This window comes from Thermoactinomyces sp. CICC 10522 (assembly GCF_016055075.1).
In the GTDB taxonomy this organism is placed as follows: Bacteria; Bacillota; Bacilli; order Thermoactinomycetales; family Thermoactinomycetaceae; genus Thermoactinomyces_A; species Thermoactinomyces_A daqus.
Genome location: NZ_JAECVY010000004.1, coordinates 57,672 through 173,014 on the forward strand (window position 1 = coordinate 57,672; position 115,343 = coordinate 173,014).

The following is a 115,343-nucleotide window of genomic DNA, read 5'->3' on the forward strand; positions in this document are numbered from 1 at the left end:
ATCCATATTGTGAATGGCCTGGTTCATCAACACGCCGCCATCCATCGCTTTGGTTCCGCGCCAGGGTGCCTGGTCGTAATAAGCTTGATTCCGGTTCCAGCGCACGGTCGCATTGGCGTGACCCAGTTTTCCAAAAGCCCCGTTCTCCAATTGTTTGCGCAATTGGACGACAGCCGGGCGAAAACGGTTTGGATGAACGACAGCCATTTTCACTCCATTTCGCTCACAGGCATCGATCATTCGATCGGCATCTTCCAGGGTGAGCGCCATCGGTTTTTCCACGATCACATGTTTTTTCGCTTCAGCCGCCTGTACGGTCAAATCTGCATGCAGTCCGCTGGGGGTGCAGATATTCACCACATCGATATCCGATTTCAGCATTTCCGATAAATCGGTGTAACCGCGAACGTCGCCCACAGCAAACTCCTTCAGCCGCTCTTCGTTGGTATCGCAAACGGCTGCCAGCTCGGCTCCTTCCACTGCCGCTATGGCAGCCACGTGCTTTTTGGCAATATGTCCACAGCCTACAATTCCATAGCGTATCACAGAATCGCCCTCTTTTCTTATCCACAAAATCGGTCAACACGATTTACATTTTTAAGTATCGCTCATGAGAATAAAATGGTATTGAAAAACGAACAACAAAGTGGATTGTTGCGTCAGGCTCTTACACCTTGATGCAGGGGAGTGAGCAAGATCGCTCTGGCAATTATCCCCCGAACGCGGATCAAACCTCTTTCGTTCCGTGACGTCAACGGAGGTCATCCGCTCTCAAAAATCCCTCTTTTCATCCTGATTATTCACAAGCATATATTACAGTAACGTTACAAACCTACCATACACTGTAACATAGTTGAAATGTTTTGGGTATCCCCACATCAAAAAAGTCATAAACTTTTCCGTTCTATCACTTCTTTGTAACACTCTTTGGTTCTGGCCGCATTCTGTTCCCAGGTCAGGGATTTGGACGCCTCCAATGCCTGCTCTCCCATTCTCCGGCAAAGCTCTTCATCCTCCAGAATTTCCCTCAAGGAAGCAGCAATGCGTTCCACATTCTCGCTCGGGACGAGCCAACCCGTCTCGCCGTTTCTCAACACCTCTGAAATTCCTCCGACATCCGTTGCCACCATCGGCCGGCCGCACCCCATCGTTTCCAGCAAAATCGACGGCAATCCCTCGCTCAGGCTGGTCAATGCGACCACATCCGCACTGCTGATCCACAAAGGGATCTCGTCATAGGGTTTTCTGCCCAAAAAAGTTACATGTGCCGCAATGCCCAATTCCTCCGCCTGCCGGGCCAATTCTGCGCGAAGCGGTCCATCTCCGACCAAATAAAGGCGGATTCCGTTTCCATCCGGAACGATTTGCTTAAACGCTTGCAAAAGAAAATGAACCCCTTTGACCGGGAGCAGGTTTCCCACAAACAACACGCTTTTTTCCCGTTCCGGCAATCCCAGTCGCCGCCGTGCTTCTTCTTTCGCCACCGGGAAGAACTGCTTGGGGTCAAAGCCGTTATAGATGGTGGAAACGGAAAGGTCCGGCCACATGGCCAGTGCTTCTCTTTTCAGCCGGTCACTCACTGCGATCACATGATCATTTCCCTGAAGTGCACGAAGCGTGCGGGCATGGACTCCCTTGTTCCGCTTTGGATAAAGCAAAATATCAGATCCGTGGATCGTGCTGACAACCGGGACTCCAAACTCCTCTTTCAATTTTGCTCCTGCATAACCATCCGGATAAATCGTATGGCAATGGATCAGGTCGAAGGAAAATTCCTCGCGGATGGAGGAAATCACTTTTCGCAGTGAATCGATATAGTAATTCCCATACTGCGAAAAGAAAAATCCACCCGGAAACATCCGTGTCGGCACATAATGGACGGGAATTCCCTCTCTTACCATCCGCCCGGGCAAACGGCGGTACCCCCGCCATTTCGGATAAAGCGGAAATGAAGGCATCGGGGCGACGACGCGAACATCTAGCCCGGCCTCTTGCAGTGCTTTTGTTTGGTTTTGCACAAAAATTCCCGCCATCGGGTTTACACCATTTGGATACATATGGGAAATAACGAGTATGCGTTTTTTCATCGTCCAACACATCCTTCAGAAATAAAAGACCAAGCGGATTTCATTTCCACTGATTCTCCGGGGGTAGATCGGGCCAAATCGGTGATAATAAGCATAACACCCCTTTTGGAGGAGAAAGGATCATGAGAAGACAAAAAATGGCGAGTGATTCGTATGACTCCATGCTCGGAATCATAAACGGGATAATGATTAGTCTTCCATTATGGGGTATTCTCTATTTCAGTCTTCGCCTTTTTCATCTCTGGGATTAACCGAAACGGACATGAGAAGGAAGGTCCTCCTTTCACGGACCTTCCGCTTTTATGTATCAAGCTCTTCCGTTCAGGAAATGGCAAACATCAATTCTCCCTCGGCCACCACTTTATCACCGATGCGGGCTGTCCCTTTCCCTTTGCCTACCCGTCCTTTGACGCGGGTCATTTCCACCTCCAGCGTCAGCACATCACCCGGCTTGACCTGATCGCGGAAACGCACATTGTCGATCCCGGCAAAGAACGCGATTTTGCCGCGATTTTCCTCCAAGCTGAGAACCGCAACCGCTCCCACCTGCGCCAATGCTTCAATGATGAGAACTCCCGGCATCACCGGATATTCCGGAAAATGGCCGAGGAAAAAAGGCTCGTTGATTGTCACATTTTTCACACCGATTGCTTTCTTTGCCGGCTCAAGGTGCGTGATCTTATCGACCAGCAAAAAGGGGTAGCGGTGCGGAATAATTTCCTGAATCTGCTTTGCATCAAGTTCCATGATCAAACTCCTTTCCATTCTCAGGGCTTTCCGGCTTCAGGCACTTGTCATCATTATAACGAATGGGCCCTGGAAATACCAAGGGAGCGGCGCCCGCAAAATGGGCGGATTTCTTACAAATGAAGGTGCATTTTCCCAAACAAAAAAGACTCCGGCATCTGAGCAGGAGCCTCTTTTCTTAATGCTTTCATCAATCATCTTCAATTTTTTTGCGAAGCCACCTGTTCCACGGCGCGGGCCACTCTTCGATGCACTTCCGGATCAAGCGGGTGAGGAGCCAGTTCTCCTTCGCTGGTGCAATCGGCGATAGCCTGTGCCGCCGCTACCAGCATCTCATGGGTGATATCACGTGCGCCGGCATTGAGCACCCCGCGGAAAATTCCGGGGAATCCGAGAACATTGTTGACCGAACGCCCGTCCGCGGCAAATGCTGCTCCCGCTTTCAGGGCACATACCGGATCGATCTCCGGCTTCGGATTGGAAAGCGCCAGAATCACCTGCCCCTGACGAATCATCTCCGGCTTGATCAGGCCCGGAACGCCAGTGGTTGCCACGACGATGTCACATTTTTCCATCAACTCTTCCAGTGAACCGAGCGGTGTGCCACCGTATTGCCGCAAACGGTCGAGCGCGGCTGCCTGACGATCCACCCCGCACATCTCTTTAACTCCATAAGCCATAAACATGCGGCAAATGGCCAGTCCCGCCGCCCCCAGACCAATCTGTCCGACGACTGCGTCCCTCAGTTCAATTCCGGTCGCACGACAAGCCGAAATCGCTGCGGCAAGAGTGACAACGGCCGTTCCGTGCTGGTCATCATGCATGACGGGAATCGGGAGTTCCCGTTTCAGGCGTTCTTCGATTTCAAAGCAATGCGGGGAACCGATATCCTCCAACAAAATGCCACCAAAACTGTGACTGATGTTCTTAATCGTGCGAACCACCTCATCGGGATCGCTGGTGTCAAGCAAAATCGGGATACCGCTGATTCCGGCAAAGCGGTCAAATAATGCCGCTTTCCCTTCCATCACCGGCATCCCGGCCAGCGGTCCGATATTTCCCAATCCCAAGATGGCCGTACCATCCGTCACAATAGCCACAGTATTGCCGATGCTTGTATAATATCGGGCTTTCTCCGGCTCTTCCTGGATTACGCGGCAAACGTCAGCCACACCAGGGGTATACACCCGGCGCAAGTCAGCCAGTGAGCGTATATCCAACTTGCTGACCATCCGGATTTTCCCACCTTCGTGCGCTCTCAGCACCTCATCTGAAACTCCGTGCACATAAATGCCGCCTCCAAGTGCTTCGATCGCCCGCACAACCACTTCCAATTGTTCATCGCTTTCAAATTGAACCGTGATATCACGAACGGTGGAGAGCGGTCCGATTTTGATAGTGGTAATATCCCCGATATCTCCGCCGGCCTGTCCGATCGCAGTGGTGACTTTGCCCAAATTGCCCGGTCTGGAGGGGGTTTCTACGATAATAGTACGTGTAATATTTCGTGCCGTCATTGGTGCACCTCCCCATTCCCTTATCATACAAAATCTCTTTATATAAAAAAAGAATCGGTTTTATTTTCGCCGATTCTTATTGCATCATCCGTCCATTGACCGTTTTCAATTGCAGCATATAGATGAGCGAAGTGATATAAGAGAGCACAATCACCGACCACAAGAACGTTTCGGCATTCGGCAAGTCGAAAAGAAGAAGGAATAATGTCAAATAGAAAAGAACGGTTGTCAGCTTGCCGAAAATGTTGGCCGGAACCGTTTTTTTACCGCGAAAATGAAAAATCGCCGAGCAGACGATCATGGTAAAATCGCGGAAAAAGATCGCAAAAGCCGCCCAAAAACTGATTTTCCCCGAAATCAGAAGCGACAGGAAAATGGCGATCATCATCAGCTTGTCCGCCAACGGGTCTAACATAATTCCGAGCTGGGTAATCTGTTTGGTCTTGCGCGCTAAGTATCCATCCAACACATCAGTCAAACCTGCGAGAAGGATAATCCCAACCGCCCAGTACATGTGGCCCGGCAAATCCGAAAAGAAAACGAACAGATACAAGGGAATAAAAACAAAGCGAACCAACGTAATCAGATTGGGCAAATTCACCAGGATCCCTCCTCACAGTTACTGATTTTCACACGATCCCCTCTTCCGAAAAGAAAAGCTCCCGTCTGTACAACCTCGACGGGCCTATTTCGTAAAGAGCAAATCATAGATATGGTTCCACATGCTCATATTAAAAAGATCGCCTGCCGGTTGATCCCCGATCACCGTATGACCGATGATGAATCCTACAATCAAGACCACAACGATCGTAACGGGGAACCACAGGATTTTGGCTATCCGCGCCAGGTTTTGGCTCGAAGATTTTTTATCTTCTTTTGCATCTTCCCCAAAACGTTTATCCTGTACACTTGGTTTCTCTTTTGCTTTGGTTTTTTCTTTTACCTTGGGCTTTTCTTTCTGTTCCTTCGACTTTGGTTCTTCTTTTTCTGCTTTTGCGTTCGATTCTTCTTTTTTCGGAAGCGGTTCTGCTTGAAAGACAGGTTTTTTAACTTCCGTTTTAAACTGCGCCTGTTCTTCGCTTTTGGTTTGCTTGGGATCGATCAGGTACTCCTTAAAGTCAATCGGAGTTAATGTGTCTTCGATCGTAAGCTCCCGCTTGGCCGTCTGCGTTGACTCGGCAGAAGAAGCAACTTCCTTTTGCGGGGTTTCCCCTTCTTTGGCCAGGCCCGCTTTCCCTTGCGGCTTGGAGAGAGGATCTGCATCCTCTTTCGGAGAAGATTTCGGCGAATTCCCGGCAACGCCCGCCGTACTGGATTCGTTTCCATCTTCTTTTTTGGGAGAAACCGCCTCATTTTTTTTGCTTTTGGCCAAGATCAGTTCTATATCCTGCTCTTCCTCTTCGTCTTTGCTCCATTTCAGCTTTCCGACGGGCAAACGCGTCATTTCTTTGGTTTCCGAAGGCGAGCTTTTTTCTTTGGTTTCCTGTCCGGGACTTTCAACCGTTTCCGACTTTTTGTCAACTGGGGTTTCTTTATTTGGATAACTCATCTGCATTCCTCTCCAAAGGCTTACTTCTCCACATTATGATTCAACCATCTATAAAAAGCTCGTCCAAAGCAAAACAACAAGCAATTGATAAAATCCAGCTATGTTCATAATAGAATATATCGTAACTATTAACATAAGTCTACACTTAGAGCTGGAGGAGTTTGAACGTTTCTTATACAGAAAAGAGCACCGGAGACTGTCAGGCCACCTCGCAAAATGAGATTTTCTCTCTCTTTTTTTAATCTTATGTAATGCGTCCGGTGCCACAGGAAAATATTAAACTTTCAGTGAAACTTCCCCTGATTTATTTTCCTTATTCCGCTTATATTTGATCTTTGTCGCTTCTCCTCCTCGAATATGGCGAATGGACTTATGATATTCCAAAATTTCCTTCACCTGATTCGCTAAATCGGGATTGATTTCGGGAAGCCTCTCCGTCAAATCCTTATGCACGGTACTTTTGGAAACGCCAAATTCCTTGGCGATCATTCTCACGGTATTGCGCGTCTCCACAAAGTAACGCCCGATCTTTATGGTCCTTTCTTTTATATAATCATGCACCCGCCGTGCCCCCTTTCATTCATTTGGTACATTATATTGACAGGGGGTAGGGGTTATTCTTTCGAAACGCGCTGAGACAGGCATAAACAAGCTATTTTTTATGGGTCGCGGCAGCCTCCGCTCCTCCCGAGTTGCTGCCCCGTTTTCCCCCCTCCGGCTTCACCATTTTATGGATACAAAAAAACGCCCTCGTTTTTGAGAGCGTTTCGCCTTCAGGAATTTGGCAGATATTCAGCCGGATTCATTGCTTGATGATCCTTGTTTCTGACTTCAAAATGCAAGTGGATGCCCGCTTCTCTTTCAAAGCTGTTCCGGCCTGCTGTGGCAATCACCTGTCCTTTTTTCACCATTTGCCCTTTTTTCACCTTGACTTCTTTCAGACTTTGGTAGACGGTCGTAATCCCGCTGTCGTGTTGGATTTCGATTTGGTATCCCACAACCGGATTCGCTTCAACACGAATAACCTTTCCTTCCAATGCCGCGACAACATCAAATGACTTCCCGTCCTTGCGGGCAAAGTCAATCCCGGAATGCGGCCAAAAGGAATTGGCATATTTGACCAGCGAAGCTTCCCGCTCCTTTTCGGAAGCCGCTTCATCATAAAAACCCATCGTCTTCACCGCATGCGCATCCGGGGCAATCGGCAACACGAAATCATCATCTGTCGGATTGGATGGAATCGGCTCCATCGGCAGAGATTGTTGAACGGTGCGTTTTGTTGTCTCGGTCACTTGATGAACCCGATAATCCTGATACCACCAAGCAATAGCTAGAATCAGTGCTGCCGCGGTCAGGTAAACGGCCGGGAAAAACCATTTCTGGGCAAATAATTTTTTCCACTTCAAACGGCGCTTCGCTTTTTCAAAGTCAGAAACTTGATTTTTTGGTTCCTCAGGTTTCATGAACAATCACCTCAGGAACCATTGTCGACCTCGAAATCTCTTTTTATACCCAAGCCTGCAAATTTTTGGTATATTCCCCGAACCCCTCTTTATCCGACACTTGAAGAATCGGGGATCGGGCTGATATCCACGCCGTGATAGTAATATTTGATAATTTGCTCCACCTTTTTCCCCTGTTTTGCCATCATGTTGGCTCCCCATTGGCTCATGCCGACCCCATGCCCGTAGCCTTTGGTGGTGATCTGCACGCGATCCCCCGTGATTTTCCAGGAAAAATCAGAGGATGGGAGATTCAGCGCTTCCCTTACTTTGCGGCCGCTCAATAACTTGTCCCCCACCCTGACCTGGGCCACACGATTGCTCTGAGTCCGGTTGATCACTTTTAACAGAGGCTCCCCGGTCGAGGCAGACAGGCTGATTTTAATGCCGAGCGACTTTTCCAGCTTTCCGATCAATTGCGTCAATGACATGCTTTGCTGCTGCAAAAACTTGGGAGAGGTTTCATCCCAGGGCGACGAAACGCTGCGCAGATAAGGGTACTTCTCGTTGAAATAATCCTCGGAGTTTTCCGTCTGCCCATTGCTTGTCGAGAAAAAAGCGGCATAAATCGGTTTTCCCTGGTAGGTGATAATCTCTCCTTTGGTAGCCGCAACCGCTTCGGAAATCCTCTTCCAATTTTGCTGATACTTGTTTCCCCATTCGCGATGCAGCTTTTCGTTTGTCGTATACACCTGGTGCTGCACCGTATCGGTGACATAGGCGCTTTTCGCTTTTTCTCCCCACTCAGCCATATCCTTGAAATTTCCTTTTTCCATCCGGTCGACGATATACGTTCTGGCCGCCAGCGCCTGCGCCTTTAATGCTTCCATGGCAAAGTCGGCCGGCATCTCTGAAGCAACCACTCCGCAGACGTATTGCTCCAGGGGGATCTCGACGACGCGTTGTTCCTCCGTCAAAAAAACCCGCACCTTCCACTTTTGCTCATCTACGCTCTTTGTTGCACCGGAATCCGCCAATGTGGGAGAGGAATCCGATCCGATCCACACCAACACAGCCGGAATGACGGTAATCACCAGCAACAACCCCAGAAAGACAAACAGGTATCCCTTATGCAAGCCGCTTTCGCCTCCGATTTTTGTATAGTGCCGGTATTGGGTTACTCCATCTCCTGAGTACCGATTAAATCACTATTAAACTATGAAAAGCGGAAAGCGGTTTAGAACAAAAAACAGAATGTAACCGATGGGTGAGGACATTGGCGAGACAAACCGGAACGCAGGAAAGTCAAGATGAGTCACATCCCGCCATGCAATCGCGCTTTGATAGAAAAAAAGAAAAGCGACCACCTTTCACACGGTGATCGCTTTCCTGTTACTCATTTCAGGCAAAGGATTTTTGTTTGAGATGACTTGCTTCTTCCACGGGTACGCGGGCGATCTTGGCCCCGAGTCCCCGCAGCTTGCCCACGATGTCCACATATCCGCGGTCGACGTGATGCAGTTCGGTCAGCTCGGTGATCCCCTCGGCTGCCAGTCCCGCCAGGATCAGAGCGGCCCCCGCACGCAGATCGGTCGCTTTCACCTGCGCTCCGGACAGCGGTTTCCCGCCGTCGATAATCGCAGTCCGACCGTCGATTTTGATTTGCGCTCCCATCCGTTTAAACTCTTCCACATGCATAAAGCGATTTTCAAACACGGTTTCCGTCAGCAGGCTGGTCCCTTTTGCCGTCAGCAGCAGCGCCATCATCTGCGACTGCATATCGGTGGGGAATCCCGGATAAGGAAGCGTTTTGACATCGGCCGGTTTCAAATCTCCGTCAGCCCGGACATGAATGCCGTTTTCCCCGTCCAGTACATGGACTCCCATCTCGCGCAATTTGGCGATCAACGGAACGAGGTGATCGGAAATGGCTCCCTCAACGAACACCTCACCGCGGGTAATCGCAGCTGCAACCATGTATGTTCCCGCTTCGATGCGGTCGGGAATGACGGTATACTCCGTTCCGCGCAAGAAATCCACACCGTCGATGCGGATTTCATCGGTACCGGCCCCCCGCACTTTCGCTCCCATCGCATTGAGGAAATTGGCCAAATCGACGATTTCCGGTTCACAGGCGGCATTTTCGATAATGGTGCGCCCTTCCGCCAGCGTCGCGGCCATCATGATGTTTTGGGTCGCCCCCACACTCGGGAAATCGAGATAGATCGTCGCACCTTTCAGCCGGTCGGGGACATACCCTTCAATAAAGCCCTGTCCCGTCTCAAACTGAACCCCCATCGCTTCAAATCCCTTGATGTGAAGATCGATGGGACGGCTACCGATTGCACACCCTCCGGGGAGCGGAACACGTGCGCGTTTTTTGCGAGCGAGGAGAGGCCCCATGACCAACACGGACGCTCTCATTTTGCGCACCAAATCATAAGGTGCTTCGGTGGAGATCATTTTTTCCGCATTGATCACGACATTGTCTTCATTCAGCGTTACGGCAACTCCGAGGCGCTTCAGCATCTGCGTGATTGTTTTGACATCCTCCAGCATCGGTACATCCAGAATCGAAATTTCCCCTCTGGAAGCCAGGATCGATGCCGCAATCAACGGAAGGACGGCATTTTTTGCCCCGTGAACTTTTACTCTGCCTCTTAATCTCGTCCCACCCTGAACAATAATTTTTTCCATAGCTCTTCCCCCCCATAAGACCTAATATTCTATGGTGATAATCGGAGTTCCTAATGTCAATATCAAGCGATGAGTGTCATGGTTCATCCGTGCCGCAACCTGTACATTCATCACTCCACCGCCTGTCCGAATGCCGCTGGAGAGTAGGGGAGAAAACAAGGATAGGCTAATGGTGCGGTCTGTCCGCATCTCTTCCACTTCTCTTGCTTTAAGCATCCGGGTTACCCGGGTCAACAAGTTTTCAGCATCAGTATGCCCAACCGACGCGGTACCTTGTACGGAAAAATGATAAGAAGGGATGATTCCGTTTTCTCGCAAAACCTTCGTACAACGGTCACGCGCTTTTGCAAAATCAGCCCCGGGCTCCCCCTTCCCGATCAGTTGAAGGGAAAGATACGGCCGAACCTTATCGCTGGACGGCTCATCGTTGATCATAACCCATTGCACCAGGAGATCCGGTGCAATCCATCCCGTTGCCGTATATCGGATTCCGTCTGTTTCTGCATTTTTTTTCAACGAAGCTGTGCCTAAAGAGACTTGGAGCTTCCCAGCCAATTGGTCCATTCTCTCTTTCGTCATTGCATCCGGTGTACGGCTTCCAAAATGGAGCACATAAAGCTCCGGACGTCCACCGACAGAATGAAAAACCTGCAGCAATTTTTGTTCCGGTCCCAATTTCATCTGGGAACCCATCAGCAAGAAGGAAAACAACAGCCAAACGGTTGCTTCAATCAACCGAAATTTCCTCATCATCCTTCTCTCCCATAAATTAATATTATTCCCATTTTTCGCATTTACGGGAGAGAATATACCCATGATCCCCTAAAAGAGCTGCCCCAGCAGTTTGGACCAACCCAGATAATCGATGAAGAAGGTGGCGAGCTGATGCCCCAGGACCAAGGCCAAAATCACATGAAGAGCCTTCACTGCAGTTGTTCGCCCTTTCTTGAAAATGACTTCGAGGCGAACTCCCGTCAGCACCCACCAACAGACCAAAATGCAGGCGAGCGAAATGAGTATGTCCACCAGAGAAGAAAGCGCCAATTGCGTCGCTCCATCCATCATATGCACTCCTTCAGGCACATGTTCTCACATGGTATCATGGTACAAAAAAATGAACGGTCGCGCAAAGTTTTTTTCTGATTGGCAAACAAATTTCGATTTTCGCCTGCCTGTTTTCCCGACGCTTCACCCGGAATTGCCGGTAAAGTCGGCTGTTCTCAAGGCATTCCGCAAAAATACCCCGCTTCGTCCGACCAGGAAACGGGGTATTTTTTGTCCCGATCACCCTTATTGTCGAATCGCATTTTGCGCCTGGGCAAATGCGGAATGCCAATCGATTTTGCCCAATTCGTGCAGGAGAAGGTCGGGAAACAACCCGAGCGCCAGCGTTCCGGCAACCCCGATCGCCAGAACGGCCCAGGCTGCCCAGGAAACGCTTACCCTGGGGGCGGCAAGATCCGGCGCCCGAAAATACATCTGGCGTATAAACTCAAAGTAGTAATAATAGGAAACAATCGTTGTCAAAATCATGGCGGCTGCGAGCCAGGCCTGATTGCTGCCGACGGCGCTGGTAAGCAGGTAAAACTTACCGAAAAAGCCGGCTGTCACCGGAAAACCGGCCAACGAGATTAAAAAGATGGTCATGACACCTGCCAGCCAGGGAGAGCGGCGGGAAAGTCCGGCAAAGGCGCTGATCTGGTCGTTTTTACTGCTTTTTGCGATGCAATCAGCCACAGCGAATGCCCCTGCCGTCATGAACAGATAAGCACACAGGTAATAGAACAGGCTGGGAAACAGATCAAAGCCTACAAATCCCAGCGTCGAGAGCGGAACCAAAACATACCCCGCCTGGGCGATACTCGAATAGGCGAGCAGACGTTTGGCATTGGTTTGCCGCAGCGCCGCCGTATTGCCGATAATCATGGAGCAGGCCGCCAAAATCATTAACAGCCATGAGACAATTTCATTCCAGGCTCCCGTGCTGACCAACGGGAGATAAGCGATCAGGAGAACCCGGGCCACAAGGGCAAACGCAGCTGCTTTGGAGACCACGGCCAGAAAGATGGTAACGGGTGTCGGGGACCCCTGGTACACATCGGGCGTCCAGGTGTGAAACGGAGCGGTGGCAATTTTGAAGCCAAAGCCGACCATCATCAAAAAGAGCGACACATAGATATATGCCTGATCTTGCGTTGCCACCATTTCCACCATTTTTCCCTGAATCGCAAACAGGTTCGTGGCTCCCGTCAATCCGTACAAAAACGACATCCCGTAGAGGAGAAAGGCCGAAGACACCCCGCCCAACACGACATATTTCCATGCCGCTTCATTGGAATGCCGATCGCGTTTGTTTATGCCCACCAATATGTACGAGGACAGACTCAGCAATTCCAACCCCACATACAGCGCGAGCAGATCAGCCGACGAAACCATCATCATTCCGCCCAAAAGAGCTGCGAGCAAAAGTATATAGTATTCGCCTTTCGGTTTGGGCTGTTCATTCTTCCCCCCGGCAAGGGAAAAGAGGATCGTCAGTCCTCCCCCGCCCAGCAGCAGGGCTTTGAAAGCCAAACTGAAAGAATCGACCCGATACGAGTCATTGAGGATCTGATAGGGCGGATGTCCAAACTCCATTCCGACGCTGACGCCCGCAGCAATCACGGCAAGCAGGCCGAGCCAGCCAATCCAATTGCGCGATGTCGATTCTTTGAGCAATAGCTCAAGAATCACAAGAAGGGCGGCGGCAGAGACAATGATCAGCTCCGGAGCCATGACCCTCAGATTAAAATCAAGCAATGTATGTTCCATGTCCCTACCCTCCGATCTTCGCTACCAGATATTGTAAGGTATGGTGCATCGGTTCGCCGAGCGCCGCCGGGTAAATTCCGATCAGCACGATCAAACCGACCAGCACGAACATGGGGACGCTTTCCTTCGCTTGGATGTCGAGACTGTTGAGATAGCGTTCCTTCAGCGGGCCAAATGTCGTTTGCAACAGAAATCTCAATACATAAACGGCGGCCAAAATGAGGCCGAGCGCTCCCACCGAAGCCACAATGGGACGCACTTTAAACAAACCGAGGAAGGCGAAAAATTCGCTGATAAATCCCGACAATCCCGGCAACCCCAACAAAGCCAGCGCACCGACCATCAAAATCCCAGAGAGGACGGGCATCGTTTTGGCCAATCCGCCCAAATCGTCCAACAGCGTCGTTTTGGTGCGATGGTACAAACTCCCAACCAGGAAGAAGAGCAGGGCGGAAATTAACCCGTGGGAAACCGCCTGGAAAATCGCCCCTTGCAATCCGATTTCATTTAAAGATGCGAGCCCGAACAACACGATCCCCATATGACTGATGCTCGAGAAGGCCAGCACGCGTTTCAGTTCCCTTTCCACAAAGGCCAGGATCGCGCCGTACAAAATATTGACCAGCCCGAGAATGGACAAGACAGCAGCCGCTTCCTTCATAAACCCCGGGAACAGGCCCACCCCGAACCGGATTAAACCATAGGCCCCCATTTTGAGAAGAATCCCGGAGTGGATCATCACCACAGGCGTCGGCGCTTCCACATGCACCCGCAGCATCCAGCTGTGAAAGGGAAAGATTGGCAGTTTGATGCCAAACGCGATGAGCAGGCTTATGAAAATGAGCCAGAGCATCGTTTGCGCCTGCGGTGGCAACAATGCCATCTGAGTGGCCAGCTGGGCCATGCGTTCCTGTAAAACCGAATAATCGAGTGAGCCGAAAAAGAGGAGCAGCCCGACCATGGCAAAAAGCAGGAACCCGGAACCCAAACCGGTATAAAGCAAAAAGTGGTTAGCCGCCTTCTCCTTGCCAAGGTAGCCCCAGCCGCCAATGAGAAAGAAGGTGGCGATTAACGTCACCTCAAAAAAGATGAAAAACAGGAACAGGTTTGCCGCCAGAAACACCCCTGCCATCCCCGTCTGCAAAATCAGCAGGAGCGCATAATAGGCTTTTGTCCTCTGTTTGATATAAAGGGAGGCAACCGCCGCCAATGTGCTGACGATACAGGTGAGAACGACCAGTGGCAGCGACAACCCGTCAACGCCCATGCTGTAATGAAACTCCCAGGGCATTCCACCGAAAATCGGAATCCGGAACCAGGTAACGGACTTAAACCACTGCATTCCGTTCAACGCCGGATCGAATCGCTGATACATCACAATTGCCAAAATCAGCGACGGAATCGTGCTCAAAATCCCGACGAAGCGGTGCCCTTTTACCAGATCACGGGGAAAAAACAGCAAAATCACCGCACCGAGCAGTGGAAAAAAGGTGACGAGCGTTGGCAACCAATCAACCCAACTTGTCATGGAAACAACCTCCCCGCTGTCAAACCGACAATCAAGATCACAAATCCGATCAAGCTAATTAAAACGTAGGTCTGCGCTTGCCCGTTTTGCAGGCGGGATCCGATTCTTCCCACCAGCTGGGCAATCCAGGCGCTCAGGTAAACGAGCCCGCCAATGAGAAAGCGGTCAAAACCGGTCAGTATCCAGCCCAGTCCCTTCAGCGGCCAGACAAGCACGGCCCGGTAAAGCTCATCGAGGTAATACTTCCGATAAACGACCTGATATGCCCAAGGGACAGACTTTGCCACCCGTTCGGGGCTGATCCGCTCTGAGGCGTACATGGCATAAGCGAGAAAAATGCCGGCGGCCGCCACAACAATCGCCACTGCCGAGATCCACACCGGCGCATGCTCAAGCGAAATGGTGGCAGTACCGGTACGGGTCAGCCAATGTGCCAGCCGGTCTCCGGGAGTGTTGAAAAACCCGCTGATGATCGACATAAAGGCCAAAATCAGAATCGGGACCATCATGACCCGCGGCACCGGCTCCCTGTTTTTCTCTCCTCGCGCCTGTCCCGCAAATACCATAAAGAAGAGGCGGAACATATAAAAAGCGGTGAAGAAGGCGGCAAGCACCCCGACGATGAACAAACCGGTTCGCCCGTCGGCATACGCCGATTCCAAAATCTCATCCTTCGAGAAGAAACCGGAAAAAGGCGGAATTCCCGAGATCGCCAAACATCCGATCAAAAAGGAATACCCCAGCCATCGATGTGTTTTCCACAATCCGCCCATTTTTCTCAGATCCTGTTCGTGGTGCAGGCTGACGATCACTGCACCTGCGCAGAGGAAGAGAAGGGCTTTAAAAAAGGCATGTGTCATCAGATGAAACATCCCTGCCACATAACCCGTTGATCCCAATGCCAGCATCATATAGCCGAGCTGGCTCACTGTCGAGTAAGCGAGCACCCGCTTGATATCATTTTGCGCCACACCGATCGTCGCAGCGAAAATCGCCGTAAATCCGCCGACATAGGCAACGACGTTCATCGCCTGATGCGAAGCGGTGAAGAGGAAAAAGAGATCTGCCACCAGATAGACACCGGCGGCCACCATCGTCGCAGCATGGATCAGCGCACTGACCGGAGTCGGGCCTTCCATCGCATCCGGCAACCATGTGTGAAGCGGAAATTGCCCCGATTTTCCGACAGCGCCGACAAAAATCAAAATGGCGGTCAGGGTGATGATCCCCGGGGTCAGTTTACCGTTCAGAACCGCCGCTTTTACATCCATCACCTCAAAACTGCCCACATGCCAGTAGAGCAAAGCGATGGCGATGAACAAACCGACATCCCCGATCCGGGTGACCACAAACGCTTTGCGGGCTGCCTCCTTTGCTTCCGGCTTGAAATACCAGAAGCCCACCAATAAAAACGAGCAAACGCCCACTAATTCCCAGAAAAAATAGATTTGCAGCAAATTGGCCGACATCACCAGACCCAGCATGGAGAAGGTGAACAGGGTTAGATAAGCATAAAACACGGTAAAGCGCTCATCTTTCCGCATATACCCGTACGAATAGAGATGAACGAGAAAACTCACACCGGACACGATCACCAGCATCAGGACATTGACCGGTTCCAAACGCATGCTGAGAAAAACGGCCTTTTCCCCGAGATGAAACCACGGTATGCTCCATGTGATCGTCTGCCCTTTGCCCAAACTCCCCCACAGGACCGGCAGTGTGACGGCAAATGAGGCGAAAGTGGCGATAATGCCGATTCCCGCCGCCGCCTTTTCCCCCCAGAACCTCCTGCCAAAAATCAACAAAAGGAAAGCGAGGAAAGGAAAGAGGGGAATGAGGAGTGCAACTTGTGCGCTCATATGAAATCCTTCCTTCTCTTGAGATTTTTGCGCTTAACCTTTCATCGAATCATAACGGTCTGCTTCCGCCGATTGCACATTGCGGTACAGCGCGATCAAAATGGCGATCCCCACGGCAGCTTCCGCCGCGGCTATCGTTATGGTGAACAGGGTAAAAACCTGTCCGGTCAAACCGGGGAACAGACCGAATTTGGAAAAGGCGACAAAGTTGAGATTCGCTGCATTTAACATCAACTCAATGCAAAACAGAACGATAACCGCATTCCGCTTGGTTAACACCCCGTACAGGCCAATGCTGAACAAAATGGCCGATAATGCGAGATATGATGTCAGCTGCATTCGTTTTCCTCCCTCTTAGCCAAGATCACGGCCCCTACCAGCGCCACAAGGAGCAGGATGGATGCCACTTCAAAAGGAATGGCGTATTCCTTGAACACCGCCGCTCCCAACTGGTGGATGCCAAAATCCTTCGGATTGCCCTGGCCACTGAGGAGCGGCGTGCGATAAATCGTCCACATCAACACTCCCAAAAAGCAGGCAACACCGATAAAGCCGATTACCCCCTGCCAGCGGGCGACGGCGCTTTTTTCTTCATACCGGTGCTTGGTCAACATGATGCCAAACAGCATGAGGATCGAAATGGCTCCCGTGTAGATCAGCACCTGGATCACCGCCAAAAACGGTGCATTGAGCAGGAGATAAATGCCGGCGATGCTGAAAAAGGTAAAGGCCAAAGCCAAGGCCATATGCATCACGCGCTGCATGTTGATCATAAAAACGGCTCCGCCAATCGCCATCACGGATAAAACAAAAAAGGCGATAAATTCGCCAGACAGGTTCATGTTGTTTTACCTCCCGGCTTCTTGATCAGATTGGTGCTGTTTTCGCTGCGGATATTTTGGTTGTTTTCATGGAGCCACCGGATGTCCTTGAATAATTCATCGCGGCTGTACACGGCAAGTTCATAGTTGTTGGTCATGACAATCGCTTCCGTCGGGCAAACTTCCGTACATAAATCGCACAGGATGCAGATTTCAAAATTGATGTCAAAGGTATCGAGGACTTTCCCTTTTTTCTCAGGGTCCGGATTTTTTTTGCCGGTCAGTTGAATGCAATCGGTCGGACAGATGCGGGCACATTGATTGCATACGATGCACTTTTCCGGGTCCAGGTACTGAATTCCCCGAAAGCGGTCCGGCATCTTGAGCGGCTCGTCCGGGTAACGGTAGGTAACTCTCGGTTTGGTCATATTCTTCAGGGTAATTCCCAACCCCTTCACCAATCCCAACACCACTGATCCCTCCTGTCGTATCGATTAATAAAAGTGCCCGATTCCCGGTACTTCTTTCAGCACCGCTGTCAGGAAGATATTGAAAATCGCCAGCGGCAACAGCACTTTCCAAGCAAACTGCATCAGTTGGTCGACGCGAATGCGCGGCATGGTCGCCCTGAGCCAGAAGAGGAAAAAGACGACGAGCAAAAATTTGAGAATAAACCAGATGATCGGCGGGATTATGGTAAGTCCGAACGGGGCATTCCATCCGCCGAGATAAAGAACCGTGGTCAGGCTGGCCATCGCAAACACATACACGTATTCCGCCAGCATGAAAAAGGCGAAGCGGAATCCGGTGTACTCCACGTGATACCCGGCAACCAACTCCGATTCAGCCTCCGGCAAGTCAAACGGAGTCCGGTTGAGTTCGGATACGGCAGCAATCAAAAATACGAGAAATCCGATGATTTGCGGAAAAATAAACCAGACGTGCTTCTGGCTGTGAACGATATCGTTCAGGTTGAGGGAACCGGTCGTCATGATGATCCCGACCACCGACATGACCAGCGGGATCTCATAACTGATCATCTGCGCCGCCGAACGCATTCCGCCAAGGAGCGCATATTTGTTATTGGATGCCCATCCACCGACCATAATGCCGATAATCGTGATGCTGGAAACAGCCATGTAGTAAAGCAAACCGACGGCAAAATCAGTGAATTTCCATGTCTCGGTAAAAGGAATGACCGCAAGAACGGCAAAAGCCGGCACAAACGCTATGGCAGGTGCCAGTTTGAAGAGAGCGCGATCAGCCTTTTCCGGTATCACATCCTCTTTGATCAGCAGCTTAAACACATCCGCCACCGTTTGCAGCATTCCCCAGGGTCCCACACGGTTGGGCCCGATGCGGTTCTGCATCCAGCCGATCACCTTGCGTTCAAACAGGATCGCATATGTAACAAAGGCAAGGACGATCACCAAGAGCAGGACCGGGGCCAAAATCGCCAGCAGGCTCATCAGCAGTCCACCTCCCCGAGCACAATGTCGATTCCGCCCAATATCGCCACCAGATTGGAGATATTTTCCCCTTTTAGAAGAACGGGAAGAATCTGCAAATTGTAGAAGGAAGGCCGCCTGAATTTCAACCGCCACGGTTTGTCTTTCCCTTTGCTCACAATGTGGCAGCCCAATTCTCCGCGCGGGGATTCGATTCCGACGTAAATCTCACCTTCGGGGACGCGCAGAACACGCGGTACTTTGCCCATGATGGAACCGCCTTCCGGAAACTGGTTGACTGCCTGCTCGATAATTTTGAGCGACTCCACCACTTCATTCATCCGGCAGAGATATTTATCATACAGGTCTCCCGTTTTCCCTGTCGGCACATCAAACTCAAACCGACTGTAAATGGAATAGGGCTGCTTTTTGCGCAGGTCCCAGTCGATCCCGGTCACGCGGAGGTTCGCTCCGGACAAGCCGTACTGGATGGCCAGTTCCTTGCTGTATACGCCCACACCCTTGGTCCGCGAGATAAAAATTTCATTACCCGTAATCAGAGCGTGATAATCCCGCATCTGTTTTTTCATATATTCCACAAAGGTTCCCACTTTTTCAATCCATCCCGGCGGTGCGTCCCATTTTACACCTCCGACGCGCATGTAATTATACGTGATCCTCGCGCCGCAGAGTTCATTGAACAGATTCAGGATCTCTTCCCGATCCCGGAAGGCATAAAGAAAAGGGCTCATCGCACCGACATCCAGCAAGTAGGTTCCCATCCACACCAAGTGGCTAGCGATCCGGTTCAATTCCATCACGATCACACGCAAATATTCGGCCCGTTCGGGAATTTCCAGCCCCATCAATTGCTCAGTGGCATGAACGATGGCATAGTTATTTGTCATCGCGGACAAGTAGTCCATCCGGTCGGTATAGGGAATGATTTGCGTATAATTCAGGTCTTCTGCCAGTTTTTCCGTCCCCCGGTGCAAGTAGCCGATCACCGGCTCCGCATCGACGATCATCTCCCCGTCGATTTTCACGATCAAGCGCAGGACACCATGTGTACTCGGATGTTGGGGACCGACATTCAACAGCATCTCTTCCGTCCGGAGCAAGGATTATACCTCCTTATCAAGCGGTTCGTAATCTTTTCTGAGCGGATGCCCCACCCAATCATCCGGCATCAGAATTCGCCGCAAATTCGGGTGATTTTCAAAGTGAATCCCAAGCAGATCATACGCTTCCCGCTCATTCCAGTCAGCCGCTTTCCACAAATGGGAAACGCTCGGCACTTTCGCTTCGTCCCGCCCGGTCTTGACCCTTACCGCGATTTGATGACCATGCGCAAAGGAATAAAATTGGTAAACCACTTCCATATGCGTCTCATAATCCACTCCCGATAACAGACGCAGATAATCAAACTGGAAGCTCTCTTCCTCCTTCAGCAATTGCGCAAGAGACAGCCAGTGCTCTTTATCCACAACCAACGTCGGAATATGGCTGCCGGCGCGATTGATATACGCCTCCTTGACCGCCCCTTCTCCCAACCGGTCTTTCAGCAGCCGGAGAAAACGGTCCAATTGCGGCTGTAACGGTGACGGTTCCTCCGGTTTCTTCTCTGCTTTCTTTGCCGCTGGCCTCGGTCTCGCACCTGCTGCCGGCCGCGCTTTACCTGCCCCGGCTGCTCTCGGTGCGCGCGGAACGGAACTCTTCGGCGGCAAACCCGGCTTAGCCGTCACCGGTGCATCGCTTTCTCCTGGTTCTGCCTTTACCGGGTTGTTTTCCTCTCCCTCTTTTTTCTCTGTTTTTGCATCGGCGGAAGGCTCAGGCTGCAATTCCTTTTCCTCTTTTGGCAACTCCTTTTCGTTTTGCTCTTCATGGCTCATCCGTTGGTCACCTTCTTCCCGTGCTTGGCCTCATAGCGGATTTTTTCCTGCAATTTGTGAATGCCGTAGATCAGTGCTGCCGGGTTGGGCGGACAACCGGGAATATAAACATCGACCGGGACAATTTGATCTACTCCTTTGACTACTGAATAGGACTTCACATAAGGCCCGCCCGCCGTCGCACAGGAACCCATGGCAATCACCCATTTCGGTTCCGGCATCTGATCATACAGCCGTCGCAGCAGCGGCCCCATCTTTTTCGTAACAGTCCCGGCGACGATCATCACATCCGATTGACGGGGAGAGGCACGAAAAATCACACCAAACCGATCCAAATCATAATGCGATCCGCCGGTTCCCATCATTTCAATCGCACAACACGCCAGGCCGAACGTCAGCGGCCACAGCGAACTGCTGCGCGCCCATGCCTTGATCTGCTCCAGGTTGGTGGTAAATACATTCCGCTTCAGCTCTTGTTCTTCAAACGGGGTGAAGTTTTCAAAGTTCACTTCCATTCCAACACCTTCTTTTTCCAGGCGTAGAGTAATCCGATGACCAAAAAGAAGACAAAGATGACCATTTCCAGGAGCATCATCAGCCCCATGTCCGACCTCAATGCGTTGTAGCTGACGGCCCAGGGATATAGGAATACCGCCTCCACGTCAAAAATGACAAAAAGAAGGGCAAACAAATAATAGCGGACATTGAACTGAACCCAACTGTCCCCGGTCGGATCAACCCCGCTCTCATAGGTGACGGATTTATCCGCTGAAGGATCGTGCGGCCGCAGCAATCTTCCCACGGATAACGCCACCACCGGCAAGGCGATGCCGACCACAAAAAAAACGGCAATCATGATGATGCTTGCGTCATTGTGCAAACCGATCCACCCTCCTCCGGGTAAAACTTCGGCAAAAAAAACCAAGGAGCGCCTTGGTCAACATCAATCATATGGAGCCCTCATTTCCAGCCACTTTAGCGAATTAATGGGGAAAATTCTGCAATTTTAATCTCTACTTATAACTGAACTGGAACATTAAGCGAAATCGCCTCATTCCGACAAAAACTCCTAAAAATAGACAGATCCGAAAAAAAGCGATGAGGGTTGCTCCTATTGTTTGATTATACAACACTTTCCCAATTGTGAGAAGGTTGACGGTTTGGACAAAAAATTGATCCTGAAAATTCATTGACTCAAAATGCGGGCAAAGTGTTGTTTGTTCTCCGTCCCCGTTCCGTTTTCGATTGTCGAAGGTTCCTGTTCATGATAACCATAAAAAAGCCGGCCGCATGGACCGACTCTGAGAAAAGGCAACCGCAACGCCTGTACTGCTTTTTCGCACCGTTTTCCTTGATCCGAATCCCCGTTATCGGCCACCCCCCATGCATGGGGTAATCCCTTCCCAGGAAGGGAAATTTGCCATGAGATCCTGTTGGCTCCACGGTTCATTCCAAGTTTGAGCTGCTGCGCCAAAAGCCGGACTGCTGGTTTGTTTGCGATGGGCATCCCGGCCGATTGCACACTCGGATTTTACTTGAACAACCCAGCAAGCGCTCCACATGCCCCCCCTCACTGACAATGCTCAAGCGAGCCTCACGATGGCTGAATTTTTTCGTCCGAAAGATATAAAAAAACTCGCTTCCTCTCCCGGAGCCGGGATGCGGATGCGAGATAACGGGCTAATCTGTATCGTTTATTCTTCATTCTGGCCTGGCAGTTCCGCCTTTTCCGCCAAAATTGTAACGCGATCCGAGCGAACTTCAATAAAACCGCCACTCACGTGAAATGTTTCAAAAACGCCGTCCTTTTTGACACGAACCGTTTTTCCTTTAATCGGGCTGACCAAGGGAATGTGTCTGGGCAAAATCCCGATTTCCCCCTCAGCAGCTTTCGTTATCACCATTTCCACTTCTTCGGAATACACCTTTTTCTCAGGTGTCACGATATCCAAAAACATTGTGCTCATGGCCACCCTGCTGCTCCGCTCCCATCCGCTTGCCAGTCCATGTCGGCTATCCGGGACAGGATTCGGCTTCCCAGCAGAAATTCACCTCCTTGCTTCCGGGCGATCACGGGAACCAATCGATTCAACCACAGGAAAACTGCCTGGCACTTTGACGCCAATTCCGTCTTATGGCCGCCAGGCAGCCCTGCGATTCCTCCATCAGATCATGCGGGTATAACCCAGCTTTTTCGCTTTTTCCAGAGCTTCGTCGATGCCGCCGACCATGTAGAAGGCATCTTCCGGAAGGTCATCGTGTTTGCCTTCAAGCACTTCTTTGAAGCTGCGTACCGTTTCTTTGACCGGCACATATACCCCTGGCTGACCGGTAAACTGTTCGGCAACGTGGAAGTTTTGCGAGAGGAATTTTTCCACTTTGCGCGCACGGGCCACCAATTGTTTGTCTTCCTCGGACAACTCGTCCATACCGAGGATGGCGATGATATCTTGCAACTCCTGGTAACGTTGCAGTAGCTGCTGTACACCGCGCGCCACGCGATAATGCTCTTCTCCGACTACATCCGGGGAAAGAATGCGGGAAGTCGAAGCGAGCGGATCCACAGCCGGATAAATCCCTTTTTGCGTCAAACGGCGCTCCAGGTTGGTGGTCGCATCCAAGTGAGCAAAGGTGGTTGCCGGCGCCGGGTCGGTATAGTCGTCGGCCGGTACGTAGATCGCTTGGATCGAGGTAACCGAACCGGTTTTCGTCGAAGTGATCCGTTCCTGCAATTGGCCCATTTCCGTGGCCAGGGTCGGTTGGTAACCCACCGCTGAAGGCATGCGTCCCAACAGGGCCGATACCTCGGAACCTGCCTGGGTGAAGCGGAAGATATTGTCAATGAAGAGAAGAACGTCCTGTCCTTCGCTGTCACGGAAATGCTCAGCCATCGTCAGTCCCGAAAGGGCGACGCGCATCCGTGCCCCTGGCGGTTCGTTCATCTGTCCGAACACCATGACCGTTTTCTCGATAACACCCGAATCCTTCATTTCATGGTACAGGTCGTTCCCTTCGCGGGTACGTTCCCCTACACCGGCAAAAACGGACAAACCGCCGTGCTCTTGTGCGATGTTATGAATAAGCTCCTGAATGAGTACGGTTTTCCCTACTCCCGCACCGCCAAAGAGACCGATCTTTCCTCCCTTGGCATAAGGGCAGAGCAGGTCAACGACTTTAATCCCCGTTTCCAGCATTTGCTGTTCGGTCGATTGCTCTTCAAAGCTGGGGGCCGGGCGGTGGATCGGAAGCTTCAGATCACTGTTAACCGGACCGGCTTCATCGATCGGTTCTCCCAATACGTTAAATACCCGTCCCAATCCCGGGCGTCCAACCGGAACGGAGATCGGCGCACCTGTATCCACTGCTTCCATCCCGCGCACCAATCCATCCGTCGAAGCCATGGCCACCGTACGCACCGTGTTATCCCCGAGATGCAGTGCCGTTTCCAATACCAATTCGCTTCCATCCGCGCGTTTTACCTTAATGGCGTTGTAAATCTCCGGCATGTGCCCCTGGTCAAACTGCACGTCCACAACAGGGCCCATTACCTGTAAGACACGTCCAGTGCTCATCACATTCCCTCCTTAAGCTGCAATTGCATCTATTAAAACGGATTAGCCGTAATCCATCAAAAGGAAAATAAGTCCGTTCTGTTTATCATCCCTGTGCCGAAGCGCCGCCGACAATTTCTGCAATCTCTTGGGTAATGGCCGCTTGACGGGCACGGTTGAACTCAAGCGTCAGTTTTTCAATCAATTCGGTTGCGTTATCCGTTGCATTGCTCATCGCATTCATCTTGGCGGCAAATTCGCTCGCTTTGCCCTCCAACAGCGCGCTGTAGATCAGAGCTTCTGCATAACGCGGCAACAGGACATCCAATACAGCTTCCGGCGAAGGTTCATATTCGTAAACGGCCGTCGCTCCGGCAGCGGTTCCTTCCGAATCCCTCAGTTCTTCACCAGTCAGCGGCAACAGGCGTTTTTCCACTGGACGCTGAATGATCGGATTGATAAATTCGTTGTAAAGGATAAACAGCTCATCAAATTTTTCGTCCGCGTAAAACTGCACCGCTTGTTTGGCGATCTCGTGAACATCGGCAAACTTCGGTGAATCAGATAACCCGGTCACTTCACCGATTACCGGGAGCCCGCGTCGCTTGAGAAAGTCTCTGCCTTTGCGGCCGATGACAAAAATGACGTATTCATCCTGGCTCTGGTGGCGCTCATGTAAAGTCGCCTGCAACTTTCTGAGCAAATTGCTGTTATATCCACCGCAAAGACCGCGGTCAGAGGTGATGACCAGATAACCGGTCTTTCTCACCGGGCGGGAAACGAGCATGGGATGGTTATATCCTTTTGTTCCCCTGGCGACATTGACGATCACATCATGCATCTTCTCCGCATAAGGCCGTGACGATTCCGCCTGTTCCTGAGCCTTGCGCAATTTGGATGCCGCCACCATTTTCATCGCCTTGGTAATCTGTCTGGTTTTCTCGAACGAGCGAATCCGCCGTTTAATGTCACGCATCGATTGCCCCATCAGTTCACCGCCTTTCCGTTACCCGGCAATGGCCCGGGCCGGTTCATTCCAACCCGGACGCACCTGCCGTCTCAATGATCGTCATTTGTCCGATTTGATAAAGCCTTTTTTAAAGGTTTCAATCGCCTGGATCAGCTTCTCTTCCGTCTCTTTGGTCATCTCTTTCTTTTCACGGATATCCTTGAGGATTTCTTCGTGGTGACTGTCTAAGTGGGCATGGAATTCACTTTCAAAGCGGCGTACATCTTCAACCGCGATATCGTCGAGGTGGCCCTTGGTAACCAAGTAGAGGGAAATAACCTGTTTCTCCACAGGCATCGGCTGATGCTCATCCTGTTTCAAAATCTCAATGGTCCGCTTACCGCGCTCCAGTTTGGCAGCGGTCACTTTGTCGAGGTCGGAGCCGAATTGGGCAAATGCCGCCAAATCGAAGTACTGGGACAAATCAAGACGCAAGGTACCGGATACTTTTTTCATCGCCTTGATCTGTGCCGAACCCCCGACCCGGGAGACCGAAGTACCGGTACTTACCGCAGGACGAACCCCGGCATAGAACAAATCCGATTCCAGGAAGATCTGACCGTCGGTAATCGAAATGACGTTGGTCGGAATATAGGCGGAGATATCCCCGGCTTGCGTTTCGATAAATGGCAATGCCGTTAACGAACCGCCCCCACGGGCATCGGACAATTTGGCCGCACGTTCCAACAGGCGGGAATGCAGGTAGAATACATCCCCCGGGTAAGCTTCACGGCCCGGCGGACGGCGAAGCAGGAGCGAGAGCTCACGGTAAGCCGTCGCCTGCTTGGACAAGTCGTCATAAACGCACAGAACGTGTCCGCCTTTATACATGAAGTACTCACCCATCGCACAACCCGCATACGGTGCCAGGAACAGAAGCGGTGCAGGATCGGATGCGCTGGCCACGACCACGATCGTGTAATCAAGCGCCCCGAAACGACGCAGCTTTTCAACGACATTGGCTACCGTGGATTGCTTTTGTCCGATGGCTACATAGACACAGACCATGTTTTGGTCTTTTTGGTTGATGATCGTATCGATGGCAATCGTCGTCTTCCCGGTCTGCCGGTCCCCGATGATCAGCTCCCGCTGACCGCGGCCGATCGGCACCATCGAGTCAATCGACTTAATCCCGGTTTGCAACGGCTCATGCACTGATTTCCGGTCAATAACGCCAGGTGCAGGAGATTCAACCGGACGGAATTCGGTCGTTTCAATCGGTCCTTTTCCGTCGAGCGGCTGCCCGAGCGGATTGACGACGCGGCCCAGTAACGCCTCACCTACCGGCACTTCCATCAGACGGCCGGTCCGCTTCACCTGATCTCCTTCACGAATGTCGGCAAACGGCCCCAAAATAACGATCCCGGCATGGTTCTCTTCAAGGTTGAGCACCATCCCCATCACGCCGTTGCTGAACTCGACAAGCTCACCTGCCATGGCATTCAACAGGCCATGAACCCGGGCGATCCCGTCCCCCACACTGATGACGGTGCCCACATCGGTTACTTCCACTTCAGCCCGGTAATTTTCGATCTGCTCCTTAATGAGAGAGCTGATCTCTTCCGGCTTAATGCTCATATTCGTTCACCCCAATCTTCCCATCTCTGATCTATCCGACTCTGTTTCCGCTCAATCGTTCTCTGAACCGGTTCAACTTGGTACGCAGGCTGCCGTCGTACAAACGGTCTCCCACTTGCACAATCACTCCGCCCAGGATGTCAGAATCCACCTTTTCGGTAATATCCAGCTTTTTGCCGACGATCGGCTCAAAAGCGGCAACCAGTTTTTTGCGGTCTGTGGCGGTAAGCGGAAACGCAGTCGTGACAACTGCTTCGACTATTCCTTTGTGTTCGTTCACCAGGCGCTTGTATTCAGCGAAGGCGTCCTGCACAATGCTTTCGCGCCGGCGATCGGCCAACAGATCGAGAAAGTTTTTCGTGTATTCGTTCAGATTTGCAAAAATGCGTGCAAACACTTCTTTTTTCTGTTCCGCGGCAGTTGTGGGATGCTGTACCCACGTTTTCAGCTCGGGTACGGAGGCAAATGTTTGGGCAATCTGCTCCAGGTCGGTTCCCACCTGGTCAAGGCAATTCTTCTCCAGGGCCACTTCAAACAACGCTTTGGCATACCGTTTCGCTACAACTGAACTCATTGTAATCTTCCTACCTCTTCAAGATAGGTTGCGACCAGTTTGGCCTGCCCTTTTTTATCCAATTCTTTCTCCAACAGCTTGGATGCCAATTGGATGGAGAGCGTCCCAACCTCTTCGCGCAGGCTGGCCAAGGCCTTTTCCTTCTCACGCTTGATTTCGGCCGTCGCCTCCTGAATCATCCGTTCTGCCCGTTCATGCGCTCCTTTGATGATTTCTTCGGCCTCACGCTCGCTTTGCGCTTTGGCGCGCTCAATGATCTCTTTCGCCTCCTGGCGGGTGCGGCTGAGCTCTGCCTTCTGCTCTTCCAGCAGCTTTTCCGCTTCTTTGCGGCTCTCTTCCGCCGATTTGATCTGGCCTTCAATATGATCCTGGCGCTGTTTCATCGTCTGCAGCATCGGGCGAAGAGCGAAGCGGCCTACAAGAAGCATTAAAATAATAAATGCGGCTAATTGAAACAAAATGGTGCCGATCTCGATATGAATCCCACTTTCATAGTGCATCCCATTCACTCCCTTCCGATCATGCCAAATCTATCTCAAAAGCAAAAACCTTCAAATGCCTGGTTTGAATCGCAACCGGACGGGGAAAAAAATGATGGATCCCCGTCCGCCAGAGAAAAAGCCGATTAAAGGATGCCGAGCAACTTCATGATCCCGAACGCAACGGCGATAATCGGCAACGCTTCGACCAGCGCGATTCCGATAAAGGTTTGCCCGAACAGCAATCCGCGGAGTTCCGGTTGACGGGCAATCCCTTCCAGATAGCGACCAAATACCAGACCGTTACCAATCCCACCACCGATGGCAGCGCAAGCCATCAAAATTGCACCAGCTATTACACCCAAATCCATTTCAGTTTCCTCCTCTGATTCTTATTGACAGTTTTTCGATCTTTTTATCAATGATCGGTAGACAATTTCTGCGACATATAAACCATCGCCAGAATTGTGAATACATACGCTTGGATGATGCCGACAAAGACGGAATACCCAATCCAGATGACGTTGAGCGGGATACCGACCCATGCCGCTTTCAGCAGGACAAAGACCAGTACTTCCCCGGCAAAGATATTGGCCCAAAGACGCATTCCGTGCGTAAGCGGTTTGGCGATCTCATCGATGAGATGCAGCGGAAACATCCACCAAAACGGCTGGAAATAGTGGGCTCCGTATTTCTTCGGCGATTTTCTGATTCCTAAGAAATGAGCGACAATGGTAATCACAAATGCCATGGCCAAAGGACCGTTGATATCGGCTGTCGGCGACTTCCACCATGCTGCCGAGACGTGATCGGATTCCGTCACGATGTTAAACATAAGTCCAAGCTGGTTCGCAATGAGAAGATAGAAAAAGAGGGTAAAGGCAAAACTATAAAATTTTTCGCTCGTTTTCGCATCCAGATTGGAACGCACAAGGCCGCGGGTAAACTCCACGAGCATTTCCACCACATTCTGGATGCCGGAAGGCACGAGGGCACGGCGCCGCGTTGCAAGCCAAGCGATGAGGAAAACGGCAACGCAGGTGACGGTCGTTCCGATCATTACGGTAACGTCAAAAGTGATGGGCAGTCCTGCCAAGTGAAATGTAAGCTTGGGAGTATTCTCCATTCTCCGTAGATTCACCCCTTTCTGATTTGGTGGTTGAGACGCCTTGCTTCCCAAAACTCAAGTAGAATGATGAGTATATAGCAAATTGGCAGCCCGAACGGAACGGCCCGAACATCAAACCATCCCGGATATTCAATGGCGATGATGATCGCGAGGGCAACCATGAGATAGCGATTGACCATGCCGGTTCCCCGGTTTCTGGTGCTTCCGGTGAGGATGGCTCGCTCACCGGCGATGCGCACTTTGCGCGACATGTACAGAATATTGTACAAACTTACACAAAGACCGAGAAAAAAACCGGCGACTAATCTCTTCTGCGGGGTAAAAAACCAGATGATCATTAAAATAGCAAGGAATACAATAGTGAGGAACACCACTCGACGACGAATGGTTGTTATGGGATCCATGAGGAGTCATTCCTTTGTCATTGCTTTAATGGTGAAAAATGAACTGATAAAACCAAACACCAATCCGAGCAGTACTCCCGCGAGCAGCATGAATGGTTTGGTTCCCCAAACGGCATCCAGCTTGTTTCCCAACCAAGCCCCACCGATTGTGAGGAAGATGATTTCCATTCCTGCAGAACCAATCATTCCAACAATCCGCCAAGGATTTCCAGTGTTATTCATGAGATCCCCCGTTGGACCTTTAACATTTAGGGAAAGAAGACCGCCTCGGAATAAAATTTTAATCATGATTGGCATCAGGAACTGTCCTTCCCCCTGCCTATAGTAACGAAGGGTCAACGGTGTTGTCAACGCTTTCCCGAAAAGAGTTTTGAACAAATTGTCACATTTGCGGCAAATCGTTTGGTCTCCCCTTGAAAATCCTTGTTGTTTCAAGGAAGTGCCCGTTTTAATTTTACAAATCCAGTTCGTTTTCTAACCAGTCCCCGCTGTCCGCCTCCTCGCGATCCATCATGCCGGCAGCCTTTTATATAAATTTACTTCGTACCAAAAAGCCGATCTCCTGCATCACCGAGCCCGGGTACGATATAACTTTTTTCATTGAGACCCTCATCCACCGCCGCGACATAAATGTCGACATCATGATGATCTGCCTGCACGCGCTCAATCCCTTCCGGTGCGGCGATCAGGCACATCAGCTTGATATTTTTCGCCCCCATTTCCTTCAGGGCACGGATCGCTTCCGAAGCGGAACCTCCTGTTGCCAGCATCGGATCGATCACAATCAGATCCCGTTCGCCGATATCGGACGGCATCTTGGAATAATAGAGCACCGGTTTTAGTGTTTCAGGGTCGCGGTAGAGCCCGATATGGCCCACTTTGGCTGCGGGAATCAATTTCAAAATCCCGTCTACCATCCCGAGCCCGGCCCGCAAAATCGGCACAAGGCCCAGCTTTTTCCCGGCCAGAACCTTGCACTTCGCCGTGGTGACCGGTGTTTCGACCTCCACCTCTCTGAGCGGCATATCGCGGGTAATTTCATAGGCCATCAAGGCGGCCACTTCATCAACCAGCTCACGGAATTCTTTCGTTCCCGTATGTTTGTCACGGATAAAGGTCAGTTTGTGCTGGATCAACGGATGGTCGAATACATAGACATTGCTCACGTTCGGTTCCCCACTTTCTTTGTCATCAGATGACAATTATTTTTGTCCCTATGATATCTAACCATATTCCCTGTCGTCCCTCAAGCATTTCCCTTATTTATCATTGCCAAAGGTTGGTATATTTTTTCTGCCGGGTGTAAAAACAGGAAAAACGCATTTCACCGGCCCAAAAGACATTCATATCATTTCGGCGCAATCCTGGGATGAACCCGGGAAAAATTGAACGATCAGGGGGGACACGAAGCACCGCAAATGCACCGCACAAAAAAACAGGAAACAGAAGGCATCTGCTGTTCTCGCTGACGCCTTCCATTTCCTGCGGTGATCCCTCAGGCCGGATGAAAAGTTAAATTCGCAAGTCCGGATAAAGCGGATATTTTTCCGTCAAGCGGGCCACACGCTGGCGCGCTTCCTCATGCGCAGCCCCGTCTTCCGGATTTTTCAAGGTAAGAGCCATGATGCCGGCGATTTCCTCCATGGCCGGCAAATCCATGCCACGTGAGGTAACTGCAGCGGTACCGATGCGGATTCCGCTGGTGACAAACGGGCTTTCCGGATCGTTGGGAATCGTATTTTTGTTGGTGGTGATGCCGACTTCATCCAACAGATGTTCCGCCGTTTTCCCGGTCAGGCCCAAGTTGCGGACATCAATGAGGATCAAATGGTTGTCCGTTCCCCCCGAAACCAGGTTGAATCCTTGTTGTTTCAAGGAATCCGCCAACCGCCGCGCATTATTGATGATATTTTTGGAATACGTTTTAAACTCATCTGTAAGCGCTTCTCCCAATGCAACCGCCTTTGCGGCAATCACGTGCATCAACGGTCCGCCCTGCACGCCGGGGAAAATCGTTTTATCGATCAACTTTGCGTATTTTTCCTGACACAAAATCATTCCGCCGCGGGGGCCTCTCAGTGTTTTGTGTGTCGTGGTCGTAACAAAGTCGGAGTAGGGCACCGGATTCGGATGGTCTCCCGTGGCCACCAATCCGGCGATGTGAGCCATGTCCACCATCAGGTAAGCGCCCACTTCGTCGGCAATTTCCCTGAACCGGGCAAAATCGATTACACGGGGATAAGCACTGGCACCGGCAACGATCAGTTTCGGCTTATGCTCAAGTGCCAGCTGGCGAACTTTATCATAGTCGATCAGGTGAGTTTGATCATCGACTCCATACGCGACAAAACGATACATTTTGCCCGAAAAGTTGACAGGGCTTCCATGCGTCAGATGACCGCCGTGCGCCAGGTTCATCCCCAAAACGGTATCTCCCGGTTCAAGCACGGAAAAATAAACTGCCATATTGGCTTGAGCGCCGGAATGCGGCTGCACATTGGCATGCTCGGCACCAAAAAGTTCCTTAGCCCGCTGGCGTGCCAGCTCTTCCACCACATCCACATACTCGCATCCGCCGTAATAGCGTTTACCCGGATAACCTTCCGCATACTTGTTGGTCATCACGGTTCCCATCGCTTCCATGACCGCTTCGGACACGAAATTTTCTGAAGCGATCAATTCGATTTTATTCCGTTGACGCCCCAGCTCCTGTCTGATTGCCTCAGCCACTTGCGGATCTCTTTTACGTAAATGTTCCATCGACTGCTCCCCCCATTGAGACCATTTCCTCTATTCTAACAAACCCGGGTTACTTTGCGGAACCTTCCTCTTCAGCTTCCAACAAATAGACAGCCCTGGCCCCGCCGATCAGTTTGGGCCTGGTTTTCGCCATGGTGACGTGTGCCTGCCCCACCTTTTTCAAGCGGGGACGAACGGGAACCGCAACCGGTTTCAGGTGCATTCCGATCAGCGTATCCCCGATATCGACACCGGCATCCGCCTGAATTTTTTCCACCAAAACAGGATGCTCCAAATGGCGAAAGGCGTAGGATGCCATCGCTCCCCCGGCATGGGGAACAGGGATGACCGTCACTTCGGGCAGCGAAAATCGCTCTGCGGTCTCCTGCTCCACCACCAGGGCACGATTCAGATGCTCACAGCATTGGAAGGCGAGCTGAAAACCGGATTCCGCCTGAACTTCGCGAATGCCGGCAAAGATCCGGGCAGCGATTTCCGTGCTTCCTTCCGTACCGATCCGCTTGCCTGCCACTTCACTCGTGCTCACACCGAACACCACCAGATGCCGTTCAGTCAGGGGCATGGCTTCCAGCAAGTCGTGCAAAATCTCCTTTACCTCGTTTTTCAGTGAAGCGAATTCCATCAAGAAAGACTTCCTTCCAGTTGGCTGATTTTTTCCAGGCGCCGGGCATGGCGGTTTCCCTGGAACTCTGCACCAAGCCAGGCGCGCACGATCGATTTGGCCAGATCAGGGCCAACCACGCGTTCTCCGAGTGCCAGGATATTGGCATTATTGTGTTCCCGCGCCATTCTTGCCGAAAATTCATCGGTAACAACAGCACAGCGGATTCCCTTAACCTTGTTTGCGGCAATTGACATCCCGATTCCCGTGCCACAGATCAAAATGCCGAGATCAAATTCCCCTTCAGCCACTTTTTTGGCAACCGGGTAGGCATAATCGGGGTAATCGACGGATTCTTCACAATCACATCCCACATCTTCATAGGCGATGTCCAGTTCGGTCAACAGCTCTTTGACCTCTTTTTTCAGGCGCAGCCCGCCATGATCGGAACCGAGTATAATGCGCATCTGTTTCTCTCCTCCCTTTTTCTGTGACTGAGTCGCAGTGCGGGCGTCAGGCCCTGCCGCGTTCCTGTTGCCGGCCGGGGTGCCCGACTCCCCTTCCAAATCTCCTCAGGCTTCCCTCTATTAGTTAACCACACATCAGCGGGCATCGGAAGAGCGATTCCACTTGGCAACGATTTTACGAATTTCTCGTTCCAATTCGTCGGCACACTGACGATAAACATCGACGGAACCGCCAAACGGGTCGCTCACATCGACGTTGTCCCTCTTTTGCTCCAGGAGAATCAGCAGCTCCTGTTCCCGCTTTCGCAGCGGTACAATCTCTTTTCGCCAGGCCTCTTCCGCCTCTTTGGGCCAAGGCTTGTCCGGTGTCAGGGAATAGCGGGCACGGATCTCAACTCGTTTGTTTTCCATTTCCACATAGATACGATCCAATTGCTGATACAATTCCATGACCTTCGTATTTTGATTCGCATATTCTTTCAAGGTATAAATCTTATCGACACTCTCCGGATAATTATATTGAATATCAAATTTGTGCCGGGCGGTCATCGTCAGGATGAGATCTGCCCAGCGCACCAATTCCGGGCTCAGCATCTGCGACCGATGGGAATGTTCAATTCCCCGCTCCATCAGAACCTGAGATGCCTGTTCGGCTGCCAGCGAACCTTCCATCGCCGAAACGCCGGCCGATTTGACCTCCACTTCGATCCCGGCCTCTTGCGCAATTTTTTTCAAAAGCGCTTCGGCCATCGGGCTCCGGCAGGTGTTCCCCGTGCAAACGAAAAGGATCTTCTTCATTCCGTTCACCCCATTTCATCTGTTCTTCAGTATCAGTTGAACAGATGGATGCTATACGTATCTTTGTCCAATTCAAGAATAATCCGCTTGAGAAAAGGCCGAATTTGCCGGTCCTTTTTTTGCGATGACTGGAATTTGTCTCCTATTTTCTACTTTACTGAAAGGGAGGATCAGGGGCAACAAAAACCATGCCTGCGACGATGCACGAAAATTTAAAATATAAATTTACTGCCCAGGATAATTAAAATGATTCCTCCAAATAATTCACCGTATCCTCCCACCCAGTTCCCGATAAACCGTCCGAGCATCAGCCCGCCGCCGGACATCGCAAACCCGGCAGAGCCAAACATCAAACAGGTCAGCAGCAGATCGGAATGAAACAAGCCGAGACTGAGTCCGGCCGACAGCGAATCAACACTGACACTGAGCGACAACAAAAATATGTTGATCAAGGACTGAATATAAATCCGGGTTTCTTTTTCCCGGCGAATCACATTCATCAGCATGTTCAGTCCCAAAAAACAAAGCATTCCGCCTCCTACAACCACGGCGATGCCCTTCATCACGGTTCCCAGAAATTGTCCCATCATCATGCCCAACAGGGGCATTATTACATGGAAAAGACCAATGGACAGGCTTAGTGACGTCATCTGCCAGAATGATAAACGCCTCATGCCGAGACCGACCCCGAGTGAAAAAGCGTCCATCCCCAGAGCAACCGCAATCATGGTTAATGTCAAGATCTGCCCCCATTGCGCCATCGAAAGATCCATTCCTTTTCCTCCCCTGTCCCGAGGTCCTGCTTGTCACATCGTATGCCGGGCAGACACAAAAAAGAACCAAATGCCCCAAAGAGCACTTGGTTCGTGATCCCGCACACAAAGATATGAACACCGGACCGAAAGCAACCGCAAGATCCCTCACTGGTCAAATCCGTCCGGAATCCGGTTTAACCGCGCTTCCCACATCGAGCACATTTCCGCCGGCTGCTTTCAGAAGGCGGTTCATGACGGAATGATAAAGCCCATGCTCCGGGAAAGCCTCGGCCAAAATCACTTCGACTCCGCGATCATCAAATTCCCGCAAGGCATGATACAGATTCCGCGCGACACTGGCCGGGTTTTCCCGCCGGCCGCAGGCAATCACAACATCGGCAGAAAAATCGCGGCGATATTCCTCCGTCGTCAAAATCCCGACCCTTTTGCCTTGTGATTGATATTCCTGCGCCAACTTCCTCATTTTTCCGTGCATCGGCAAAAGCTCCCCGCGGATCAGCCACATTTGCCCCCTTGGTGCATAATGGCGGTACTTCATCCCCGGAGCGCGCGGCACTTCGTCTTTGGAACGGAGTCCGGGATCCACCTCGACCCGGCCAACCGCCTCTGTCAGCTGTTCCAGGGTAATCCCGCCAGGTCGCAACAAGACCGGGACTTCCGTGCTAACGTCGACGACGGTCGATTCCACTCCGACCCCGGTCGGGCCGCCGTCCAGAATCAGATCGATTCTCCCTGCCAGATCTTCAAACACATGCCGGGCTTCAGTCGGGCTCGGACGTCCCGAACGGTTGGCGCTGGGAGCCGCGACCGGCAGCCCTGTCTCCTGCAACAGGGCGAGCGCCGTCGGATGATCAGGCATGCGAATGCCGACGGTACTTAAGCCCGCCGTCACATTTTCAGCCAGATTTCCCCGGTGAGGCACGACGATGGTCAGCGGCCCCGGCCAAAAACGGTCAATCAGGGACTGAGCCAACGGCGATACCTCTTTGGCCACAAGGCTGACCTGGTTCTTCTCCCCGACATGAACGATCAAGGGGTTGTCAGAAGGGCGCCCTTTGGCCGAAAAAATGCCGTTTACGGCCGATTTGAGCGTGGCTGCTGCTCCCAATCCATACACCGTCTCCGTCGGAAACGCGACAAGCCCTCCCTCGCGAAGGATCCTTGCTCCTTCCCGGATTTCCCTTGTTTGCCTTAGCGCTTCAACTGTTAATGATCCATCCACACGGGCCCATTCTGTTTCTTTGTGATTCACTTTTGATTCCCCTTTACCCTTTGCCCCGTTCTGTTGTTCAACTATCATACCACAATCCGGTCGCCGAGCCGGAGCCGGTTTACGACTGATCCCCGGAAAACCGGGTATAAACCATCGGCGTCCCTTTATAAAGCGAGCGCTCAAAATGTTCGGATTCCTTCAGCACCTCGGGCAGGTCGGCAAACGCGACTTCGACAAAGCCGAGTTCGGAGAAAAAAGAAGTGGAAGCCCCGGCCAGCAGATAAACGTGCGTCAATCCCAGCTTTTTCGCGTAAGCGAGCAAAATCTCCATCATCTTGATCCCCACTTTGCCAATCCAGGAAGCCCTCTCCAGCACAAACGACCGAAGCAACCCGATCGAACCATGCACTTCCATGCCGACAACGCCCACCATCTGCGGGGACTCTCCCTGATCACTTGCCGTTTCCACGACAAAAAAATGGAGCAGATTACTTTCAATCCCCTTATCATTCAACCCCGCATCTTTAATCAACCGGCGAATGCGAAAAAGATCGTGTTCTCCCGCCCGGCGAATCACAAACATATCCGTTTCCTCCTGTTCCGCTTGTCCTACTATAGCGGTATGACAGGAAGCGGATTTCTAGAACCGCCGGCTGTTCATCCCCCGCTCACCAATGCCACCATTTGGCCAGCTGATCCAGCAGCAAAAAACGAACCTGCAATTTTCCTTCAGCCGATGACTTTTCCCGCGCCTGCCCGTTCATTTCCACATAAACATCCTGTGCGGCAGAGGCAGACAGCGTTTGTGTGGTTTCCTTGCCGTCGATCGCATCCCCGTTGGACATGTCGATAAAACAGAGCGGCGGAAACAGGACGCACCACCAGTTGCTCCCCAGCCCTTTTCCGATGGTAATCCGCAATGCTTCATAATTTCCGGCCGGATAAATTTTGTTTCCGTACAATTTCGTCGGGAAGGGAACCTGGCCAAAGTCGACTTTTACCGGATAGGAATAACCGTAATGATGCACCGTCTGTTCGGCAATCCGGCGCAAGAGCGGCAAACGCTCACGAATCGCCCGGCGCGCTTCTTCGATGTTTTTCGGTTTCAGCGCCCACGTCCCGATCTCCCGCACAATCGCATCGCGCACCCGGCGTTTTAACCATTGGTCACCGACGCTGTCGCTGTTGGCCAAAATCCGCAGGCGAATCGCTTGTTTTGGGATTTCCGGAGCCGAAGGCGAAACGGCTCCCGCTTCCGGCCGGCTGTTCCATTCCAACTGGCCGGACCCTTCAGCCACATAGGCAAAAACCCAGGCAAAAACCGCTGAAAATAACATGAAAATATGAGTCCATTTTCGCATCGTTCATGCCCTCCTTGTTCCTATCCAAAGTATGGACAAGGAGGGCACAATTTAATCTCATTTTTTCAAAAAATTCACTTAGCCGCTGATGAATCCGATTACCACCCGATCCCGGCCGGCCAAGTCTTGTCTTATTTCCACCCGCTCGGCTCCGGAAATCTTTTTCACCAATCCGGCCACTTCGCCGCCCTGATCCGCGCCGATCTCAAAACAAACCAACCGCTTGCCGCTCCACTTTCCAAATTGCTCCGTAAGAACGCGGTAAGGCTCCAATCCATCCTCACCGCCATCCAGGGCAAGGCGCGGCTCAAACGCCTGCACCTGTTTTTCCAAAGCGGGGATCACGGCGGAAGGAATGTACGGCGGATTGGAAACGAGAACGTCAATCGTCGGCAGATCAGGAAGCAGGGGAGTCAAGTAACTGCCGTGAATCCACGTGATTTTCTCCTTAACCCCATGGCGGTGCGCATTGTCTTTGGCAGTGGCCAACGCCTCCGATGAAAGATCAATGGCTGTCACCTGCCATTCCGGCTTTTCCAAGGCCAGGGTGATGGCGATCGCCCCGCTCCCCGTTCCCACATCGACGACATGCAGAGCCCGCTTCCCCAAGAAACGCTCCGCCTCTTCCAGTACAGTTTCCACCAATCCTTCCGTCTCGGGCCTGGGGATTAAAACCGAGGGATTTACCTGAAACAGCCGCCCGTAAAACTCTTGATCCCCGATGATATATTGCAGCGGCTCTCCGGCAGCCCGCCGGTTCAGCCAATTTTGGAACGGAGCGGTCCACTCCTCTTGCCACGGGTCGCGGAAAAGCAGAAAGAAACGGGCACGATCCACTCCAAGAAAACGCCGCAAAAGGAGTTCCGCTTCAAACTCCGGGGACTCAACCCCCGCTCCCCGCAAAAAAGAGGAAGCCCGCTGGAAGGCTTCCCGAACATTCATGCCCATCAGTTTTTTGCCCCTTTCCCTTCACAAGGCCGGATGTTTAATCGACTCCCGCCTTTTCCAGGAGTGCTGTCTGTTCGTGAAGAATCAATGCATCGATAATTTCTTGCAGATCCCCATCCAGAACCAGATCCAGCTTATGAAGCGTCAGACCGATGCGGTGATCGGTCACCCGGCTTTGCGGGAAGTTATACGTACGAATCCGCTCACTGCGGTCACCGGTACCCACCGCAGATTTGCGTGCGCTCGCCAGCTTTTCCATCTCCTCTTTTTGCTTGAGGTCAAACAAGCGTGCACGCAACACCCGCAACGCTTTCTCTTTGTTGCTGTTTTGCGATTTTTCATCTTGACAGGATACCACGATTCCGGTCGGAATATGCGTAACCCGAACGGCGGATTTTGTCGTGTTCACACTCTGTCCGCCCGGTCCGCTGGAGCAAAAAGTGTCGATGCGGAGATCTTTTTCATTGATCTCCACTTCCACTTCCTCCGCTTCCGGCAGGACAGCTACGGTCGCCGTCGAGGTATGAATCCTTCCACCCGACTCGGTTTCCGGCACCCTCTGCACGCGATGGGCCCCGCTTTCATACTTCAGCCGGCTGTATGCACCGCGCCCCTGAATGGAGAAAACCACTTCCTTGAACCCGCCAAGGCCGGTTGAACTGGCTTCCAGCACTTCCACTTTCCAGCCCTGCCGCTCGGCATAACGCGTATACATGCGGTACAAATCGGCCGCGAACAAAGCCGCCTCATCCCCTCCGGCCGCGCCGCGAATCTCCACAATGACGTTCTTTTCATCATTGGGGTCTTTGGGCAAAAGAAGGATGCGAATGCGCTCTTCCAATGCTTCCTTGCGCTCGGAAAGCTCCTCAATCTCCATTTTTACCAGGTCGCGCATTTCATCGTCCAGTTTTTCTTCCAGCATCGTTTTGGCGTCTTCCAGTTGTTCCACCACTTGCTTATACTCCAGATAAGCCTGATTTTGCTCTTCCAATCCGGCCTGCTCCTTGGAATATTCCCGCAGCTTTTTGGCATCGCCGATCACTTCGGGATCGCAGAGCAACTGACTCAGCTCTTCATACCGTTTGTGAATCGCCTCCAAACGATCTAACACTTTTGCTCACTCCCATTTTTCGCTGCCGGAGTTCTTCTTCCGGCTTCGGCTGACAATTTATTTGAAGGGAAAGTCCTTTCCTCCGAACGTTTTGCTCACGTCATTTGATTTTACCACAAGATTGAAGTTCTTTGGAAGAAAGGGAGGTATTCTCCTTATAATAATGTTATGATGGAAGAAAAACTCGACATTTCCCAGCATAAGGAGCCATCATATGACTGAGGTAATCAATAATGTGCTGAACAACCTTTATACTTTCGGCCCCATTATCGCTCTGTTTTATGTGATCAATCTCTCAGAGAAGAAACGAACCCCGCTCCAGCCGAAATCAGGCCGGGAAATCGCGCTGATCGGCTATCTCCTCATCGGATTTGGCTATGCTGCCAGCTTTTTGATCGGTTTGATGATCCATTTGCGCGGGGACTCCTATTTAGAACTGCTGAGCCAAGTCCCGTCTGGCGACCTGATCCGGAAAATGCAACTGATCGGACTGGGCCTTTGGCTGCCGTCCCTCCTCGGCTTATTGATTTTTATCCCTGTAATGCGCCGCTGGGTCTCCCGGCTCCTTCCAATCGATGCCGATAATCGCATCCATTCCTTTTCCCTGTCCATGAGCATGCTCGTATTCATGCAAATGATCGTCACATTGGGAGTCGGGCTGGACACACTCAGCAAGACCAGCCAGCCGCAGTCGTCTTCCGGTGTTCTCGCCATGCTCTGGTCTCAGGATATCCTGCTCGCCTTTCTGGGATTGATCGGGGTGGGCTGGCTCAGCCGGCGCACGCTCAGCCAAACGCTGGACCGGCTTGGCCTGAAAAAGATCACGACCCGGGAATTGTTGATTGGACTGGCGATCGGGCTGGTGATGATGGTAATCTCCAATCTGGTGGAAAACCTCGCTTATACACAGGGATGGATGGGTGATCCCCACGTGGAGGATTTGACCAATAAGTTGCTCGGACCGCTGTTTACGTCCATTCCCGGGATTCTGACACTCGGACTGGCAGCCGCCTTGGGGGAAGAGATCATCTTCCGCGGCGCCCTCTTGCCGCGGTTCGGCCTCGTTTATACCAGCTTCCTATTCGCACTGGTTCATGCCAATTACGGCATCAGCGCGGCAACTCTGGTTGTTTTCCTATTGGCTCTCGTCCTGAGCCTGGTGCGTTACCGCTACAATACAACCGTCTGCATGATCATTCATGCCACGTACAATATCAGCCTGGGCATCCTCAGCTTAAAGTGAATTCAGAAGAAAAAGCTTCCCCCCTCAGTGACGATTGGAAACGCAGGGGGCAAGGATGCGCCCGGCTGCCCGGGCCTGCTGCACTTCCACAGAAAAAAATCTCAACCGCACTGGCTTTCTTCAGGCCCGGTTGAGATTTTTTATGTAAGGCGGTCCACTCCGTTTATTGATGGGAAATCAACTCATGGCAATGGCGGCATCGCGCCTCATATTGCTCCAGCGCCCCCACCTGGATGACCGGCTCGTCATCTGCAGCCGGAAGGCCGTCGATCAAACGTTGTGTACGGCTGGCAGGAGCTCCGCATTTTACGCAAATCGCCTGCAATTTGGTCACATATTCGGCAACAGCAAGCAACACAGGCGTCGGTCCAAACGGCTTTCCGCGAAAATCCTGGTCCAGTCCGGCCAGAATCACCCTGATTCCGCGATCAGCCAATTGTTGGCAGATTTCCACAATGGCATCATCAAAGAACTGCACTTCGTCAATCGCGACGACATCGGTATTCTCCGCAAGGCATGAGAGAATCTCTTCCGCTTTGGACACCGGCCGCGCATCGGCGATCAGACCATTGTGAGAAGCAATCGCGTCGCTATGGTAACGGTCATCAATGGCCGGCTTAAACGCCTGTACGTTTAACCGGGCGATTTTGGCACGGCGGATGCGGCGAATCAGCTCTTCGCTCTTCCCGGAAAACATTCCCCCGCAAATCACTTCAATCCAGCCTTCCCGCTCCCTGCCAATAATTCTGTCTGTCATTGATGTTCCTCCCTATGCAGTTTTACCCGTAAAAAAAGCACCCAGCGTTTCAGAAACTGGATGCGATCCCGACAATCCAAACCGTAACTATTTTATCACAGAGCAAAGAAGAAAGTATGAGTACTTTTTACATTTAGCGCCAAAAGATAACAATTCACGATAAAAATAAAAGGCAAGGCCAATACGGTCGCTTGCCTGGAGACTCTTCAGTGTCAAACTGCTTATTTGAGGTTGTATTTCTTTTTGAAACGATCGACACGACCGCCCGCATTCACTGTTTTTTGTTTGCCGGTGTAGAACGGATGGCATTCGGAACAGATGTCCACGCGCAAGTTTTCCACGGTCGATCCGGTTTCAAATGTATTTCCACACGCACAGGTGACAGTAACCAATTTGTATGCCGGATGAATTCCTGCTTTCATGATTCTCACCTCTTTTCCTGGCCTGTAAAAAACAAAATCGATCTATTCGAATCACTGGAGTATTATAGCATGTTTAACAGAGCATCGCAAGGTGGCCGCCCATGGCAAAAGCCGCCACCTTGTCCGGCTAAACAGGAAAATACGCCTGATCCACGGCAAAAGCGGACATCCCAGCCATCCCAGCCGGGAGGCGACGGGCGTCTGCCTGCCGGGATCCGGATCAGAATCGGTTAATAATTTTTCGGGATAATCAATATGGAATAATCAATCGATTATTTCAAAACAAGGAGTGGATTGATAGCCTTGCCATTTTTGCGAACTTCAAAATGAAGATGATAACCCGTCGCTCTTCCGGTCTGCCCCATGTATCCGAGTTGTTGCCCGGTGGAGACCTTTTCCCCCTTGCTCACCATAATACGGCTTAAATGCGCATAGTAGGTGACCCAACCACCTCCGTGATCGATGACAACCAGATTTCCGTAAGTACCGGCGTAACCTGCGCGAACGACGGTTCCTCCGAGCGCTGCATGGATTTCCGTCTGTGACTTGGCCGCATTCCAAATATCTATCCCTTTGTGCATCCGGCCATGGCGCCAGCCAAAATTGCTGGTGATTTGCCCGGTGATCGGCCACCGGAACACATAAGACCCCTGAAAGGGAACAACCGAGCCTTTCACCAGTTTCATTTGGTTTTTCCGGTTCTCTTTCTCCACAGGGACCGGAGACGATTGTTTGGGAATCTCCACCTTTTGCGGCACAGCCACCAATTGACCTGCATACGTCGCTTTATCCAAATCGGGATTGAGATGGAGAAGCAGCTCTTTCGTCGTTTTGTACTCCCGGGCCAACCGCTCTGCCGTATCGCCAAACTTCAGACGCACCCATTTGCGAACCAGCGGAATATTCAGCTGTTGCCCCTCTTCCAGAAAGTCGGGATTTTCCAAGCGGTTAAATCGGGCCAGATCCTCATAGGGCATTCCGAAAAAACGGCCGATCGAGGACAAGGTATCCCCATTTTTCACTTGGTATGTGAGTGGTTTTGTCTCCACTGTGGCGGCCAGGTTCCCCTCCGCTACTTGCGAAATCGGGTTTAAATACTGAATGACTGCTTCTTGCGCAATATGTTCCTGGTCGGGGTCCGCATCCATTCCAGCCAAGTGATCCTCAGCAAAAGCCGGATGCTGATCGTTTCCCACCACCCAGGAAGCGGTTGTGGAGATGGCGAGGGAAGAAGCCAACAAGGCACGTTTGGAAGACATGTCAGCACCTCATAAAGATGAAATTTGGGTAATCAACCCGGTATCATCCTTATGCGGGAAAATTGAGTGATATGACAGTTCAGGAAACAGATGTGGTCGGTCGGAGAGATTTCGGTTCCAGCGAAGCGAGAAACTCTTCATTCGTTTTTGTTTTTTTGAGTTTTTTGATCAGCGCTTCCGCATATTCAGGAGAATCGTTGATCGATTTGCGCAGTTGCCAAAGCTTTTCCAATTCGCCTTTGCTAAGCAGAAGCTCTTCGCGGCGGGTACCGGAACGGCGAATGTCGATCGCCGGAAAAACTCTGCGTTCGGCCAGTTTCCGGTCAAGATGCAATTCCAGATTTCCCGTTCCTTTAAACTCCTCGTAGATCACATCGTCCATGCGCGATCCCGTATCCACCAAAGCCGTGGCCAAAATGGTCAAGCTTCCGCCTTCTTCCACATTGCGGGCAGCACCGAAAAAGCGTTTTGGACGGTGAAGAGCCGCCGGATCAATCCCGCCGGATAAGGTGCGTCCGCTCGGAGGGATGACCAGGTTGTAAGCACGAGCCAAACGGGTGATACTGTCGAGCAGGATCACGACATCTTTTTTGTGCTCCACCAGCCTTTGCGCCCGTTCCAGCACCAGTTCCGCCACCTTAATGTGATTTTCCGGCAATTCATCAAAAGTGGAACTGACCACTTCCGCATCGACTGACCGCTGCATGTCGGTCACTTCTTCGGGACGTTCATCGATCAGAAGCACAAACAGTTCGATTTGGGGATAATTCTCCGTGATGCTGTTGGCAATTTCCTTTAAAAGCATCGTTTTCCCCGCTTTTGGCTGGGCTACAATCAAGCCGCGCTGCCCCAATCCGACCGGGGCGATCAAATCCATCATCCGGGTGGAAATCCGTTCCGGAGTCGTTTCCAAGATGAGGCGCTCTTGCGGATAAAGCGGTGTGAGTGCTGCAAAATGAAGCCGTTCCGCCGCTACGTTGGGATCTTCCCCATTTACAGCTTCCACGTGGAGCAATCCGAAGTAGCGCTCATTTTCTTTGGGCGGCCTTACTTTACCGGAGACCAGGTCACCGGTCCGCAAATCGAAACGGCGAATCTGCGAGGCAGAGATGTAGATATCCTCTGAGGAAGGGAGAAAGTTAATCGGGCGCAAAAAACCGTAGCCTTCCGGCAGAACATCGAGAACGCCTTCCATAAACATCAGGCCGTCGCGTTCGGCTTTTGCTTTTAAAATGGCAAAAATCAGTTCTTTCTTTTTCATCTGCGAGTAATAAGGAATCTGATATTCTTTCGCCAGTTTGTACAAATCAACCAACCGGCGGTTTTCCAGCTCGCTCAGCGTGAGCTCCTCCATGGATTGCATCACCACTCGATTCTTGTAAAATAGTCCCCTCCCAAAACAGGGGGAGGGCTCAATTATAGAATAAGATTCGGTTTTTTCTCAAGACGGTGTGTTCCTTCCATAAACCGAACCGTTCCCGTTTTGGCCCGCATGACGACAGAATGGGTTTTTGCCAGATTCCCCTGATAGCGAACCCCTTTCAAGAGTTCCCCGTCGGTCACTCCCGTGGCCGCAAAAATCGCGTCATCTCCCTTGACAAGATCCTCCATGCGCAATACTTTATTCGGATCTTTCAATCCCATGCTGACGCACCGGTTGAACTGCTCCTCATCTTCCGGAAGCAGGCGTCCCTGGATTTCTCCTCCCAGGCATTTCAGCGCCACCGCGGCCAAAACTCCTTCCGGTGCACCGCCGGAACCAAACAAAATATCAACGCCCGTGTCGGGGAAAGCCGTATGGATCGCTGCAGCCACATCCCCGTCAGGAATCAGTTTTATCCTTGCCCCTGCTTTGCGAATCTCCTCAATCAATTTTGCATGGCGGGGACGATCCAGCACAACCGCGACCAGATCCTCGATATCTTTTCCTGACGCTTTAGCAACCGCCTTCAAATTATCCTCCACCGGGGCGTCAATGTCCACCTTGCCCACCGCTTTGGGTCCAACCGCGATTTTATCCATGTACATATCGGGAGCATGAAGCAGACAGCCGCGATTGGCTACGGCAACCACAGAAATCGCGTTCCACAAACCTTTGGCCACGATATTGGTTCCTTCAAGCGGATCAACGGCCACGTCCACCTCCGGCAAATAACCCAGCCCCAACCGTTCCCCGATATAAAGCATCGGCGCCTCATCCATTTCGCCTTCTCCGATCACCACGGTTCCACGCATCGGAATTGTGTCAAAAACGGTACGCATCGCTTCCGTTGCGGCACTGTCCGCCTCGTCTTTTTTGCCAAATCCCATCCAGCGAGCCGAAGCAATCGCCGCCGCTTCTGTCACGCGAACGATTTCCATCGTCAAGCTTCTTTCCACTTTAACCTACCTCCCGTAGCCTTTTATACTTTCGCTTCATGGTATCACATTACCAAAAATAGAGTAACATATTTATGATTATGTTACATCCTATTTAACCGGTGCGGGAACGGCACAGGGAAAAGTGGCATGATGAAAGCGGATCGGCCGGGACAATTTGGCAAGTGGCGGCAGTAATTACGGGTGTGGGGAAAAGCGAGAGGATTCGGTCGGGCGAAAACATCCCCCGTCAAGGTTATTTCGCCTCTGACGCCGGAAATCCTTTTCATCAGAAGGATCCCGTATAAAAATAAAAGGCCATGTTGGAAAAAAAGGAAGGGGAAAACTGGCGACAGGATTGATCGCCTGCCGCCAGTTAAAAAAAGTTACGCTTTCGTCGCTTTTTTCCAATCGGCTTCAAATTTTTCAATTCCTTGGTCGGTCAACGGATGATGCACGATTTGCTCAATCACTTTAAACGGGACGGTTGCAATGTGTGCTCCGCTCAGGGCGGCTTGTGTCACATGCATCGGGTGGCGGATGCTGGCGGCAATGATCTCCGTGTCAATGCCATGGATTCCAAAGATCTCTGCAACGTCCTGAATCAGTTCCAACCCGTCCTGTCCGATATCATCCAGGCGCCCGACAAACGGGCTGACAAAAGTAGCCCCGGCCCTGGCAGCCATTAGCGCCTGGTTCGCGGAAAAGATCAAGGTTACATTGGTTTTGATTCCTTTTTTGGCAAAGTGGTGAACCGCTTTTAACCCTTCGGTCGTCATCGGAATTTTAATCGTCACATTTTCCGACAACTGAGCCAAGCGTTCTCCCTCTTCAATCATGCCTCGCGCCTCGCGGCTGATCACCTCGGCGCTTACCGGGCCGTCAACAATGCCGAGAATTTCCTTGAGGACTTCTTCAAAGACGCGCCCTGATTTGGCAACCAAACTTGGGTTCGTGGTCACGCCCGCCAAAAGGCCCCATTCATTCACTTCGCGGATCTCGTCAACAATCGCGGTATCCAAGAAAAATTTCATCATCCATTCCTCCAAACTCTGATAAGTCGATCACAGGCCCGGATGGTCCAGTAAATCGTTCCGCGACCAAATTAAAAGCTTATGCCCTGCCCGAGCTGCCAAACAGGCGCATTTTGCCTTTGACAACTTCTTTCATCGCTTCACGGGCAGGACCCAGATATTTGCGCGGATCAATCATATTCGGATTTTGATCCAACAGTTCACGGACGACTTTCACCATCGCCACTTGGTTCTCGGTGTTTACATTGATCTTGCCTACGCCGGCGGCAATCGCCTTTTTAATCGATTCGTCCGGAACGCCGGAACCGCCGTGAAGCACGATCGGCGCCTCGATGCTGCTCGCCACTTTTTCAATGATGTCATAGCGGATTTTCGGTTCCCCTTTGTACATCCCGTGCGCCGTTCCAACCGCTATCGCCAGGGCATCGACGCGTGTTTCTTCCCAGAAGCGGATGGCCTCTTCCGGATTAGCCAGATGAGCATCTTCTTCGGCTACTTCGAGATCATCTTCCACCCCGCCGATCGTTCCGAGTTCGGCTTCGACAGAGACGCCGACAGCATGGGCTGCTTCAACGACTTTTTTGGTCAGGCGAATATTTTCTTCAAAAGGATAATGGGAACCATCAAACATAACAGAGGAGAAACCTGCGCGGATACACTTCATCACGACATCAAAGCTGCTTCCGTGGTCAAGGTGAAGGGCGACGGGAACACCGGATTCTTTGGCGGCTACTTTGGCAAGGGCGACGACATTGTCCAAACCCATATAGCGGATTGCACCTTCACTTGCACCAAAGATAAAGGGTGAGCGCTCTTCTGCGGCTGCAGCGGCGATCGCTTGAACGAACTCAAGGTTATTCATATTGAATTGCCCTACGGCAAAACCCTCTTTTTTCGCTTGGGGCAAAAAAGCATTCATTGATACGAGTGGCATATGTAAGCCTCCTTTTTAAACCTGTATTTTATCATTTTGTCATTATAGCACTAGATATTGGAATTGGGTAGAAATCATCTCGATCATTAATAAAATTTACTTTTCGTTAAATGCAAAATTTGCCTTGCTTCATCCGGTGATGCGATCTCACGCCCCAGTTCCTTGGCAATACGTGCCACCCGCTTCACCAATTGCGCATTGGTTGCCAATTCCCCTTTTTTATAATAAATGTTGTCTTCCAAGCCAACGCGAACATGACCGCCCAAGACAATACCGAGGGTCGCCATCGGCAACTGATGCCGGCCGATCCCTGCCACCGTCCATGTTGCCCCCTCCGGCAGCTGGTGCACCAGATGCAGCAAATTCTCCGCCGTAGCGGGAATCGCTCCCGGCACACCCATGACGAAATCAAAATGAAGATGCCCAGTGAAAAAACCCTTGTTGACCAAATGCATCGCGTTAGCTATCATTCCCACATCGAAGATTTCAAATTCAGCACGGACCCCGTAACGTTCAAACTCTTCGGCAAAAGCGAGCAACTGTTCCGGCGTATTCATAAACACATCCTGCCCAAAATTAACCGTTCCCGTGGTCAATGTGGCCATCTCCGGACGCAAAGTCAGCGGTTGCATTCTCTCTTCGGCTGTCATTCCCACGGCGCCGCCGGTTGAAACCTGGATAATAATGTCAGTCCGCTTTTCGATCTCTTCGATCGCCCGGCGATAGAGCTCCTTGGATTGCGATGGCGCCCCGTTTTCATCCCGCACATGAATATGGGCGATTGCCGCCCCCGCTTCCCGCGCCTCCAATGCGGCCTGGCCGATCTCTTCCGGGGTGATGGGCAGGTACGGAGTATCGTCGCGCGTCACTTCCGCTCCGACCAACGCTGCCGTGATCATCAATTTTGACATCTCTTTCCCCTCCGAACACAAAAAAGTCAGCCTATCTGCCTTTTGGTACTACACAGGTGCCCGAAGCACGAGCGACCAAAAGGGGCTGCTCCAACACCTGAGCCCGGTAGGGGCGATCAGGGTCAACCCCGGCCTCAATCACTTTATATGCCTCAAAAGCAATCTTGCGGCTGGTATTTCCCACCCTTTCCAAACGGCCAATCGCCTCAATGAAATCGCCGGCATGAACAGGCGCGAGAAACTCCACCAGGTCGTAAGCGACAAACAAACCTTCATCCCCGTCGTGCCGAATCAGGATCTCGGTTGCGACATCGCCGAACAAGGACATGACCCGCGCCCCGTCAACCAAATTCCCCCCGTAGTGCGCATCGGTCTGGCTCATGCGCAGTCGAATTTTCGCTTCAATCATCTCGCCACTCCTTTGCCGATTCTTAAGATGCCAGTTGCCGAATCACTTCCATTCGCAGTTCTTCAATGTCAAAAGGCTTTGTAAAATGGGTAACCGCCCCCAGCCGGCTGGCCTCGGCCACCATGTCCAGTTCACCGTAAGCGGTCATCATGATCACTTTCGCTTTATTTCCAAACTGCCGGATCCGTCGCAACAGTTCCAGACCATCCATCCCTGGCATCTTCATATCCAATAATATGAGATCGGGCTTTTCCAATTGTATGATTTCAAGTGCCTGCTTGCCGTTGGCCGCCTGAAAAAACTCAAGATCATCCTTGGAGAAAACTTCCTTCAACAGCAAACGGATGCCATATTGATCATCCACGACCAGTACCTTTTTGTTTTGAGCCAACCGCGAAACCTCCCCCGCACCGTCAATTTTCTTTTCACCTGAATAAAGGCAAATGAAAACGATAATATTGACTATTATTTTTTTATCGATCTGCCCATTTCCTGCAAATCAAGAGGAAAATTTGACTTATAATGAACTTGGGTAATTAAGGTAAATGGGGGAAAGCCATGCGGAAAGTGATCGTCACGCCCTACAATCCTCGCTGGCCGGAGCAATTTGCCGCCGAAGCGAAAAAAATCAAAGAAGCGCTGGGTCCGGAAGCAGTCTGCATCCATCACATCGGCAGCACCGCGGTCCCCGGTCTGGCCGCCAAACCGATTATCGACCTGATCCCCGTTGTCAACGACATTGAAAAAATCGATAAACTGACCGGAAACATGAAGGCAATCGGATATGTGCCGATGGGGGAATACGGAATTCCGGGCAGACGCTACTTTTTTAAGGGAAGCGAGCAGGTACACACCCATCACGTTCACATCTTTGCCCGGGGCAATCCCGAGATCACGCGGCATCTCGCCTTCCGTGACTACTTGCGCGCCCATCCCGATGAAGCAAGGCGCTATGCCGAGTTGAAAATCAATCTGGCAAAGCAATATCCTGCTTCCATCGAGCATTACATTTCCGGGAAAAACGACTTGATCAAGGAATTGGAGCAAAAAGCGATGCGGTGGTGGGAGACAGGCAAGCGCTGATCAGCGACAGGCTCCCGCCGCTTAAGCCCTGACGCGGGTTAAATCGACAAAATCCCCGATGCGATTTTTCGCTTTATTGTACAAGTACTGTTTATCCCGCTGCAGATACTGAAAGATCTCAAACGTCATGAGCGCGTCCTCCAAAGCGCGATGGTGTTTTCGTTTCTCCTTTTTGCCGTATTGCTCAAGCGCCTTGGTCAATCCGGTCTGATTCCGCTCGCCGTAAAAGCGCATGTATTCAATCGACAAATCTCTTTCCCGCCCTTCAAATGGAAAAGGAATATTCCAATACCGGCAGGATTTGCGCAAGACGACCATATCCATGTTTCCCCACGTCACAACAACCGTTGAACCCAACCGATAAAAAGAATGAAGGGTTTGAATCAGTTCCCGAAAGGTAATTCCCTGATCCACATCTTCCTGGCAAATCTGCAGAAATCGCTTGCACCTCTCGGTCAGGGTCGGATTGATTTCCGGTTTGACAAACGAACGATACTGGCGGATAATCTTTCCGTCTTCCACCAGCACCACACCCGCTTCAATGATTTCCGGGAAGTGAGTCCTCTCTTTTTCCGTCTTCTCCGGCATGGTAAATTCAAAGTCGATAAACAGAAGACGCTCCACCTCATAACCTCCTGCAACCCGGTCACCGGTCTTTTTCTGTAAAAGTTTGTTGCCGGCAAGGATTGGGACACCCTACAGCGACATTCCCGATGGCGTTGATGCCCCATCCCCGTCCGCCAAGCCTCATCTCCGGTTTTTTCCGACAAAACATGATCGTTTTTTGTCGGGCAAGCAGGCGACACATTCGCGTGAAAATGTGTTATAAGATAATTAAACAGTCGATGAAAACCAATCTCACTTTTCTCAACTACTACATAAGCGGAGGGGAAAAATGATCCTCACTCAACAGTTGGATATAGGCGTTTCGATTGATCAAGCATTTTCCTGGATTTACGATACCGATAAACAAAAGAAGTGGATAAGCGGACTGATCGATACCGTTTGGTTAACACCGTTTGACCCCGAAAACCCCGTGGGAAGCCAATTTAAAAGACAGTTCCGGCAAGATCATCAACTGCTGGAGCTGGAAGGGGAAGTGATCGAATTTTACTCTCCCAATATCTATGGGGTGCGCATCAACGATTCCCGCCTTCCATATGAAGAGATTTTCCGTCTAGAACCCCTGACCCCCCAAAGCTGCCGCCTGCATTACAAACGCATGATCACATCCCGAAGCCTGCTGTCGCGGGCGGTCGCATCGATGATGCTGATGTCGGCACGGGTGAAAATAAAAAAGCAACTGAAAAACTTGGTTTATCTCATTGAAACCGGGGGCAAATAGCCCCTTTTTGCACGAACATGCCAAAAAATCCCTGATTCTACTCTTATGTATGCAGACGGTCCGGGAGATAATACTTCAGTTGCTTTTTCCTTTGGTCTTCACTATCTTTTTCTCACTTATATACAAAAAATCCTTTATATTAGTTAGATTTATTCCGGCGTGTGAAGTTGCATCCTATCGGAGGGAGAAGTTGACCCCGGACTCTTGCCGCCTCATCCCCAATCTCCGGGCGCAAATGGAACTCTCTTCGGTCAAAAATCCCATCCGCGTGATCCCCCCTCCGTTTGATGCATTTGCCTCCCGGCGGAGACAGATGCCACTTGCTTGCAATCAGATAAAATTGAAAATGAATAACTGTTTTTTAAAAAGACCTATAAAAATCCTTAGAGTCACAAAATAAAACATGTTAGAATGAATCATGAAAACGGAGGCTTGCGTCCATTTCAACCGGCCGTTAAACTCGCGGGGAACGAAGAGGTGCTGCCCGCAGCCCGCCCTGCGACACTTTCACAGAAAAACAGCAACCGGATGTCCCACGGTTGCTGCTCGTTTGTGTTCAGTGAAGCACTTTTTCATAGGCGACAAAAGGGCGATCAAAATCGGGAAAATAAAACTCCCCTCTTTTCTCATAACCTTGAGATTCATAAAGGTTCATCGCCCGCTGATTGGTTGTTTTCGTATCGAGGCGAATACTTGTATACCCCTTTTCACGGGCAAAGTTTTCAATCTCCTGAACCAGCTTTTTGGCAATCCCCTGCCCCTGAAAAACCGGGTTGACGCATAAACGGTGAACAGCGAGATATTGGCCCGACCGGTCGCGCCATGATATTTCGTCATACTCCGGCGGAATAAACCGGTCAAGCGTCACGGCGGCGGCCACTTTTCCGTCTTTTTGCATCAGGTACAAGTGACCTTGTCTCAGATCTTCACTTATAATGTCGCGGTTGGGGTAATCCTGATTCCATTGGTATATGTTGTTCTTCGCCATCACTTTTTTTACATCTTCAAACATGTGCACAATTTCTTCCAGTTGTTCCGGCTGGGCTGTTGTCAACTGCATCCTACTTATCCTTTCTCGATGAAATATCAGGCATGTTCATTTCATGATCTGCAGGGAGACCGAAGGGAATTTTTCGTCTGATGGCGTTGACCGCCTTTTTCGCCGGCTGCGGATCCGAATTCCCCGGCACAGCTCGCTCCCCTGCCATGGCAACCTGCCTGCCGACAGATGGTTGGATCATGCACTATATATTTTTCCACATCCATATAAAAAAACACTTTTTGCCAAATCAGACAAAGAGAGGACTACCCATGAATTCTGTAACAAAAAGACGCACTCTTTTATCCATAACCCTGGTTTATTTTCTGGCTTATTTCGCCCTCGGTGCATTCTCCACTTTATTCGGCGTGTACCTGAAAGAGGAAATTCAACTATCCGGAACCCAAACCGGGCTGATCCTCTCCATCGGCCCGATTGTCATGTTGTTCACCCAGCCCTTGTGGGGGTTTTTAAGCGATTATACGCGCAAACCCCGCCAGTTGCTCATGCTCTCCATTATCGTTACCGGTCTGCTCGGACTTTTGTTTCTCTTTTTCGACCGATACTTTCTCATTTTTGCCGCCGCGATCCTGCTGGCCGTGTTTCAGGCGGCAATCAACCCGCTTACCGACAGTCTGACCCTGAACTACACGTCGAAAAACGGGCTGAATTACGGGCGATTCCGCCTGTGGGGTGCAGCCGGCTTCGCTTTTGCCGCCTGGGTCAGCGGTACGTTGGCGGAAATGTTCGGCCTGAAGGTCATCTTTTTCGCTTTTGCCTTCAGTCTGTGGATCAGCGCCATCTTCGCCTGGTTCATGCCGCGTGAAGGGGAATTCCGGCGGGCCGAAGTGGGCAAAGGGCTGGTCAAACTGATGCGAATGCCCCGCTTTCTTATTTTCCTGACCGCCAGTTTTTGCGTCATGGGACCACTCCTGGCCCACAACTCCTACTTCGGCCTGTATTACCAGGCAATCGGGGGAACAGTGGCCGGGGTCGGCTTTTGTTTTTTGCTGGGGGCGGGCAGCGAAATCCCGATTTGGAATACCTCGGGCAAATGGATTGAAAAACACGGCCCTCATCTGATGGCGATTTGTGCCGGTGTCATCGGCGCGATTCGCTGGTTTTTCTATTCGTTTGACTTGCCGCTGGCCTGGGTGATCATTCTCACCCTGACACAGGGGCTGACGATCGGCATTTTTTTCCCTGCCTCTTTGATTTACATCCAGTCGGTTGCGCCCCCCGAAGTGAGAACAACCGCCGTTTCTCTCAACGCCGCGATGACGTCCGGTTTGGGGAACTGGTTTTTCGTCCTTATCGGCGGCATGATTTTGGACGCCTTTGGCATTTTTTCCGTGTACCGCTTTTTCAGCCTGTTTACATTCATCGGGGTGATCCTGATCGCCGGACTGGCCTTGACGAAAAAAAAGCCGCCCTCAACAGAGCTGGCAGCAAAGGAAAAATGAAACCCATTCAAAAAAGGTGGCTGCCAGTATCGCCACCTTTTGCCTTCTTTATTACATCAAGATGATTCCCACCGCTGAAATCACGGCGATCAACAGACCGAGAGCGAAAAAGAGAATTACGATGCCATAGCCTCTTTGCGCCAGATGCATAAAGGTGAAAAGTTGCAGGATCACTTGCAGGATGGCCAAAATCAGGATGATCCAGAAAGTCTGTTCCAGACTAAGTTTATTCTCCCCGATAATCCAGAAGGCGATCGCCGTAAACAGGATCATCCAAACGAAGGAAAATACATGTTTCCAGGGAGATTCCCGCTTCACCCTTTTTTCCGGCTCCCTCTGTCTCACCCAATCCGGCTGCATCGTCCATCCCTCCCGAACCGAACGTTCAGCTTGGTTAAAAGAAAGCGGCCGATCCTACACTTCATCTTTCATTTTAAACTATTTACAATTATCTGACAAGTGATGACCGCACAAAAGAACCCGGAAAACGATCCGGGCTCCGTCCATTGTGAACTTTATACATTTACCTGTTCTTTCAGTTTGCTGTTCAATGCTGCTTTGACAAACTCACGGAACAGAGGTTGCGGCCGGTTGGGGCGGGAGATGAATTCCGGATGGAACTGGGAAGCGACAAACCACGGATGGTGGTCATACTCAACGATTTCCACCAAACGGCCGTCCGGTGAGGTTCCCGAAAAACGATATCCCGCTTTCTCCATCTGTTCGCGGTATTCATTGTTAAACTCATAGCGGTGGCGATGCCGTTCATAGACCAAATCTTTCCCGTAAGCCTGATGAGCGCGGCTGTTTTGCTCCAGTTTGCACGGATACAGACCCAGCCTCATCGTGCCGCCTTTATCTTCGATTTCTTTTTGTTCCGGCAGCAGGTCAATAATCGGGTACGGGGTGGACGGGTCAATTTCTGAGCTGTGCGCCCCTTCCAATCCGAGTACGTTGCGTGCCCCCTCGACACAAGCCATCTGCATACCGAGGCAAATCCCCAGGAACGGAATTTTGTTCTCCCGGGCGTAACGGGTGGCTACCAGTTTCCCTTCAATCCCGCGGTCGCCGAAGCCGCCGGGCACGAGGATGCCATCCACATCTCCGAGCAACTCATCCACATTTTGCTCGGTCACGTCTTCGGAATTGACCCATTTCACCTCAATGTCGGTGTCCCGTTCAAACCCGGCATGGCGCAGTGCCTCCACCACGCTCATATAAGCATCATGCAAGGCTACATATTTGCCGACGATGGCGATCCGGGTCGTATGGGTCAGGTTTTTCACTTTTTCCACCAGGCGAATCCAATCGGTCATATCCGCTTTTCCGCATTCAAGCCCCAAATGCCGGACCACGATTTCGTCCAATCCCTCTTCCTGAATCATCAACGGAACTTCATACAGCGTTTCCGCATCGCGGGCCTCGATCACCGCTTCCCGGTCGATATCGCAGAAAAGGGCGATCTTCCGCTTCAATTCCTCGGACAGCGGGTGTTCCGTGCGGCACACAATCACATTGGGCTGGATGCCGATGCTGCGCAATTCCTTGACACTGTGTTGCGTCGGTTTTGTTTTTAACTCACCGCTCGCCTTCAGCATCGGAACCAATGTGCAGTGAATATACATTACATTTTTGCGCCCGACATCGCTTTTGATCTGGCGAATCGCCTCCAGGAACGGCAAACTTTCGATATCGCCGACCGTCCCCCCGATTTCCGTAATCACCACATCGGCACCTGTTTCCCGTGCCGCCCGGAAGACGCGATCCTTGATTTCATTGGTAATATGGGGAATCACCTGCACGGTTCCGCCCAGATAATCACCGCGCCGTTCTTTATTGATCACGGCAGAGTAAATTTTTCCCGTGGTCACGTTGCTGTTTTTGCTGAGGTTAATATCGATAAAGCGTTCATAATGGCCCAGGTCCAAATCGGTCTCGGCCCCGTCATCCGTCACGAACACTTCGCCATGCTGATAAGGACTCATCGTACCGGGATCGACGTTAATGTACGGGTCAAATTTTTGAATGGTTACTTTCAGGCCGCGATTCTTGAGTAATCGTCCCAATGAGGAAGCCGTGATTCCCTTGCCCAGTGAGGAAACCACACCTCCGGTTACAAAAATATATTTCGCCATAATGATCTTCCCTCCAAAAATAGGATGCCCCAGTTATCAAAAAATAGAAAAGAGCGCCCCCGATTTAGGGGCGCTCTTTTGAATCCGTTCATAATGAGCCCAAAAAATAATTTATCGTAGGCACGTTTTCTTGTCAAGGCTTAAAGCTCTTCGTCATCGTCTCCGTTTTCCGTCTCATCATCCAATTCCCCGAACGGATTGTCTTCATCGTCGTCCAAGGGGAGATCGAGATCATCTTCGTCCATGGCATCGAGATCGTAATCCTCGTCCTCATCTTCATAAAGATCACTGTCCAATTCGTCGTCCAGGTCATCCTCTTTGATGTTCCCGGCCACAGCCGAATCCGTAGCCTGCTCGATCGGATACCATTCACGAAGCCCCCACAAATTCCGTCCCACACAGACAAAACGGCCGTCAATGTTGATTTCCGTATAGAGCTGCGCAATGTATCTTGTGAAATCTTCTTCGGTAAATCCTTTGATCTTGGCGATTTCATCCATGATCTCCCGGTAGATCATCGCGTCGCCTTTTTCCTTCAACAGGTTGTAGGCCAAATCTACCATGGCGGTTTCTCTGATCTTCTCCAAAGCGAGGTTGTCACTCAAGCTGGACACATCCTTCCCAAATATAGGTCGTCCCGTAGAATCCCTATTTTTCTCGTACAACTATTTTATCCAAAAACCGGGGGAAGTCAACCAAAAGAAGGGATTATCGCTATTCAGCGCCCCCTTTCTTTTACAAATTCGCGATTGCCCCTGTTTATGCCTTCATATCTTCTGCCAACACACCTGTCAGCCTGAATCCTGTCTTTGTTTTGACAGCAAAAAAAGGGCCTCTGTATAAGGCCCTCAGCATGTTTACAAAATCCTGAAACAGGATTCCACCGGTTCTTGATGCTTCCCTGCTCCTTCATCGAAAAACCGCGGGAAAAAGCACCAAGCCCCTTCCCTTCAGTTCCGCAAATTTACCCGACAGCCTCAGGGAACCATTGATGGCCCGGTTCACATATTCCGGCGATATTGTCCGCCCACCTCGTACAAAGCATGGGTAATCTGCCCGAGGCTGGCCACTTTCACCGTTTCCATCAATTCAGCAAACAGATTCCCATTCTCTCTTGCCACTTGTTTCAATCTGGCCAGCGCTTTTTCAGCCGCTTCGCGATTTTTCTCCTGAAAAGCACGCAGGTTGGCGATTTGCCTTTCTTTTTCCTCCGGTGTCGCCCGGGAAAGTTCAAGCTCATAATCCTCCGGCGGATTGGGGTTTTCAAACGTATTGACCCCGATAATCGGCAATTCCCCCGAATGCTTCTTCGTCTCATAATAGAGAGACTCTTCCTGGATCTTGCTGCGTTGATACTGCGTCTCCATCGCCCCGAGCACTCCGCCGCGGTCACTGATGCGCTCAAATTCTTTGAGAACGGCTTCTTCAACCAGATCGGTCAACTCATCGATTATAAAGGAACCCTGGAGGGGGTTTTCATTCTTGGCCAGCCCCAGCTCTTTGGTGATAATCAGTTGAATCGCCATGGCGCGGCGCACGGATTCCTCCGTCGGGGTGGTAATCGCCTCATCATAGGCATTGGTATGGAGCGAATTGCACTGATCATAAATAGCCATCAGGGCTTGCAGCGTCGTGCGGATATCGTTAAAGTCGATTTCCTGCGCGTGCAGGGAGCGGCCCGATGTTTGAATATGATACTTTAACTTTTGACTCCGCTCACCCGCCCCGTAGAGGTGCTTCATGACGATGGCCCAAATGCGCCGGGCCACACGGCCGATCACCGAATACTCAGCATCCATTCCGTTGCTGAAAAAGAACGAGAGGTTGGGTGCAAAATCATCGATCTTCATCCCGCGGCTGAGGTAATATTCCACATAGGTAAAAGCGTTGGCCAGGGTGAAGGCCAGCTGGGTGATCGGATTGGCCCCGGCTTCGGCGATATGATAACCGCTGATGCTGACGGAATAGTAATTGCGAATGCCGTAGTCGATGAAATACTGCTGGATGTCACCCATCATCTTTAAAGCGAACTCCGTGGAAAAAATACAGGTATTTTGCCCCTGATCCTCTTTCAGGATGTCCGCCTGCACCGTTCCGCGCACCCGCTTCAGCGTCTCCCGCTTGATCTTTTCCCTTTCCTCCTCCGTCGGCTCCCGCCCTTCGGTGGAACGGAACTTTTCGATTTGTTGTTCAATCGCCGTATTAAAATACATCGCGAGCAAAATCGGCGCCGGGCCGTTAATCGTCATTGACACGCTCGTGTTGGGCGCACACAGATCAAAACCGGCGTACAGTTTCTTCATATCTTCCAAGGTACAAATACTAACCCCGGATTCCCCGACTTTCCCGTAAATGTCCGGCCGCTCATCCGGGTCTTCCCCATACAGCGTCACACTGTCAAAAGCAGTGGACAGCCGCTTCGCCTGATCATTTTTCGATAAATAGTGAAAGCGCTTATTGGTTCGCTCCGGCGATCCCTCACCGGCGAACTGCCTCTTAGGGTCCTCATCGGTTCGCTTGAACGGGAAAACCCCGGCAGTAAACGGGAAGTAGCCAGGCAGGTTTTCTTTGTGCAACCAGCGAAGGATTTCGCCCCAGTCCTTAAAACGGGGCAGAGCCACTTTGGGAATCATCGTCCCCGAAAGCGTTTCGGTATACAGGGGAACACGGATCTCCTTCCCGCGAATCCGGGTGACGAACTGCTCCTGCCGATAAGCTTTCATCATTTCCGGCCAGTTTTTAAGCGCTTCCTTGTTCTCCGGAGTGAGTTTTGCCTCGACCTCTTTAATCTTTTGCTCCAGCCTCTCCCGGACGGAGGCATCTTCTTCATCCTGCAAGACAGCCTTGCTTCCCTCCAGTTGATAGAGACGGCTTGCCCATTCCGCCTGGCGCTCGGACTGCTGATGGTATTTGCGAACGGTTCCCGCGATTTCGCGCAGGTAATGGGTTCGCTCCGGCGGTATAATATAGTGAATGTTGAGATCCCCGCTCACGGTCATTTCAGATTGCCAGTCGACTCCGCATTTTTGCCTGATTTTATCGATCAGGGCGCGATAAAACCGATTGGTGCCCGGATCGTGGAAACGGCTGGCCATCGTCCCATAAACCGGAATTTCCTCATCAGGAGCCTCGAATAATTTATGATTGCGCCGGTATTGTTTCTTCACGTCGCGCAGCGCATCTTCGGAACCCTTGCGGTCAAATTTGTTGATGGCGACCAGATCGGCATAATCCAGCATCTCGATTTTTTCCAACTGGGACGGTGCGCCGTATTCCGAAGTCATCACATAGACGGAGACATCGCTGACCTGAATCACATCGGCATTTCCCTGCCCGATTCCACTTGTCTCAACAATGATGAAATCATAGCCGGCCCGTTTTAACACACGGATCGCCCCGCGAATCCCTCCGCTCAGTTCGGAACGGGTGCGCCGCGTGGCCAGGCTTCGCATATAGACCCGGGGATGATGCACGGAATTCATGCGGATACGGTCTCCCAGCAACGCACCGCCCGTTTTTTGTTTCGATGGATCGACCGACAGGATCGCCACTTTTTTTTCCGGAAAATCTCCGAGAAAACGGCGTACCAGCTCATCGGTCAACGAACTTTTTCCCGCTCCGCCGGTTCCCGTGATTCCGACGACGGGGATCACCTTTTCCTCTTCCTCCCCGATCTCTTCCAGAAGCGAAGACGCCGTTTGCCGCCATTGCTCGTTTTCGGCCGCTTCTTCAACCAGCGTGATCAACCGGGCAATCTCTTTTTTATCCCCGGTTTTCAAGGCATTCATTTCCCAGGAAACGTTCTCAATCGTCGAAAAATCGCACTGCCGCACCATAAACTCGATCATTCCCATCAGGCCCATGTCGCGGCCATCTTGCGGGGAAAAGATCTTGCATACGCCATATTCCTCCAACTCTCGTATTTCCCGGGGAATAATAACGCCCCCGCCTCCGCCGAAGACGCGGATATGGGCAGCGCCTCTCTTTTTTAGCAAATCAATCATATATTTAAAAAACTCGATGTGTCCGCCCTGATAGGAAGAAACGGCGATTCCCTGTACATCTTCCTGTATGGCCGCTTCCACGATCTCATCGACGGATCGGTTGTGTCCGAGATGAATCACTTCCACACCTGAATCTTGCAAAAGGCGGCGAAACAGGTTGATGGATGCATCATGTCCGTCAAACAGGCTCGCTGCCGTTATAAACCGAATGGCATGCTTAGGTTGCGCTGGTTTTCCCATCCGTCTTTCCTCCCGTTGTCAGATCGCCGAGAAGCAGGCTCATCTGCCGCTCGGTAAATTCCTCCAACCCATAGTGCTTCCCGACCGCCCAATGGCGGAACGTCCACATCTGGCCGATCACGATGATATTATGGGCCATCAGTTTGACGGAGGAAGGATCGATCTGAATCGTTCCATCTTCCATCCCTTTTTGCAAAATCCGCTCAAAAATCCCGGTGATTTCCTCTTCTTTCCGCAACACATATTTCATCTTGTCTTTCGGGAGCGATTTCGTTTCCTGATAAATCAGCAAAACGAGCGGCCGCATCTCTTCCATCACTCTGAACAGCTGCTTTAATCCCTTGGAGAGAGAAACGGCTCCCTGATCCTCTTCCGCAACCACTCTGCGCAAACGATCTTCCAATTCCGAATGGATATATTCACAAACAAGATACAAAACATCTTCCTTGCTCTGAATATATTCATACATCGTCCCGATCGACAATCCGCATTCTCTCGCGATTTCCCGCGTTGTCGTTTTATGGAACCCTTTCTCCACAAACAAACGCACTGCTCCCTCGATGATCTGGGCCCGCCGCTGTTCGATCAGGCGCTGATCCTTGATCATCGAGGGAATCAGTTCGGAATTCTTTTTCATCTCCTCACCTCTCTAGTCGAATCGGACACGCCTTAACCATTCACGCGCAGCGGAAATCGGGCTTTTCTGCCGGGAAACCACCTGGGAAAGCTCATGCTGCCAGTCAGGGGAAGCGAGCGATTCCGCCAGTTTTTGCCCGAGCAAATCCTGCACCAGCTCCTTCAGCTCCAACTCAGCCTGACGCTGCCGCCTTCGCCTCCTCTCACCGGTTTGCTCAAGAAAGCGGCGATGCTCCTCCAGCTTTTCCCATAACAGCACCAGTCCTTCTTCCCTGGTCGCGATGGTTTTGACAATGGGAGGACGCCAGGGGAGATCAGGCTTCAGATCGAGCATGCGTTCAATTTCCTCCGCAAGGCGATGCGAACCCGGCAAATCCGCTTTGTTGATCACAAAAAGATCGGCGATTTCCATAATGCCCGCTTTAAAAACCTGAACGACATCCCCCGCTGTCGGATTGAGCACCAGGGAAACAGAATCCGCCGCATGCATCACATCCAATTCCGCCTGCCCCACCCCGACCGTTTCCAGCAGCACCAGATCATATCCCGCCGCATCCAGCACTTTCACAGCATCCTTTGCCGCCCGGCACAATCCGCCCAGGCTGCCGCGGCTGCCCATGCTGCGAATAAATACGCCCTCATCCAGGGAATGTCCGGTCATGCGGACGCGGTCACCCAAAATGGCGCCTCCGGAAAAAGGACTGGTCGGGTCGATGGCTATGACCGCCACAGTCATCCCTTTTTGTCTGAGATAACGGATTAACCCGTTCATGAGCGAGCTTTTGCCGGCACCGGGAGACCCAGTAATGCCGAGCACATACGCCTGCCCGGTATGCGGGAAAAGAGCCTCAAGCAATTGCTCCCGCTCCGGGTCCCCGTTTTCAATGCGGCTGATTACGCGGGCAATGTACCGTTTGTCCTTTTCTTTCAAGCGCCTGATCAAATCGGCCACTTTCCGTCCCTCCCGGCCAAACCGCTATTCCCTGAGCAGATGGTTTGAAATCACCACGCGCTGGATCTCATTGGTTCCTTCATAAATCTGCGTGATCTTCGCATCCCTCATCATGCGTTCGACCGGATATTCCCTTGTGTAGCCGTAACCGCCAAAGATTTGAACCGCTTCCGTCGTCACTTGCATCGCGATATCACCGGCGTACAATTTTGCCATCGCCGATGCCTTTCCGTAAGGGAGACCTTGTGACTCGAGCCAGGCAGCCTGGTAGGTGAGCAGGCGGGCTGCTTCAATCTGTGTCGCCATATCGGCCAGTTTGAACTGAATCGCTTGCTGCTTGGCGATCGGCTTCCCGAACTGGTTCCGTTCTTTTGCATAGGAGAGCGCGGCATCAAATGCTCCCTGGGCAATGCCGAGCGCCTGGGCGGCGATGCCGTTCCGGCCCCCGTCAAGCGTCATCATGGCGATTTTAAAGCCTTCTCCCTCTTCTCCCAAACGTTGGTCAGCCGGAATGCGGCAATTGTCAAAAATGATTTCCGTCGTGGGAGAGGAACGGATTCCCAATTTTTTCTCTTTTTTGCCGATGGAAAAACCGGGAGTTCCCTTTTCCACGATAAAAGCGGTCGTCCCTTTGTGTTTCAGCGCAGGGTCGGTCAGCGCAAACACGACGTAAATCTCCGCTTCACCGCCATTGGTGATAAAAATCTTGTTCCCGTTTAAAACGTAGTGATCCCCGTCTTTTACCGCAGTCGTCTTCATTCCCGCCGCGTCCGAACCGGAACCCGGCTCCGTCAAGCCGTAGGCCCCCAGCTTGGTTCCTTCCGCCAAAGGACGCAAAAAACGCTCTTTTTGCTCTTTTGTTCCAAACTTATAAATCGGCCAGCTCGCCAGTGAAATGTGGGCCGACAAGGTGACCCCGGTGGAAGCGCAGACGCGCGACAATTCCTCCACCGCAATCACGTAGCTCAAAAAATCAGCCCCGGCTCCTCCCCATTCCTCCTCCCAGGGAATCCCGGCCAATCCCAGTTCCCCGATGCGGTCAAAAATGGAGCGGTCAAATTCTTCTTTCTCATCGCGGAGAGCCGCTGTCGGAGCGACTTCTTTCAGCGCAAATTCGCGGACCATCTTGCGCATCATTTCATGTTCTTCACTCAGTTTAAAATGCATGGGGGTTCCTCCTCTTATGCCAAAAGTTCATTTGCGATCACGATCCGCTGAATTTCATTGGTTCCTTCATAGATTTGCGTTACCTTTGCATCACGGAAAAATCGCTCAACCGGAAATTCCCGCGTATATCCGTACCCGCCAAAAATTTGCACGGCTTCGACCGCTGTTTTCATCGCCACATCGGTGGCAAATCTCTTCGCCATCGCAGCTTCAAGGCGACAGTGTTTTCCCTGTGCGCGCAAATCGGCAGCACGATAGGTCAGAAGGCGGGCCGCTTCGATCTCTGTAGCCATATCGGCCAGTTTGAACTGAATCGCCTGCTGCTTGGCGATCGGCTTTCCGAACTGATTCCGTTCCTTTGCATAGGAGAGTGCGGCATCGAACGCTCCCTGGGCAATGCCGAGCGCCTGGGCGGCGATGCCGATTCTTCCGCCGGCCAGATTGCTCAGGGCCACCTTGTATCCTTCTCCTTCCTCTCCCAGCCGGTTTTCCGCGGGCACTTCCGCCTCTTCAAAAATCAGTTCGCAAGTGCCCGAACCATGCAGCCCCATTTTTTTCTCTTTTTCCCCCACCCGAAAACCGGGGGTATCCCTGTCCACGATAAACGCCGTGATGCCTTTTTTGCCCCGGGACGGATCGGTCACGGCAAAGGTGAGAAAAACATCGGCCGCTTCCGCGTTGGTAATAAACACCTTGCTTCCGTTCAGGATGTATTTGTCCCCCACCCGGCGCGCGCCGGTTCGAATCCGGGCGGCATCGGAACCGGCGTGCGGCTCCGTCAAGGCAAAAGCGCCCACCTGCTCCCCGCTGGCCAATCGCGTCACATATTTCTGTTTTTGCTCCTCCGTTCCGCACTTCAAAATGGGAAGAGTGCAGACCGAGGTGTGCACTGCCAGAATCACGCTGACTGCGGCACTCACTTTGGCAATTTCCTCAATCGCCAGAATATAAGATAAAAAATCAGCCCCGGCTCCCCCGTACTCTTCCGGAACGGGAATCCCCATCAGGCCGATTTCTCCCATCTTGGAAATTAAAGCCCGCGGAAATTCATCGTTTTCTTCCATACGGCTGATCAAAGGTGTGATCTCCTCACACGCAAAATCCCTCACCATCTTGCGCATCATCGCCTGCTCGTCCGTCAGCCTCAAGTCCACTGCTCTTCACGCTCCACATCACGCAATTTCATTCATAGGTGTAAAAGCCGCGCCCGCTCTTGCGTCCCAGCCAACCGGCCTTCACATATTTGCGCAACAAGGGACACGGACGGTATTTGCTGTCTCCAAAACCTTCATACAAAATCTCCATGATGTACAAACAGGTATCCAGTCCTATAAAATCAGCCAGGGTTAAGGGACCCATCGGATGATTCATGCCCAGTTTCATCACCTGGTCAACCGCTTCCGGCGTGGCCACGCCCTCATAAACGGCATAAATCGCCTCGTTGATCATCGGCATCAGAACGCGGTTGGATACAAAGCCGGGAAAATCATTCACCTCGACGGGAACTTTCCCCATCCGTTTCGCCAATTGCTCTACTGCGGCAAATACCTCGTCCGCTGTCTGCAAACCGCGAATCACCTCGACCAGCTTCATCACCGGAACCGGATTCATAAAATGCATGCCGATCACTTTTTCCGGGCGTTTGGTGACAGCAGCGATTTCCGTGATCGGAAGCGACGAAGTATTGCTGGCCAAAATCGCATGTTCCGGGCAGAGTACATCCAGTTTTCGGAAGACGTCCGCCTTTACCTCCATGTTTTCCACAACGGCCTCGATGACGAGATCCGCCTCGGCTGCCGCTTCCTCCAGTTTCAATACCGGACGGATGCGTCCCAGCACCGCCTCCATCTCCTGAACGGAAATCTTCCCTTTTTGCACGGCCCGTTGCAAATTCCCCTTAATCCGCTCCAATCCCTTTTGCAAGGGCGCTTCCGCCATGTCGACAAGGGTGACGTCCAGGCCTGCCTGCGCTCCCGTCTGGGCGATCCCGCTCCCCATCTGCCCTGCTCCGATAACGCTGATCCGCTTGATTTCCACCGATTCATCCCACCTTTTCGCTTTTAACCTTCGACTTTGACCAAAACGGCATCGCCCTGGGCCGCACCGCTGCAAATCGCGGCCACACCCAATCCGCCGCCGCGGCGTTTCAGTTCCATGATCAGCGTCAACAAAATTCTCGCTCCGCTGGCGCCGATCGGATGGCCCAAAGCAACCGCGCCTCCGTTTACATTGAGCTTTCCGGGATCGATTTCAAGCAGTTTGCTGTTGGCCAGCGCAACCGCAGCAAACGCCTCGTTAATTTCAAACAGATCGATTTGTGCGACGGTCAGCCCGTGCTTTTTCAGCAGTTTCTTGATAGCATAAGCGGGGGTGATCGGAAAATCCTTCGCTTCCATCGCCACCGCTGCGTGACCCAGGATGCTTGCCAACGGCTTGATCCCCAATTCCTGTGCTTTCTCGCTTGAGGCCACCACCAGAGCGGCTGCACCGTCATTTACCCCGGGCGCATTGCCGGCGGTAATCGTGCCATCCTGGAGATAAACCGGTTTCAACCCGGACAGTTTTTCCAGCGTGGTATCGGCGCGAACGGCTTCATCGCGGTCAACGACGATCTCCTGTTTCTTTACTTTGACGGTTACCGGAGTGATCTCATCGGCAAACCGCCCGTGATTAATGGCTTCAAGCGCCCGCTGATGGCTGCGAAGCGCCCATGCATCCTGCTCTTCGCGCGTCACGTTGTATTCCTTGGCCGTATTGCTGCCGTGGACGATCATGTGCACATCGTGAAAAGCGCACCACAAACCATCATGAATCATGAGATCGACCATTTTCCCGTCACCCATGCGCTGGCCAAACCGCCCCGACGGCAAAATGTAAGGAGCATTGCTCATGCTCTCCATCCCGCCGGCCACCACCACCCCGGCATCTCCCGCACGAATGATCTGATCTGCCAGGGTAACACTGCGCAACCCGGAAGCACATACTTTGTTAATCGTTTCCGTGCCGACTTCCCATCCCAAACCGGCAAGACGTGCCGCCTGGCGCGAAGGGATTTGCCCCGCTCCCCCTTGGAGCACCATCCCCATGATCACTTCATCGACCATTTCCACTTCCACCCCGGCTCGTTCGAGAGCGGCCCGGATCGCCGTCCCCCCGAGCTCGACTGCTGGAACGTCTTTCAATGCACCGCCAAATTTGCCAAAAGGCGTTCTTGCCCCGCCTAAAATTACCGCTTTCACCATTGGTCACTCTCCCTCACGCATTGTTCTACCGAGCGTTCGTTCACATCGCCTCCAAATGAAAGCGCCTCCAATTTTAGATTAACTGAAATCCCTACTCTTAACAATAGTAAATCTCATTCCATTATTTCGATTAAGTATTTTATTCATATTTTTTGGCATTCATCCAATCCAATTCACATTTAAAAAGACGCTCTCACATCATACCTGAGAGCGTCTTTTTCTCCCGCTTAGTGAATGCCTTCCACCACATCTGCTTCGTCCTCAAAATTGATGGAGAGAGCGAGGATTTCGGCGACATCCATCGTTTTCACTCTGTCTTCCACTTCTTTGGCCTTGGTCCCGTCGGACAACATGGTCAGGCAGTACGGGCAAGCACTGCCGATCAGAGTCGGATTTACTTCCAGCGCCTGCTCGGTTCGGGCCACATTGATGCGCACGCCCTCGGTTTCCTCCATCCACATCATTCCTCCACCGGCGCCGCAACACATGCCGTTTTCCCGGTTCCGCTTCATCTCCACCAATTCCAGTCCGGGAATGTGCTCGAGAATATAGCGCGGCGGATCGAATACACCGTTGTAACGCCCGAGATAACAGGAATCATGATAGGTGATCCGCTCTTTCACCTCTTTGACCGGCTTGATGCGGCCCTGTTTGATCAGATCCGCCAGCACTTCGGTATGGTGGTACACTTCCGCCTCAAGCCCCAAATCCGGATATTCATTTTTCAGGACATTATAAGCGTGCGGGTCGATGGTAATGATTTTCTTCACGTTATGCTTTTCAAACAATGCGATATTGTCGGTGGCCAGCTGTTGAAACAAAAACTCATTTCCCATGCGGCGGGCCGTATCTCCCGAGTTTTTCTCCTTGTTTCCGAGAATGGCAAACTTCACGCCGGCGTGATGCAAAATTTTCACCAGCGCCCGGCTGATTTTTTGGCTCCGGTTATCATAGGAGCCCATCGAACCGACAAAAAAGAGATATTCAAACTCTTTTTCCTCTTTTACCGTCGGCACCGGCACATCGGCCCCTTCTGTCCATTTCGCCCGATCCTTCCGGCTGATCCCCCACGGATTGCCCTGGCGTTCGATATTGGAGAAGGTACGGGAAGCCTCGGGACTCATCTTTCCTTCCGTCATGACGAGATAGCGCCGCATGTCAATGATTTTGTCCACATGTTCGTTCATCACCGGGCAAGCATCTTCGCAGTTGCGGCATGTGGTGCAGGCCCACAGTTCCCGTTCGGTGATCACATCGCCGATCAGATTGACCGGGTAATCGATCTTTCCGGAATCATCCCTGCTCGCAGCCGTTTCCATCAGTGCTTTGTTGGCACTGGCGAAGGCGAAGGAAGGCATCCAGGGTGTTTTGGAAGTGATGGCCGCTCCTTTTGCTGTCAGGTGATCCCGCATCTTTACGATCAAATCCATCGGCGACAGCAATTTTCCCGTTCCAGCTGCCGGACAGACATTCGTGCAGCGCCCGCATTCAACGCAAGCATACAAATCGATCAGCTGTTTTTGGTTAAAGTTTTCGATCCGGCCTACCCCGTACTCTTCTGCCGATTCATCCTCAAAGTCGATGAGCGACGGTTTTGCCGGCGGCTGTTGCCGTTTCAAAAAGACATTGATCGGAGCCACGAACAGATGGAAGTGCTTCGATTGCGGCACATAGACAGCAAAGGAAAAGAGCACCAGCGCATGCATCCACCAGAATACGTAAAACACCGCCTCACCTGCACTTTGGCTCATCCAGCCTGCAAACGGCGCGGAGAGCACGGAAGAAACAGGCGTATACCAGTTCGCCGGGTGGCCCAGCCAGATTTTCTCAAAGGCAGCCGAAAGTAAAATCGATGCCATCAGCAACGTAAGGAAGATAATGACCAGCCCTGCTTTCCATCCCCGTTTGAGACGGGCGATCTTCTCGATATAACGGCGGTAAAAAGCATAGATTGTGGCCAACAAAACGAGAAACGTCGTCAGCTCCTGCAGGAATTGAAAGAAAGGATAGGCCGGCACCGGGAGATGATACCCGGGGGCCAGACCTTTGATAAAAAGATCAATGGCACCAAACTGGATAATGATAAACCCATAAAACATGACGACGTGCATCAGGCCGCTTTTTTTGTCCTTCAGCAGCTTTTTCTGCCCGAAAACATTGACCAGCACCTCATTGATGCTCTTTTTCATATCCAGCTTGAAATCAGCCGGCTTCCCCAGTTTCACATACAGATAGCGCTTGTAAATGACACTGACAACCAAGTACAGAGCATAAGCGGCGACTGCCAAAAAGGCGATCAGGTTGAACACTTGCAAAAACGACATGATCTTCTCTCCTTTCTCTCATTTATGTTAATTCAGAAAATGACAATTGCAAAGAAAATGAATGAATTCGCTTTCAAATGAATTTCGACACTATTTTAACATAAACTGAGCAGTCATTCATTTATTTTGCAACAAAAAAATCATCGGCAAATATTCAGACTCCCAAATGTTAATATAATCTCAATTCGGGCGTGTTCAACCCAATCTATGAAAGTGGCGAGTGGAGATTAGGAACACAGGGCTCCTGCCGCCTAACCGGAAAAGACCTGGTGAGTGACATGACATGAAAGGCAGATTGATTTGCAGGAGGTAACCATGAAAAGACAAACACTGACCCTTCATCTTCAGAACTGGCAAAGAGAATCCTTTTCCCGTATGGAAGACCCCGCCGGTATTCACTTTTTTCGTTTAAATGAAGTTCATGACACGGATGAGACAAGACACCGCCTTTACCGGCTCGTACGCGAAGGCGTTCTCGACGAACCGGGACACGACGGGCCGTTTGAGTCGTTTTCCGACTTCTGCGAAAAGTTGTTTTACCGATATTACTGGCAACATCGCCACACTCAATTCATTGCCCGTTGCAATGAGGAGTGGGTGGGTCTCAGCAGCGTCAGGATCATCTCCCCGGAAACTGCCGAATGCGGCCTCACCGTTGTGAAAAAATCGTTTCGCGGGATGGGGATCGCAACTTCGCTCAAACTTCGCGCTATCTCTCATTGCCGGGATCAGGGGGTCAAGATGATGTGCACCCATGTGAATGAAGCCAACCAGCCCATGTTATCGATCAATTTCAAACTGGGCTTTCGGATCACAGATGGAGAAAAGTGAAAGACAAACGAGATGTTCAATCTTGGAATGTGCTTTGGTTTTTGGCGGGAAAACATCTTTGTTTTGATGAATAATTCATTTTTTATATAAATATTTCTATATAAATACCGCTTTAATCCCACTATAATGGACAGTAGTCCGTACAATGTACCACTCATCGCATTTTTGTGTACTTTTGTACGGACTTCTGTCCTCTCTTTTTTATTTTATGACGACCGAAGTACTGACTGCTGTCATCATTTAACGAAGTTCTGTGACAACAGTCATGACATTCGTCTTCAACATTGGGAAGGTGGTTCAAGCATGTTGGTCGCAGTTGATGCCGGACGGGCCTATGTCAAAACCATTACCGGCAACAGAAAATTCTCGTTTCCGAGCAAGGTGTCAAAAGCCCGGCAACGCACATTTGTGCAGACGCTGGAGGAGGATATGGAGATCCGTTATCAGGGGAAGGACTATTTTATCGGGCAGCTTGCGGAAAGAGAAGGCTCGTTTACAAGACAGATGATGACGGAGAGCAAGGTGAACATAGAGACGGTGTTGCTTGTTCTGACGGCACTGTTTCAGGCAGGGGCAATCGGCGAGGTCAAACTGGTGACAGGTGTGCCGATCAATATGTATAAAGAGGATGAACGTGCACGGCTGCGGGCGAAGTTGGAAGGTGAACATGAAATTATTTTAAATGGTACATATCGCAAACTGCATATCACAAAAGCGGCGATTACAATTGAGGGAGGAGCGGCCTACTGGGTGCACCGCCGGATGGGAACGGTGCGCATCGTCGACCCGGGGGCACGAACGACCAACTACGCCACGTTCAAAGATGGCATCTTCATTGACCGCGAGAGCGGAACAATCCCCAAAGGCTGGGACAACGTGCGGGAAGCGGATCCCGAGGAAATGGCCTCCATGATCGTCGGCCATTTGGGCGGGATGTGGAATATTACCGATGTGGTTGAGCTGATTGGGGGAAAGGCACACGATTTGGTAGAACCGTTTAAGCGTGTCGGCTTCCAGTTTGCCACAACGTTTGAAGACCCCCAATTCGCCAATGCTCTCGGCTATTATGCGCTTGGAAAGGAGACGCTCGGCGAATGAGAGACTACAAGAAACGGGAACGGCGCCAGGTCTCCTTTAATACGGAAGATGCGGTCGAATTGGAACTTCTCCGGTTTGCCGACCGGGAGGATATCAATTTTTCCGGATTGGTGAAAAATCTTTTGTTCGCTTATTGTATGGGACAGCTAAACCCGCAACCCCTTTCGGCATCCGCTTCTCCGGCCAATCCCTCCGTGGGCGCGGCACCCCATCTATCCGTGGCCTTTGAAAAGATCAAGGCGAGCGGCATGCCCTTTGATTTTTAGAATGAAACATATAACGGGAGGAGAACAGCATGAAACCTCATACGTTAAGCATTCCATATTCGGTTGTCGACAAACTTCCTGCGGCGGAACGCTTCGTCTATTATGAACTGTGCCGTCTCGCCGCCTACGAGGACATGACAGACGAAGATTTTAAAATTCCTCTTTCCAAGGGAGAATTGGTCACCTCCCATTACCGTCTCGCCAAAGTACTTGACTATCCTTACTCAAAAGCGGCGCTGGCGATTGAGAGCCTGGAGAAAAAAGGGCTGATTGAGATTTCCATGATCAATGATCCCGAATTCAAGACCTATTATGTCGTCCACATCAAGAAAATTGTCCCTGATGATCAACCGATCGAAAATGAAGTGCCTTATGCCAACCAAGACTTCTACTGGGACATAAAATAATCCCGTCGATTTTCGTCAAACCTGGGAATGGTTCTCTTCCCAGGTTTTGTCTTCTTCATTTTGCTTCAATCCCCCTTGTCATCCGGTTATGGATTTCCTGCACAAAGTAAGAAGCCACCTGCGGCGCCAGCGTACCCGGCCCGAACCCGGCGTCATAGCCTAATTCCAGCGCCAGTTCATGAGTGATGCGCGGACCTCCGCAGATCAGGATAAACCGATCCCGCAATCCTTCCGCTTCGACCAGCTCCACCAACTCGGTCAGGTTGGTGATATGGACCCCCTTTTGCGTGACAATCTGCGATACGAGCAACACATCGGCATTTAACTCCAGCGCTTTTTCCAGCAGCACCTCATTTTCCACCTGGCTGCCGAGGTTATAGGCGTCGATTTCAGGATATCGCTCCAGTCCGTATTCCCCGTTATACCCTTTCATGTTCATGATGGCATCGATACCGACCGTATGGGCATCGGTACCCGTACAGGCTCCGACCACCACGATTTTGCGCCCGATCCGCTCCTTGATGAACCGATTGATTTCGTAAAAGTCCATTACCTCGCTTTTCACCTTTGCCACCTTAATCAATGTGAAATCGATGTGATGCCGGCATTTGCCATAAACGATGAAAAAGGTGTATCCCTCGCCCAAATCCTTCATATGGTAGACCTGAGGTTCATCCAGCCCCATTTTGGCGGTGAGCCGGCGGGCAGCTTCCCTCGCCTCTTCGCCACAGGGAACGGGCAGGGTGAAGCTCAGCTGCACCGCACCGTCGTCCAGTGTATCCCCGTAAGGTTTAACCCGTGTAAAATCCACGCTCATCACGATCCCCCTCCCTTGCCTGCAAACCGAGCCGCGCTCTCAGTTCCTCTTCAAACGGATTGAAATAACCCTCCGCCTTTTCGAGTACACCGGCCAGCCCTTTCCCACCGGTAAAAGAGCGCTTCACATCGGCGAACATGCCTTGTTCCAAAGCAGAGAACAACCCGATCTCCTTCACTTCCTCCAGCATTTTCGCCGCCTTGTACAGCACCTCCTGCGCCCGCCGTTCCAATCTCCCCCCTGGCTTAAAGAGAATCTCCTCGCCGAGATGGCGGGCGTTATGAAAGATATATTGCGCATTTTCTATCGCCAGCTGCCGGTCGTGGATGTGCGGGGTGTGCATCGCTTCGGTCATCATTCCGAGCAACTGGACTCCCTGCCCGGTCATAATGCTGACCAGGTTGAACAACGCATCCTGAATATGCCCTTTAAAAATATTTCCGGTCATATGCTTGGTCGGGGGCATATATTTCAGCGGGGCGTCGGGGAAAATCTGGCGGGCCATCTGCGCCTGCGCCAGCTCCATGAGAAAGCCGTCCTCCAGATCGGGGTTCATCTCAAAGGCATGACCCAATCCCATCTGCTCCGGAGGCAGTCCGGACAAAAGCGCCAGTTGCTCATTGATAAACTGGGAAGCAAGTACCGTATGCGCCGCTTCGACCGCATCGGCCGTAGTCAGGTAATTGTCTTCCCCGGTATTGATCATGATGCCGGCATAACTGTTGATCATTCGTGAAAAAGCCTGATCAATCAACGTCCGCTGCATATTGATATCGCGGAACAAAATCCCGTATAGGGCATCGTTCAGCATCACATCCAGCCGCTCCATCGCTCCCATCGCGGCGATCTCCGGCATGCACAGCCCGGAGCAGTAATTGCACAAACGGATATAACGGCCCACTTCCTCGCCAACTTCATCGAGCGCCTGGCGCATGATGCGGAAATTTTCCTGGGTGGCATACGTACCGCCGTACCCTTCTCTGGTCGGGCCATACGGAACATAATCGAGCAAACTCTGCCCCGTGCTGCGAATGACGGCAATAATATCCGCTCCCTGCCTTGCCGCGGAACGCCCTTGCACCACGTCCTCATAAATGTCGCCGGTGGCCACGATCACATAGAGATACGGCTTTTTCCCTTCTCCCAGCCGCCGGATCAGCTGATCCCGTTTCAAGCGGTTGTTCCGAATCCGGTCGAGGCATTGCTGCGCCAGCTGCCTTGCAGCGTCCCTGATCCGGGCCGGTTCCGACTGCCCGATCGCCGTCAGGTCCAGGGAACCGCATGCCACTTTTTCCGCCACGTCACACGGGGACAGACCCAACTGGAGCGAGGCATTCACCACCCATCCGGACGCCCCCAGCTCCAACACTCCCTTTTCGAGCAGGTGATCAACCACGACATTGGGCAAGGGGACACCGTCGGCATCCACCCCGTCGATTCCCATTAAACGGAGATTGGTGCGTTCCACGGCTACCGTCGTCCGCCGGGCGATAAAATTGTCAACGCTGGAAGCGATCGCCGCCGCCGCTTCCCTCGCCCTGCTGATCAGAACCGGGTCGAGTCTCAATTTTTCTTCCACCCGGACTCCTCCTCCTTTCGCAAACCACTCTTCGCTTCTTCGACGATTGCGGGATCAAGCCCCAAACGTTCAGCAATCCACAGCGCCTCATGCGGAATGGTTTCACCAGGCTTCAGCGGGAGCAAACGATAGTCCATTCCCACGGCGATTGCCTGTTGCAGATCTTCCGGCAAAAGGCTCCCCTGCTGCTCCCGTGACCGTGAAAAACCGGCCACGCGGTAACCGCGAACCCCTTTGACTTCAAGCACTTCCTGATAATGGGTCACGTGAACGCTCCACAACCGGCGCCGGGTAAAATGTCCGGCAATCGCCCGCGCTAGGGCCGCTCCTTCTGCCGGATTGGTTCCTCTTCCGATTTCGTCCAACAGCAGAAGTCCGCCGTCTCCCAAGTCCATACTGTCCCGCAGGCGCGCAATCTCCGAGCCAAAACTGCTTAAACCGGCCTCTGCGTCCTGCAAATCTCCGATGATTCCCCTGACCCAGGCGAACAGGGGGAGTTTGCAGGAAGCAGCCGGCACAAAAAAACCATACTGTGAAAGAAGGGCAATCATCCCCATCGTTTTCAGAGCTGCCGTCTTTCCTCCCATATTGGCCCCGATCACCACGGTCGTCCCCTGGTGCAGTACACAGTCAATCGGAGTGCATTCCTTCCCCTCCGCTTCAAGCATGCGAGCCATCCACGGGTGAAAACCGCCACGGATCTCCATCCGGTGCGGGTCGTAAACAGGCTTCGTCCCCCGCCAGGTTTCCGCGGCACGGATTCGCGCCAACTGCAAATCAAAATGAGCCACCCGGTTGATCCAGTCTTCCAGTTTTGGCGCATAGGGAAGAAAAAACGCAGTCAAACGTTCAAGGATCTCCCGTTCCAACGCTTCCACGCGCATCGTCAATTCCCCGACTTCCCTGGATTCCTGCTCCGGTTCAGCCAAGTGATAGACGGCATCATAGACTGTTTCCCGTACCCGGATCAGCTCTGCCTCCTCCCGCAACGCCAGATCGAGGGGGGAACCGCGTTCGACGACCCATTCCCCCAGGCGGTTGCGGCGAAGGGAATAGCGAGTTTCCAGATCGACCGCTTTCTGTTCCTTCCTTTTCTCCCGTTCCCGCTCGTATTTTTTCAAGAGCTTCCGGTTTGCGGCCAGCGCCGGGTCGTACGCATCATCAATCCAAAATGAAGGAACGAGCGGACCGCCCGGATTGAGCGCGCGCAATAGCGTGTGCACATCCCGCCTGTCCGCATCGGACAATAAGCATAAAGGAGGCAATAAGTCCGAAAGCCGAAACAAGTGCCAGAGGAAAGCCTTCATATGAAACCATTCCGTCAACTGAAGCGCTCGTCCCTGTTTCAATTTCGCAACGATGGGATCGGGATCCGGCATCCGGGCCAGGTGAAGCAGCACCTGATTGCGCTCCTTTGACCCGTCGGGCAGAAGGCGCTGCCATTCAGCCTGCTCGGCCAAAGAACGTTGCCACGCTTCTTCCTCACCGGGCAAAAACGGTTTCAGCTCGCGCCATGTCTCTCTGCCCATCGGAGTGACCGGCTGAAAGACATTCAGGCATTCGTTCAAGTGCAAAACACGCATTGTCTCTTTATCGCAAAACATCTTCCCATCCCCCTTCAAGCAAGGGATCGCGTACAACATCAAACACCGGGAGCGGGGCGGCGACTGCAGCGATTCGCTCTTTCATTTCCGAAGGAGGAAACGCGTACCCGTCGGGGGAAACCGGGTTCACGGCCACCCCCAGGAGCCGGGTGGGATAAACCACTTCCACCGCCCCGCCCCACTGCAAAAAACGGCGCAACATGCTGTGTGTAAAAAAGCAATGCGTGGCATCCGGCACGATCAAGCGCGCCTTCACCCCTTCTTCCATCAGCATGCGGAGCATTCGGTCTGTCAGTGAGCCGGGGATGATGAGCACTTCCCAATTTTTGCTTGAAAATGCCTCTCTCTTTTCTTTCCATTCCAATAAGGTGGAGAAGGGGAGCGGTTCTCCCATGCCTTGAACCACACCGATCACTTTCTTTTCCGTTTGCGCCTGTTCATGAAAAAAACGATCGGCGGACGGAGCAGTAGGCAGGCGGAGAATGGCCAGCAATTCGGCCGCCTTTTTCACCACCTGCGGCAGACTCCGGTGCAAACAGGCCCCGACGACGAGGATCACGGCATCGCTGATGAGCGGGCTGGAAAGAGACTTGCGGTCATAGGCCCCATCGACCAAGACCAGTTCCGCACCCGCCCCCTTCAGTTTGCGGATGGCTGCCTGCACTTGTCCGGCGCCGGGGATCCCGGCCAGTTTGATCCGGCTGCCCCGCCGCGCCTTGCCGAGCAAAATCTCCCCCATCGCCGATTGGAAACCGCAGGAGCCGATCATTTCAAAACTGCCGGGATAAAGGTTAAAGCATGAAGCAGCCGACGCAACCAACATCCCCTCATCACAGCGAATGGCCGGCTTTTCTCTCCCGCTCCATGCGTCACGTTCCTCTCCGTCGACACCGATGCTCAGCACTCCCAGGCGCTTTCGCCGGGACAACTGCCGGATGAGACTGTTTAGAACCGTTGTTTTTCCGGCGTTTTTGGACATTCCGATAATCGCGACGGTTTCCGGTCTCTTCATCGTTTTGCGACGTCTCCTGCTATTGCTTCAGCTTTTCCTTATCTGCTTCCAGTCCGGCGCGACGGTCTTCCCTGGACAACTGTTTCGGTTCAAGATTGATCCGCTGATCGCTCATCAATGCGGCAATCCCTGTCTGGCTGCCGGCTGCCTGACAGTACTCGCAATGCTCGGGATCATGCGGCTTGTATTGGCTCGGTTCCGGATAGCTGGTAATCACTCCTTCAAAGTTGCGCAAAACGGTTTTGGACGGGCTTTGCGAAATGAGATAGTTGGGGCTGAGCGGAATTTTCCCTCCTCCGCCGGGAGCATCGACGACAAAGGTCGGAACGGCATAGCCGGAAGTGTGACCGCGCAGATATTCGATAATCTCCAACCCTTTCGACACCGGTGTGCGGAAATGGCCGATTCCTTCTGACAAATCGCACTGGTAGATATAATAGGGGCGAACACGCACTTTCACCAGTTCATGCATCAGCTTTTTCATCACATGGGGACAATCATTGATGCCGGCCAGAATGACTGATTGATTTCCCAGCGGAACTCCGGCGTCAGCCAGCATCTCGCAGGCGCGTCTGGCCTCCGGAGTCAATTCCTTGGGATGGTTGAAATGGGTGTTGAGCCAGACGGGATGATATTTTCGCAAAATGTTGCACAGGTTTTCCGTAATCCGCTGGGGAAAGACCACCGGCGCCCTTGTTCCGATACGGATGATTTCCACATGGGGGATGGCCCGCAGGTTGCTGAGCAAATATTCGAGAATCCGGTCATTGACCAGGAGGCCGTCCCCGCCGGAGAGAAGCACATCCCTGACCGTCGGGGTGTTGCGGATATACTCTATACAGGCGTCCATCTGCTTCTTCGGGACACCCATCCCGATTTGCCCGGAGAAGCGGCGGCGTGTACAATAGCGACAGTACATCGAACATTGGTTGGTGATCAGAAACAGCACCCGGTCCGGATAGCGATGGGTCAGCCCCTTGACCGGGGAGTCCGTATCCTCCAACAGCGGATCTTCCATATCGTATCGAGTGCGAATCAGCTCGGAAGAGACGGGAACCGATTGCATGCGAATGGGATCCTTCGGGTCATCCGGATCCATGAGCAGCGCGTAGTACGGCGTGATGTTGAGCGGAATCGTCTGTTTGCTTATTCCGACACCTTCAATCTCTTCCGGGGTCAAATTGATCACCTTGCTCAGGTCATCCAGCGTGCGGATCGTGTGCGTCAATTGCCAGAGCCAGTCATTCCACTGCTCCTCCGTGACATCTTTCCACAGCTCAATCTCTTTCCAATCGCGTTTCACTTTGATCAAATCCCCCTTCTCTGATGATCCCGTCAGCAGCTTCCATACCTTTTCCGGAACAATTCAAGGAGCGGCGGGCACTCCCGAAGCGTTTGCAATGTCAACTTCGCATGTCCCGGAGCATAACCATTCCCGATCATCATCTGCACATCTTTGCCGATTCCTTCCGCTCCCAGCGCGGCAGTCGTAAAGCGGACAGCCATACTGAAGAAATAAATCGTTCCCCCGTCCCGTGTCGCCAGAATCGACGGCAGTTCCGTTCCGGGCACATTGACACAATTGAGCGTAAGGTCGGCCATTTCCCCAGCCGTTGCACCAGACACGGCCTCATAGACGGCGAGCGGATCAGTGGCATCCACCTCCAGCACCTGATGCGCCAATCCCAGCTGCCTGATTTCGGCGCAAGCTTCCGCCCGGGATTCCAATGCGATCACTTGCCCGTTTGTCCCCGCCTTTTTCCACGCCTGACAGAGGCTCAGCAACCCCGACTTCCCGCCTGCTCCCATCACCACAATCCGCTCCCGCCCCCGGATGAGTCGAGCTGTCTGCGCCGGAGCACCGGCAACATCCAAAGCCGCCAGGGCCACCGCTTCCGGGAGATCATCCGGCAGGATGGCAAAAGGACCGCTGGCAAAAAGAACCGCTTTGCCTTTTACATCGACTTGACCCGTCTCCAGATGAACCCGGTTAATCTGTTCAAGTTTGAGCGGTGTTAAGGTCAGGGAGACCAACGTCGCGATCTTCATCCCCGGCCGTACATGGCGATGCGGATAACGCGGCCCTGTTTTTTCCACTGTACCGATCAACATGCCGCCCGATCCGGTGACTGGATTTTGCATCTTTCCCCTTTCAGCCACAATCTCCAATATGCACTGTTTTATCTTGTTCACATCGTCGCGGCACTCTTCCCGCATCTGCATGAACGATGCGGAATCAATATTTAATCGTTCCACGGCGATCAGGAGCTCATTGTCATAAAGATCACTTTCGGCATCCAGTTTCCAGGCTGGTTGCGGTAAAACCCGCTCAGGCGCCAACACGCGGTGCAGTCCGTAAGGATGTCCTGTTTGACCGTCCAAAACCCCCATCCCCCTCCCGATGGATTCATTCACTATTCATGCAATAACCATGCCAATAACCAAATCCTGTTTCCGGCGGCCGTTCAGCGCACAAACAGAAAAAAAGTGCCCGGAATCGGGCACACCAAGAATATGGCATTTGCATGAGTGAAGAGGCACCAAGCAACAAATCTTCCGTCCGGGCGCTTGCCGCCTTGCAGGAAAGGAAACGCGGCCAATCTGTACCACCCCCCCCGAAGATTGAAATTCCATCCATTCACATTCAAGAAAATCGGGGGAAATCTCCGACCGACATCAACCTTCGCGCTTTTTCAGTTTATATTGCAGGGTTTGCCTCGGAATTCCCAGCAGTTTGGCCGCTTTTAACACATTGCCTCCGGATTCTTCAAGCGCCAGGCAAATCAGCTTTTGTTCCAATTCGCCGAGCACTTCCCGCAAACTCTTGCCGTCAAGGCCTGGGAGCGGAAGCATCTCCTTTTTCTGTTTTTTCTGCATATGCGGGGGGAGGTGCTCCAGTTTCACTGCCTTCCCTTCTGCCAGATTTAGCGCGCCTTCCAGCGTGTGTTCCAATTCCCTGACATTCCCCGGCCAGTCATAGTGGAAAAAAGCTTCCATCACCTCATCAGCAATTTCCTCAACCGTTGTCGGCAATTGTCCTTTTAATTTTCTGAAAAAATAGTGCGTCAGGCATTCAATATCTTCTTTTCGTTCCCTGAGAGGAGGCAAATAGAGACCGACGACGTGGATCCGATGAAAGAGGTCGCGCCGCAAGCGCCCCTTTTCAATACTCTCCAGCGGGTCTTCATTGGTCGCGACGATGATGCGCACATCAACGGAATGAAACCGGGTTCCTCCCACCCTTCGCACTCCGCCGTCCTCCAGCACGCGCAGCAATTTTGCCTGCAAATCAATCGGCATCGCATGGATCTCATCCAAAAACAGGGTTCCCCCGTCTGCCAATTCAAACAAGCCCGGCCGGTCCTCAGCGCCGGTAAAAGCCCCTTTGGCCGTGCCGAACAAAATCCCTTCCAGCAGAGTGGACGGAATGGCGGCACAGTTTTGGGCAATAAAGGGGCGTCCCATTCTCGGCGAGTCACGGTGGATCGATTGTACAAACAGCTCTTTGCCCGTTCCCGTCTCCCCCACTACCAAAACAGGGGAATCCGTTCTGGCCGCCCGCTTTGCTTTTTCAATCTCCCTCAACATGAGTGAGTTTTGCGTCACGATCTGCTCAAAACAGTAGTACGCGCTCTCCTTCTGCGCCTTCCTGCTCCGTGGCTCGCGGATTCTTTCCTGCAGCTGAAGAACTTGCTCCGCCAGCTCTTTGATCTGGGTGATATCCTTGGAAATCTCAGCAGCTCCGACGATCTTTCCTTCAGAGCGAAGCGGAATGGTCCGGTTGATTGTGCTAATCTGTTTCCCTTTGCGATTCATATACGTCTGGTGCTGCTCGGCGATCGGTTCACCCGTTTTCAGGACTTTCAACAGTGTGCTCGTCTTTTTCGTCAGTGAAGGAAACGCATCCAATACATGCATCCCCATCACCTCTTTGATGGACAGTCCGTCCAACCGGGAGGCAACCCGATTGTAAAATACCGTGATTCCGTCTGCATTGACGATATGGATTCCTTCATCCAGGCACTCCAAAAATTCATAGACGATTTCCCGGGTAAGATCAGGTTCATTCCTCATGGGCATCCATTTCACCTCGATCCGCGAGCTGCCAAAAAGTGATCAAATATGCCGAAATTTCGTCATTTTTATTATTGTAGCGATTATCAGTCTTGTCTGTCCAGAAACGGGCAAAAACAAAAAAGAGCCGCTTGATGCGACTCCTTGTATATCTTTTCACAAAGCGCTCGACCTGTCTTTTTTTTCCTCGACCGACTTGGGAAGCGGCCCCCACATCTGCAACAGATTGTCGGTGGCATAAATCTTTCTCCCGTTTTCTCCCAGCCGGTAAAACATGATCTTGGCAATTCCCCAATCCGGCAGGTGTTGCTCAGGGATTGTTACAGTTACCGTTTTGGTCGTGTAACGTTGGTCTGGTTTATGTTTGATGTGAACGGAAATGCCCTGATCAACCCTTTGGGAACTGTAACTGTCGACGACGAAAAGGTCATAGTAAAAAGTGTCTTCCGGAAAATCGCCCACTTTCAGCGTCACTTTGTAATTCCCGTTGCTTCCTGATACCCGGATATCGCGAAAAGCCTCATTTTCCTCTCTGCTCTCTTTGGGCAGCTCCTTCCACCATTTATGGTCTCCATGCTCTTTCGGAATTTGCTTGCCCTGCTGCACGGCTTGTACGGGACTGCCGTTCGTCGGCTGATCACTCTCCAGATATCCTGCGCCAAATGCCTGGTAACCGAGAAACAGCAGGAGCACCCCGGATACCGCCGCGACGCCCCTGAGCCAATATTTCCTTCCCCGATGGGGCGGCTGCTTTATTTCCTGGGAAACCTGGGAAACGTAATCATGTTGCGGAGGATTAAATATCATGACGGCCTGCTGCAGCGCCTGTTTCATTTCCTGAGCCGTTTGATAGCGTTTTAACGGATCTTTCTCCAGTGCCTTCATTATCACCTGGCACAACTCTTCCGGAATTCGCGGATTAAGCTCCCGCGGATCAGGCACAGGGTCATGAATATGTTTGAGTGCAACGGAAATGGAACTTTCTCCGTCAAAAGGAACTGAGCCAGTCAGCATCTCATAAATCACAATCCCCAGCGAATAGAGATCGGAAGAAAAGTGGATCTCCCCGCCGGAAGCCTGCTCCGGAGAGAAATAATGCGCCGAGCCCATCACGTATCCTTTTTGCGTGATGGTGGAAGCGCGCGGAGTATAGGAAATGCCAAAGTCCGTCACCTTGTACAGCTCATCCGGGGAAACAAGAATATTATGCGGCTTGATATCACGATGAATAATTCCGTTTTTGTGTGCATGCGCCAAAGCATCACAGATTTGGGATGCGATCATCACCGTTTTTTCCGGTGTAAGCGTTCCTTCCTTTCGAATTACTTCTATGAGGGACGGCCCTTCTACACATTCCATCACCATGTAAAAGATGTCCCCTTCACGTCCGACATCATAAATACTTACTACATTAGCATGGGATAAACTGCCTGCAGCCTTGGCTTCACGAATGAACCGTCGCACAAAGTCGGGATCGTGCCCCAACGAGTCGTTCATCACTTTTACTGCCACAAACCGATCCAGCAGCAGATCTTTTGCCTTGTAGACTACAGCCATTCCTCCTCCACCCAACAGGTGAAGGATCTCGTATCTCCCTGCCAGCCTCATTCCTTCCATTTAACCATATCTCCTTGATTCATTGTTATCCTTCACACGCCAGTTCAGCGCAAATTGCTCTCAATCTGATTCAGACAAACGATGATCCACCGTACGTCTTTTTCTTTATATGGTGGATTTTGGGAAGAAAAATATTTCCCGGTACTCCTATTATCTGCTGAGTTCAGGCAACTGGATGTTACGTTTTTTTAAACATTTCACGCAAATAGCATTCCTTTTCATGGAATTTTCATAAATTATCACTGCTCATGATTTACGGCACAAACCGGCAGAAAAATCCGAGAAAACACAGCGGAAAATCGGGTATCTGTGCCCTTGATCGAATGCGGGAAGAACAGAATGCTGCCCCGCTGTCCCCTGCCCGCGCTGCCACATTCACGGAAAGGGATTGCGCCGCAGACGAAGGCCGTTTCCCCCGATGGCGCTTTAAAACCACCCCGGGAATAAAACACCTTTACTGGATAAATGCATTTCTATTTACTTTATTCGCAAGTCATCTTAATTTTAACGCTCGATATAAAAAAACAGCCGGTTTTTCACCGGCTGATTCTGCACTGATTAAACGTTGACCCGTCGGAACTCAGGATCCCGGAAAAGGGGACACAGAGGAAATTTTGGCATTCCGCGCTTTTGCCGCCTTGCCGGAACCAAATGCCGGCAATTCCTTACATACGATCCGGCGCGCTGACCCCGATCAATTTCAATCCGTTGACAATCACTTGACGAATGCCGCTGAGCAATGCCAGGCGCGCTTCCGATTTTTCCACATCATCAGTGATCACGCGGTGAGCATTGTAATAACTGTGGAATTGTGTTGCCAGATCGTAGAGATAACGAACAACCCGGTGTGGTGCCAACTGCTGGGCCGCCGTGGCGATCTCACTGCCAAACTCGCCAAGCTTCTGCAACAAATCCAATTCCTGTTCCAGTTCCAACCGGGACAGGTGCTCCTGATCCCACTTCGCCGACAACCCTCTCTCCTCAGCCTGACGGAAGACACTGGCGATCCGCGCATGGGCATACTGCACATAGTAGACCGGGTTTTCATTGGACTTGGAAACAGCCAGATCTATATCAAAATCAAGATGGGAATCCGGGCTTCTCATCACAAAGAAGTAGCGGGCTGCATCCACTCCAACCTCGCTCATCAACTCTTCCAGCGTGACCGCTTTTCCGGTCCGCTTGGACATTTTCACCAGTTCGCCGCCCTGGTACAGCTTCACCATCTGGATGATAACCACATCCAACCGGTCCCGGTCATTCCCCAGAGCCTGCAATGCCGCTTTCATCCGGGCGATGTAGCCGTGATGGTCGGCTCCCCAGACGTTGATCATCCGGTTGAAACCCCGTTCCAGCTTATTGCGGTGATAAGCGATATCCGGCGTCAAATAAGTATAGGAACCGTCCGACTTGACCAGAACGCGATCCTTGTCGTCTCCGAAAGCGGTGGAGCGCAGCCAGAGGGCCCCGTCCTGTTCGTAGGTATAACCTTTTTCCTTCAGCTCCGTCAATGTTTTCTCAATGGCTCCGGACTGATACAGGGACTGTTCGCTGAACCATACATCAAATTCGACCCGGTAATCACGCAAATCATCCTTGATCTTCTCAAGCAGCTTCTTTTTCCCGTATTCCTTGAGGAACTGAAGCCGCTCTTCCCGATCCATCCCGAGCAAACGCTCTCCCTCTTGTTGGATCAGCTCCTCGGCGATCGCAATCATTTCCTCGCCGCGATAACCGTCCTCAGGGAACTCGATCTCTTTTCCCAAGCCTTCAAAATAACGGGCTTCAATGGACTGGGCCATCATGTTCATCTGATTGCCGGCGTCGTTGATGTAATATTCGCGCGTCACCTCATACCCGGCGGCCTCGAGAATGTTGGACAGGGCATCGCCGACGGCCGACCCGCGGGCATGTCCGAGATGGAGCTTTCCTGTGGGGTTGGCACTGCAAAACTCCACGTTGACCTTCTCACCCTGACCGCTGTCCGAGCGTCCGTATGCATCTCCGGACCGTTTGATTTCCACAAGCACATCGGTCAGGAAGGAACGATCCAAAAAGAAATTGATAAAACCGGGCCCGGCAATTTGAATGTCGCGAACGCCCACTTGTTCGCGGTCAATCCCGGCAACGATCTTTTGCGCGATCTCTCTGGGGTTTTTGCGGGCAATCCTCGTCAGTTGCATGGCAATGTTGGTAGCCCAGTCGCCATGTTCCTTTTCCCGCGGCACTTCCAGCACGATCTCCGGAATGTCCGTTTCCTTTACCAAATCGGCGGCGATGACCGCCCGCTCGATTTCCTGTTTCAACTCCTCTTTCTTTCTCTCAAGCGGATTCATTTCCCAGCCTCCATCCACTTCAAACTTAATTGGTATTGGCCCAGATCCTGGCTCCCCATATGAAGCAAAAAGGTGAAGCGAATCCGGCCTTCCTTTCCAGACCAGTCACGCTCATACACCAATGTGGTCACTTCCATCTCCGTCTTACCCGCCGGAGTATGAACCACGCTCTCCATGGTTTTCCCAGGGGCATAGGTCTGCCTGTACGAAACAGGTCCTTGGCGCGCGATCGTGATTTTCTCCGGGAATGAACGAACCGATGTCCGCACTTCATCAGGCTTTCCTTCATTTTCGGTATAACGGAGAATCCATTCCTCTTCCTTCATTTGAAAACGGCCGTCCAATTCCTGCTCGATGACTTCCTTCTCTTCTCCCGGCTGTTCAATGGTCGACTCGATGAAAATCTTTACTGGAATCAAACCGTCCGCCCCTTTCAACCTAATAAATGTATCTTAACACTGGTTTTTATGCTTTGCCAATAAAGCTGACCCGTTCTTCCTCCAATATTTTGAAAATCATCCGTCAGAAAAAAGCTTCCCTCCGCAGATCGGGAGGGAAGAATGAGGTTTCTTCAGCTTGCTGACAAAGACCTGAAGAGTCATCCGTCGGGTCTCGGCGCCCGGCCTCATGCTTGGCAAAGGCCGCTGCATAAAGCATTCAACCCTTTTCGCTCCAGTTTGTCAACAGCCTCAGAATGGGCAGGGATTTATTTCACAAAGCCGAGCAACATTTCGCGAATGAGTTTGGCAGCCAAAACCGGGGTCTGCTCACTGTGATCATAAGCCGGCGCCACTTCCACCAAATCTGCACCGACCACTTTCACGCCGGATCTGGCGATCAGGTGGATGGCTTCCAGCATTTCTTTGCTCGTAATCCCGCCAGGCTCGGGCGTTCCGGTTCCCGGAGCATGGGCCGGGTCGACGGCGTCGATATCAATCGTCACATAAACCGGACGTCCTTTCAGTTCCGGCAGGCATCTCTTCAAAGGCTCCACCACGTCAAATGGATGAAAATGAATATTCGCCTCTTTGGCGAACAGCACCTCCTCCTTGGTCATCGAGCGAATCCCGAATTGATATAAATTGGGACCCCCGATCAATTCGGCGATTTTACGAAGCGGGGTGGCGTGAGAGAGCGGCTCTCCTTCATAATCCGTGCGCAAATCAGCATGTGCGTCAATATGGATGACAGCCAGGTCAGGATAATCCTTGAAAACTTCCCGCACAACAGGCCAGGTGACCAGATGCTCGCCCCCCAAGCCGATCGGCATTTTCCGCAAATCGAGCACCTTGCGCACAAAATCGGCAATCTGCTGCAAGCTCCTTTCGGGATTGCCAAAGGCCAGCGGGATATCCCCCGCATCATAAAAGGTGATTTCCGAAAGCTCCCGTTCCAGGTAGTGGCTGTATTCCTCGTGCACCAGGGAAGCCTCGCGGATGCGTGCCGGACCGAACCTGGAACCGGGGCGGAAGCTGACCGTCCAATCCATCGGCATCCCGTAAATGATCGCTTGAGCAGCCTCAAGGTCCGTACTTGCCCCGATGAACACATTTCCCGAGTATTTCTCTTCAAAGCGCATCTTATTTCACCTCGTCCGTCAGCAGTTCCTGTACGAAAGCGGGAAGTTCAAACAAGGCTTTATGCATTTCCGGACGATAATAGCGGGTATCGAATCTGGACAGTTCCGCTTCGTTGACATGAAGGGGATCATATTTTTTCGATCCGATCGTAAAACTCCACAAGCCGCTCGGGTAGGTGGGGATGCTTGCCGTGTACAGGCGCGCCACCGGGAATGTATTTGAAATGTCGCGGTAAACCTGGCGGATCAAATCGCGGTTAAACCACGGCGATTCCGTTTGCGCCACCATGATCCCATCGTCCTTCAGCGCTTCGTAAATCCCTTCGTAAAAGGGCTTTTGAAACAAACCGACAGCCGGCCCCACCGGTTCGGTCGAATCGACGATAATCACGTCATACCTGCCTTTATTTTCGGCAATGTGGCGGATTCCGTCCGTTACTTGCACATCGACGCGGGGATCATCCAATTTCCCGGCGATTTGCGGGAAGTATGTTTTTGATGCTTCGATCACCTTTCCGTCGATCTCTGCCAACACCGCACGGGTGACAGACGGGTAACGCAAGATTTCACGAATCACGCCGCCATCGCCTCCGCCGACCACAAGAACTTCCTTGGGATCAGGATGGGTATTCATCGCGACATGGGTAATCATCTCATGGTACACGAATTCATCGCGATCCGTCGTCATCACCATGCCATCAAGCACCAGCATATTTCCGAATTCCGCTGTTTCAATCACATCCAGAGTTTGAAACTCGGACTGATCATGATAGAGCGTCCTTTTGATTTTCGTCGTAATCCCGTGATTTTTCGTTTGTTTTTCTGTATACCAAAGCTCCATATCCATCTGTCATTTCTCCTTTCAAGGCCGAAAACCGGGGCCATTCCGCATTTCCCCGGATACTCTTACTAAGAATAATGCATGTCCATTTCGCAGACAATCGCTTTTCGCCCCGCCACAAAAAATTTTATAATCATTTTTTTGGCGAATGTTATCCAACCCATGTATTCTGCCGCTAAATTCCGCTTTTCTTTCTCCAGGTATATTCTTCCTGCGGCTTTCGCATAATATTCTTACCTTTAGACTTGGAAGGAACTTCCGGAAAAGGAGCAGAACCATGGGCGATAACAAAGCAGCCACTCATCCCCATACCCTTAACCAGTTCTTTCTCTGGCGTCTGGTCAGACGGACACGTCAAGTGATGCGCCTGCTCTTCTTCTCTCTCCTGATCAGCTCCCTTGCCTTCATCATTCTCCTGCTCTATCTGAAAGCGCGCCCCTTGCCCTCACCCGAGGTATATAACATCTCCACCCTCTACGATGATGAGGGAAATTATCTCGGGCAACTGGATCACAATGAGCCGCGCGATCCCGTCCATTTAAATGAAGTGCCCAAGGCCCTGATCAATGCGACACTGGCCGCGGAGGATAAAAACTTCTATTCCCATCACGGCTTCTCCCTGAGCGGAATAGCCCGCGCCACACTGGCCAACATCAAGGCGGGGCACGTCGTGCAAGGAGCCAGCACCATCACCCAGCAATTGGCGAGAAATCTCTATCTCACCCATGACCGGACGTGGACGCGAAAACTGAAGGAAGCCATTCTGACCGCGCAATTGGAACTCCATTTTTCCAAAGATGAGATCCTGGAGATGTATCTCAATGAGATTTACTACGGTCACGGAGCCTATGGAATCGGCCAGGCGGCCAAGTACTATTTCAACAAAAAGGTGCAGGACTTGAATTTGGCGGAGTGCGCACTGCTGGCCGGAATTCCGCGCGGACCCTATTTATATTCGCCTTATCATCATCTGGGCCGGGCGATTGCGCGCGAACACCACATCCTCGACCTGATGGCAAAAAACCGCATGATCACCGCCGAAGCTGCGCGGGAAGCAAAAAAGCAAACGCTCACTTTTGCGCCAAAGACCCATCCCAAACAGATGAAAGCCGAGTATTTTCGCGATTATATCGTTCAAACGCTGGTCACGCGGTACGGGCTGGATGAAGCGACGGTGCGCCACGGCGGACTCAAAATATATACCACCCTTAACGCGCAAATGCAACAGGCGGCGGAACAATCGGTAAGCCGCTATACCAAAAAGGTGGACGGGCTCCAGAGCGCCTTGATCTCGGTTGATCCCCACACCGGTGAAATCAAGGCGATGGTCGGAGGCAAAGATTACTCATCCTCTCAGTTCAACCGCGCCTTCGCCCGCCGGCAACCCGGTTCTTCTTTTAAGCCGATTCTCTATTTAAGCGCCTTGGAAAACGGATTTACGCCGCTGACCCGGATCATGAGCAAGCCGACCGCTTTTCTTTTTCATGGACAAGAATACCGACCCTCCAATTTCCGCGGCCACTATGCCAACCGGCCGATCACGCTGCGTGAGGCAATCGCCCGCTCGGATAATATCTATGCAGTGAGCACACTAATGAAAATCGGTTTGCAAAAGGAAATCGACATGGCCCGCCGGCTCGGCATCCGGGCCACGCTGAAGCCGACGCCCTCCCTGGCACTGGGCAGTTATGCCGTCACTCCTTTTGAAATGGCCGAGGCCTATGCGACGATCGCTTCCGGCGGAATCCACCATCCGCTCACCGGAATCAAAAAGGTGCTTGATCCGTTTGGACGCCCCTTGGTTCAAGAGGAGAGCAAACCGGTCCGGGTAGCCTCTCCCGCCCACGCCTTCGTCTTGACCAAGCTGATGGAAAGCGTGTTTTCTCCGGGTGGAACCGGCGGACGCGTGCACCAGATTTTTTCACGGGCCGCCGCCGGCAAAACGGGAACGACCGATTGGGACGGCTGGCTCTCCGGATTTACCCCGGATCTGGAGACTACAGTGTGGGTCGGCTATGACCATGACAAAGAACTGCCACATGATCAGGCGCATTTAAGCCAATATATCTGGGCGGATTACATGAAACAGGCCACCCGGTTTCAGCCGGCAAAAATCTTCCCGATTCCCCAGGGGGTAACGAGTGTTTATGTCGATTTGGATACGGGCTATGTGGCCACACCGGAATGCAGGCACACCCGCCTGGAGTATTTTGTCAAAGGTACGGAACCAACAGAAGTCTGTCCCGTCCATCGAACAAAAACCGGTTCTTCTCCTGAACAACCCTCTTTGTTGAAACGGGTGCTCGACTGGCTGAAAAGCTTTTAAAGTGACACAAACGGACATTTCCTGTCTCCCCAGCCGCGGGTCAAGCCCGGGCAAACCGGGAAAAATCGAGGCCTCACCCCCGACAGGCAAAGGCGGGATCGCGAAAACGCCCGACCATCCAATAACTACTGGATGTCGGGCGTTTTTTCAGCATTCATCGCTGCCGCCAATCTTCCCTTCACCGTCTGCCCAGATTCCATCATTCAAAATGGTAATCATCCCGGCAGACTCCAATTCCTTCATCACCTGAGCCATATTGCTGCGCCGGGATTCCGGCAGAGACGCAACAAAACGGTTTAATTCTTGCTCGGAAACATTGGCGCGAAAATGAACCCCGCCATGGCGGGCGAAATGGTCCTGTGATCCGATATGATGATCAGCCATTTTCTTAAGCCCTCCTTTAACCCTTAGAATGAGCCAAAGAAAAGGCAAATACTCAGGAAAAAGAAAAAGCGGACCGATGGGATCCGCCAATTTGGTGTCCTAGCAAAAGATTCCGAAACCACATAATTAAGTGTACATTTGCAATTGAGAGCCGACAATGCTGAAATCCATTTGTTCACAAACCGTTCACTTTTAAAAACTTCGGTTGGAACCCCTTTTCACAATGGCACTCACGACAACTTTTCTTTCAGTTCATCCGGGCTGTTTTTCCACATCTCTTCATTATGGTTGACCAAAAAATCCCTCAGCACCGCTTTTTCCTGTTTCCCCAGCTCATCGACACGGATTCTCCGTTTCAACGCATCGTCCATGCGGTTCACGTGGAAGGGCAGGTTTTTCCACCCGATCCGTTTTTCTTTATTGATCCTCATCGGACAGGCGGCCACTCCTGCATAAAAAGGCCCGCTTTCATTGCGGTCGACGGCCACCCACACAACCCAGTAATCTTCACCATCAGGAACCTCATCCTGATGGGGGGTAAACTTAATCCCTCGTTCCACCGCGCTTTTGGCGTGAATCAGGCCGAGGTCGATTTTCGCTTGTTCCCCGGTCAGCAAGATAGAAGAAAGATTGCTTATGTTCAGCGTTCCGGTGTAGTAAGTGCCATGGGTGGTCGATTTATTGCTGATAATGTTGAATTGCGCATTTTTCTTTTGGTTGGCCATTTTTTCCCTCCTCGCTCATCATTTTACCGCACGCCGGGGCTTCGGCGCAAAAACCGTTTCCTCATAGAGGTAAAAATCCGCTTCCTCCCCGCTCTCCGGCGGATCAGCCGGAACCTGCTTCACCACCATGTGCACCTTTTGCTCCTGCCCGCTTCCTTGCCGTACGGCCTCTTCTTTCATTTTTTCTTCCACTCTCTTTTCCGCCCGGGCCATGATCTCGGCCACTTTCTCTTCAACGGAACGGCGGTCCTTTTTGCGCGGAAAAATGTCTTGCAGGGGGAGTTCTTCCTCCATAACCTTCCCTTTTCCGGCCATCAATTCTTTCTTATACTTTTTCCAGTCCGTGGTTTTTTCATGTTTCGGCTGCTCATCTGCATGCACCTCGTCCGCTTCACAGTTGCTCCCAGCGGAAGCCTGATGCCCGGTCCCATCGGTTTCCCGGCCCGCGCCTTCCTCACTCCGGTCAGGGACGGATACGCTCTCTTTCGCCTCCTCCCCCGCCTGCTCTGCTTCCGCGCTTCCGGCTTCGTCAGCGGCGATTGCGGCACTTCTCTCCTCCGGTTCCGGGAGAACTCCGCTCCCATCCGCGGCGGCAACATCTTTCTGAATTTGTTGATCCGCTGCCAGTGCCCGTGTTCTCATCCTGCCGGATCCGGCCTGGCTGAGCGGCAGATAAATATTGAAAGTCGTGCCGAGCCCGGGCTGGCTGTTGACGAAAATTTCCCCGCCATGCTCGGTAATGATCCGGTGGCAAATAGAAAGTCCCATCCCCGTTCCGTCGCCCTTGGTCGTAAAGAACGGATCAAAGATGCGGGTCATATGTTCCGGATGAATTCCATCGCCTGTATCTTTCACGGAAATATGGGCGTAATCGTTTTCACGCGCCCAGCTTACCTCCACAACTCCTTTGCTCGTCAAGGCCTCCAGCCCGTTCTGAATCAGGTTGATCATCACTTGTTTCAGCTGTTCCCCGTCCGCTTCAATCTCCATCTTGTACGGAGGGGCAACCTGTTTCAATTCATGCCCCATCAACAACGATTTCGGTTCGAGAAGGCTCAACACATCCCCCATCAACTGCTCCAGTTGAAAACGGGTAACCTGAACCGGTTTCACCTCACTCAGATTCAGAAACTGTTTGAGCAAATCATTAATCCGGTCGATTTCCGGCAAAATAATCGATTCCCATTTTTTCACCGCTTCCGACTCGGCGGCGGAAATTTGCACAAAGCCCCGAATCGATGTCAAAGGATTGCGGATCTCATGAGCCAGCCCGGCAGCCAGCTGACCCAGTGCCGACAGTTTTTCCAGATGCCGCCTGTGTTCCTCTTCTTTGTTGCGAATGCGGCGCTGTTTGAGCGTGAGCCGCTCTTCCGCGAGGCGGATCAACTGTCCTCCCGTTTTCGCCTCCTGCGGATAGGTGGCCGTCCCCAGGCAATAGTGCAGGTAGCCTTTTTCCACCTGGATCTCTTTCATGATGCAATCCACAGTCTCCAAAATCCGGCGCAGAACCTGGGAATCCCCCATCAACCCGATCGCGAATTGGTCACCGTCATAACGGGCCAGCTTTGCCGTTGCCGGCATATACTTCTTCAAAGCGTGGGCGATTCGCACCAAAATCCGGTCACCGACATCGATCCCTTCCCTCATGTTCACCTGCCGAAAGTCGGTCAAATCCAGACAGACCACGTGAAACGGCTGGTTTAGCAAATTGCGGGCCAGGCTGCGAATCACCTGTTGCTGAAACCCGTGGAAATTATATAATCCGGTCAAGGGGTCGCGCAGGTAGGTTTCCTCCAATTCCTTTTGAAAATCGCGCAGCCGCTTGTTGGACTCATTTTTCTGTTCAATCAGATAGCAGATCTTTTCCTTCTGTTTTTGCAATTCAAAATAAGCGGCCCTCACCTGCCCGCTCATCCACGCAACCCATACAAACAACAAAGAGTGACTGATCAGTTCGATCAGCATAAATTGATTCCAGACGGTAAAAGCGGAAACAGATAAATAACAAACCGTAAAGCAAAATGTGATCACATACGGGTGCTCTTCGGATGATCGGAACAGAACATAGCCCAGAACAATCAGGTAAACAGTCAAAATCGGAATGGTTTGCGTCAGGAGATCCAGCAACAAAATCGAACCCAGAACCGCCGACATGTATGTGTATAACGGAAAGCGTTCCAGCCATTTTTGATTGATAAAGAGCAAAAAGCATAAAAGGGCGGTTACCATTCCCACACAAATCCAGTGGACGGAAGGATATGTAGAAAATAATCGTTGGATGAATAAATAGAGAATCCCTTTTTTCGTGACAGCTTGAACGGTTAACACGGCGAATTCCACCCCCCGGCTCGTATTTTCAATATTTTCCATATTCCAACTCAATCATACAATCTTTGCTCATATTCTGGATGATTTCTTCCACTTATAAATAAAATAATCCTCCTCTCCTCCCCTCCTTCGACAAAACCTCACAAAATTCGCGAAGTTCCGATCCATATAAAATAGGAGTCCGCTCCCCACCATTACGGACTCCCTCTCATTCCAATCGCCGATTAATCCAATCCACGGTGTCTCCTCATTCACTTGTGATCCACCCGGTCAAGCACCGGATCACCTCGCTGTGATCGCCCCGCTTCTCTCGGGTGAAGCATCAACCGAGATAATTGACCAAATGGTTAAATCCCTTTGCCGCCTTTTCCTTGTTCTCGCTCTCGTCTTCCGCTGCGTGTTTGGATATTTTCTCCCAATTGGTGTAAGGCTCTTCCAGAGAAACGTGTTCCCGCTTGAGCAGAGTCAGCTTTTGCGACTCTTCCGAATAGGGATAGTATAATCCTTGCGCTTCATGCGCCTCCTTCACTCCATAGGGAGCTTGTCCCATCATCCGTGGCGGAAAGTGAGGTTGATCATTGAGCAGTGTATGAACAACCGTCTCCTTCAGGATATTTTTGATTTCCTCACTCCGATACCCGCTTTCCAGGCTTTTGATCCATTGGTAAACCGGTCCGTCCTCGGGTGTGAACGTCACGTTGCGCTGGGTCGGGACATACTCGCTCCGCTTCTGGATCTGCTCCTTCAACATCCTTGAATCACAGATGGACTGCAGCGGAAAGTAGTTGCTGCGCAGATAGGATTGGATGCAATATTTTACCAACATCGGGAATTGGCCTTTTGGAAGGATCTCATACCAGTAACGCACCAACCGATCTTTTTTCCCGAGATAAACGCCTACCGTAATGGAAGACATGATAACACCTCCGACAGTTGTTAAAAAATTTTAAATACCTAGAATTAATATTAATAGTAACAAGTGATCTACAAATAAGTCAACGGGAATACTTTGTCGAATCCTGTTATATATTTGCGAAAACGAAAAAAACATGCTTAGTGCATGTACAAAATCTTCTTGCAACGGAAATTTATTGGTTAAATTTTTTTATTTTTTATGAAATAAACTCCTCTGATCAAACAATGAGACTGTGAATCTTTTTAATCCTGCGATACTGCGACCGGTCTTTTAAATCACGGAACATTTTGAAATCAGGCCTTGTATTTACCTCAAAAACCCAAATTTTAAGATCGCTGTCAATCCCTGCATCAATCCCTAGCTCTTTCAACCCCTTAAAACGAGCGTTTAATGTTTTAGCAATTTCTATAGAAAGATAATGTAATTCTTTATGCAAATTTTTCATCTCCGTCAGGTTGCCGTCCGTAATTTTTTGCAATGCTGTGTGCAGTTCGATCGGCATTCCTCCTTTGCAATGATTTGTCACGATTTTTCCCGGAGCCGCCACTTTGGCACAGACCCCCGTTATTTCCCAATACTTATGCGGCTTTTGCAAATTGATGCGAAGATCAAACGGTCGTCCCTCGATCCGGGCTAATTCAATTCCTTGTTGCATGATATATTTTTTGTCCGGACGAAATTTTCGCTCAATCCATGTGGAAATTTGTCGGATTGGCAATTTTTTTCGCTCATAAAGAGTTTCGCACTTGACGATTCCGCCCCCGAGTTTCGTCAACCGGATTGCCCCGGCGCCACCGCCGCCCTTATCCGGCTTGATAAAAACGGAGCCATGGTGTTCCAGCATTCGGTAAAGCCGGTCTTTCTGATACCAGTCTGTTTCAGGGAGATAAGGCCGTAGCCTTTCATTCGCGTATAAGACCGCTGTTTTGAGGGATTTGCTGGCGACTTGTTGATACGGGAGTTTACGGGTCGTTCGCACTCCTTCTCCCCTCCTTTATGATCGTCATATCTTATTCATCTCTCTTCTGCCACGCTCGTCGGCGAACGCCCAATTTTCGACGATTTTTCAAGGGAAAAGAGGTGTTAGAATAGATAATAATGAAACAGATTGTTGCAACGGCAAAAGCGTTTGTCTTCGACCCGTCCTTGTGGGACAATGGTCTTAACTTTTGCCGGCGCCCATCGGCATTCCGGCGCAACCGGCAATCTGTTTTCCGCCAAACGCCAATCCGGCACCTTTCGGTGAAGACTCATAGAAAACAAGTATTTCGGCACAAACCGGGAATGAAAGCCGAAGCAAACTCGAAAGAGCGCTGGGACCACTTAACTGGCCATCAGGAACGTGGGGAGATCAGGAGTCCCCAACGGCCTGACCTGAAACAAAATATCACCATCAAGCTGAAGGAGGGACTGCTTTGAGCGCCAAAATCTATGTCGTCGAGGACGAGCGGCCGATCGCCGATATCATCAAGTTCAATCTGGAAAAAGAGGGATACACCGTTGATTGTATCCACGACGGATTGGAAGCGATTGAAAAGGTGATGGATTCAGCACCCGATCTCATGCTGTTGGACCTGATGTTGCCCGGCGCGGATGGAATTGAAGTTTGTCGGCGCGTACGGCAACATTTTCAATTTCCAATCATCATGCTCACCGCGAAGGACTCCGAACTGGACAAGGTCCTCGGACTGGAGATGGGAGCCGATGATTATGTGACCAAACCCTTCAGCAATCGCGAACTGCTCGCGCGGATCAAGGCAAATCTGCGCCGCACCCAATCCACGGTTAAAGAAATGAGCAAAGCGGAGAAAGGAAGCGAGATCACCGTTGGCAACATCGTCATAGACCCCGGAAGTTTTGTGGTCACCAAAAAAGGGAAAACGGTCGACCTCACCCATCGAGAGTTTGAACTTCTGCTGTACCTGGCAAAACATGTGAATCAGGTGCAAACAAGAGAACATCTGTTACAATCGGTATGGGGTTATGATTATTTCGGGGATGTGCGCACCGTTGATGTCACCATCCGTCGTCTGCGCGAGAAAATCGAAGACGACCCCGGCGCTCCCAAATACATCATCACACGCCGGGGAATCGGGTACACCATGCGCGATCCCCATTCCGAACGTTAACCCGGGTGATCAAATGAAAAAGTGGCTTCAGCTGGCAAACAGTATACAATGGAAATTGGTTGTGATCTATCTCCTTTTGATCGTGATCGCCATGCAGCTGATCGGGGTCTATTTCTTCCGGCAATTGGAAAATTATCTGACCGACAGCCTGCGCGGACAGATCAGGAATAACGCGGTGGCGATTCAGCAGACGATTAAGGACGAGCTGGCCAAACCGGAAAATGACGAGCGAAACAAAACTATTTTGTATTGGCTGAATACACTGGTTCCCCGCACCTCCAAGATGACGGTGCAGGTGATCGACCAGAACAACTTTGTCATCGCCTCCACCTCATCCAAACAGAGCAAGATCAAACAGCCCTTCAACTTTCAGCTTCCGGCAAAAGGATCGGCTTCCTTCAAGCGGCGGGACCCGGCGACCAACAAAGATTTTCAGGTCTACATTCAGAGCATCAAGGGAGAAAACGGAAAAAACCTCGGGATGATTTATATTGAAGCCCCGCTTGACGGGACCTATGCCACGATTTTTGCCATCAGCAAGATCCTGCTCAAAATTACGGCCGTCGCCGTCGTCATCTCCAGTTTCCTCATTATTATTTTGGCCCGGACGATCACCTCCCCGGTCAAAGAGATTACGGAGCAGGCCACCATTATGGCAGCCGGCGACTTTAACCGTCAGGTGGATGTGCGCAGCAAGGATGAGATCGGGCAACTGGGAATCGCATTCAATCATCTGGCTTCCCATCTGCGCAATGCCCTGGCGGAAAAAGAGGAAGAAAAAGAAAAACTGGAGTCGGTGCTGGCCAATATGAGCGACGGAGTGATAGCCACCGACAGCAAGGGGAATATCATCGTCAAAAACGCGTGGGCGGAAAAGCTCCTGGAATGCCCGGTCAAGATCGGGGACAGCTTCAATCGCGTCCTTCCCTTATCCGAACCGATTCAATTTCCCCTGCGCGAAGAAAAGCAAACTTTTCTCGAACTGAACAGCGACGACCCGGAAGAGCTGACGATCCTGAAAATCACCCTTACCCCTGTCAAATTAAAAGGGGCGCACCAGACGGGGATGGTTGCCGTACTGGAGGATGTAACTGAACAGGAAAAACTGGACCGGCAGCGAAAAGACTTTGTCGCCAACGTTTCCCATGAATTGCGCACTCCCCTGACCACCATCAAAAGCTATCTCGAAGCGCTTGATGACGGGGCAATCAATGAACCGGAGCTGGCGACGCGATTTTTGAAAGTGACCCGGCAGGAAGCAGACAGGATGACCCGCTTGATTCAGGACTTGTTGCAGCTGTCCCGCCTGGACGCGCAAAAATCCAAGTTCGCCAAGAAACCGGTCTCTGTCGAGCTGATGCTCGAGGAAGCGGTTGACCGTTTTTCCTTCCAGTGCAAACAGAAAAATATCTCTCTTACGCTGTATATCCATGAACGGATTCCGCGCGTCTATGCCGATCCGGACAAATTGGATCAAGTGCTGGACAACCTTATCTCCAACGCGGTTAAATACACGCCTGACGGAGGTTCGGTTGCCGTCGTCGCACAAGAAAAAGCGGATGGCATGGTGGAAATCGGGGTGGCCGACACGGGTATCGGCATCCCGAAAAAAGATCTCGGCCGGATTTTTGAACGTTTTTACCGTGTGGACAAGGCCCGCTCCCGCAGCATGGGAGGAACGGGGCTCGGTTTATCAATCGCCCAGCAGATCGTCCACGGTCATCAGGGAGAGATTGAAATCGACAGTGTGTACAAGAAAGGGACGCTGGTATCCTTTACGCTGCCCCCGGTGAGTGGAGGGAACGTTCATGAGTGAAAAATGGATTGAACATGCAAAAACGGCCACCCTGGTCACGCTGGTCACCATCAGCCTGGTGTTGACCGGTTTCCTGTGGTTCAGTTCCCCTGGATACCAGACCAATCCACCCTTTACCAAATATGACCTTACCTATATTTACAGCGGTACGAAATACAATGATCGGGCAGCTCATCAGCTGGCTTCCCCCTATCAGGTGATTGTCCATGCCAACAACAAAATCTCCTGGTTATTGCCGGAAGGAAATACGTATGCCCGTCTGACCCAATTGCTGCAAAAGGCAAGCTTTGACAGCTTCACCACTGTCGCTCCCACCGCGGACATGTGGAAAACCCTGTTCACTCAGGCTCCCGGCGCAGAACTGGTCTTCCCGCGCGATATTTCCGTGCAATATGCGGATGCTTTTTTCGATGCTTCCCTGCTGCAAAAGTATCCGCTCAACGGGCTCGATTCGATCAGCCGCATCTGGTTTTTTTATAACCCGGCATCCAAGGAATCTTTTGTCTGGTTCATCTCGGCGCAGGATCAGCAAATCGTGCAGGCGAAAGTGGATTTGGGGGACAAGCACCTGGAAGATGAAATCGCCAGGAGCAGCATGACCAAATCCCCGCCGCTGACAGCGGTTTTTGCGGACGGCAAAGCCCCGTGGGAGCAAAAGAACCCATCCGGCCATGCGTTTTCCCGATTTTTTTATCTGCCGACCTCTTCGTTGCCGATGAACGAATGGAGCTTTAAACTGACATCGTTCGATATCAATGAGATGAAAAAGTGGCTGATCAAAGATCCGAGCGTCGAGCCGTTCGTCACCAATAAAAATGAAGATCTCTATATGAACAACAATGAGTTTCTCACCTACAACAAAAAAGGAAACTTTATGAGTTACAGCCAGACGCCTGACGACACAGAACCGGGGACTTCCAATCTCTACACCGATCTCGCCCATATCAACAACTTTGTGCAAAGGCATCACGGGTGGACCGGCAACTATCTGCTCGACGATGTGCGGAGCAATGATAACAATCAATATTCATTCCGCTTGCTGGTCAAAGGATATCCGGTTTACTGGTCGGCCAATGTCCCGATCAATCCTGATCAAATCCAATTACAGACCAACAACAACGAAGTGATTAAATATTACCGGTCGGTTTATATCCTGGGGAGCCCCGACCGGCAGAGGACGCTTTCCCTTCCGGGCAAAGCCGAACTTCTGCAAAGTCTTGCCGACAAGAAAATCAGCCTTTCAACCGTCGAGCAAATCTATCCCGGCTATCAGGCGGACGGAATCGCCGGCAAACAAGCTGTACTCAAACCAGTCTGGATTGTCATTACCACTTCAGGCAAACGCATGTTTATCAGTTCTCCATGATGCGGGGAGGATTCCCAAATGGATTGGAGTCGTGCCAAAACCATTTTTATCATCGCTTTTCTCATTCTCGACCTTTTTCTGGGGGCACAGCTCAGCCATACGATGCAGCAACAATCACAATTTGTGGAGGAGAATGATATTTCCGCACAACAGCTACAGCAATTGCTGAAACAGGCCAAAATTAAATTCGCGGTTAAAGCGCCGAGCCCCCCGGAGCAACTGGATACCTACAAGGCAACCATCACGGCGATGGACAACAGCTGGAACCGGGATGAAAAAGGAGGCTATATCAAAGAGTTCCGTAACCCCCTTTCCTATCGTAACCAGCATGAGCTGGAAGGGATTTTGCATAAAGAAATCCCTTTTTTCGGCGAATTTGATTACATGCCGGCCCTGTCCACCCCGTCAAAAAAGCTGGTTTATTTGCAAATGGTGGGAAACCGTCCCATTTATGACGGAAAAATAGAGGTGAACCTTTCCGGTTCCCACCGGATTCACTCCATTCATGTAACCCGGTTTCAACTGGAAAAGGTGCAGGCGGTGCAGCTGGTTCCTTTCAATAATGTGCTCTACCGCTTTGTCACCGGGTGGAACAAGACGGACTTTACGATTAGCAGCGCCACTCTCGGCTATCAGGCCAAGGTTTATCCGGGAACGAGCGAAGATTACTGGTTAATCCCCTGCTGGTGTTTCCGGGTGGGGAACAGCCATCTCCTGGTGAATGCCACCAATCGCGGCGGCGATGAAGATGTGGAAACAGGGCCGGGGATCACAAAATAAAAAACAAAGGAACGAACAAGACGATGAAATTTAGCGTTCTGGCGAGTGGAAGTACAGGAAATGCCCTTTTTATCGAATCGGATAAAACGCGGATTTTGATCGATGCCGGATTGAGCGGCAAACAGCTGGAAGAGCGCATGAAAAAAATCGACATCGATCCGTCGACCATCGAAGCCATTTTTGTCACACACGAGCATATTGACCATGTGCGCGGATTAGGGGTGATGGCCCGGCGCCACCAGATCCCCGTCTATATGAATGAGGCGACGTGGCTGAGCCTTCCCTCAACCGTTGGCGAAATCCCGGAACCGTTGCAGAATGTGCTGGAAACCGGAGCGGCCCTTCAATTTCAGGACCTGACCATCGAGTCGATCCCCATCTCCCACGATGCGGCCGAACCGGTCGGCTACCAGATTCGCCAAGGCCGGGAATGCCTCGCCACCGTGACCGACCTGGGATATGTGAGCAAACGCATTGTCGACCAGGTAAACGGCGCTGACACGCTCATCTGGGAAAGCAATCATGATGTGGAAATGCTGCGCATGGGTTCTTATCCCTGGAATGTAAAGAGAAGGATTTTGAGCGACACCGGCCATTTATCCAATGAAGATGCCGGTGCGGCCCTGACCGAGATTCTGAAGGGCATCGGGGAAAACGTTTATCTGGCGCATTTGAGCCGTGATAATAACATGAGCGAACTGGCCCATCTGACGGTGAAAAACATATTAGAAGAAACGGGGATGAAAGTGGGACGCGATGTCCATCTGTGGCCGACATTTGACGACCGCCCCACTCCTCTCCGCGAAGTGCGCATAAAGGTAAAAGGGTAGCCCCCTGTTCCGGTTCCGGCAAGGGGCTGCCCTTTCCTTTCAGTAAAGCGAATGTTCATCATTTTGGTTTGCACCTGGCTCTGCCTTCACCTCTGCATCAAGTCCCTTGACCAGTTCCGCAAATTCGTTTCTTTCTATCAGTCCTTTACCGATCAATAGTTCCAAAAGGGCCGTCAACAGCAAAGTCTGCTTGTAAAAATCCAGCTTCAGATCGGCCAATTGCGCCCCGAAATTCACTTCGTCACAGCGCTTATGAGGACTTACCGGCTTACCCGCTTTCGCGCGATTTTCTTCCATTTTCTCAACTCCCAAGCAAGCAACCGACGTATAGATATTTTCTACTATCCCCCTCCTTTTTCCTATTTTATGAACTGATTTCCACCTGCAAAATATCAAACTCCGGCAGTCTCACGCGATGATTCCCCCGCTTTGCTGATCGAGAACCCCCTTCCGGTAATTTTTGCAAACAAAAAGCGGCCCCGAGGGAACGCCGGCCAAATGCTCAATTCCAATATGGTTTCAATCAAACGGAGACAAAGCCCGAATGGTTCGAGTTGCAATGAGACACAGACGGGGGGGAAATTTTACCCAGTTTTTCATTGCAGTTTGAATCATCACCTTTTATGATTTCATTGAAAGCGGCCGGTTCTGCCTTTTCAGCAAACATTCAGCCAATCCTCAAGAAATGTTCAGTTCCTTTTAAGCAACCATTCAGCCGATCAGGATATGATGAGATTGTAAGCAAAATCGGCTGAATGCCCTCATCAAATATGAGGAGGGCGGAAAAATCTCCTCATGCCCAAGGTTAAAGACTTTACCAATTCGGGTATATTAAGGATGCAGGAGGGAATGAAATGGGATATTATGACGAATCGGACCACTATCCAAAAAGACGCCTCACCTCCCCGATCTGGACTGCTCTCATTTCAGCAATTATCGGCGGATTGGTCGTCTTGCTCTTAACCCCTTTCTTTATTTCAAGAGGGATTCTCTCTCTTCCGCCCACTTCTTACAACGGTGCAATCTCCGGACCAACCACAACGACGAGCGTCAAAGTGAACTCAGATATTACCAAGGCCGTCCAAAAAGTGGCGCCTGCAGTGGTCTCGGTTATCAACTACAACAGATCGGAAGACTTTTTTAACCCACAGGAAGTGGAGAAAGACACGGGTTCCGGCATCATTTTCCGAAAAGCAAACGGAAAAGCCCTGATCGTCACCAATTACCATGTGATTGCCGGCGGTGACCAGTTCAAAGTCGTCATTTCCGGATCAGACAACAAAAAAGAGGTCAACGCCAAACTGCTTGGCGGCGATCAACTGACCGACCTGGCAGTGTTGGAAATTCCGGACACCTATGTGACGGCTGTTGCCGAATTTGGCAACTCCGATACGCTCAAAGCGGGAGAACCTGCGATCGCGATCGGAAATCCGCTCGACCTCGGGCAATCGGTTACTGTCGGGGTGATCAGCTCTCCCAAACGCTCCATCAGCGTGGATGAAGTCAACACCACCGACGTCATTCAGACAGATGCAGCGATTAACCCCGGTAACAGCGGTGGTGCGCTGGTGAACATCGCCGGACAGGTTATCGGCATCAACCGGCTGAAAATCGCCGAATCAGGGGTGGAAGGGCTTGGATTTGCCATTCCTGTAAACGAAGCTCGCCCCATCATCGAACGGTTGATTCAATACGGACATATCTCCCGTCCATGGCTGGGTGTGGGACTGGTGGATCTTTCCACTTTGCCCGGTTACACCCTGGATCAGTTGAAGTTGCCTGATTCCGTAACGGAGGGAGTGGCCGTTGCCAAAGTGGAACCGGGAAGCCCGGCCGATGAAGCGGGTTTGCAACCACGCGACGTAATTGTAGCGCTTGACGGCAAAGCGGTCAAAGATTCATCCGGACTCCGCTCATATCTCTACCAAAACAAAAACGTCGGCGATAAAGTAACCATTACCTATTACCGTGACGGCCAAAAACAGACAGGGACGCTCGAACTGGGCGAAGCACCGCAAAACATATCACAATAGGGCTCCGTTATCGCGGAGCTTTTTCCATTTCCGTAAAAGTACAAGTTTGCCTGAACTGTCATCCCTGAGTTATCCTGAAAAAAGCACGCACATGATCCTTCCGTTTGTTTTGACTGGATTGTGGATAACTTATGAATAACTTTATATAATCATGGAGTGAAAACATGAACACAGAACACGTTTGGTACGCTTGTAATGAACATATCGACATTATTCTCGATGAAATTGTGGATGATACCTCACTCGCTCCTGAAATGGAACTTTTTCGCGGAGATGACAACGAAGCAAAGTGCGGCTGGTGCGGGAACCGGCCTGCTTACCGTCTTTGGGTAAACCCCGGGGAATAAAAGGAGTTAAAGAATTTCCATGAAAATCGATGTGATAGCCGTTGGCAAACTAAAGGAAAAATATCTGCAACAGGCATGTGCTGAGTATCTGAAGCGGCTGAAGCCCTATGCGAAAGTGGAAGTGATCGAAGTAGCGGAAGAAAAGGCTTCCGATCCCGTCCATAAAACGGAAATGGAACAGATCGTCGCCAAAGAAGGGGAGCGGATCATGCGCCATCTCTCTCCGGACGCATACACGATCGCACTGGAAATTGAAGGCGAATCACTCTCTTCCCCAGCTTTTGCAAAGAAGCTCGACAAGCTGGCTACCTACGGAAAAAGCCATCTTCATTTCATCATCGGCGGTTCTTACGGTTTATCGCCACAAGTGACTGCATCCGCCGATCTGTCCTTATCCTTTTCATCCATGACCTTTCCCCATCAACTGATCCGCCTCTTTCTGCTGGAACAAATCTACCGGGCATTCAAGATCAATCGGGGAGAAACGTACCACAAGTGAACGGGACCTGTTAAAACGGCATAAAAAAGCACCGGCTGATGCAAAAAGGCCGGTGCTTTTTTATGAGTCAGAAGTTCTTTACGCATAGACAGGGCGAACCTGGATCGTTTGATCACGGTCCGGCCCTACCGAGAAAATCGCAATCGGAATACCTGTCAGTTGGGAAATCCGTTCTACATAGCGCTTGGTTTCTTCCGGAAGATCACTGTAGCTGCGAACCCCGGTAATATCCGTTTTCCATCCCGGAAGCTCCTCATAAATCGGTTTGCATTTTTTCAACAGGTTCAAATTGGCCGGATAATTTTCAATCCGCTTCCCTTCGCATTCATAAGCGACGCAGATTTTTACCGTATCCAGTCCGGTCAACACATCGAGCGAATTCAGGGAGAGACCAGTGATACCGCTTACCCGGCGGGCATGGCGCACCACGACGGAATCAAACCAGCCCACGCGTCGCGGCCGCCCGGTCGTCGTTCCGTACTCACGCCCAACCTCGCGAATTTGCTCCCCGATCTCGTTGAACAGTTCGGTCGGGAACGGGCCATCTCCCACCCGGGTGGTATAAGCTTTGGCCACGCCGATCACCTGGTGGATTTTCGTCGGGCCGACACCTGAACCGATGCAAACGCCTCCGGCTACCGGATTGGAAGAAGTCACAAAAGGATAGGTTCCTTGGTCGATATCCAGCATCACCCCTTGCGCTCCTTCAAACAGCACGCGTTTCCCCTGGTCAATCGCGTCATTTAAGACGACGGACGTGTCGGTCACATAGGGGCGGATTCGCTCGGCACAAGCGAGATACGTTTCATATACTTCTTCAAATTTGCACCCTTCGGTCTCGTACAGGCGATCCAAAATGCGGTTTTTCTCTTCAAGGTTCCGGGTCAGCTTTTCCTTGAATACTTCCGGATCAAGCAAGTCGCTGATGCGAATTCCTACCCGTGCAGCCTTGTCCATATAAGCCGGTCCGATTCCTTTCCCCGTCGTTCCGATCTTTCCGGCTCCCTTGCTTTTTTCCTCAGCCAAATCCAATTTAATGTGATAGGGCATGATCACATGGGCGCGGTCGGAAATGCGGAGATTGTCCGCCTTTACGCCATGCTCTTCCAAGTAATCGAGCTCTTTTACCAGCGCCACCGGATTGATGACCATCCCATTGCCCAAAACACAGATCTTCTCTTTGTAGAAAATACCTGAGGGAATCATGTGCAGTTTGTATCGGGTTCCCCCAAACACGATGGTATGGCCGGCATTGTTTCCACCTTGGTAACGAGCAACCGCTTCTGCTTTTTCCGCCAGAAAATCAGTGATTTTTCCTTTGCCTTCATCTCCCCACTGGGTTCCTACCACTACGACCGTGGACATGATTCGTTCCTCCTAATAAGGATTAAAAACAATTCCCGAACATTTTTCACTCAACGAACTCATTTTAACAATTAAATACACATAAGTCAACGAAATACACGAACGTTATATTGACTTTCCGGCTTAATTATTCGACAAATTCCTTTTGCCGCAACTCAAGACTCAAAAATTTGTTGTAGTTCTTCAGAAAGAGCAGTTCCACTTTTCCTACCGGGCCGTTCCGCTGTTTCCCGATAATGAGTTCGGCAATATTTTTTTTCTCCGATTCCTCATTATAATAATCATCCCGGTATAAAAAGGCCACGACGTCAGCATCTTGTTCAATCGAACCCGATTCCCTGAGATCGGACAGCATCGGCCGCTTATCCTGTCTCTGTTCCACCGCACGGGACAACTGCGACAAGGCGATGACCGGCACATCAAATTCACGGGCGATCAGTTTCAGCGAGCGGGAGATCTCGGAGATTTCCTGCTGGCGGCTCTCCCCTCCCCGGCCCGTGATCAGCTGCAAGTAGTCGATCACGACCAGTCCCAGCCCGTGTTCGGCCTGCAGCCGGCGAAGCTTGGCCCGGATATCGTAAACGGTAAGACCGGGAGTGTCATCGATAAAGATCGGGGCTTCACTGAGCGTACTCATCGCCATTGTCAGCTTTTCCCAATCTTCTTCACTCAGATTCCCCGAGCGAAATCCTTGGGCATCAATGTTTCCCTCCGCTGCCAGCATCCGCATCACCAATTGGGAAGCGGACATCTCCAGACTGAAAAGAGCCACTGTTTTTCCCGCACGCACCCCGACATTCTGCGCCAGGTTCAGAGCAAATGCGGTTTTCCCCATGCTGGGCCGGGCCGCCAGTATGATTAGCTCCGAGCCCTTCAATCCGGAAGTCATGCGATCCAAATCGACAAAACCGGTGGGGGTTCCGCTGATTCCGCTTTTATTGAAATGCTGTGCCTCAATCTGCTCATAGGATTCCATCAAAACATCATGGATGGGGATAAAGCCGCTTCCCCGAACCCGACGTCCGGCGATCTCCAGAATCCGTTTTTCCGCCTCATTCAATATCTCGTTGACATCCCCGTTGCCGGAATATCCGGTCGCGGCGATTTGCGTTGCCGTGCGAATCAAACGCCGCAAAATCGCTTTTTCCTCAACGATTTTGGCATAATACTCCGCATTGGCCGCGGTGGGAACGACACCCGCCAGTTCGTTCAGGTAGGGCACGCCCCCCACTTCCTCCAACAGCTTGCGGTCACTCAGTTCAGCAGTCAAGGTCACCAGATCGACCGGTTCCCCTTTTTCAGCCAATTCATTCATCACTTGGAACAGACGTTGATGTGCTTGGCGATAAAAATCCTCGGGGCGCAATCGCTCATTGACCGAAATCAAAACCGACGGTTCGATGAGGATCGCACCGAGGACCGCTTGCTCCGCCTCATGATTATACGGGGGAAGACGGTCAGCAAACAGATCACTCACAGGTTATCCCTCCCATCGCCATAAAAAAGCACTCCATTCCAAGTGGAGTGCCATGAGCTTACTCTTCAACCACTTGCACCGAAAGTTCTGCCGTCACTTCAGGATGGAGTTTGACCGGCACTTTTGTCACGCCGAGGGTACGAATCGGTTCATCCAGCTGAATTTTCTTTTTGTCCACATCCAGTTGAAACTGCTTTTTGAGTGCCTGGCTGATTTGCTTGGAAGTGATGGAACCGAAAATTCGTCCGCCCTCGCCGGTTTTGGTCGTTAACTTGACTGTCAGCCCGCTCAGCTTTTCCCCCAGACGCTTCGCTTCGATCCGCTCTTCTTCTTTCCGTTTTTCCTCACGCCGTTTTTGGTCTTTCAGCGAATTGAGATTTCCTTCCGTCGCCATCACTGCCAGCTTGCGGGGAATGAGATAATTGCGGGCATAACCCTCGGCCACTTCTTTGACTTCCCCTTTTTTTCCGGTTCCTTTCACATCTTTGAGCAAAATCACTTTCATCGTTTCTGCCCCCCACTTTCAACTGTTTCTTTTAATGTGTCAACCAAACGTGCTTTCGCCTCTTCCAGCGACAGATTCTTCAATTGACAGGCGGCATTGGTCAGATGCCCTCCGCCTCCCAACGCTTCCATCACCAGCTGTACATTGATTTCCCCCTGCGAACGCGCGCTGATCGAGACCAAACCGTCTTCACGTCTCCCGATGACAAACGAGGCGCGAACCCCGCGCATATTGAGCAGGGTATCGGCTGCCTGGGCAATCAGCAATTGATCATATTCTTCTTCCTCATCTCCAACAGCAACGGCAATCCCACCGTCCAAAACTTCAGCCTTCCGGATGATCTCCGCCCGTTTCACATACTGGGATAAATCCTCTTTCAACAGGGATTGCACCATCATCAGGTCAGCCCCGTGTCTGCGCAAGAAAGAAGCCGCCTCAAAAGTGCGGGAACCGGCGCGAAAGGCAAAGTTTTTAGTATCAACGACAATGCCCGCCAACAGGGCTGTCGCCTCCAGCGTATCCATCGCCAGGCGACCATCCTGATATTGCAATAATTCCGTGACCAGTTCACTCGTGGAAGATGCATAAGGCTCAAGATAGACAAGGACGGGGTCTTTGACAAAGTCTTCTCCGCGGCGATGGTGATCGATAATCACAATGCGCTTGGCGCGCTCCACCAGCTTCGGTTCCATCACCAGCGACGGCTTGTGCGTGTCGACCAAAATCAACAGGGTATCGGGATCCTCAACCCAGGCGAGCGCTTTTTCCGGATGAATGAGATATTCACCCAGATAATCATGCTGCCTGATCGCGGTTAACAGACGCTCAATCGAAGAGCTCTCCTCGTCGAGGACAATGTAAGCTTCACAATCATTAATCTGTGCAAATTTCAAGACGCCGATCGCCGCACCCAGCGCGTCCATATCCGGTTGGGTGTGCCCCATCACGACGACGCGCTTGCTGTCCCGCAGCAAATTGCTCATCGCATGCGAAATGACGCGAGCGCGCACCCGCGTCCGTTTTTCAACGGCATTCGTCTTGCCCCCAAAGAAGACGATTTTCTCCCCTTCCTGGACAGCCGCCTGGTCTCCACCACGGGCCAGGGCAACATCAAGAGCGGCTGCGGCATTCTGCGCCCGCTCCACCATGCTTTTTCCGACGCTGGCCACACCGATGCTGAGCGTGATCGGAATCTTGTATTGCCTCGTCATCTCCCTGACGACATCCAGTATATCGAAACGCGTTTTCATCAATCGCTGTAACGACCGGTGGTGCGTGACAAAAAACATCTTGTCCGTATCAATTCGTTTGAGGGAAATATCGTATTCCAATGCCCACTTCGAGATCGCTCCAGACACGTTCGACAACAACAAGGTGCTCTCCTGATCGGACAACCCCTGGCCTGATTCGTCAAAGTTGTCCAAGTGGATCAAACCCAATACAGTTTGTTCATCGCGCAACTGCTGTTTCAGCGATTCCAGGCTGGTGATGTCACGGAAAAAGAAGAGACGCTCTTCTTCTTCATGGATCACTTGGTAAACCTTATCCCCGAGTTGGATCAGAAACGTCTGATCATCCTCCTCTTTCGACCGTTTCAGTTCGGGGAAGATCTCTTCCAGACTCTCCCCCACCAAACGTTCCCGATTCACCATCCGAGGGACAAAAGGGTTGTGCCATTCTATCTGTCCGTCCCTGCCATAAAGGAGTACACCGATCGGCATCTGGTTCATCGCCGCCTGCCCCGCGTTTTTCACACGATTGGACAGCGTTAAGACATATTCGGAAAAGTCCTTGCGAAAAGCGCGTTCCGCCTTGTATAAAACCAGGGCCAGCACGGCGAAAAACACAAGGCCCATAATCCCGTAGATCCAGCGATAGGTGGAAAGCAGAGCAACTAAAATCAAACTGAAACACATGGCAAAAACCATGTGATATCCGTGCCATCGTTGTATAATAAATTTCGGCATATTCGATCCCCTCAAACTAATCCTGCAAAGGCAAATTACAGTCGCATCCAACTTTTATTTTACCCTAGTTCATTTTAAGAGCAACTCCCGCTCCCAAAACAATCTCTTCCATCTCAAATCCCCCACCGCTTGTCATTTGGATAATTTTTGACGCAGCAATGTCGCCGCATCAATCATGCCCAAAAACTGGATCAACAGCGAAATTGGCGTAATGATTGAGACTGGAACCAAAAGGATCAGCCATCCTCCGCTTTTTCCCTTGCGGTGCAACAGAAAATGAATAAATCCAAATCCCTGGATCAGGAACAGCTCATGCAAAATGGTCAAAACGCTGATCCCCCCGTGTAATCCAACCACGGAAGGAAAGAAGTATAAAGCAACAAGGGTTAATAAGTAAAAATAGAAAAACACCTTCGGTAACCGCCACTCATGAAAAGCAGGCAACGTTTTTCTCTGAAATCCCTGACGCGACAACCAGCTTCTGGCGGTATAAAAGGTGATGAGAGCCATAAGACCGATAAGGTTAAAAAACACAGGCGGGACCATGGTTCCATTCGATAAGGCCTCCACCGCCTGTGCCCCTGCTCCCGATTCCTGCAATATCTCTTCCATACGAAGCGATTCTGTCTGCCAAATCGCCTTTACCCAATCGAACAGATGAAATGATTCTCCCACATACAAAAATCCCCAGGAACCAACAGCCCCAGATGCAACCCCGCTCAACACCACATCGGCTCCTGTCGTTGCCGAATGGCGATAGCAATACCCCATGATGCTTCCCATAAACCATGCGAATAAGGCGAGCAGAGCGGAGATTGCGGGGAAAAAGACAAACGCCACGCCCAAGGGGATGAGCGAAATGATCAGCGCTGCCGAAGGCCTTTTCACGCTTAGCAAAAGAAACGGCAGCGGGAGAAGCCAAAAGGTGATCATGGGAATGAAGGAAATACTGAGCGAGGCGAGCAATAAGAGAAAAAGCCCTGACATAAGAAGGCCGTCCTTTATGATCCCTTTCAGATCCTGCGGCAAATTGAATGTCACCTCTTGTTTAAATAATCATCAAGAGAGGACAAATCGCCATACCACTCTTCCAACTGGTGGCCTTCCCTGGCGTGTTCACGCAGCTTCTGCGAAACCGCTTGATCAAGTTCCCGAAAAGAAAATCCCATTCTTCTCGCCAACACGTACACGGAAATAGCCAAACTGGATAAACTATCTATGATCATGTGCTGATTGGCATAATGAATCCCCTTAAAAAGGGTGGCAATCTGGTCCAAAACCTCGGTTTTCAACCAATCAATCACTTTTATGCTTTTGGCGAATTGCACTCCCCGTTCAGGCCGGCTCATATGGTTGCACTCCTCCAAAATACTGCAAGTTTAGGAGAAATTTCCACATAAAAGAGCCGATTTCCTGCTTATTATACAAAAACAGGGGCATCAATCTCACCCCTGTTTTTGCGATCAATCATTGGTGTATGGCAACAGAGCCATTTGACGAGCCCGTTTGATGGCACGGGTCAACTGGCGTTGGTATTTGGAGCTGGTTCCCGTTACACGGCGCGGCAGAATTTTACCACGCTCGCTGATAAACTTGCGCAGCAAGTCTACATCTTTGTAATCGATGTAATCGATTTTATTGACGGTAAAGTAGCAGACTTTGCGGCGTTTGTTTCCGCGGCGACGAGCCATTCTCTTTTCCCCCTTCCTGTTTGCGATTCAGACGTTCAGATTAGAAAGGCAGATCATCATCAGAGATATCAATCGGTTGTCCGTCATCAGCAAAGGGGTCATCCATCGGCTTGTTTCCTTTGTTGTAAGTGCTTCCCCCGCCAAAGGAGCTTCCACCAAAGCCCGGAGCAGAGGATTCACTGCGGTTTTTCGGCTCAAGAAAGCGAACATCATCGGCCACGACATCTGTCGTATAGACCGTACGCCCTTCCTGATTCTCGTATTTCCCGGTCTGCAGACGGCCGTCCACACCGACCAGAGAACCTTTTCTGAGGTAGTTGGCGCAGTTTTCGGCCAGTCCCCGCCAAGTGACGATATTGATAAAATCCGCTTCGCGTTCTCCGTTTTGATTCGTGTAGTTGCGGTTAACCGCAATGCTGAATCTCGCTACGGCCACACCGCTCGACGTATACCGAAGCTCCGGATCACGCGTCAGCCGTCCTACCAGGATGACCCGATTTATCATGGATAACCTCTCCCCTTTGCATGATCAACCTTCATTTATCGAATAAACAGGCGATTATTTTTCATCGATGTTAATGATCATATGACGCATGAAGTTATCATTGATGCGAACCACATGATCAAGTTCTTTCACAACATCGGCAGACGCACGGAATGTATAAACCGTGTAGATCCCTTCACGGTAGGAATCGATCTCGTAAGCGAGACGGCGTTTACCCATGTCATCCGCGTTGATGATTTCCCCGCCGTGTTGCGCGATGGTTGCTTGCACTTTTTCGCGGCACGCTTTCACGGTTTCTTCATCAACGTCAGGACGAACGATGAACATGATTTCATAGTTGTGAGTCATCTTCCACACCTCCTTCTGGACTGTACGGCCCTGCCTGTCGCAGAGCAAGGAGAACATGAATTCTCTCTACATGTACGATTATACATTTTAGCAAACAGCCCGGAATAAATCAATGTTTGAATCGGATTTGCTCTCTAAAAATCGTGCCGACGGCGGGAAGGGATTTTGATTGTCTCCCGCTTACACATTGAATCGGAACGTCATAATATCCCCGTCCCGGACCACATACTCTTTTCCCTCTAAACGCAATAACCCTTTTTCCCGTGCCGCCGCGAGGGAACCGGCATTCAGCAAGTCCTCGTAACCGATCACTTCCGCCCGGATAAACCCTCGTTCAAAGTCGGAATGAATCACTCCGGCCGCTTGCGGGGCTTTTGTGCCCTGGCGAATCGTCCAGGCCCGGACTTCTTTTTCGCCCGCGGTAAAATATGTGATCAGGCCGAGCAAACGGTAAGCGGCTGCTATCAAGCGATCCAGCCCTGAGGAGGAGAGACCCAATTCCTCAAGAAACATGGCCCGTTCTTCCCCTTCAAGTTCGGCGATTTCCGCTTCCACTTGCGCACTGATCGGCACCACTTCGGCTCCTTCCTCCGCAGCAATCCGTTTGACGATCTGAACATACGGATTGGCTTCCGGATTGGCCAGGTCTCCCTCATTGACATTGGCGGCATAGAGAACATTTTTGAGCGTAAGCAGATTTAAACTCTTGATCAGTTTCCTTTCATCCGGATCCAGGCTAACGGTACGGGCCGGTTTCCCTTCGGCCAGCGCTTGCTGCAAACGGGTTAAAATCCCGTGTTCGGCAATCGCCGCTTTATCCCCGCTCTTTTTCTGGCGGGCCACCCGATCAAGCCGCTTTTCCACTGTTTCCAAATCTGCCAGCACCAGCTCGAGGTTAATTGTTTCGATATCGCTGGCCGGATCAACCTTTCCGGCTACGTGCGTAATATTTTCATCTTCAAAACAGCGCACGACATGAATAATCGCATCCACTTCACGGATGTGGGACAGAAATTTGTTTCCCAACCCTTCTCCGCGGCTCGCTCCTTTGACCAGTCCGGCAATATCCACAAATTGAAATGATGTGGGAACAATCCGCTGCGGATTGACGATTTGCGCCAGTTTCATCAAACGTTCATCCGGCACGTCAACCACCCCGACATTGGGGTCAATCGTACAAAAAGGGTAATTGGCCGATTCGGCCCCCGCTTGGGTAATTGCATTAAATAATGTTGATTTTCCTACATTGGGCAAGCCCACGATCCCAGTTGCTAACGCCACTTTTTGCGTTCCTCCTCCATCGTGATCCAATTCCGAATCCCATAATCAAACCCTTGTTCATTATAGCGGAAACCACGATTTCCTTCCATGCATCCCGCCGCCTTCTTTTCCATTCGGCGGTGACCATGTTGATCTCCGCCGGAGGCTTACTCTCGTTCAGCTCGTTCTTGTGCGGCAGAAACCAGAATGCGCTTCAATCGCTTTTCAAAACGGGAACGGGGCAAAAGGACACTGTGCTCACATCCGGTGCATTTCATGCGGATATCTGCACCCATGCGGATGATTTTCCAGGCATTGGTTCCACACGGGTGCGGTTTTTTCATCTCGACAATATCCCCGAGTCCAAATTCCTTTTTTTGCAAATGCGATCCCTCTCTCCTTTTTGATTGCTAACATTATAGAAACTGGCCTGCGCCAATTCAACCATTTTACTCATTCAGGCAGCAGATTCATTATCCGCCCCCGCTGCCGGCATCTCCAATGATGACAACCCGTTTAAGCGGCTCGGGAATGTATTTCCACACCGCCTTTTTTGTTTCAGCAGGGTGTGAGAAAGCCTCGATTCTTTCTTCAGCCGTTTTCATGGACAAATGTATATTTTTCCGAATACAGCCGTATACTATGAAAGAGTTTTTTGCGGAGGTCAAGAATAAATGAGAGAAATTCCGTCCATTCGGAAGCGGTCTCTGTCTCCTCTCCCATTTCGGGTTGAATATACTGATCCCGCGGCAGACCAGAGGTTCTCAACTCAGTTGGCACTAGCTCTTCACCGGTTTCTGCCCAGCCCGGAAATCGTTTGTGTCTGTATCGGGACGGACCGCTCTACCGGTGATGCCCTCGGACCTTTGGTCGGTACACTCCTCAAACAAAAAATGCCGGGTTCACTCACGGTTTACGGGACATTGGACGAGCCTGTCCATGCGCTCAACCTCGAACAAACCGTGCAAATGCTGCATCAGGAACATCGTACGGCTACTGTTCTGGCCATCGATGCCTGCCTGGGTCAATTGAAAAGCGTCGGACAGATTCAGTTAGGATTGGGGCCGGTCAAACCCGGGGCAGGAGTGCACAAAGAGTTGCCGGAAGTTGGCCAGATCCATATTACAGGAATTGTGAACGTGGCCGGATTTATGGAATATTTCGTTTTACAAAATACCCGCCTGAGCTTGGTCATGAAAATGGCCGAAATTATTTCCAACTCGATCGTCAGGGCGGTAAACCAAACCTCGCTCTCACTTGCATGAGAGCCTCTTTTTTCTTTCAGTCCGTTTCGCGAAAAAAGCCAAAAGATCTTCTCCGATCAACCGTCCGGGAGCGGATGGCCATTGGTTTGACTCCTCTCGCCTCCGAATTTCATCCTCCCGAAATAAATCAGTCACTCGTATTTAAAAGCGGCGGCGATTTCCCGAACCGCATCGATCACGGCTGTGATCTGCTCTTTTGTATTGAAATATCCGGGACTGACCCGAACAGCTCCATGCTCCGTCTTCAGACTTCGGTGTTTCAGCGCAGCGCAATGAAATCCGGCACGTACTGCTATCTGATAATGCTGGTCGAGGATCGTCGCCACCTCAATTCCATCCGCATTTTCCATAGTAAATGAAACAATCGGCAATGCGGGTGCAGCGGAAGTCAGAACCGTGACACCTTCAATCGCTTGCAATCCTTCCCACAGCTGACGGGTCAACTCCTGTTCATGCCGGTAAATCTCTCTCAATCCTGTTTTCATAATAAAATCGATTCCTGCCCCAAGCCCGGCAATCCCGGGGGTATTGGGAGTTCCGCTCTCATATCCGTAAGGACGTTCCAACGGCTGCTCCACTTCTTCCGATCGATTTCCCGTCCCGCCCTGAAGCAGGGGTTGCAAGGGAACATCCGGTTTTACGTAAAGCCCGCCCGTTCCCTGCGGGCCAAACAAGCTTTTATGTCCGGGAAAAGCAAGCAGGTCGATCGGCATTTCATCCAAATGAAAAGAGAGTAATCCCGCCGTTTGCGCCGCATCAACCAAATAGAGAATGCCATGCTTTTTCGCCATCTCGCCCAGCTCCGCAATCGGTAAAACTTCCCCTGTCACATTGGAGCCGTGAATCGTAATCAGCATCCGTGTTTCCTTGCGAATTTGCTCCTCCAGCAAAGAGGTCCAGTCTGCGCGTTCATCCTTTCCGTCCACAACCGTAACCTCAACCTTTGCTTCTTTTTCCAGCCAATAGACGGGGCGTGCCACCGCATTATGCTCCCATGCCGTGATGATCACATGATCTCCCGGCTTTAAGATGCCCTTAATGGCCATATTCAGAGCATGGGTCGTATTCTGGCAAAAGAGCAGATGATTCGGATCCCGCACCCCAAACAGCCGGGCAAGTTTCTCCCTAGTCTCTTCAATCGTTTGCGCTGCTTTTACCGCCAGCTGGTGGCCTCCCCTCCCCGGATTGGCACCAAACTCATCGATGGCCTTTTTAACAGCATCAGAAACCCCTGGAGGTTTGGGCCATGTGGAAGCAGCATTATCAAGATAAATCAATGTCGGATTCCTCCTTTTCACGATGATGAAAAGTTTAAGATAAAATCATCTCCGGTCAAGTAAAAGACAGAAGGGTCCCTTCAAGGACCCGGTTAAACTCGTATTCATCAATGAAGCCGCTCACTGCCTGCGCCGCCTACCTTCCTCCGACCACTCTTTCTTGATTTAACAATTCAATCAGCCGTTCCAACTCCCGATCGGAATAATACTCGATCTCGATTTTCCCTTTTTTCCGCCCGTGCTTGATGCGAACCGGCGTACTGAAAACTTGCTGCAACAGATCTTCATAGTGTTTAATCTGCGGGTCCAATTTTTCTTTGCTCTTTTTCCGTTCTTTCTTGGGCATTGTCTGATTGAGCTGTTGCACCCATTCCTCCAGCTGGCGTACACTTGGCTTTTCTTTTTTCACCTTCTCCGCCAGCTTGATGAGCAAATCCGCATCTTTTACGCCCAGAAGCGCCCGGGCATGTCCCATTGACAATGTTCCACGTGAAACATCATCTTGAACTTGCGGCGGCAATTGCAGCAAACGCAAAAAATTGGCGACATGGGGACGGCTTTTTCCCACTCGTTCTGCCAATTCTTCCTGGGTAACCGACAAATGCTTCATCAATTTCTGATAGGCGTGGGCCACTTCCATCGGATTGAGATCTTCCCGTTGCAAATTCTCAACAAGCGCAATCTCCATCATCTGATCGTCTGTAAACTCACGAACGACCACCGGAACTTTCGTCAGCCCGGCCGCTTTGGCAGCGCGAAAACGGCGCTCTCCTGCGACAATTTCATAGCCGCGAATGCTTTTTCTCACAACCAATGGTTGGACTATTCCATGCTGTTTAATCGATTCGGTCAATTCCTGCAGCAGTTCATCATCAAAATGTTTGCGCGGCTGATAGGGATTCGGGCGCAAATCCGTTATTTCCGCCTCGTGAACATGATCCTCCTCTGTCGTCACATCCACTTGAAACAAAGCGCCAAGCCCTCGTCCGAGGCCTTTGTTACTCATTTTGCATCACCACTTCTTTC

At 51.4% G+C, this 115,343-nt stretch carries 120 protein-coding genes (2 of these 120 cut by a window edge); 20 read left to right on the forward strand and 100 right to left on the reverse strand.

Going from position 1 to position 115,343, the window contains the following annotated elements:
• The 45 genes from I8U18_RS07980 to prfA all read right to left on the reverse strand — a co-directional run.
• On the reverse strand, positions 1-546 hold the 5' portion of the coding sequence (locus I8U18_RS07980) for a Gfo/Idh/MocA family protein (protein ID WP_033100377.1). Its footprint begins 480 nt before the window's first position; 546 of the gene's 1,026 nt are visible here — the first part of the coding sequence; it begins with the start codon at positions 544-546; its stop codon lies beyond the left edge, outside the window.
• 341 nt (positions 547-887) lie between these two features.
• Positions 888-2,087 carry a glycosyltransferase family 4 protein gene (locus tag I8U18_RS07985; protein WP_033100378.1) on the reverse strand — a complete coding sequence of 400 codons (1,200 nt, stop codon included), beginning with the start codon at positions 2,085-2,087 and terminating at the stop codon, positions 888-890.
• Between the two features lie 321 nt (positions 2,088-2,408).
• The gene (gene fabZ / locus I8U18_RS07990; RefSeq protein ID WP_033100379.1) at positions 2,409-2,834 is read right to left on the reverse strand and encodes a 3-hydroxyacyl-ACP dehydratase FabZ; all 426 of its coding nucleotides are present in this window, start codon (positions 2,832-2,834) and stop codon (positions 2,409-2,411) included.
• Between the two features lie 200 nt (positions 2,835-3,034).
• Positions 3,035-4,351 (reverse strand): NAD-dependent malic enzyme, encoded by a 1,317-nt coding sequence (locus I8U18_RS07995; RefSeq protein ID WP_198055542.1) that lies wholly within the window; start codon positions 4,349-4,351, stop codon positions 3,035-3,037.
• Between the two features lie 76 nt (positions 4,352-4,427).
• Positions 4,428-4,952, reverse strand: coding sequence for a CDP-alcohol phosphatidyltransferase family protein (locus tag I8U18_RS08000; protein WP_033100381.1), 525 nt, complete (start codon positions 4,950-4,952; stop codon positions 4,428-4,430).
• Between the two features lie 84 nt (positions 4,953-5,036).
• On the reverse strand, positions 5,037-5,900 hold the full coding sequence (locus I8U18_RS08005; RefSeq protein ID WP_033100382.1) for a DNA-directed RNA polymerase subunit beta: 864 nt from the start codon (positions 5,898-5,900) through the stop codon (positions 5,037-5,039).
• Positions 5,901-6,176: 276 nt separating this feature from the next.
• Positions 6,177-6,461: a sporulation transcriptional regulator SpoIIID gene (gene spoIIID, locus I8U18_RS08010; protein WP_198064675.1), complete on the reverse strand. Its 285-nt coding sequence runs from the start codon at positions 6,459-6,461 to the stop codon at positions 6,177-6,179.
• 212 nt (positions 6,462-6,673) lie between these two features.
• On the reverse strand, positions 6,674-7,363 hold the full coding sequence (locus tag I8U18_RS08015) for a M23 family metallopeptidase (RefSeq protein ID WP_033100384.1): 690 nt from the start codon (positions 7,361-7,363) through the stop codon (positions 6,674-6,676).
• 89 nt (positions 7,364-7,452) lie between these two features.
• A complete protein-coding gene (gene spoIID / locus I8U18_RS08020) occupies positions 7,453-8,478 on the reverse strand; it encodes a stage II sporulation protein D (RefSeq protein ID WP_033100385.1) in 1,026 nt (341 codons plus the stop codon).
• A 265-nt stretch (positions 8,479-8,743) separates the two neighbouring features.
• Complete coding sequence (gene murA / locus I8U18_RS08025; protein ID WP_033100386.1) at positions 8,744-10,039, reverse strand: UDP-N-acetylglucosamine 1-carboxyvinyltransferase; 1,296 nt, start codon at positions 10,037-10,039, stop codon at positions 8,744-8,746.
• A gap of 21 nt (positions 10,040-10,060) precedes the next feature.
• Positions 10,061-10,789 (reverse strand): YwmB family TATA-box binding protein, encoded by a 729-nt coding sequence (locus I8U18_RS08030; RefSeq protein WP_033100387.1) that lies wholly within the window; start codon positions 10,787-10,789, stop codon positions 10,061-10,063.
• Between the two features lie 72 nt (positions 10,790-10,861).
• Positions 10,862-11,101 carry a DUF1146 domain-containing protein gene (locus I8U18_RS08035; RefSeq protein ID WP_198055544.1) on the reverse strand — a complete coding sequence of 80 codons (240 nt, stop codon included), beginning with the start codon at positions 11,099-11,101 and terminating at the stop codon, positions 10,862-10,864.
• Positions 11,102-11,329: 228 nt separating this feature from the next.
• Entirely contained in the window at positions 11,330-12,850 is a 1,521-nt protein-coding gene (locus tag I8U18_RS08040; RefSeq protein ID WP_198059387.1) for an NADH-quinone oxidoreductase subunit N, read from the reverse strand.
• Positions 12,851-12,854: 4 nt separating this feature from the next.
• Positions 12,855-14,378 (reverse strand): complex I subunit 4 family protein, encoded by a 1,524-nt coding sequence (locus tag I8U18_RS08045; RefSeq protein WP_033100389.1) that lies wholly within the window; start codon positions 14,376-14,378, stop codon positions 12,855-12,857.
• Positions 14,375-16,240, reverse strand: coding sequence for an NADH-quinone oxidoreductase subunit L (gene nuoL, locus I8U18_RS08050; RefSeq protein WP_033100390.1), 1,866 nt, complete (start codon positions 16,238-16,240; stop codon positions 14,375-14,377). The genes I8U18_RS08045 and nuoL overlap by 4 nt, the downstream gene beginning before the upstream one ends.
• A gap of 33 nt (positions 16,241-16,273) precedes the next feature.
• On the reverse strand, positions 16,274-16,579 hold the full coding sequence (nuoK, locus tag I8U18_RS08055) for an NADH-quinone oxidoreductase subunit NuoK (RefSeq protein ID WP_033100391.1): 306 nt from the start codon (positions 16,577-16,579) through the stop codon (positions 16,274-16,276).
• Complete coding sequence (locus I8U18_RS08060) at positions 16,570-17,076, reverse strand: NADH-quinone oxidoreductase subunit J (RefSeq protein ID WP_033100547.1); 507 nt, start codon at positions 17,074-17,076, stop codon at positions 16,570-16,572. Before I8U18_RS08060 ends, nuoK begins: the two co-directional genes overlap by 10 nt.
• A gap of 2 nt (positions 17,077-17,078) precedes the next feature.
• Positions 17,079-17,531 carry an NADH-quinone oxidoreductase subunit NuoI gene (gene nuoI / locus I8U18_RS08065; RefSeq protein WP_033100392.1) on the reverse strand — a complete coding sequence of 151 codons (453 nt, stop codon included), beginning with the start codon at positions 17,529-17,531 and terminating at the stop codon, positions 17,079-17,081.
• 24 nt (positions 17,532-17,555) lie between these two features.
• Positions 17,556-18,530 (reverse strand): NADH-quinone oxidoreductase subunit NuoH, encoded by a 975-nt coding sequence (gene nuoH / locus I8U18_RS08070; RefSeq protein ID WP_052154088.1) that lies wholly within the window; start codon positions 18,528-18,530, stop codon positions 17,556-17,558.
• On the reverse strand, positions 18,530-19,630 hold the full coding sequence (locus tag I8U18_RS08075) for an NADH-quinone oxidoreductase subunit D (RefSeq protein WP_033100393.1): 1,101 nt from the start codon (positions 19,628-19,630) through the stop codon (positions 18,530-18,532). The genes nuoH and I8U18_RS08075 overlap by 1 nt, the downstream gene beginning before the upstream one ends.
• 3 nt (positions 19,631-19,633) lie before the next feature.
• Positions 19,634-20,401 (reverse strand): NADH-quinone oxidoreductase subunit C, encoded by a 768-nt coding sequence (locus I8U18_RS08080; protein WP_198055547.1) that lies wholly within the window; start codon positions 20,399-20,401, stop codon positions 19,634-19,636.
• Positions 20,398-20,916: a NuoB/complex I 20 kDa subunit family protein gene (locus I8U18_RS08085; RefSeq protein ID WP_033100394.1), complete on the reverse strand. Its 519-nt coding sequence runs from the start codon at positions 20,914-20,916 to the stop codon at positions 20,398-20,400. The genes I8U18_RS08080 and I8U18_RS08085 overlap by 4 nt, the downstream gene beginning before the upstream one ends.
• Positions 20,907-21,257 (reverse strand): NADH-quinone oxidoreductase subunit A, encoded by a 351-nt coding sequence (locus I8U18_RS08090; RefSeq protein WP_033100550.1) that lies wholly within the window; start codon positions 21,255-21,257, stop codon positions 20,907-20,909. The genes I8U18_RS08085 and I8U18_RS08090 overlap by 10 nt, the downstream gene beginning before the upstream one ends.
• Positions 21,258-21,587: 330 nt before the next feature.
• Complete coding sequence (locus tag I8U18_RS08095; RefSeq protein WP_181735395.1) at positions 21,588-21,779, reverse strand: hypothetical protein; 192 nt, start codon at positions 21,777-21,779, stop codon at positions 21,588-21,590.
• Between the two features lie 316 nt (positions 21,780-22,095).
• Positions 22,096-22,368, reverse strand: coding sequence for an ATP synthase F1 subunit epsilon (gene atpC, locus I8U18_RS08100; protein WP_198064676.1), 273 nt, complete (start codon positions 22,366-22,368; stop codon positions 22,096-22,098).
• A gap of 198 nt (positions 22,369-22,566) precedes the next feature.
• Positions 22,567-23,973: a F0F1 ATP synthase subunit beta gene (gene atpD / locus I8U18_RS08105; RefSeq protein ID WP_033100396.1), complete on the reverse strand. Its 1,407-nt coding sequence runs from the start codon at positions 23,971-23,973 to the stop codon at positions 22,567-22,569.
• A gap of 85 nt (positions 23,974-24,058) precedes the next feature.
• Positions 24,059-24,940: an ATP synthase F1 subunit gamma gene (gene atpG, locus I8U18_RS08110; RefSeq protein WP_033100397.1), complete on the reverse strand. Its 882-nt coding sequence runs from the start codon at positions 24,938-24,940 to the stop codon at positions 24,059-24,061.
• 81 nt (positions 24,941-25,021) lie between these two features.
• Complete coding sequence (atpA, locus tag I8U18_RS08115) at positions 25,022-26,539, reverse strand: F0F1 ATP synthase subunit alpha (RefSeq protein ID WP_033100398.1); 1,518 nt, start codon at positions 26,537-26,539, stop codon at positions 25,022-25,024.
• 31 nt (positions 26,540-26,570) lie between these two features.
• Positions 26,571-27,113, reverse strand: coding sequence for a F0F1 ATP synthase subunit delta (locus I8U18_RS08120; protein ID WP_033100399.1), 543 nt, complete (start codon positions 27,111-27,113; stop codon positions 26,571-26,573).
• Positions 27,110-27,613: a F0F1 ATP synthase subunit B gene (gene atpF, locus I8U18_RS08125; RefSeq protein WP_033100400.1), complete on the reverse strand. Its 504-nt coding sequence runs from the start codon at positions 27,611-27,613 to the stop codon at positions 27,110-27,112. Before atpF ends, I8U18_RS08120 begins: the two co-directional genes overlap by 4 nt.
• A gap of 125 nt (positions 27,614-27,738) precedes the next feature.
• On the reverse strand, positions 27,739-27,963 hold the full coding sequence (gene atpE, locus I8U18_RS08130; RefSeq protein ID WP_198055550.1) for a F0F1 ATP synthase subunit C: 225 nt from the start codon (positions 27,961-27,963) through the stop codon (positions 27,739-27,741).
• Between the two features lie 47 nt (positions 27,964-28,010).
• Positions 28,011-28,718, reverse strand: a complete 708-nt coding sequence (atpB, locus tag I8U18_RS08135; protein ID WP_033100402.1) for a F0F1 ATP synthase subunit A — start codon at positions 28,716-28,718, stop codon at positions 28,011-28,013.
• 11 nt (positions 28,719-28,729) lie between these two features.
• Positions 28,730-29,125 carry an ATP synthase subunit I gene (locus tag I8U18_RS08140; protein WP_081943769.1) on the reverse strand — a complete coding sequence of 132 codons (396 nt, stop codon included), beginning with the start codon at positions 29,123-29,125 and terminating at the stop codon, positions 28,730-28,732.
• 6 nt (positions 29,126-29,131) lie between these two features.
• Entirely contained in the window at positions 29,132-29,422 is a 291-nt protein-coding gene (locus I8U18_RS08145) for an AtpZ/AtpI family protein (RefSeq protein WP_033100404.1), read from the reverse strand.
• A 239-nt stretch (positions 29,423-29,661) separates the two neighbouring features.
• Positions 29,662-30,291 carry a uracil phosphoribosyltransferase gene (gene upp / locus I8U18_RS08150; RefSeq protein ID WP_033100405.1) on the reverse strand — a complete coding sequence of 210 codons (630 nt, stop codon included), beginning with the start codon at positions 30,289-30,291 and terminating at the stop codon, positions 29,662-29,664.
• Positions 30,292-30,637: 346 nt separating this feature from the next.
• Positions 30,638-31,885: a serine hydroxymethyltransferase gene (locus tag I8U18_RS08155; protein ID WP_033100407.1), complete on the reverse strand. Its 1,248-nt coding sequence runs from the start codon at positions 31,883-31,885 to the stop codon at positions 30,638-30,640.
• Between the two features lie 49 nt (positions 31,886-31,934).
• The gene (locus I8U18_RS08160; RefSeq protein WP_033100408.1) at positions 31,935-32,507 is read right to left on the reverse strand and encodes a TIGR01440 family protein; all 573 of its coding nucleotides are present in this window, start codon (positions 32,505-32,507) and stop codon (positions 31,935-31,937) included.
• Positions 32,507-32,953 (reverse strand): ribose 5-phosphate isomerase B, encoded by a 447-nt coding sequence (rpiB, locus tag I8U18_RS08165; protein ID WP_033100409.1) that lies wholly within the window; start codon positions 32,951-32,953, stop codon positions 32,507-32,509. Before rpiB ends, I8U18_RS08160 begins: the two co-directional genes overlap by 1 nt.
• A gap of 135 nt (positions 32,954-33,088) precedes the next feature.
• Positions 33,089-33,751 (reverse strand): low molecular weight protein arginine phosphatase, encoded by a 663-nt coding sequence (locus I8U18_RS08170; protein ID WP_033100410.1) that lies wholly within the window; start codon positions 33,749-33,751, stop codon positions 33,089-33,091.
• A gap of 212 nt (positions 33,752-33,963) precedes the next feature.
• Positions 33,964-34,524: a manganese efflux pump MntP gene (locus I8U18_RS08175; RefSeq protein WP_033100411.1), complete on the reverse strand. Its 561-nt coding sequence runs from the start codon at positions 34,522-34,524 to the stop codon at positions 33,964-33,966.
• Between the two features lie 154 nt (positions 34,525-34,678).
• Positions 34,679-35,749, reverse strand: a complete 1,071-nt coding sequence (locus tag I8U18_RS08180) for an L-threonylcarbamoyladenylate synthase (RefSeq protein ID WP_052154115.1) — start codon at positions 35,747-35,749, stop codon at positions 34,679-34,681.
• A 109-nt stretch (positions 35,750-35,858) separates the two neighbouring features.
• Positions 35,859-36,323: a GNAT family N-acetyltransferase gene (locus I8U18_RS08185; protein ID WP_033100413.1), complete on the reverse strand. Its 465-nt coding sequence runs from the start codon at positions 36,321-36,323 to the stop codon at positions 35,859-35,861.
• Between the two features lie 85 nt (positions 36,324-36,408).
• Positions 36,409-37,101 carry a stage II sporulation protein R gene (gene spoIIR, locus I8U18_RS08190; RefSeq protein ID WP_232331031.1) on the reverse strand — a complete coding sequence of 231 codons (693 nt, stop codon included), beginning with the start codon at positions 37,099-37,101 and terminating at the stop codon, positions 36,409-36,411.
• A 78-nt stretch (positions 37,102-37,179) separates the two neighbouring features.
• Positions 37,180-38,049 carry a peptide chain release factor N(5)-glutamine methyltransferase gene (prmC, locus tag I8U18_RS08195; RefSeq protein WP_033100414.1) on the reverse strand — a complete coding sequence of 290 codons (870 nt, stop codon included), beginning with the start codon at positions 38,047-38,049 and terminating at the stop codon, positions 37,180-37,182.
• 37 nt (positions 38,050-38,086) lie between these two features.
• Positions 38,087-39,160, reverse strand: coding sequence for a peptide chain release factor 1 (prfA, locus tag I8U18_RS08200; protein ID WP_198055551.1), 1,074 nt, complete (start codon positions 39,158-39,160; stop codon positions 38,087-38,089).
• A 214-nt stretch (positions 39,161-39,374) separates the two neighbouring features.
• On the opposite strand from prfA, the gene I8U18_RS08205 reads away from it, so the two are divergent.
• The gene (locus I8U18_RS08205) at positions 39,375-40,403 is read left to right on the forward strand and encodes a CPBP family intramembrane glutamic endopeptidase (protein WP_198064677.1); all 1,029 of its coding nucleotides are present in this window, start codon (positions 39,375-39,377) and stop codon (positions 40,401-40,403) included.
• A 163-nt stretch (positions 40,404-40,566) separates the two neighbouring features.
• Here I8U18_RS08205 and I8U18_RS08210 read toward each other — a convergent pair whose 3' ends face one another.
• Together I8U18_RS08210 and rpmE are read right to left on the reverse strand one after the other, a co-directional pair.
• Entirely contained in the window at positions 40,567-41,160 is a 594-nt protein-coding gene (locus I8U18_RS08210) for a thymidine kinase (RefSeq protein WP_033100417.1), read from the reverse strand.
• 221 nt (positions 41,161-41,381) lie between these two features.
• Positions 41,382-41,582: a 50S ribosomal protein L31 gene (rpmE, locus tag I8U18_RS08215; protein WP_033100418.1), complete on the reverse strand. Its 201-nt coding sequence runs from the start codon at positions 41,580-41,582 to the stop codon at positions 41,382-41,384.
• A 69-nt stretch (positions 41,583-41,651) separates the two neighbouring features.
• Here rpmE and I8U18_RS08220 point away from each other — a divergent pair, with 69 nt between their 5' ends.
• Positions 41,652-41,816 carry a hypothetical protein gene (locus I8U18_RS08220; protein ID WP_160173826.1) on the forward strand — a complete coding sequence of 55 codons (165 nt, stop codon included), beginning with the start codon at positions 41,652-41,654 and terminating at the stop codon, positions 41,814-41,816.
• Positions 41,817-41,854: 38 nt separating this feature from the next.
• On the opposite strand, the gene I8U18_RS08225 is transcribed toward I8U18_RS08220, so the two are convergent.
• The 8 genes from I8U18_RS08225 to I8U18_RS08260 form a co-directional block, all read right to left on the reverse strand.
• Positions 41,855-42,841 (reverse strand): M23 family metallopeptidase, encoded by a 987-nt coding sequence (locus I8U18_RS08225; RefSeq protein WP_052154091.1) that lies wholly within the window; start codon positions 42,839-42,841, stop codon positions 41,855-41,857.
• Positions 42,842-42,920: 79 nt separating this feature from the next.
• Entirely contained in the window at positions 42,921-44,195 is a 1,275-nt protein-coding gene (gene rho / locus I8U18_RS08230; RefSeq protein ID WP_033100554.1) for a transcription termination factor Rho, read from the reverse strand.
• Positions 44,196-44,257: 62 nt separating this feature from the next.
• Positions 44,258-45,220, reverse strand: a complete 963-nt coding sequence (gene glpX, locus I8U18_RS08235; protein WP_033100419.1) for a class II fructose-bisphosphatase — start codon at positions 45,218-45,220, stop codon at positions 44,258-44,260.
• A 365-nt stretch (positions 45,221-45,585) separates the two neighbouring features.
• A complete protein-coding gene (gene fsa / locus I8U18_RS08240; protein WP_198064678.1) occupies positions 45,586-46,233 on the reverse strand; it encodes a fructose-6-phosphate aldolase in 648 nt (215 codons plus the stop codon).
• A gap of 79 nt (positions 46,234-46,312) precedes the next feature.
• Positions 46,313-47,167: a class II fructose-1,6-bisphosphate aldolase gene (gene fba / locus I8U18_RS08245; protein WP_033100421.1), complete on the reverse strand. Its 855-nt coding sequence runs from the start codon at positions 47,165-47,167 to the stop codon at positions 46,313-46,315.
• A gap of 86 nt (positions 47,168-47,253) precedes the next feature.
• On the reverse strand, positions 47,254-48,078 hold the full coding sequence (gene kce / locus I8U18_RS08250) for a 3-keto-5-aminohexanoate cleavage enzyme (RefSeq protein ID WP_033100422.1): 825 nt from the start codon (positions 48,076-48,078) through the stop codon (positions 47,254-47,256).
• 31 nt (positions 48,079-48,109) lie between these two features.
• Positions 48,110-48,487, reverse strand: a complete 378-nt coding sequence (kal, locus tag I8U18_RS08255; RefSeq protein WP_198059378.1) for a 3-aminobutyryl-CoA ammonia lyase — start codon at positions 48,485-48,487, stop codon at positions 48,110-48,112.
• A 22-nt stretch (positions 48,488-48,509) separates the two neighbouring features.
• Positions 48,510-48,878 carry a response regulator gene (locus I8U18_RS08260; RefSeq protein WP_198064679.1) on the reverse strand — a complete coding sequence of 123 codons (369 nt, stop codon included), beginning with the start codon at positions 48,876-48,878 and terminating at the stop codon, positions 48,510-48,512.
• A 167-nt stretch (positions 48,879-49,045) separates the two neighbouring features.
• Between I8U18_RS08260 and I8U18_RS08265 the strand changes: the two genes are divergently transcribed.
• A complete protein-coding gene (locus I8U18_RS08265) occupies positions 49,046-49,570 on the forward strand; it encodes a GrpB family protein (RefSeq protein WP_198059377.1) in 525 nt (174 codons plus the stop codon).
• Between the two features lie 21 nt (positions 49,571-49,591).
• On the opposite strand, the gene kapD is transcribed toward I8U18_RS08265, so the two are convergent.
• Positions 49,592-50,194 carry a 3'-5' exonuclease KapD gene (gene kapD / locus I8U18_RS08270; RefSeq protein ID WP_033100425.1) on the reverse strand — a complete coding sequence of 201 codons (603 nt, stop codon included), beginning with the start codon at positions 50,192-50,194 and terminating at the stop codon, positions 49,592-49,594.
• Positions 50,195-50,465: 271 nt separating this feature from the next.
• Here kapD and I8U18_RS08275 point away from each other — a divergent pair, with 271 nt between their 5' ends.
• Positions 50,466-50,915 carry an SRPBCC family protein gene (locus tag I8U18_RS08275; RefSeq protein WP_033100426.1) on the forward strand — a complete coding sequence of 150 codons (450 nt, stop codon included), beginning with the start codon at positions 50,466-50,468 and terminating at the stop codon, positions 50,913-50,915.
• A 556-nt stretch (positions 50,916-51,471) separates the two neighbouring features.
• On the opposite strand, the gene I8U18_RS08280 is transcribed toward I8U18_RS08275, so the two are convergent.
• Positions 51,472-51,975 carry a GNAT family N-acetyltransferase gene (locus I8U18_RS08280; protein WP_033100427.1) on the reverse strand — a complete coding sequence of 168 codons (504 nt, stop codon included), beginning with the start codon at positions 51,973-51,975 and terminating at the stop codon, positions 51,472-51,474.
• Between the two features lie 251 nt (positions 51,976-52,226).
• Between I8U18_RS08280 and I8U18_RS08285 the strand changes: the two genes are divergently transcribed.
• On the forward strand, positions 52,227-53,417 hold the full coding sequence (locus tag I8U18_RS08285) for an MFS transporter (RefSeq protein WP_052154092.1): 1,191 nt from the start codon (positions 52,227-52,229) through the stop codon (positions 53,415-53,417).
• 51 nt (positions 53,418-53,468) lie between these two features.
• On the opposite strand, the gene I8U18_RS08290 is transcribed toward I8U18_RS08285, so the two are convergent.
• The 11 genes from I8U18_RS08290 to I8U18_RS08340 form a co-directional block, all read right to left on the reverse strand.
• The gene (locus tag I8U18_RS08290; protein ID WP_198055558.1) at positions 53,469-53,777 is read right to left on the reverse strand and encodes a cytochrome C oxidase subunit IV family protein; all 309 of its coding nucleotides are present in this window, start codon (positions 53,775-53,777) and stop codon (positions 53,469-53,471) included.
• A gap of 155 nt (positions 53,778-53,932) precedes the next feature.
• The gene (locus I8U18_RS08295; RefSeq protein WP_198055559.1) at positions 53,933-55,552 is read right to left on the reverse strand and encodes a CTP synthase; all 1,620 of its coding nucleotides are present in this window, start codon (positions 55,550-55,552) and stop codon (positions 53,933-53,935) included.
• Between the two features lie 140 nt (positions 55,553-55,692).
• Complete coding sequence (rpoE, locus tag I8U18_RS08300; protein ID WP_232336338.1) at positions 55,693-56,157, reverse strand: DNA-directed RNA polymerase subunit delta; 465 nt, start codon at positions 56,155-56,157, stop codon at positions 55,693-55,695.
• Between the two features lie 396 nt (positions 56,158-56,553).
• A complete protein-coding gene (icmF, locus tag I8U18_RS08305; RefSeq protein WP_198055560.1) occupies positions 56,554-59,796 on the reverse strand; it encodes a fused isobutyryl-CoA mutase/GTPase IcmF in 3,243 nt (1,080 codons plus the stop codon).
• Positions 59,774-60,433 carry a TetR/AcrR family transcriptional regulator gene (locus I8U18_RS08310; protein WP_033100431.1) on the reverse strand — a complete coding sequence of 220 codons (660 nt, stop codon included), beginning with the start codon at positions 60,431-60,433 and terminating at the stop codon, positions 59,774-59,776. Before I8U18_RS08310 ends, icmF begins: the two co-directional genes overlap by 23 nt.
• Positions 60,434-60,445: 12 nt before the next feature.
• A complete protein-coding gene (gene meaB / locus I8U18_RS08315) occupies positions 60,446-61,384 on the reverse strand; it encodes a methylmalonyl Co-A mutase-associated GTPase MeaB (RefSeq protein ID WP_033100432.1) in 939 nt (312 codons plus the stop codon).
• A 24-nt stretch (positions 61,385-61,408) separates the two neighbouring features.
• Positions 61,409-62,551: an acyl-CoA dehydrogenase gene (locus I8U18_RS08320; RefSeq protein WP_033100433.1), complete on the reverse strand. Its 1,143-nt coding sequence runs from the start codon at positions 62,549-62,551 to the stop codon at positions 61,409-61,411.
• Positions 62,552-62,565: 14 nt separating this feature from the next.
• Positions 62,566-63,705 (reverse strand): acyl-CoA dehydrogenase, encoded by a 1,140-nt coding sequence (locus tag I8U18_RS08325; RefSeq protein ID WP_198055561.1) that lies wholly within the window; start codon positions 63,703-63,705, stop codon positions 62,566-62,568.
• Between the two features lie 28 nt (positions 63,706-63,733).
• The gene (locus tag I8U18_RS08330; RefSeq protein ID WP_198055562.1) at positions 63,734-64,588 is read right to left on the reverse strand and encodes a 3-hydroxybutyryl-CoA dehydrogenase; all 855 of its coding nucleotides are present in this window, start codon (positions 64,586-64,588) and stop codon (positions 63,734-63,736) included.
• Between the two features lie 23 nt (positions 64,589-64,611).
• On the reverse strand, positions 64,612-65,793 hold the full coding sequence (locus tag I8U18_RS08335) for an acetyl-CoA C-acetyltransferase (protein WP_198055563.1): 1,182 nt from the start codon (positions 65,791-65,793) through the stop codon (positions 64,612-64,614).
• A gap of 227 nt (positions 65,794-66,020) precedes the next feature.
• Positions 66,021-68,117, reverse strand: a complete 2,097-nt coding sequence (locus I8U18_RS08340; protein WP_198064680.1) for a heterodisulfide reductase-related iron-sulfur binding cluster — start codon at positions 68,115-68,117, stop codon at positions 66,021-66,023.
• 315 nt (positions 68,118-68,432) lie between these two features.
• On the opposite strand from I8U18_RS08340, the gene I8U18_RS08345 reads away from it, so the two are divergent.
• The 4 genes from I8U18_RS08345 to I8U18_RS08360 all read left to right on the forward strand — a co-directional run bounded on the left by I8U18_RS08345 (position 68,433) and on the right by I8U18_RS08360 (position 70,719).
• The gene (locus tag I8U18_RS08345; protein WP_198055565.1) at positions 68,433-68,948 is read left to right on the forward strand and encodes a GNAT family N-acetyltransferase; all 516 of its coding nucleotides are present in this window, start codon (positions 68,433-68,435) and stop codon (positions 68,946-68,948) included.
• Positions 68,949-69,251: 303 nt separating this feature from the next.
• Entirely contained in the window at positions 69,252-70,046 is a 795-nt protein-coding gene (locus I8U18_RS08350; RefSeq protein WP_033100439.1) for a ParM/StbA family protein, read from the forward strand.
• Positions 70,043-70,312, forward strand: a complete 270-nt coding sequence (locus tag I8U18_RS08355) for a hypothetical protein (RefSeq protein WP_033100440.1) — start codon at positions 70,043-70,045, stop codon at positions 70,310-70,312. Before I8U18_RS08350 ends, I8U18_RS08355 begins: the two co-directional genes overlap by 4 nt.
• Before the next feature lie 29 nt (positions 70,313-70,341).
• Positions 70,342-70,719: a hypothetical protein gene (locus tag I8U18_RS08360; RefSeq protein ID WP_198064681.1), complete on the forward strand. Its 378-nt coding sequence runs from the start codon at positions 70,342-70,344 to the stop codon at positions 70,717-70,719.
• 55 nt (positions 70,720-70,774) lie between these two features.
• Here I8U18_RS08360 and kamE read toward each other — a convergent pair whose 3' ends face one another.
• From kamE to speE, 12 genes are all read right to left on the reverse strand, one after another.
• A complete protein-coding gene (gene kamE / locus I8U18_RS08365; protein ID WP_198064682.1) occupies positions 70,775-71,536 on the reverse strand; it encodes a lysine 5,6-aminomutase subunit beta in 762 nt (253 codons plus the stop codon).
• Positions 71,511-73,115, reverse strand: coding sequence for a lysine 5,6-aminomutase subunit alpha (kamD, locus tag I8U18_RS08370; protein ID WP_198059373.1), 1,605 nt, complete (start codon positions 73,113-73,115; stop codon positions 71,511-71,513). Before kamD ends, kamE begins: the two co-directional genes overlap by 26 nt.
• The gene (kamC, locus tag I8U18_RS08375; RefSeq protein ID WP_198064683.1) at positions 73,100-74,719 is read right to left on the reverse strand and encodes a lysine 5,6-aminomutase reactivase ATPase KamC; all 1,620 of its coding nucleotides are present in this window, start codon (positions 74,717-74,719) and stop codon (positions 73,100-73,102) included. Before kamC ends, kamD begins: the two co-directional genes overlap by 16 nt.
• Complete coding sequence (gene kamB, locus I8U18_RS08380) at positions 74,706-75,731, reverse strand: lysine 5,6-aminomutase reactivase subunit KamB (RefSeq protein ID WP_198064684.1); 1,026 nt, start codon at positions 75,729-75,731, stop codon at positions 74,706-74,708. The genes kamC and kamB overlap by 14 nt, the downstream gene beginning before the upstream one ends.
• Before the next feature lie 19 nt (positions 75,732-75,750).
• Positions 75,751-77,043 (reverse strand): lysine 2,3-aminomutase, encoded by a 1,293-nt coding sequence (kamA, locus tag I8U18_RS08385; protein WP_052154095.1) that lies wholly within the window; start codon positions 77,041-77,043, stop codon positions 75,751-75,753.
• A 23-nt stretch (positions 77,044-77,066) separates the two neighbouring features.
• Positions 77,067-78,113, reverse strand: coding sequence for an L-erythro-3,5-diaminohexanoate dehydrogenase (gene kdd, locus I8U18_RS08390; RefSeq protein ID WP_232331029.1), 1,047 nt, complete (start codon positions 78,111-78,113; stop codon positions 77,067-77,069).
• A 294-nt stretch (positions 78,114-78,407) separates the two neighbouring features.
• Positions 78,408-79,805, reverse strand: coding sequence for a sigma-54 interaction domain-containing protein (locus I8U18_RS08395; RefSeq protein WP_309485160.1), 1,398 nt, complete (start codon positions 79,803-79,805; stop codon positions 78,408-78,410).
• A gap of 156 nt (positions 79,806-79,961) precedes the next feature.
• Entirely contained in the window at positions 79,962-81,422 is a 1,461-nt protein-coding gene (locus tag I8U18_RS08400) for a protein kinase domain-containing protein (RefSeq protein WP_198055572.1), read from the reverse strand.
• A 665-nt stretch (positions 81,423-82,087) separates the two neighbouring features.
• Entirely contained in the window at positions 82,088-83,758 is a 1,671-nt protein-coding gene (gene argS, locus I8U18_RS08405; protein WP_198064685.1) for an arginine--tRNA ligase, read from the reverse strand.
• On the reverse strand, positions 83,755-84,177 hold the full coding sequence (locus I8U18_RS08410) for a YwiB family protein (protein ID WP_033100449.1): 423 nt from the start codon (positions 84,175-84,177) through the stop codon (positions 83,755-83,757). The genes argS and I8U18_RS08410 overlap by 4 nt, the downstream gene beginning before the upstream one ends.
• Positions 84,178-84,464: 287 nt before the next feature.
• Positions 84,465-85,337, reverse strand: coding sequence for an agmatinase (speB, locus tag I8U18_RS08415; RefSeq protein WP_198055573.1), 873 nt, complete (start codon positions 85,335-85,337; stop codon positions 84,465-84,467).
• A 1-nt stretch (position 85,338) separates the two neighbouring features.
• Entirely contained in the window at positions 85,339-86,178 is an 840-nt protein-coding gene (speE, locus tag I8U18_RS08420) for a polyamine aminopropyltransferase (RefSeq protein ID WP_198055623.1), read from the reverse strand.
• A 277-nt stretch (positions 86,179-86,455) separates the two neighbouring features.
• On the opposite strand from speE, the gene I8U18_RS08425 reads away from it, so the two are divergent.
• Entirely contained in the window at positions 86,456-88,504 is a 2,049-nt protein-coding gene (locus I8U18_RS08425) for a transglycosylase domain-containing protein (RefSeq protein WP_198055574.1), read from the forward strand.
• A gap of 147 nt (positions 88,505-88,651) precedes the next feature.
• On the opposite strand, the gene I8U18_RS08430 is transcribed toward I8U18_RS08425, so the two are convergent.
• The 5 genes from I8U18_RS08430 to I8U18_RS08450 form a co-directional block, all read right to left on the reverse strand.
• Positions 88,652-88,888 carry a hypothetical protein gene (locus I8U18_RS08430; protein WP_198055575.1) on the reverse strand — a complete coding sequence of 79 codons (237 nt, stop codon included), beginning with the start codon at positions 88,886-88,888 and terminating at the stop codon, positions 88,652-88,654.
• A 230-nt stretch (positions 88,889-89,118) separates the two neighbouring features.
• Positions 89,119-89,613: a YwhD family protein gene (locus I8U18_RS08435; protein ID WP_033100452.1), complete on the reverse strand. Its 495-nt coding sequence runs from the start codon at positions 89,611-89,613 to the stop codon at positions 89,119-89,121.
• An 18-nt stretch (positions 89,614-89,631) separates the two neighbouring features.
• Positions 89,632-91,941 carry a sensor histidine kinase gene (locus tag I8U18_RS08440; protein ID WP_160173827.1) on the reverse strand — a complete coding sequence of 770 codons (2,310 nt, stop codon included), beginning with the start codon at positions 91,939-91,941 and terminating at the stop codon, positions 89,632-89,634.
• A gap of 322 nt (positions 91,942-92,263) precedes the next feature.
• Positions 92,264-92,857, reverse strand: a complete 594-nt coding sequence (locus I8U18_RS08445) for a hypothetical protein (RefSeq protein ID WP_033100455.1) — start codon at positions 92,855-92,857, stop codon at positions 92,264-92,266.
• A gap of 217 nt (positions 92,858-93,074) precedes the next feature.
• Entirely contained in the window at positions 93,075-93,836 is a 762-nt protein-coding gene (locus tag I8U18_RS08450; RefSeq protein ID WP_052154099.1) for a YheC/YheD family protein, read from the reverse strand.
• A 119-nt stretch (positions 93,837-93,955) separates the two neighbouring features.
• On the opposite strand from I8U18_RS08450, the gene I8U18_RS08455 reads away from it, so the two are divergent.
• From I8U18_RS08455 to I8U18_RS08480, 6 genes are read left to right on the forward strand one after another with little or no spacing between them, the layout of a single operon-like run.
• Entirely contained in the window at positions 93,956-94,276 is a 321-nt protein-coding gene (locus I8U18_RS08455) for a hypothetical protein (RefSeq protein ID WP_033100456.1), read from the forward strand.
• Complete coding sequence (gene yycF, locus I8U18_RS08460) at positions 94,273-94,986, forward strand: response regulator YycF (RefSeq protein WP_033100457.1); 714 nt, start codon at positions 94,273-94,275, stop codon at positions 94,984-94,986. The genes I8U18_RS08455 and yycF overlap by 4 nt, the downstream gene beginning before the upstream one ends.
• A 13-nt stretch (positions 94,987-94,999) precedes the next feature.
• The gene (locus tag I8U18_RS08465; protein WP_033100458.1) at positions 95,000-96,802 is read left to right on the forward strand and encodes an ATP-binding protein; all 1,803 of its coding nucleotides are present in this window, start codon (positions 95,000-95,002) and stop codon (positions 96,800-96,802) included.
• The gene (locus tag I8U18_RS08470; protein ID WP_033100459.1) at positions 96,795-98,168 is read left to right on the forward strand and encodes a YycH family regulatory protein; all 1,374 of its coding nucleotides are present in this window, start codon (positions 96,795-96,797) and stop codon (positions 98,166-98,168) included. Before I8U18_RS08465 ends, I8U18_RS08470 begins: the two co-directional genes overlap by 8 nt.
• A gap of 18 nt (positions 98,169-98,186) precedes the next feature.
• Positions 98,187-98,948 carry a two-component system regulatory protein YycI gene (gene yycI / locus I8U18_RS08475; protein ID WP_033100460.1) on the forward strand — a complete coding sequence of 254 codons (762 nt, stop codon included), beginning with the start codon at positions 98,187-98,189 and terminating at the stop codon, positions 98,946-98,948.
• Between the two features lie 23 nt (positions 98,949-98,971).
• Positions 98,972-99,778 (forward strand): MBL fold metallo-hydrolase, encoded by an 807-nt coding sequence (locus tag I8U18_RS08480; RefSeq protein WP_033100461.1) that lies wholly within the window; start codon positions 98,972-98,974, stop codon positions 99,776-99,778.
• Positions 99,779-99,817: 39 nt separating this feature from the next.
• Here I8U18_RS08480 and I8U18_RS08485 read toward each other — a convergent pair whose 3' ends face one another.
• Entirely contained in the window at positions 99,818-100,075 is a 258-nt protein-coding gene (locus I8U18_RS08485) for a hypothetical protein (RefSeq protein ID WP_198055578.1), read from the reverse strand.
• Positions 100,076-100,632: 557 nt separating this feature from the next.
• Here I8U18_RS08485 and I8U18_RS08490 point away from each other — a divergent pair.
• From I8U18_RS08490 to rlmH, 3 genes are all read left to right on the forward strand, one after another.
• Entirely contained in the window at positions 100,633-101,811 is a 1,179-nt protein-coding gene (locus I8U18_RS08490; protein ID WP_033100464.1) for a S1C family serine protease, read from the forward strand.
• A gap of 164 nt (positions 101,812-101,975) precedes the next feature.
• Positions 101,976-102,158, forward strand: coding sequence for a CxxH/CxxC protein (locus I8U18_RS08495; RefSeq protein WP_198064686.1), 183 nt, complete (start codon positions 101,976-101,978; stop codon positions 102,156-102,158).
• A gap of 19 nt (positions 102,159-102,177) precedes the next feature.
• Positions 102,178-102,657 (forward strand): 23S rRNA (pseudouridine(1915)-N(3))-methyltransferase RlmH, encoded by a 480-nt coding sequence (gene rlmH, locus I8U18_RS08500; protein WP_033100466.1) that lies wholly within the window; start codon positions 102,178-102,180, stop codon positions 102,655-102,657.
• A gap of 78 nt (positions 102,658-102,735) precedes the next feature.
• Here rlmH and I8U18_RS08505 read toward each other — a convergent pair whose 3' ends face one another.
• The 11 genes from I8U18_RS08505 to I8U18_RS08555 form a co-directional block, all read right to left on the reverse strand.
• Positions 102,736-104,022: an adenylosuccinate synthase gene (locus I8U18_RS08505; RefSeq protein WP_033100467.1), complete on the reverse strand. Its 1,287-nt coding sequence runs from the start codon at positions 104,020-104,022 to the stop codon at positions 102,736-102,738.
• A gap of 127 nt (positions 104,023-104,149) precedes the next feature.
• Positions 104,150-105,499: a replicative DNA helicase gene (dnaB, locus tag I8U18_RS08510; RefSeq protein ID WP_033100468.1), complete on the reverse strand. Its 1,350-nt coding sequence runs from the start codon at positions 105,497-105,499 to the stop codon at positions 104,150-104,152.
• A gap of 58 nt (positions 105,500-105,557) precedes the next feature.
• A complete protein-coding gene (gene rplI / locus I8U18_RS08515; RefSeq protein ID WP_033100469.1) occupies positions 105,558-106,004 on the reverse strand; it encodes a 50S ribosomal protein L9 in 447 nt (148 codons plus the stop codon).
• Complete coding sequence (locus I8U18_RS08520; protein WP_198055581.1) at positions 106,001-107,971, reverse strand: DHH family phosphoesterase; 1,971 nt, start codon at positions 107,969-107,971, stop codon at positions 106,001-106,003. Before I8U18_RS08520 ends, rplI begins: the two co-directional genes overlap by 4 nt.
• A 132-nt stretch (positions 107,972-108,103) precedes the next feature.
• A complete protein-coding gene (locus I8U18_RS08525) occupies positions 108,104-108,958 on the reverse strand; it encodes a DUF2232 domain-containing protein (protein WP_198055582.1) in 855 nt (284 codons plus the stop codon).
• A 50-nt stretch (positions 108,959-109,008) separates the two neighbouring features.
• Entirely contained in the window at positions 109,009-109,320 is a 312-nt protein-coding gene (locus I8U18_RS08530) for a MazG-like family protein (protein ID WP_033100472.1), read from the reverse strand.
• Between the two features lie 114 nt (positions 109,321-109,434).
• Positions 109,435-109,662: a 30S ribosomal protein S18 gene (rpsR, locus tag I8U18_RS08535; protein ID WP_033100473.1), complete on the reverse strand. Its 228-nt coding sequence runs from the start codon at positions 109,660-109,662 to the stop codon at positions 109,435-109,437.
• Between the two features lie 40 nt (positions 109,663-109,702).
• The gene (gene ssb, locus I8U18_RS08540; RefSeq protein WP_033100474.1) at positions 109,703-110,167 is read right to left on the reverse strand and encodes a single-stranded DNA-binding protein; all 465 of its coding nucleotides are present in this window, start codon (positions 110,165-110,167) and stop codon (positions 109,703-109,705) included.
• 54 nt (positions 110,168-110,221) lie between these two features.
• A complete protein-coding gene (rpsF, locus tag I8U18_RS08545) occupies positions 110,222-110,515 on the reverse strand; it encodes a 30S ribosomal protein S6 (protein ID WP_033100475.1) in 294 nt (97 codons plus the stop codon).
• A 180-nt stretch (positions 110,516-110,695) separates the two neighbouring features.
• On the reverse strand, positions 110,696-111,796 hold the full coding sequence (gene ychF, locus I8U18_RS08550) for a redox-regulated ATPase YchF (RefSeq protein ID WP_033100476.1): 1,101 nt from the start codon (positions 111,794-111,796) through the stop codon (positions 110,696-110,698).
• A gap of 146 nt (positions 111,797-111,942) precedes the next feature.
• Positions 111,943-112,158, reverse strand: coding sequence for a DUF951 domain-containing protein (locus tag I8U18_RS08555; protein WP_033100477.1), 216 nt, complete (start codon positions 112,156-112,158; stop codon positions 111,943-111,945).
• A 291-nt stretch (positions 112,159-112,449) separates the two neighbouring features.
• Here I8U18_RS08555 and yyaC point away from each other — a divergent pair, with 291 nt between their 5' ends.
• Complete coding sequence (yyaC, locus tag I8U18_RS08560; RefSeq protein ID WP_033100478.1) at positions 112,450-113,040, forward strand: spore protease YyaC; 591 nt, start codon at positions 112,450-112,452, stop codon at positions 113,038-113,040.
• Between the two features lie 131 nt (positions 113,041-113,171).
• Here yyaC and I8U18_RS08565 read toward each other — a convergent pair whose 3' ends face one another.
• The 3 genes from I8U18_RS08565 to I8U18_RS08575 all read right to left on the reverse strand — a co-directional run.
• Entirely contained in the window at positions 113,172-114,317 is a 1,146-nt protein-coding gene (locus I8U18_RS08565; protein WP_198055583.1) for an aminotransferase class V-fold PLP-dependent enzyme, read from the reverse strand.
• Positions 114,318-114,453: 136 nt separating this feature from the next.
• Complete coding sequence (locus I8U18_RS08570) at positions 114,454-115,323, reverse strand: ParB/RepB/Spo0J family partition protein (RefSeq protein WP_033100480.1); 870 nt, start codon at positions 115,321-115,323, stop codon at positions 114,454-114,456.
• Positions 115,316-115,343 carry the 3' portion of a ParA family protein gene (locus I8U18_RS08575; protein WP_198064687.1) on the reverse strand. Its footprint extends 737 nt past the window's final position, so only the last 28 of its 765 coding nucleotides appear in the window; the start codon falls outside the window, past its right edge; the stop codon is at positions 115,316-115,318. Before I8U18_RS08575 ends, I8U18_RS08570 begins: the two co-directional genes overlap by 8 nt.

Excerpts from the sequence above, each read along its gene's own strand:
- I8U18_RS07985 (WP_033100378.1), bottom strand. The coding sequence starts at position 2,087 with ATGAAAAAACGCATACTCGTTATTTCCCATATGTATCCAAATGGTGTA.
- fabZ (WP_033100379.1), bottom strand. The coding sequence starts at position 2,834 with ATGGAACTTGATGCAAAGCAGATTCAGGAAATTATTCCGCACCGCTAC.
- I8U18_RS07995 (WP_198055542.1), bottom strand. The coding sequence starts at position 4,351 with ATGACGGCACGAAATATTACACGTACTATTATCGTAGAAACCCCCTCC.
- I8U18_RS08005 (WP_033100382.1), bottom strand. The coding sequence starts at position 5,900 with ATGAGTTATCCAAATAAAGAAACCCCAGTTGACAAAAAGTCGGAAACG.
- I8U18_RS08015 (WP_033100384.1), bottom strand. The coding sequence starts at position 7,363 with ATGAAACCTGAGGAACCAAAAAATCAAGTTTCTGACTTTGAAAAAGCG.
- murA (WP_033100386.1), bottom strand. The coding sequence starts at position 10,039 with ATGGAAAAAATTATTGTTCAGGGTGGGACGAGATTAAGAGGCAGAGTA.
- I8U18_RS08030 (WP_033100387.1), bottom strand. The coding sequence starts at position 10,789 with ATGAGGAAATTTCGGTTGATTGAAGCAACCGTTTGGCTGTTGTTTTCC.
- I8U18_RS08035 (WP_198055544.1), bottom strand. The coding sequence starts at position 11,101 with ATGGATGGAGCGACGCAATTGGCGCTTTCTTCTCTGGTGGACATACTC.
- I8U18_RS08040 (WP_198059387.1), bottom strand. The coding sequence starts at position 12,850 with ATGGAACATACATTGCTTGATTTTAATCTGAGGGTCATGGCTCCGGAG.
- I8U18_RS08045 (WP_033100389.1), bottom strand. The coding sequence starts at position 14,378 with ATGACAAGTTGGGTTGATTGGTTGCCAACGCTCGTCACCTTTTTTCCA.
- nuoL (WP_033100390.1), bottom strand. The coding sequence starts at position 16,240 with ATGAGCGCACAAGTTGCACTCCTCATTCCCCTCTTTCCTTTCCTCGCT.
- nuoK (WP_033100391.1), bottom strand. The coding sequence starts at position 16,579 with ATGCAGCTGACATCATATCTCGCATTATCGGCCATTTTGTTCAGCATT.
- nuoH (WP_052154088.1), bottom strand. The coding sequence starts at position 18,530 with ATGAGCCTGCTGGCGATTTTGGCCCCGGTCCTGCTCTTGGTGATCGTC.
- I8U18_RS08080 (WP_198055547.1), bottom strand. The coding sequence starts at position 20,401 with ATGAGCCATGAAGAGCAAAACGAAAAGGAGTTGCCAAAAGAGGAAAAG.
- I8U18_RS08085 (WP_033100394.1), bottom strand. The coding sequence starts at position 20,916 with ATGGAAGTGAACTTTGAAAACTTCACCCCGTTTGAAGAACAAGAGCTG.
- I8U18_RS08090 (WP_033100550.1), bottom strand. The coding sequence starts at position 21,257 with ATGATTGCCGTTTTTTTTGTGGTCGGCATCGCCTTGCCGGTGGTGGCG.
- atpC (WP_198064676.1), bottom strand. The coding sequence starts at position 22,368 with ATGAGCACAATGTTTTTGGATATCGTGACACCTGAGAAAAAGGTGTAT.
- atpD (WP_033100396.1), bottom strand. The coding sequence starts at position 23,973 with ATGAGCACTGGACGTGTCTTACAGGTAATGGGCCCTGTTGTGGACGTG.
- atpG (WP_033100397.1), bottom strand. The coding sequence starts at position 24,940 with ATGGGGCAATCGATGCGTGACATTAAACGGCGGATTCGCTCGTTCGAG.
- atpA (WP_033100398.1), bottom strand. The coding sequence starts at position 26,539 with ATGAGCATTAAGCCGGAAGAGATCAGCTCTCTCATTAAGGAGCAGATC.
- I8U18_RS08120 (WP_033100399.1), bottom strand. The coding sequence starts at position 27,113 with ATGAGTTCAGTTGTAGCGAAACGGTATGCCAAAGCGTTGTTTGAAGTG.
- atpF (WP_033100400.1), bottom strand. The coding sequence starts at position 27,613 with ATGCACTATGAAAGTGGGATTCATATCGAGATCGGCACCATTTTGTTT.
- atpE (WP_198055550.1), bottom strand. The coding sequence starts at position 27,963 with ATGGATTTGGGTGTAATAGCTGGTGCAATTTTGATGGCTTGCGCTGCC.
- atpB (WP_033100402.1), bottom strand. The coding sequence starts at position 28,718 with ATGGAGAATACTCCCAAGCTTACATTTCACTTGGCAGGACTGCCCATC.
- I8U18_RS08140 (WP_081943769.1), bottom strand. The coding sequence starts at position 29,125 with ATGGATCCCATAACAACCATTCGTCGTCGAGTGGTGTTCCTCACTATT.
- I8U18_RS08145 (WP_033100404.1), bottom strand. The coding sequence starts at position 29,422 with ATGCCAATCATGATTAAAATTTTATTCCGAGGCGGTCTTCTTTCCCTA.
- I8U18_RS08155 (WP_033100407.1), bottom strand. The coding sequence starts at position 31,885 with ATGGAACATTTACGTAAAAGAGATCCGCAAGTGGCTGAGGCAATCAGA.
- I8U18_RS08160 (WP_033100408.1), bottom strand. The coding sequence starts at position 32,507 with ATGGAATTCGCTTCACTGAAAAACGAGGTAAAGGAGATTTTGCACGAC.
- rpiB (WP_033100409.1), bottom strand. The coding sequence starts at position 32,953 with ATGCGCATTATACTCGGTTCCGATCATGGCGGGCTGCGCCTGAAAAAA.
- I8U18_RS08170 (WP_033100410.1), bottom strand. The coding sequence starts at position 33,751 with ATGAAGAAGATCCTTTTCGTTTGCACGGGGAACACCTGCCGGAGCCCG.
- I8U18_RS08175 (WP_033100411.1), bottom strand. The coding sequence starts at position 34,524 with ATGGATCTTTCGATGGCGCAATGGGGGCAGATCTTGACATTAACCATG.
- I8U18_RS08185 (WP_033100413.1), bottom strand. The coding sequence starts at position 36,323 with ATGTTTGTGATTCGCCGGGCGGGAGAACACGATCTTTTTCGCATTCGC.
- spoIIR (WP_232331031.1), bottom strand. The coding sequence starts at position 37,101 with ATGCGAAAATGGACTCATATTTTCATGTTATTTTCAGCGGTTTTTGCC.
- prmC (WP_033100414.1), bottom strand. The coding sequence starts at position 38,049 with ATGGGCATGAATGTTCGGGAAGCCTTCCAGCGGGCTTCCTCTTTTTTG.
- I8U18_RS08205 (WP_198064677.1), top strand. The coding sequence starts at position 39,375 with ATGACTGAGGTAATCAATAATGTGCTGAACAACCTTTATACTTTCGGC.
- I8U18_RS08210 (WP_033100417.1), bottom strand. The coding sequence starts at position 41,160 with ATGACAGACAGAATTATTGGCAGGGAGCGGGAAGGCTGGATTGAAGTG.
- rpmE (WP_033100418.1), bottom strand. The coding sequence starts at position 41,582 with ATGAAAGCAGGAATTCATCCGGCATACAAATTGGTTACTGTCACCTGT.
- I8U18_RS08220 (WP_160173826.1), top strand. The coding sequence starts at position 41,652 with ATGTTTAACAGAGCATCGCAAGGTGGCCGCCCATGGCAAAAGCCGCCA.
- I8U18_RS08225 (WP_052154091.1), bottom strand. The coding sequence starts at position 42,841 with ATGTCTTCCAAACGTGCCTTGTTGGCTTCTTCCCTCGCCATCTCCACA.
- rho (WP_033100554.1), bottom strand. The coding sequence starts at position 44,195 with ATGGAGGAGCTCACGCTGAGCGAGCTGGAAAACCGCCGGTTGGTTGAT.
- fsa (WP_198064678.1), bottom strand. The coding sequence starts at position 46,233 with ATGAAATTTTTCTTGGATACCGCGATTGTTGACGAGATCCGCGAAGTG.
- fba (WP_033100421.1), bottom strand. The coding sequence starts at position 47,167 with ATGCCACTCGTATCAATGAATGCTTTTTTGCCCCAAGCGAAAAAAGAG.
- kce (WP_033100422.1), bottom strand. The coding sequence starts at position 48,078 with ATGTCAAAATTGATGATCACGGCAGCGTTGGTCGGAGCGGAAGTGACG.
- kal (WP_198059378.1), bottom strand. The coding sequence starts at position 48,487 with ATGATTGAAGCGAAAATTCGACTGCGCATGAGCCAGACCGATGCGCAC.
- I8U18_RS08265 (WP_198059377.1), top strand. The coding sequence starts at position 49,046 with ATGCGGAAAGTGATCGTCACGCCCTACAATCCTCGCTGGCCGGAGCAA.
- I8U18_RS08275 (WP_033100426.1), top strand. The coding sequence starts at position 50,466 with ATGATCCTCACTCAACAGTTGGATATAGGCGTTTCGATTGATCAAGCA.
- I8U18_RS08280 (WP_033100427.1), bottom strand. The coding sequence starts at position 51,975 with ATGCAGTTGACAACAGCCCAGCCGGAACAACTGGAAGAAATTGTGCAC.
- I8U18_RS08285 (WP_052154092.1), top strand. The coding sequence starts at position 52,227 with ATGAATTCTGTAACAAAAAGACGCACTCTTTTATCCATAACCCTGGTT.
- I8U18_RS08290 (WP_198055558.1), bottom strand. The coding sequence starts at position 53,777 with ATGCAGCCGGATTGGGTGAGACAGAGGGAGCCGGAAAAAAGGGTGAAG.
- I8U18_RS08295 (WP_198055559.1), bottom strand. The coding sequence starts at position 55,552 with ATGGCGAAATATATTTTTGTAACCGGAGGTGTGGTTTCCTCACTGGGC.
- icmF (WP_198055560.1), bottom strand. The coding sequence starts at position 59,796 with ATGGGAAAACCAGCGCAACCTAAGCATGCCATTCGGTTTATAACGGCA.
- I8U18_RS08310 (WP_033100431.1), bottom strand. The coding sequence starts at position 60,433 with ATGAAAAAGAATTCCGAACTGATTCCCTCGATGATCAAGGATCAGCGC.
- I8U18_RS08320 (WP_033100433.1), bottom strand. The coding sequence starts at position 62,551 with ATGCATTTTAAACTGAGTGAAGAACATGAAATGATGCGCAAGATGGTC.
- I8U18_RS08335 (WP_198055563.1), bottom strand. The coding sequence starts at position 65,793 with ATGGTGAAAGCGGTAATTTTAGGCGGGGCAAGAACGCCTTTTGGCAAA.
- I8U18_RS08340 (WP_198064680.1), bottom strand. The coding sequence starts at position 68,117 with ATGTCGTTTTTGCAAGTGTTCAACCTGATCGCCTTTTTGGCAGTCGCC.
- I8U18_RS08345 (WP_198055565.1), top strand. The coding sequence starts at position 68,433 with ATGAAAAGACAAACACTGACCCTTCATCTTCAGAACTGGCAAAGAGAA.
- I8U18_RS08350 (WP_033100439.1), top strand. The coding sequence starts at position 69,252 with ATGTTGGTCGCAGTTGATGCCGGACGGGCCTATGTCAAAACCATTACC.
- I8U18_RS08355 (WP_033100440.1), top strand. The coding sequence starts at position 70,043 with ATGAGAGACTACAAGAAACGGGAACGGCGCCAGGTCTCCTTTAATACG.
- I8U18_RS08360 (WP_198064681.1), top strand. The coding sequence starts at position 70,342 with ATGAAACCTCATACGTTAAGCATTCCATATTCGGTTGTCGACAAACTT.
- kamE (WP_198064682.1), bottom strand. The coding sequence starts at position 71,536 with ATGAGCGTGGATTTTACACGGGTTAAACCTTACGGGGATACACTGGAC.
- kamC (WP_198064683.1), bottom strand. The coding sequence starts at position 74,719 with ATGTTTTGCGATAAAGAGACAATGCGTGTTTTGCACTTGAACGAATGC.
- kamB (WP_198064684.1), bottom strand. The coding sequence starts at position 75,731 with ATGAAGAGACCGGAAACCGTCGCGATTATCGGAATGTCCAAAAACGCC.
- I8U18_RS08395 (WP_309485160.1), bottom strand. The coding sequence starts at position 79,805 with ATGAGGAATGAACCTGATCTTACCCGGGAAATCGTCTATGAATTTTTG.
- I8U18_RS08400 (WP_198055572.1), bottom strand. The coding sequence starts at position 81,422 with ATGGAAGGAATGAGGCTGGCAGGGAGATACGAGATCCTTCACCTGTTG.
- argS (WP_198064685.1), bottom strand. The coding sequence starts at position 83,758 with ATGAATCCGCTTGAGAGAAAGAAAGAGGAGTTGAAACAGGAAATCGAG.
- speB (WP_198055573.1), bottom strand. The coding sequence starts at position 85,337 with ATGCGCTTTGAAGAGAAATACTCGGGAAATGTGTTCATCGGGGCAAGT.
- speE (WP_198055623.1), bottom strand. The coding sequence starts at position 86,178 with ATGGAGCTTTGGTATACAGAAAAACAAACGAAAAATCACGGGATTACG.
- I8U18_RS08425 (WP_198055574.1), top strand. The coding sequence starts at position 86,456 with ATGGGCGATAACAAAGCAGCCACTCATCCCCATACCCTTAACCAGTTC.
- I8U18_RS08430 (WP_198055575.1), bottom strand. The coding sequence starts at position 88,888 with ATGGCTGATCATCATATCGGATCACAGGACCATTTCGCCCGCCATGGC.
- I8U18_RS08435 (WP_033100452.1), bottom strand. The coding sequence starts at position 89,613 with ATGGCCAACCAAAAGAAAAATGCGCAATTCAACATTATCAGCAATAAA.
- I8U18_RS08445 (WP_033100455.1), bottom strand. The coding sequence starts at position 92,857 with ATGTCTTCCATTACGGTAGGCGTTTATCTCGGGAAAAAAGATCGGTTG.
- I8U18_RS08455 (WP_033100456.1), top strand. The coding sequence starts at position 93,956 with ATGAAACAGATTGTTGCAACGGCAAAAGCGTTTGTCTTCGACCCGTCC.
- I8U18_RS08465 (WP_033100458.1), top strand. The coding sequence starts at position 95,000 with ATGAAAAAGTGGCTTCAGCTGGCAAACAGTATACAATGGAAATTGGTT.
- I8U18_RS08470 (WP_033100459.1), top strand. The coding sequence starts at position 96,795 with ATGAGTGAAAAATGGATTGAACATGCAAAAACGGCCACCCTGGTCACG.
- yycI (WP_033100460.1), top strand. The coding sequence starts at position 98,187 with ATGGATTGGAGTCGTGCCAAAACCATTTTTATCATCGCTTTTCTCATT.
- I8U18_RS08480 (WP_033100461.1), top strand. The coding sequence starts at position 98,972 with ATGAAATTTAGCGTTCTGGCGAGTGGAAGTACAGGAAATGCCCTTTTT.
- I8U18_RS08485 (WP_198055578.1), bottom strand. The coding sequence starts at position 100,075 with ATGGAAGAAAATCGCGCGAAAGCGGGTAAGCCGGTAAGTCCTCATAAG.
- I8U18_RS08490 (WP_033100464.1), top strand. The coding sequence starts at position 100,633 with ATGGGATATTATGACGAATCGGACCACTATCCAAAAAGACGCCTCACC.
- I8U18_RS08495 (WP_198064686.1), top strand. The coding sequence starts at position 101,976 with ATGAACACAGAACACGTTTGGTACGCTTGTAATGAACATATCGACATT.
- rlmH (WP_033100466.1), top strand. The coding sequence starts at position 102,178 with ATGAAAATCGATGTGATAGCCGTTGGCAAACTAAAGGAAAAATATCTG.
- I8U18_RS08505 (WP_033100467.1), bottom strand. The coding sequence starts at position 104,022 with ATGTCCACGGTCGTAGTGGTAGGAACCCAGTGGGGAGATGAAGGCAAA.
- rplI (WP_033100469.1), bottom strand. The coding sequence starts at position 106,004 with ATGAAAGTGATTTTGCTCAAAGATGTGAAAGGAACCGGAAAAAAAGGG.
- I8U18_RS08520 (WP_198055581.1), bottom strand. The coding sequence starts at position 107,971 with ATGCCGAAATTTATTATACAACGATGGCACGGATATCACATGGTTTTT.
- I8U18_RS08525 (WP_198055582.1), bottom strand. The coding sequence starts at position 108,958 with ATGTCAGGGCTTTTTCTCTTATTGCTCGCCTCGCTCAGTATTTCCTTC.
- I8U18_RS08530 (WP_033100472.1), bottom strand. The coding sequence starts at position 109,320 with ATGAGCCGGCCTGAACGGGGAGTGCAATTCGCCAAAAGCATAAAAGTG.
- rpsR (WP_033100473.1), bottom strand. The coding sequence starts at position 109,662 with ATGGCTCGTCGCCGCGGAAACAAACGCCGCAAAGTCTGCTACTTTACC.
- ssb (WP_033100474.1), bottom strand. The coding sequence starts at position 110,167 with ATGATAAATCGGGTCATCCTGGTAGGACGGCTGACGCGTGATCCGGAG.
- rpsF (WP_033100475.1), bottom strand. The coding sequence starts at position 110,515 with ATGACTCACAACTATGAAATCATGTTCATCGTTCGTCCTGACGTTGAT.
- yyaC (WP_033100478.1), top strand. The coding sequence starts at position 112,450 with ATGAGAGAAATTCCGTCCATTCGGAAGCGGTCTCTGTCTCCTCTCCCA.
- I8U18_RS08570 (WP_033100480.1), bottom strand. The coding sequence starts at position 115,323 with ATGAGTAACAAAGGCCTCGGACGAGGGCTTGGCGCTTTGTTTCAAGTG.